This window comes from Streptomyces sp. NPDC059255 (assembly GCF_042752355.1).
Classification (GTDB): Bacteria; Actinomycetota; Actinomycetes; order Streptomycetales; family Streptomycetaceae; genus Streptomyces.
Genome location: NZ_JBHYZP010000037.1, coordinates 1 through 99,211, shown reverse-complemented (window position 1 = coordinate 99,211; position 99,211 = coordinate 1). Strand labels below are relative to the sequence as shown.

At 68.8% G+C, this 99,211-nt stretch carries 88 protein-coding genes and 16 pseudogenes; 44 read left to right on the top strand and 60 right to left on the bottom strand.

Annotation, left to right across the window (positions count from 1 at the left end):
* Positions 1–237: 237 nt before the first annotated feature.
* Complete coding sequence (locus ACFXKG_RS33070) at positions 238–852, bottom strand: hypothetical protein (protein WP_384846836.1); 615 nt, start codon at positions 850–852, stop codon at positions 238–240.
* 577 nt (positions 853–1,429) lie between these two features.
* Positions 1,430–1,780: a VOC family protein gene (locus ACFXKG_RS33065; RefSeq protein WP_384846834.1), complete on the bottom strand. Its 351-nt coding sequence runs from the start codon at positions 1,778–1,780 to the stop codon at positions 1,430–1,432.
* Between the two features lie 149 nt (positions 1,781–1,929).
* On the opposite strand from ACFXKG_RS33065, the gene ACFXKG_RS33060 reads away from it, so the two are divergent.
* Positions 1,930–2,205 (top strand): hypothetical protein, encoded by a 276-nt coding sequence (locus ACFXKG_RS33060; RefSeq protein WP_384846833.1) that lies wholly within the window; start codon positions 1,930–1,932, stop codon positions 2,203–2,205.
* A 684-nt stretch (positions 2,206–2,889) separates the two neighbouring features.
* Here ACFXKG_RS33060 and ACFXKG_RS33055 read toward each other — a convergent pair.
* Positions 2,890–3,309: a DUF6415 family natural product biosynthesis protein gene (locus ACFXKG_RS33055; protein WP_384846831.1), complete on the bottom strand. Its 420-nt coding sequence runs from the start codon at positions 3,307–3,309 to the stop codon at positions 2,890–2,892.
* A 198-nt stretch (positions 3,310–3,507) separates the two neighbouring features.
* Positions 3,508–4,221: an AAA family ATPase gene (locus ACFXKG_RS33050; RefSeq protein WP_384846829.1), complete on the bottom strand. Its 714-nt coding sequence runs from the start codon at positions 4,219–4,221 to the stop codon at positions 3,508–3,510.
* 393 nt (positions 4,222–4,614) lie between these two features.
* Here ACFXKG_RS33050 and ACFXKG_RS33045 point away from each other — a divergent pair, with 393 nt between their 5' ends.
* Together ACFXKG_RS33045 and ACFXKG_RS33040 are read left to right on the top strand one after the other, a co-directional pair.
* Positions 4,615–4,815: a hypothetical protein gene (locus ACFXKG_RS33045; protein WP_384846827.1), complete on the top strand. Its 201-nt coding sequence runs from the start codon at positions 4,615–4,617 to the stop codon at positions 4,813–4,815.
* The gene (locus ACFXKG_RS33040) at positions 4,812–5,105 is read left to right on the top strand and encodes a hypothetical protein (protein ID WP_384846850.1); all 294 of its coding nucleotides are present in this window, start codon (positions 4,812–4,814) and stop codon (positions 5,103–5,105) included. The genes ACFXKG_RS33045 and ACFXKG_RS33040 overlap by 4 nt, the downstream gene beginning before the upstream one ends.
* A 20-nt stretch (positions 5,106–5,125) precedes the next feature.
* On the opposite strand, the pseudogene ACFXKG_RS33035 reads toward ACFXKG_RS33040, so the two are convergent.
* Positions 5,126–5,404, bottom strand: a pseudogene (locus ACFXKG_RS33035) (MarR family transcriptional regulator); the annotation flags it as partial.
* Between the two features lie 285 nt (positions 5,405–5,689).
* On the opposite strand from ACFXKG_RS33035, the gene ACFXKG_RS33030 reads away from it, so the two are divergent.
* Complete coding sequence (locus ACFXKG_RS33030; RefSeq protein ID WP_384846825.1) at positions 5,690–6,595, top strand: aminoglycoside phosphotransferase family protein; 906 nt, start codon at positions 5,690–5,692, stop codon at positions 6,593–6,595.
* A gap of 156 nt (positions 6,596–6,751) precedes the next feature.
* Positions 6,752–6,904: a hypothetical protein gene (locus ACFXKG_RS33025; RefSeq protein WP_384846823.1), complete on the top strand. Its 153-nt coding sequence runs from the start codon at positions 6,752–6,754 to the stop codon at positions 6,902–6,904.
* A 536-nt stretch (positions 6,905–7,440) separates the two neighbouring features.
* Here the strand turns inward: ACFXKG_RS33025 and ACFXKG_RS33020 are convergent.
* The 3 genes and pseudogenes from ACFXKG_RS33020 to ACFXKG_RS33010 all read right to left on the bottom strand — a co-directional run.
* A pseudogene (locus ACFXKG_RS33020) lies at positions 7,441–7,602 on the bottom strand (restriction endonuclease); the annotation flags it as partial.
* Between the two features lie 79 nt (positions 7,603–7,681).
* Complete coding sequence (locus ACFXKG_RS33015) at positions 7,682–8,167, bottom strand: GNAT family N-acetyltransferase (RefSeq protein ID WP_384846846.1); 486 nt, start codon at positions 8,165–8,167, stop codon at positions 7,682–7,684.
* 180 nt (positions 8,168–8,347) lie between these two features.
* Positions 8,348–8,917 carry a hypothetical protein gene (locus tag ACFXKG_RS33010; protein WP_384846821.1) on the bottom strand — a complete coding sequence of 190 codons (570 nt, stop codon included), beginning with the start codon at positions 8,915–8,917 and terminating at the stop codon, positions 8,348–8,350.
* A gap of 11 nt (positions 8,918–8,928) precedes the next feature.
* On the opposite strand from ACFXKG_RS33010, the gene ACFXKG_RS33005 reads away from it, so the two are divergent.
* A complete protein-coding gene (locus tag ACFXKG_RS33005; RefSeq protein WP_384846819.1) occupies positions 8,929–9,144 on the top strand; it encodes a hypothetical protein in 216 nt (71 codons plus the stop codon).
* A gap of 438 nt (positions 9,145–9,582) precedes the next feature.
* Here the strand turns inward: ACFXKG_RS33005 and ACFXKG_RS33000 are convergent, their stop codons facing one another.
* A complete protein-coding gene (locus ACFXKG_RS33000; protein WP_384846817.1) occupies positions 9,583–9,792 on the bottom strand; it encodes a hypothetical protein in 210 nt (69 codons plus the stop codon).
* A 297-nt stretch (positions 9,793–10,089) separates the two neighbouring features.
* Here ACFXKG_RS33000 and tap point away from each other — a divergent pair, with 297 nt between their 5' ends.
* Entirely contained in the window at positions 10,090–12,342 is a 2,253-nt protein-coding gene (gene tap, locus ACFXKG_RS32995; protein WP_384846844.1) for a telomere-associated protein Tap, read from the top strand.
* On the opposite strand, the gene ACFXKG_RS32990 is transcribed toward tap, so the two are convergent.
* Positions 12,329–12,484: a hypothetical protein gene (locus tag ACFXKG_RS32990; RefSeq protein WP_384846815.1), complete on the bottom strand. Its 156-nt coding sequence runs from the start codon at positions 12,482–12,484 to the stop codon at positions 12,329–12,331. The genes tap and ACFXKG_RS32990 overlap by 14 nt on opposite strands.
* A gap of 531 nt (positions 12,485–13,015) precedes the next feature.
* On the opposite strand from ACFXKG_RS32990, the pseudogene ACFXKG_RS32985 reads away from it, so the two are divergent.
* Positions 13,016–13,268 (top strand): annotated as a pseudogene (locus ACFXKG_RS32985) (hypothetical protein); the annotation flags it as partial.
* A gap of 370 nt (positions 13,269–13,638) precedes the next feature.
* Here ACFXKG_RS32985 and ACFXKG_RS32980 read toward each other — a convergent pair.
* Both ACFXKG_RS32980 and ACFXKG_RS32975 read right to left on the bottom strand, forming a co-directional pair.
* The gene (locus ACFXKG_RS32980; RefSeq protein ID WP_384846813.1) at positions 13,639–14,595 is read right to left on the bottom strand and encodes a hypothetical protein; all 957 of its coding nucleotides are present in this window, start codon (positions 14,593–14,595) and stop codon (positions 13,639–13,641) included.
* 127 nt (positions 14,596–14,722) lie between these two features.
* On the bottom strand, positions 14,723–15,796 hold the full coding sequence (locus ACFXKG_RS32975; protein WP_384846811.1) for a LuxR C-terminal-related transcriptional regulator: 1,074 nt from the start codon (positions 15,794–15,796) through the stop codon (positions 14,723–14,725).
* 34 nt (positions 15,797–15,830) lie between these two features.
* Between ACFXKG_RS32975 and ACFXKG_RS32970 the strand changes: the two are divergent.
* Both ACFXKG_RS32970 and ACFXKG_RS32965 read left to right on the top strand, forming a co-directional pair.
* Positions 15,831–16,648: pseudogene (locus ACFXKG_RS32970) on the top strand (IS5 family transposase).
* Positions 16,649–17,215: 567 nt separating this feature from the next.
* A pseudogene (locus ACFXKG_RS32965) lies at positions 17,216–17,635 on the top strand (ISAzo13 family transposase); the annotation flags it as partial.
* Between the two features lie 32 nt (positions 17,636–17,667).
* Here the strand turns inward: ACFXKG_RS32965 and ACFXKG_RS32960 are convergent.
* Positions 17,668–18,417: an alpha/beta fold hydrolase gene (locus tag ACFXKG_RS32960; RefSeq protein WP_384846809.1), complete on the bottom strand. Its 750-nt coding sequence runs from the start codon at positions 18,415–18,417 to the stop codon at positions 17,668–17,670.
* A 173-nt stretch (positions 18,418–18,590) separates the two neighbouring features.
* On the opposite strand from ACFXKG_RS32960, the gene ACFXKG_RS32955 reads away from it, so the two are divergent.
* From ACFXKG_RS32955 to ACFXKG_RS32935, 5 genes and pseudogenes are all read left to right on the top strand, one after another.
* On the top strand, positions 18,591–18,980 hold the full coding sequence (locus ACFXKG_RS32955) for a MerR family transcriptional regulator (RefSeq protein ID WP_384846807.1): 390 nt from the start codon (positions 18,591–18,593) through the stop codon (positions 18,978–18,980).
* Between the two features lie 54 nt (positions 18,981–19,034).
* Positions 19,035–19,574, top strand: a complete 540-nt coding sequence (locus ACFXKG_RS32950; RefSeq protein WP_384846805.1) for a transposase — start codon at positions 19,035–19,037, stop codon at positions 19,572–19,574.
* Positions 19,571–19,755 (top strand): annotated as a pseudogene (locus tag ACFXKG_RS32945) (IS630 family transposase); the annotation flags it as partial. The gene ACFXKG_RS32950 and the pseudogene ACFXKG_RS32945, both read left to right, overlap by 4 nt.
* A gap of 236 nt (positions 19,756–19,991) precedes the next feature.
* A pseudogene (locus ACFXKG_RS32940) lies at positions 19,992–21,066 on the top strand (transposase); the annotation flags it as partial.
* Positions 21,065–21,383: pseudogene (locus ACFXKG_RS32935) on the top strand (transposase); the annotation flags it as partial. The pseudogenes ACFXKG_RS32940 and ACFXKG_RS32935, both read left to right, overlap by 2 nt.
* A 134-nt stretch (positions 21,384–21,517) precedes the next feature.
* On the opposite strand, the gene ACFXKG_RS32930 reads toward ACFXKG_RS32935, so the two are convergent.
* Genes ACFXKG_RS32930 through ACFXKG_RS32920 form a run of 3 tightly spaced genes read right to left on the bottom strand, consistent with a single transcriptional unit; the run spans position 21,518 to position 22,573 of the window.
* A complete protein-coding gene (locus ACFXKG_RS32930) occupies positions 21,518–21,781 on the bottom strand; it encodes a cytochrome P450 (protein WP_384846803.1) in 264 nt (87 codons plus the stop codon).
* On the bottom strand, positions 21,762–22,364 hold the full coding sequence (locus ACFXKG_RS32925) for a hypothetical protein (RefSeq protein WP_384846801.1): 603 nt from the start codon (positions 22,362–22,364) through the stop codon (positions 21,762–21,764). Before ACFXKG_RS32925 ends, ACFXKG_RS32930 begins: the two co-directional genes overlap by 20 nt.
* On the bottom strand, positions 22,361–22,573 hold the full coding sequence (locus ACFXKG_RS32920; RefSeq protein WP_384846799.1) for a hypothetical protein: 213 nt from the start codon (positions 22,571–22,573) through the stop codon (positions 22,361–22,363). Before ACFXKG_RS32920 ends, ACFXKG_RS32925 begins: the two co-directional genes overlap by 4 nt.
* 450 nt (positions 22,574–23,023) lie before the next feature.
* On the opposite strand from ACFXKG_RS32920, the pseudogene ACFXKG_RS32915 reads away from it, so the two are divergent.
* A pseudogene (locus ACFXKG_RS32915) lies at positions 23,024–23,098 on the top strand (NADP oxidoreductase); the annotation flags it as partial.
* Positions 23,099–23,108: 10 nt separating this feature from the next.
* Here ACFXKG_RS32915 and ACFXKG_RS32910 read toward each other — a convergent pair.
* The 4 genes from ACFXKG_RS32910 to ACFXKG_RS32895 are packed head-to-tail and all read right to left on the bottom strand — an operon-like array spanning position 23,109 to position 28,076.
* Positions 23,109–24,266 carry an XdhC family protein gene (locus ACFXKG_RS32910; RefSeq protein ID WP_384846797.1) on the bottom strand — a complete coding sequence of 386 codons (1,158 nt, stop codon included), beginning with the start codon at positions 24,264–24,266 and terminating at the stop codon, positions 23,109–23,111.
* Complete coding sequence (locus ACFXKG_RS32905; protein ID WP_384846795.1) at positions 24,263–26,470, bottom strand: xanthine dehydrogenase family protein molybdopterin-binding subunit; 2,208 nt, start codon at positions 26,468–26,470, stop codon at positions 24,263–24,265. The genes ACFXKG_RS32910 and ACFXKG_RS32905 overlap by 4 nt, the downstream gene beginning before the upstream one ends.
* Entirely contained in the window at positions 26,467–27,450 is a 984-nt protein-coding gene (locus tag ACFXKG_RS32900; protein ID WP_384846793.1) for an FAD binding domain-containing protein, read from the bottom strand. The genes ACFXKG_RS32905 and ACFXKG_RS32900 overlap by 4 nt, the downstream gene beginning before the upstream one ends.
* Positions 27,447–28,076, bottom strand: coding sequence for a (2Fe-2S)-binding protein (locus tag ACFXKG_RS32895; protein ID WP_384846791.1), 630 nt, complete (start codon positions 28,074–28,076; stop codon positions 27,447–27,449). The genes ACFXKG_RS32900 and ACFXKG_RS32895 overlap by 4 nt, the downstream gene beginning before the upstream one ends.
* Before the next feature lie 1,119 nt (positions 28,077–29,195).
* Here ACFXKG_RS32895 and ACFXKG_RS32890 point away from each other — a divergent pair.
* A complete protein-coding gene (locus tag ACFXKG_RS32890) occupies positions 29,196–31,013 on the top strand; it encodes a protein kinase (RefSeq protein ID WP_384846789.1) in 1,818 nt (605 codons plus the stop codon).
* Between the two features lie 176 nt (positions 31,014–31,189).
* Positions 31,190–33,124 (top strand): FHA domain-containing protein, encoded by a 1,935-nt coding sequence (locus ACFXKG_RS32885; protein ID WP_384846787.1) that lies wholly within the window; start codon positions 31,190–31,192, stop codon positions 33,122–33,124.
* A 145-nt stretch (positions 33,125–33,269) separates the two neighbouring features.
* Here ACFXKG_RS32885 and ACFXKG_RS32880 read toward each other — a convergent pair whose 3' ends face one another.
* Positions 33,270–33,611: an MFS transporter gene (locus ACFXKG_RS32880; RefSeq protein ID WP_384846785.1), complete on the bottom strand. Its 342-nt coding sequence runs from the start codon at positions 33,609–33,611 to the stop codon at positions 33,270–33,272.
* Positions 33,612–33,658: 47 nt separating this feature from the next.
* Between ACFXKG_RS32880 and ACFXKG_RS32875 the strand changes: the two genes are divergently transcribed.
* The 3 genes and pseudogenes from ACFXKG_RS32875 (at position 33,659) to ACFXKG_RS32865 (ending at position 36,193) form a co-directional block, all read left to right on the top strand.
* Positions 33,659–33,835, top strand: coding sequence for a transposase family protein (locus tag ACFXKG_RS32875; RefSeq protein ID WP_384846783.1), 177 nt, complete (start codon positions 33,659–33,661; stop codon positions 33,833–33,835).
* 181 nt (positions 33,836–34,016) lie between these two features.
* A pseudogene (locus ACFXKG_RS32870) lies at positions 34,017–34,617 on the top strand (transposase family protein).
* A gap of 427 nt (positions 34,618–35,044) precedes the next feature.
* Positions 35,045–36,193, top strand: coding sequence for a hypothetical protein (locus ACFXKG_RS32865; protein WP_384846781.1), 1,149 nt, complete (start codon positions 35,045–35,047; stop codon positions 36,191–36,193).
* Positions 36,194–36,234: 41 nt separating this feature from the next.
* On the opposite strand, the gene ACFXKG_RS32860 is transcribed toward ACFXKG_RS32865, so the two are convergent.
* From ACFXKG_RS32860 to ACFXKG_RS32850, 3 genes are read right to left on the bottom strand one after another with little or no spacing between them, the layout of a single operon-like run.
* The gene (locus ACFXKG_RS32860) at positions 36,235–37,416 is read right to left on the bottom strand and encodes a PQQ-dependent sugar dehydrogenase (RefSeq protein ID WP_384846779.1); all 1,182 of its coding nucleotides are present in this window, start codon (positions 37,414–37,416) and stop codon (positions 36,235–36,237) included.
* Entirely contained in the window at positions 37,413–38,300 is an 888-nt protein-coding gene (locus ACFXKG_RS32855; protein WP_384846777.1) for an SDR family NAD(P)-dependent oxidoreductase, read from the bottom strand. Before ACFXKG_RS32855 ends, ACFXKG_RS32860 begins: the two co-directional genes overlap by 4 nt.
* A gap of 10 nt (positions 38,301–38,310) precedes the next feature.
* Positions 38,311–39,048 (bottom strand): SDR family oxidoreductase, encoded by a 738-nt coding sequence (locus tag ACFXKG_RS32850; protein ID WP_384846775.1) that lies wholly within the window; start codon positions 39,046–39,048, stop codon positions 38,311–38,313.
* A 90-nt stretch (positions 39,049–39,138) separates the two neighbouring features.
* On the opposite strand from ACFXKG_RS32850, the gene ACFXKG_RS32845 reads away from it, so the two are divergent.
* Positions 39,139–39,744, top strand: a complete 606-nt coding sequence (locus ACFXKG_RS32845; protein ID WP_384846773.1) for a TetR/AcrR family transcriptional regulator C-terminal ligand-binding domain-containing protein — start codon at positions 39,139–39,141, stop codon at positions 39,742–39,744.
* Between the two features lie 554 nt (positions 39,745–40,298).
* On the opposite strand, the gene ACFXKG_RS32840 is transcribed toward ACFXKG_RS32845, so the two are convergent.
* Positions 40,299–41,318 carry an AraC family transcriptional regulator gene (locus tag ACFXKG_RS32840; RefSeq protein ID WP_384846771.1) on the bottom strand — a complete coding sequence of 340 codons (1,020 nt, stop codon included), beginning with the start codon at positions 41,316–41,318 and terminating at the stop codon, positions 40,299–40,301.
* Positions 41,319–41,475: 157 nt separating this feature from the next.
* On the opposite strand from ACFXKG_RS32840, the gene ACFXKG_RS32835 reads away from it, so the two are divergent.
* The 4 genes and pseudogenes from ACFXKG_RS32835 to ACFXKG_RS32820 form a co-directional block, all read left to right on the top strand.
* Positions 41,476–41,871 carry an ester cyclase gene (locus ACFXKG_RS32835; RefSeq protein ID WP_384846769.1) on the top strand — a complete coding sequence of 132 codons (396 nt, stop codon included), beginning with the start codon at positions 41,476–41,478 and terminating at the stop codon, positions 41,869–41,871.
* The gene (locus ACFXKG_RS32830; protein WP_384846767.1) at positions 41,864–42,961 is read left to right on the top strand and encodes a Gfo/Idh/MocA family protein; all 1,098 of its coding nucleotides are present in this window, start codon (positions 41,864–41,866) and stop codon (positions 42,959–42,961) included. The genes ACFXKG_RS32835 and ACFXKG_RS32830 overlap by 8 nt, the downstream gene beginning before the upstream one ends.
* Before the next feature lie 284 nt (positions 42,962–43,245).
* Entirely contained in the window at positions 43,246–43,989 is a 744-nt protein-coding gene (locus ACFXKG_RS32825; protein WP_384846842.1) for an SDR family NAD(P)-dependent oxidoreductase, read from the top strand.
* Positions 43,990–44,234: 245 nt separating this feature from the next.
* A pseudogene (locus ACFXKG_RS32820) lies at positions 44,235–44,922 on the top strand (transposase); the annotation flags it as partial.
* Positions 44,923–45,307: 385 nt separating this feature from the next.
* Here ACFXKG_RS32820 and ACFXKG_RS32815 read toward each other — a convergent pair.
* Positions 45,308–45,874: a TetR/AcrR family transcriptional regulator gene (locus tag ACFXKG_RS32815; RefSeq protein WP_384846840.1), complete on the bottom strand. Its 567-nt coding sequence runs from the start codon at positions 45,872–45,874 to the stop codon at positions 45,308–45,310.
* Between the two features lie 124 nt (positions 45,875–45,998).
* Between ACFXKG_RS32815 and ACFXKG_RS32810 the strand changes: the two genes are divergently transcribed.
* Positions 45,999–46,955, top strand: coding sequence for an NADP-dependent oxidoreductase (locus tag ACFXKG_RS32810; RefSeq protein ID WP_384846765.1), 957 nt, complete (start codon positions 45,999–46,001; stop codon positions 46,953–46,955).
* Between the two features lie 144 nt (positions 46,956–47,099).
* Here the strand turns inward: ACFXKG_RS32810 and ACFXKG_RS32805 are convergent.
* Both ACFXKG_RS32805 and ACFXKG_RS32800 read right to left on the bottom strand, forming a co-directional pair.
* Positions 47,100–47,468, bottom strand: a pseudogene (locus tag ACFXKG_RS32805) (transposase); the annotation flags it as partial.
* 22 nt (positions 47,469–47,490) lie between these two features.
* Positions 47,491–48,703 (bottom strand): annotated as a pseudogene (locus tag ACFXKG_RS32800) (RNA-guided endonuclease InsQ/TnpB family protein).
* A gap of 51 nt (positions 48,704–48,754) precedes the next feature.
* On the opposite strand from ACFXKG_RS32800, the gene tnpA reads away from it, so the two are divergent.
* Positions 48,755–49,183 (top strand): IS200/IS605 family transposase, encoded by a 429-nt coding sequence (tnpA, locus tag ACFXKG_RS32795; RefSeq protein WP_384846763.1) that lies wholly within the window; start codon positions 48,755–48,757, stop codon positions 49,181–49,183.
* Positions 49,184–49,408: 225 nt separating this feature from the next.
* On the opposite strand, the pseudogene ACFXKG_RS32790 reads toward tnpA, so the two are convergent.
* Positions 49,409–49,594, bottom strand: a pseudogene (locus tag ACFXKG_RS32790) (hypothetical protein); the annotation flags it as partial.
* A gap of 117 nt (positions 49,595–49,711) precedes the next feature.
* Between ACFXKG_RS32790 and ACFXKG_RS32785 the strand changes: the two are divergent.
* A complete protein-coding gene (locus ACFXKG_RS32785) occupies positions 49,712–50,077 on the top strand; it encodes an iron chaperone (protein WP_384846761.1) in 366 nt (121 codons plus the stop codon).
* Between the two features lie 399 nt (positions 50,078–50,476).
* A complete protein-coding gene (locus ACFXKG_RS32780; RefSeq protein ID WP_384846759.1) occupies positions 50,477–50,875 on the top strand; it encodes a hypothetical protein in 399 nt (132 codons plus the stop codon).
* Between the two features lie 212 nt (positions 50,876–51,087).
* Here ACFXKG_RS32780 and ACFXKG_RS32775 read toward each other — a convergent pair whose 3' ends face one another.
* Both ACFXKG_RS32775 and ACFXKG_RS32770 read right to left on the bottom strand, forming a co-directional pair.
* Positions 51,088–51,303: a hypothetical protein gene (locus ACFXKG_RS32775; protein WP_384846757.1), complete on the bottom strand. Its 216-nt coding sequence runs from the start codon at positions 51,301–51,303 to the stop codon at positions 51,088–51,090.
* A 48-nt stretch (positions 51,304–51,351) separates the two neighbouring features.
* Positions 51,352–52,251 carry a helix-turn-helix transcriptional regulator gene (locus tag ACFXKG_RS32770; protein ID WP_384846755.1) on the bottom strand — a complete coding sequence of 300 codons (900 nt, stop codon included), beginning with the start codon at positions 52,249–52,251 and terminating at the stop codon, positions 51,352–51,354.
* A gap of 130 nt (positions 52,252–52,381) precedes the next feature.
* Between ACFXKG_RS32770 and ACFXKG_RS32765 the strand changes: the two genes are divergently transcribed.
* Complete coding sequence (locus ACFXKG_RS32765) at positions 52,382–53,287, top strand: oxidoreductase (protein ID WP_384846753.1); 906 nt, start codon at positions 52,382–52,384, stop codon at positions 53,285–53,287.
* A gap of 341 nt (positions 53,288–53,628) precedes the next feature.
* On the opposite strand, the gene ACFXKG_RS32760 is transcribed toward ACFXKG_RS32765, so the two are convergent.
* A complete protein-coding gene (locus ACFXKG_RS32760) occupies positions 53,629–55,851 on the bottom strand; it encodes an MMPL family transporter (RefSeq protein WP_384846751.1) in 2,223 nt (740 codons plus the stop codon).
* 256 nt (positions 55,852–56,107) lie between these two features.
* Between ACFXKG_RS32760 and ACFXKG_RS32755 the strand changes: the two genes are divergently transcribed.
* Positions 56,108–56,725, top strand: a complete 618-nt coding sequence (locus ACFXKG_RS32755) for a TetR/AcrR family transcriptional regulator (protein WP_384846749.1) — start codon at positions 56,108–56,110, stop codon at positions 56,723–56,725.
* A gap of 108 nt (positions 56,726–56,833) precedes the next feature.
* Here the strand turns inward: ACFXKG_RS32755 and ACFXKG_RS32750 are convergent.
* Positions 56,834–56,971 (bottom strand): annotated as a pseudogene (locus ACFXKG_RS32750) (XRE family transcriptional regulator); the annotation flags it as partial.
* A gap of 370 nt (positions 56,972–57,341) precedes the next feature.
* On the opposite strand from ACFXKG_RS32750, the gene ACFXKG_RS32745 reads away from it, so the two are divergent.
* A complete protein-coding gene (locus ACFXKG_RS32745) occupies positions 57,342–57,998 on the top strand; it encodes a class I SAM-dependent methyltransferase (protein ID WP_384846747.1) in 657 nt (218 codons plus the stop codon).
* 239 nt (positions 57,999–58,237) lie between these two features.
* Here the strand turns inward: ACFXKG_RS32745 and ACFXKG_RS32740 are convergent, their stop codons facing one another.
* The gene (locus ACFXKG_RS32740; RefSeq protein WP_384846745.1) at positions 58,238–58,852 is read right to left on the bottom strand and encodes a TetR/AcrR family transcriptional regulator; all 615 of its coding nucleotides are present in this window, start codon (positions 58,850–58,852) and stop codon (positions 58,238–58,240) included.
* Positions 58,853–59,018: 166 nt separating this feature from the next.
* Here ACFXKG_RS32740 and ACFXKG_RS32735 point away from each other — a divergent pair, with 166 nt between their 5' ends.
* Entirely contained in the window at positions 59,019–60,230 is a 1,212-nt protein-coding gene (locus ACFXKG_RS32735) for a cytochrome P450 (RefSeq protein WP_384846743.1), read from the top strand.
* Between the two features lie 767 nt (positions 60,231–60,997).
* Positions 60,998–61,867 carry an LLM class F420-dependent oxidoreductase gene (locus tag ACFXKG_RS32730; protein WP_384846742.1) on the top strand — a complete coding sequence of 290 codons (870 nt, stop codon included), beginning with the start codon at positions 60,998–61,000 and terminating at the stop codon, positions 61,865–61,867.
* A gap of 424 nt (positions 61,868–62,291) precedes the next feature.
* Here ACFXKG_RS32730 and ACFXKG_RS32725 read toward each other — a convergent pair whose 3' ends face one another.
* From ACFXKG_RS32725 to ACFXKG_RS32705, 5 genes are all read right to left on the bottom strand, one after another.
* Positions 62,292–62,588 (bottom strand): hypothetical protein, encoded by a 297-nt coding sequence (locus ACFXKG_RS32725; protein ID WP_384846740.1) that lies wholly within the window; start codon positions 62,586–62,588, stop codon positions 62,292–62,294.
* Positions 62,589–62,713: 125 nt separating this feature from the next.
* Positions 62,714–64,381, bottom strand: a complete 1,668-nt coding sequence (locus tag ACFXKG_RS32720; protein ID WP_384846738.1) for a hypothetical protein — start codon at positions 64,379–64,381, stop codon at positions 62,714–62,716.
* Positions 64,378–65,013 (bottom strand): hypothetical protein, encoded by a 636-nt coding sequence (locus ACFXKG_RS32715; RefSeq protein WP_384846736.1) that lies wholly within the window; start codon positions 65,011–65,013, stop codon positions 64,378–64,380. The genes ACFXKG_RS32720 and ACFXKG_RS32715 overlap by 4 nt, the downstream gene beginning before the upstream one ends.
* Positions 65,010–65,363 carry a hypothetical protein gene (locus tag ACFXKG_RS32710; protein ID WP_384846734.1) on the bottom strand — a complete coding sequence of 118 codons (354 nt, stop codon included), beginning with the start codon at positions 65,361–65,363 and terminating at the stop codon, positions 65,010–65,012. The genes ACFXKG_RS32715 and ACFXKG_RS32710 overlap by 4 nt, the downstream gene beginning before the upstream one ends.
* 38 nt (positions 65,364–65,401) lie before the next feature.
* Positions 65,402–66,742 (bottom strand): CHAT domain-containing protein, encoded by a 1,341-nt coding sequence (locus ACFXKG_RS32705; protein ID WP_384846732.1) that lies wholly within the window; start codon positions 66,740–66,742, stop codon positions 65,402–65,404.
* 213 nt (positions 66,743–66,955) lie between these two features.
* On the opposite strand from ACFXKG_RS32705, the gene ACFXKG_RS32700 reads away from it, so the two are divergent.
* Positions 66,956–67,465: a GNAT family N-acetyltransferase gene (locus ACFXKG_RS32700; protein ID WP_384846730.1), complete on the top strand. Its 510-nt coding sequence runs from the start codon at positions 66,956–66,958 to the stop codon at positions 67,463–67,465.
* A gap of 10 nt (positions 67,466–67,475) precedes the next feature.
* Here ACFXKG_RS32700 and ACFXKG_RS32695 read toward each other — a convergent pair whose 3' ends face one another.
* Positions 67,476–67,901, bottom strand: a complete 426-nt coding sequence (locus ACFXKG_RS32695) for a hypothetical protein (RefSeq protein WP_384846728.1) — start codon at positions 67,899–67,901, stop codon at positions 67,476–67,478.
* Between the two features lie 187 nt (positions 67,902–68,088).
* Between ACFXKG_RS32695 and ACFXKG_RS32690 the strand changes: the two genes are divergently transcribed.
* Positions 68,089–68,301, top strand: a complete 213-nt coding sequence (locus ACFXKG_RS32690) for a hypothetical protein (RefSeq protein WP_384846726.1) — start codon at positions 68,089–68,091, stop codon at positions 68,299–68,301.
* Between the two features lie 48 nt (positions 68,302–68,349).
* On the opposite strand, the gene ACFXKG_RS32685 is transcribed toward ACFXKG_RS32690, so the two are convergent.
* Positions 68,350–69,618 (bottom strand): pyridoxal phosphate-dependent aminotransferase, encoded by a 1,269-nt coding sequence (locus ACFXKG_RS32685; protein WP_384846724.1) that lies wholly within the window; start codon positions 69,616–69,618, stop codon positions 68,350–68,352.
* 133 nt (positions 69,619–69,751) lie between these two features.
* Here ACFXKG_RS32685 and ACFXKG_RS32680 point away from each other — a divergent pair.
* Positions 69,752–70,636 (top strand): annotated as a pseudogene (locus ACFXKG_RS32680) (LysR family transcriptional regulator); the annotation flags it as partial.
* A 244-nt stretch (positions 70,637–70,880) separates the two neighbouring features.
* Positions 70,881–72,548: an AMP-binding protein gene (locus tag ACFXKG_RS32675; RefSeq protein ID WP_384846722.1), complete on the top strand. Its 1,668-nt coding sequence runs from the start codon at positions 70,881–70,883 to the stop codon at positions 72,546–72,548.
* 41 nt (positions 72,549–72,589) lie between these two features.
* On the opposite strand, the gene hemC is transcribed toward ACFXKG_RS32675, so the two are convergent.
* From hemC to ACFXKG_RS32600, 15 genes are all read right to left on the bottom strand, one after another.
* Positions 72,590–73,525, bottom strand: a complete 936-nt coding sequence (hemC, locus tag ACFXKG_RS32670; protein ID WP_384846720.1) for a hydroxymethylbilane synthase — start codon at positions 73,523–73,525, stop codon at positions 72,590–72,592.
* Positions 73,507–73,926, bottom strand: coding sequence for a DUF4158 domain-containing protein (locus tag ACFXKG_RS32665; RefSeq protein ID WP_384846838.1), 420 nt, complete (start codon positions 73,924–73,926; stop codon positions 73,507–73,509). The genes hemC and ACFXKG_RS32665 overlap by 19 nt, the downstream gene beginning before the upstream one ends.
* 33 nt (positions 73,927–73,959) lie before the next feature.
* Complete coding sequence (locus ACFXKG_RS32660; protein ID WP_384846718.1) at positions 73,960–74,571, bottom strand: molybdenum cofactor guanylyltransferase; 612 nt, start codon at positions 74,569–74,571, stop codon at positions 73,960–73,962.
* Positions 74,572–75,422: 851 nt separating this feature from the next.
* Positions 75,423–75,854: an RNA polymerase sigma factor gene (locus tag ACFXKG_RS32655; RefSeq protein ID WP_384846716.1), complete on the bottom strand. Its 432-nt coding sequence runs from the start codon at positions 75,852–75,854 to the stop codon at positions 75,423–75,425.
* A complete protein-coding gene (locus ACFXKG_RS32650) occupies positions 75,851–76,009 on the bottom strand; it encodes a hypothetical protein (protein ID WP_384846848.1) in 159 nt (52 codons plus the stop codon). The genes ACFXKG_RS32655 and ACFXKG_RS32650 overlap by 4 nt, the downstream gene beginning before the upstream one ends.
* 598 nt (positions 76,010–76,607) lie before the next feature.
* The gene (locus tag ACFXKG_RS32645) at positions 76,608–77,102 is read right to left on the bottom strand and encodes a hypothetical protein (protein ID WP_384846714.1); all 495 of its coding nucleotides are present in this window, start codon (positions 77,100–77,102) and stop codon (positions 76,608–76,610) included.
* Positions 77,103–77,340: 238 nt separating this feature from the next.
* The gene (locus ACFXKG_RS32640) at positions 77,341–77,670 is read right to left on the bottom strand and encodes a hypothetical protein (RefSeq protein ID WP_384846712.1); all 330 of its coding nucleotides are present in this window, start codon (positions 77,668–77,670) and stop codon (positions 77,341–77,343) included.
* A 1-nt stretch (position 77,671) separates the two neighbouring features.
* Positions 77,672–77,998, bottom strand: coding sequence for a hypothetical protein (locus tag ACFXKG_RS32635; RefSeq protein ID WP_384846710.1), 327 nt, complete (start codon positions 77,996–77,998; stop codon positions 77,672–77,674).
* A 26-nt stretch (positions 77,999–78,024) separates the two neighbouring features.
* On the bottom strand, positions 78,025–78,888 hold the full coding sequence (locus ACFXKG_RS32630; RefSeq protein WP_384846708.1) for a DUF3592 domain-containing protein: 864 nt from the start codon (positions 78,886–78,888) through the stop codon (positions 78,025–78,027).
* A 78-nt stretch (positions 78,889–78,966) separates the two neighbouring features.
* Entirely contained in the window at positions 78,967–80,052 is a 1,086-nt protein-coding gene (locus ACFXKG_RS32625; protein ID WP_384846706.1) for a hypothetical protein, read from the bottom strand.
* 426 nt (positions 80,053–80,478) lie between these two features.
* Positions 80,479–81,312 carry a carbohydrate ABC transporter permease gene (locus ACFXKG_RS32620; protein WP_384846704.1) on the bottom strand — a complete coding sequence of 278 codons (834 nt, stop codon included), beginning with the start codon at positions 81,310–81,312 and terminating at the stop codon, positions 80,479–80,481.
* Complete coding sequence (locus ACFXKG_RS32615; protein ID WP_384846702.1) at positions 81,302–82,306, bottom strand: carbohydrate ABC transporter permease; 1,005 nt, start codon at positions 82,304–82,306, stop codon at positions 81,302–81,304. Before ACFXKG_RS32615 ends, ACFXKG_RS32620 begins: the two co-directional genes overlap by 11 nt.
* Positions 82,303–83,565 (bottom strand): extracellular solute-binding protein, encoded by a 1,263-nt coding sequence (locus ACFXKG_RS32610; RefSeq protein ID WP_384846700.1) that lies wholly within the window; start codon positions 83,563–83,565, stop codon positions 82,303–82,305. Before ACFXKG_RS32610 ends, ACFXKG_RS32615 begins: the two co-directional genes overlap by 4 nt.
* A gap of 38 nt (positions 83,566–83,603) precedes the next feature.
* Complete coding sequence (locus ACFXKG_RS32605) at positions 83,604–85,199, bottom strand: FAD-dependent oxidoreductase (RefSeq protein WP_384846698.1); 1,596 nt, start codon at positions 85,197–85,199, stop codon at positions 83,604–83,606.
* Positions 85,196–86,245: a LacI family DNA-binding transcriptional regulator gene (locus ACFXKG_RS32600; protein WP_384846696.1), complete on the bottom strand. Its 1,050-nt coding sequence runs from the start codon at positions 86,243–86,245 to the stop codon at positions 85,196–85,198. The genes ACFXKG_RS32605 and ACFXKG_RS32600 overlap by 4 nt, the downstream gene beginning before the upstream one ends.
* Before the next feature lie 172 nt (positions 86,246–86,417).
* Between ACFXKG_RS32600 and ACFXKG_RS32595 the strand changes: the two genes are divergently transcribed.
* The 3 genes from ACFXKG_RS32595 to ACFXKG_RS32585 all read left to right on the top strand — a co-directional run bounded on the left by ACFXKG_RS32595 (position 86,418) and on the right by ACFXKG_RS32585 (position 90,945).
* Positions 86,418–88,772 carry a hypothetical protein gene (locus tag ACFXKG_RS32595; protein ID WP_384846694.1) on the top strand — a complete coding sequence of 785 codons (2,355 nt, stop codon included), beginning with the start codon at positions 86,418–86,420 and terminating at the stop codon, positions 88,770–88,772.
* A 289-nt stretch (positions 88,773–89,061) separates the two neighbouring features.
* Positions 89,062–90,708, top strand: a complete 1,647-nt coding sequence (locus ACFXKG_RS32590) for a glycoside hydrolase family 13 protein (RefSeq protein WP_384846692.1) — start codon at positions 89,062–89,064, stop codon at positions 90,706–90,708.
* A gap of 87 nt (positions 90,709–90,795) precedes the next feature.
* On the top strand, positions 90,796–90,945 hold the full coding sequence (locus tag ACFXKG_RS32585; protein WP_384846690.1) for a hypothetical protein: 150 nt from the start codon (positions 90,796–90,798) through the stop codon (positions 90,943–90,945).
* Positions 90,946–90,950: 5 nt separating this feature from the next.
* Here the strand turns inward: ACFXKG_RS32585 and ACFXKG_RS32580 are convergent, their stop codons facing one another.
* Positions 90,951–91,388 (bottom strand): pyridoxamine 5'-phosphate oxidase family protein, encoded by a 438-nt coding sequence (locus ACFXKG_RS32580; RefSeq protein ID WP_384846688.1) that lies wholly within the window; start codon positions 91,386–91,388, stop codon positions 90,951–90,953.
* A gap of 1,088 nt (positions 91,389–92,476) precedes the next feature.
* Here ACFXKG_RS32580 and ACFXKG_RS32575 point away from each other — a divergent pair.
* Entirely contained in the window at positions 92,477–92,686 is a 210-nt protein-coding gene (locus ACFXKG_RS32575; RefSeq protein ID WP_384846686.1) for a hypothetical protein, read from the top strand.
* A gap of 515 nt (positions 92,687–93,201) precedes the next feature.
* Positions 93,202–94,362: a glycoside hydrolase family 30 beta sandwich domain-containing protein gene (locus ACFXKG_RS32570; protein WP_384846684.1), complete on the top strand. Its 1,161-nt coding sequence runs from the start codon at positions 93,202–93,204 to the stop codon at positions 94,360–94,362.
* Here the strand turns inward: ACFXKG_RS32570 and ACFXKG_RS32565 are convergent.
* From ACFXKG_RS32565 to ACFXKG_RS32555, 3 genes are all read right to left on the bottom strand, one after another.
* Complete coding sequence (locus ACFXKG_RS32565; protein WP_384846682.1) at positions 94,359–96,311, bottom strand: M56 family metallopeptidase; 1,953 nt, start codon at positions 96,309–96,311, stop codon at positions 94,359–94,361. The two genes, ACFXKG_RS32570 and ACFXKG_RS32565, sit on opposite strands and share 4 nt — an antisense overlap.
* Before the next feature lie 23 nt (positions 96,312–96,334).
* The gene (locus ACFXKG_RS32560) at positions 96,335–96,847 is read right to left on the bottom strand and encodes a hypothetical protein (RefSeq protein WP_384846680.1); all 513 of its coding nucleotides are present in this window, start codon (positions 96,845–96,847) and stop codon (positions 96,335–96,337) included.
* Positions 96,848–97,538: 691 nt separating this feature from the next.
* Positions 97,539–99,077: a hypothetical protein gene (locus ACFXKG_RS32555; protein ID WP_384846678.1), complete on the bottom strand. Its 1,539-nt coding sequence runs from the start codon at positions 99,075–99,077 to the stop codon at positions 97,539–97,541.
* Between the last annotated feature and the right edge of the window lie 134 nt (positions 99,078–99,211).

The following is a 99,211-nucleotide window of genomic DNA, read 5'->3' as shown; positions in this document are numbered from 1 at the left end:
CACAACCGAGAGCCAGAAGAGCTTGTCGCCGTAGTCCACGCCGGCCTCCCCCGTCCGATGGCGAACGATCAGCCTACTCGTCGCGGGCCGGCAGGCCACGCCACTCACCAGGAGACGCACACCTCTGCGAGACCGGCCTGGCACTCCTACCCCAACCACTTTGATCGACTTACCCTGTCCCTTCACCCTCAGGTGGCTCCTCTACCGGCGCGCGCCGGGTCGCGCGCCGGTGCCATGTCACTTCTGTGCCGCGTCGAGGGTGGGGTAGTCGGTGTATCCGGTGTGGTCGCCGCCGTAGAAGGTGGCCGGGTCGGCCGCGTTCAGCGGGGCGTTCGCCTGGAGGCGGGCCGGCAGGTCCGGGTTGGCCAGAGCGGCCGCGGCGACGGTGACGACGTCGGCCAGCCCGGCGTCGAGGTCGGCGATCCGTGCCTCAAGGGGAGCGCCGGCACGGTTGAGGAGCAGGGCCGTAGGCCATTCGCGGCGCAGCCTCGCGACGAGGTCTTCGTCTCCGGCGCGGATCACGTGCAGGTAGGCCAGGTTCAATGGGGCCAGGGATGCGAGCAAAGCCGGGTATACCTGGTGCGTGTCGCGCTCGGTGATGTCGTTGTACGAGTTGCCCGGCGAGACCCGCAGGCCCGTACTGTCAGCGCCGATCTCGTCGGCCACCGCCGAGGCGACCTCGACGGCGAAGCGGATGCGGTTGGTGACTGCGCCGCCGTACTGGTCGGTGCGCTCGTTGGCGTTGTTGGAGAGGAACTGGTGCACCAGGTAGCCGTTGGCCGCCTGAATCTCGAAGCCGTCGAAGCCGGCCGCGATCGCCGCGGATGCCGCACGGCGGTATTCGTTGACCACGGCGAGATGTCGTCCTCGTCTTCGGTGAGATCGGGCCATCGCTCCAAGAGTGCGGCGACATAGGCCGCAATTCGCTTGGACGGAGCAACGTCGGGCCCATCCGCGTCGATGTACTTGTCATACAGATCGGTGAAGCATTGGCCTGCAACAACGTCACCTGCAGGCCGCTCGCCTTCCCAGACAGCAAGGTCATAACTCATGGGCGCAGCCTGCCATCCAGCACGGACAAGAGCACCGACGGACCAGATCGCCTGAGACGCCGAGCGAATCGGACCCGATCGTTTGAGACCAGGACCAGTTCCGCGGAGACGGGACAGCCGCTGCGGGGAGCAGTTGGGCGCATGACCTGTCTCGCCGGAGTTGGGGGTCTGGTGTCATCGAAGTTAGTCGGTTGCGGCGTCTTGACCTGCGGCGACTAAGTTCGATGACACAACGTCCCAGCGTCGCGCACTGGGCCGCTAGTGTTACAAACCGCTACGAACGAGATTCCGATGCGTGCAGCCTCACTGTGGTGGCGACGCCACCGACGCTCTGCGGCCACCCTGAGATTCGTCACTCTGAGCTGAGTGCTGCGGGGTCACAGGCAGTGGGCGATGGGGTGCAGCGGTTCGTACAGCGGAAGTTCGGCGCCGCTGGGAAGCCGGATCGCAGTCAGTTTGCCCCAGCGCTGTTCGCTCACCGGGCGGGTGATCTCGACACCCTTGGCGCGGAACTCGCCGAGCAGGAGCGCAAGGTCGTCGCACATCAGGTAGAACTCGTGCCGGGGTGGGCCATCGGCAGGGTGCACAGCGACTTCGGCCGGGGGCAACTTGAAGATGAGCCAGCCGCCGCCCGCGTCGACACCGGGGAAGCCGAGGACGTCACGGATGAAGGCACGGTCCGCCTCAGCGTCCTGGCTGTAGAGGATGACGTGTGCACCGCTGATCATGGCTAGTCCCTGTCCATCGACGTGCCGAAGGTCGTGTCCCCGGCATCCTGGCACGCCAAGGTCAAGAAGGTCCTCGGCTGGGTTCGATGACACGGCGACTGAGTTGAATGGCAACGGACATCGGGCCGTGTCTCACTGAAGATGGACAGATGCTGGTCCGTCTCATCGAAGGTGGACAGCAGGCGCGCAACCAACTCAAAGTGGAAGGGCAAAGTGCCCTCGATCTGGCGAAAGCGCCGTCCGTGCGGTACGTGTCGCGCTACTGTCCCCGCCGTGCGGCACTGACATGTTGGGAGATAACGATGGACCGGACAGAGCTACAGGCCAAGATCGACGAGCTGATGCGCCAGTACGACGACGAGGAGATTGACGGCGCAACCTACGCCCAGGCGATGATGGAGTTGACCGCCTCCGCCCAGGATTGATGCCCGGTCCGCAGTTGATCCTCTCGGCATGGGTGCGCAGCCGCCCGTCTCACCGAAGGTGTACCGATGCGCGGTAGCGCTGGTCACTCCCGGTCTGTCGAGTACTTGGCCAGGGCCTCGGCGTCAGCGCGAGGCTACGGTCGTCTCACCGGCAGGCGCGTCTCCGGTGTCGGAGGTCGGCGCACCATCGACGGTGAGTTCCGACTCCGGCTCCACTTTCGAGCTGGTCGCGCGCCTGCTGTCCACCTTCGATAGTGAGACACGACCCAACTCCGGTGAGACAGGTCAGCGCACACGGTCGTTTCTGTCGCCGGCCGGACATCGGCATGCCCCTGCAACACAGAGCGCAACACACACCCGCCCTGCCTTTTACGGGCGTTACAGCAGGTCAGTGCGCAACGCGGTTCCTGTTGCACTCTCGTGTTGCAAAGCTGTGCTGAAGGATGCTCCTCGGGCTACGCGGCTACCCGGCGTCGCTCTCCAGAGTGGTCTTCCAGACTCTGCGCGAGTGGCGTCGCCGTCTCTCCCCCCGTCTTGAAGGTCTCCACCGGATGCCTCCCTCGCGAGCCCGGCCGGGACGTCCGGCAGGGCGGGCACCACCTGCCCAGGCTCCCCTTGGGCTTGCCCAGCCGGTTCAGGCCAGCCCGGCCGCCTCCTGATAAACGGAGGCTTCGCGCCGGGAGGTCAGACGGCCCTGGTCGCGAGCGCAGCTTCCAGGCGTTCGTAGAGGGCGCGGATGAGACGGGCGAGGTTCTGGACGCAGTGCACGGTGCCCTCGATCCCCGCGGACAGCCGGCCTTCCGCCTCGCGCAGGACGATGTCGGCGAGCGCCCGGGGCCCGCTGCTCTCCGGCATCTGGTTTGCGCAGCGCCGGACGTCGGAGGCGACCGCGCGGGCGTGGCCGGTGAGCTGGAGGCCGATCTGCTCGTAGTCGCGGATCGCGAGCGTGTCCTCGCCGGTCCAGGCGAGGACGGCCTTGGCGAGGCACTCGTACGGCTCGCGGTCGAGCAGAAGCTCCGCCTCGATCAACCCGTCGGGGTCGTACAGAACCGTGTAGCTGCTGATGTGCACGGTAGGCCTTGCTGTCGCGGCGTCGTCGGTCACCCCTGGGTGACCTCGCCGCCATCGGCCCCGTCGCCCTGGTCCTCGGTCCGCTGGGCGTGGACCCGGGCGAAGCCGCGGTCCGCGCGAGCCAGCAGGGCCGGGGAGGGAACACCGTAGGCAAGTCAGCACGCCGTCGGCAAACGCCGAGAGCCGGGTCTTCTGCATCGCCCATGTGATGAGGGCTGCGAGGGGACCCGCCTACGGTTCGACGATGTGCCGCAGATAGGTGTGCGGGTCGGCGAGATAGCGGCGCCAGTGATCCACGACGCCGAGCTCCCGCCAGGCGACCCGCCGCATTCCGTGCTCACCGACCTCGATGATGTCCGCGCCCGGCAGTGCGGTCAGCAACGGGGAGTGCGTGGCACAGATGACCTGGCCGCCCTCCTTGGCCAACCGGTCGATGTGCCCGATCAGCTCAAGGCACGAGGAGAAGGAGAGTGCTGCCTCCGGCTCATCGAGAACATAGAGCCCGGCGTGAAGGAACTTCCCGCGGAACGCCGCTAGAAAGCCCTCACCATGGCTGACATGGTCCGGCGAGAACCCCTCCCTGTCCAGGGCGTCCAGCGCGGTCTCGGCACGCAGGAAGAAGCCCTTGCGGGCTGACCAGCTGGTGACCATACGGCGCCCGAGCCCCGAGGCGGCGTCGAATTTCATACGCTCGCCGAGGGCCGACCTGCCGCGCGGGGAAGCGTAGCGCCAGTCGTGGGAGCCGCCGTAGGAGTCCAGGCCGAACCCCTCCGCCAACGCCTCGACCAGGGTCGACTTCCCCGAGCCGTTCTCACCGACCAGAAAGGTCACCGGTGCGGTGAATTGCAGCCCTTCGTTGAGCAGCTGTCGGACACAGGGCACCGACCAAGGCCAGGTTTGCTCGTCGTAAGAGGAGAGATGGGCATACGCGCGTTCGACAATCACGCAACCAGTGTCGCCTGGACTCGCGTACGTGCACCGTGCAGCCGACGTCAGGACCTCGCGCTGGTTGCTGCCCGGGCCAACTCTGCACGCTCGGCCGACGGAATGCGCCAACCGTGGTGGGCGGCCACGATGATGGTCCGGCTTGCCAACTGACCTGCGTTACTTCTGCCAACTGTGCCGCGTCGTCACATGGACGGCTTCGCAGACCAAAAATCCGCAGGCGCCCCGGCTGTGGGGCGCGGTCGGTACAACAGAAGGTACAGGACCGCCGATGACCGATCACGAACAGCAGTGCAGGCGTGAGCAGTTGAACCAGCGAGGCACGAACGTGCAGGAGATCTGGAACCGCGAGATCGTCTCCCCGGCGGGCCACTCCCGGGGGCGGTGCTCGACGTGCTGGAGCACGAGGACGGCCGGGTCGGACACGTCCAGCCCGTCACCGGGCGACCTGCGGGCGACACAGACAAGGCCGCGGCCGCCATCGAGGACTCCTTCGACCTGCCGGCCGGACCGGTCGCGGTCGACTCCGGCGGCAGCAGCGCGGAGACCTGGACCTGCCGGCGGCCCTCCGCCACCACCGGCACAGGCCGATGAGCATCCGGCAGCGCGGTCACCTGGACACCGACGGCCAGTTCGACGGCGACCGCGCCACCTTGCAGGACTGGGCGGACACATACGCGCGCACAGGGAAGGCGATGCGCGAGGGCGGGGCCGTCGACATGGAGCGCTTCCTACGACGCCTTGCCCGCCTGGAAGCCGGGCTGACCGACGCCACCCACTACGCCAGGCACGAGGTCCCCGTGGGGACCGTGGAGAAGACCGGCCTGCCGTACGAGAGCCCGTCCGAGGATGTCACCTCCGGGACCGGCATGAAGCACCGCTGACCGGCAGGCACACCGTGGGCGATGACACGCGCGATCTCGTGCGGCCCGTCCGCGAGGGGTGTCAGCTGGATGACGACCTCCTCGCGGCTCGGCGCCGCGGACCCACCATTCACCCGGTTGAGCACCCAGTACTACGGCTGCGTGACGTCGATCCTGGCCATCGCGTCATGCAGCTGCCGAGTGACGGCCGCCTGCGTGAGTCCACTCCAGTATCCGATGGGCTGAGCGGCCAGCATGTCGTCGGTGGCAGCCGGATCAGCCGGCGCCTGGTCGGTGGCGGTGTCAGTCAGGGGTCTCATGATGGCGACGCTATATCCCCCGTCCGAGGGACGAATAGTCGTACCGGCCAGGGAGATCAACTGCCCGCACACAAGGATCTGAGATGTCCGCTCACCCGGCCCGCTGTCCGTTGACACGGAGGCCCGGCCAGGTGATCAGAGTTTCAGGCTGTAAGCGGCTGTAAGCGGGTCCAGCAGATGCGCGTCGCATGCACGATCTCCGGGCGCGGCTCTTCCCGTTGGAGGATCGGGTCGGGACAGAAGAAGCGGGTTGCAGGTGAAGGTCGTGACGCGGATGCTTCCACCATGAAGATGCACCCTAACGAGCTGACAGTGTCACCTGAGACAGTGCGCACGTTGGTAGATCAGCAGTTTCCTGAGTGGCGGAGCCTGCCCGTCAGGAGCATCACTGCGCAGGGCACGGCCAACGCCATCTTCCGCATTGGCGATCGGCTCGCAGCTCGATTCCCCCTTGAGTCCGCAGACGTCGAGTCGACGCGGCGCCGGCTGAAGGCCGAAGTGGAAGCGGCTCGCGAGCTGGTAGGCCGAACGCGTTGCCCCACGCCCGAGCCGGTCGGGCTTGGTGAACCCGGGGCAGGCTACCCGCTTCCGTGGTCGGTGCAGACGTGGCTGCCCGGAATCGTGGCCGTCGACGAGGACCCAGGCGAATCGTACATGTTTGCCCGTGAACTGGCCGATTTCATCAGCGACCTACGCGCGATCGACACGCGTAGCCGCACGTTTGCCGGCACAGGTCGAGGGGGCGAGCTTCAATCCCATGACGCATGGGTGGAGACCTGTTTCAGGCACAGTGAGCAACTCCTGGATGTCCCTCGGCTTCGTCGCGTCTGGGCAACATTGCGCGATCTGCCGCGAGGTGCAGCTGAGGACGTCATGGCCCACGGTGATCTGATTCCAGGCAACGTGCTCGTGTCCGCTGGTCGGATTACAGGGATTCTTGACGTTGGCGGCTTCGGGCCTGCTGACCCTTCTCTGGATCTCGTGAGCGCGTGGCATTTGCTTGAGGCCGGGCCGCGACAGGCGCTCCGCGATCACCTGGGTTGCGACGACCTTGAATGGGAGCGAGGCAAGGCGTGGGCTTTCGTTCAAGCGATGGGGTTGGTCTGGTACTACGTCGAAAGCAACCCGGCCATGAGTCGGATGGGTCAACGATCCTTGGAACGTGTCCTGGCGGACCAATCGCTCGCGTGACCTGTTCGCCTTGCGCCTGGCCACTGACCGTCCTGATCGTGAGGTTGAGGCAGCCGACACGGGAAACTCTCACGTCACGGACACCTACGTAACGCATCAGTCCAGGTCAGCACCGATCCAGACACTCCGAGACTCGGTAAAGCGAACTTCGACCACATGGTCCCGCTCGGCTGGGTCCGCTCCCCGCAGTCCATCGAGGTCCGCTTCGGTACCAGCCGGGCCGGAGCCGTCGACGTCGCCCTCTACACCACCGCCTCCGTCGACGCGGTCATCCCCGTCCTCCTCCCAGGAGCACCACCCCGCCCGTAACCCACCAACCGGTACGCACCCCGTACAGGCCCTCGTTGGCTGTCGGGCAGCACCACCTGGACGGTTCCGGCGGGCGCCACCAGGCTCAAGGTCTACGCCTGGGGCGCAGGCGGCGGAGGCGAGCGCCAGCGAAAGCGGGGGCGGCGGAGGCGGCGAGGCCGTGGCCTTCGGAGCCACCGCCGCGGGCGGCCAGGGCGGCGCCAGCGGCAAAAGCGCCGGTCTCGGCATCGGCGGGAAGAACGGCGGGGCGGCACGAACGGCGGCGCTCACCCGCAGCGCCTGCGCGCTCCACACCCGCCCGGAGCGGTGCACGTCGCGCCGCACCACCGTCTCCCCTGTCTTGAAGGTCTCCACCGGGTACCTCCCTCGCGAGCCCGGCCGGGACGTCCGGCAGGGCGGGCACCACCTCAACGCGTCGAGGCGAGGTGGGCAAACCATCGTTCAGGACGGCTTGCCCAGGCTCCCTTTGGGCTTGCCCAGCCGGTTCAGGCCGGCCCGGCCGCCTCCTGACGGACGGGGGCTTCGCTACCGGGAGGTCAGACGGCCCGGGTCGCGAGCGCAGCTTCCAGACGGTCCAGGTTTTCGTAGAGAGCGCGGACCAGCCCGGCGCGGTTCTGGACGCAGTGCACGGTGCCCTCCAGCATCGCGGACAGCCGGCCTTCCGCCTCGCGCAGGACGACGTCGGCGAGCGCCCGGGCTCGCTGCTCTCCGGCATCTGCCCCGCGTCTGTCAGCCCGCCGGGCTGCTTGTCCGTTCGAACCGGCTGCAACACGTCTCTTACCGCAGTTGACGGGTGAGCCATACCAGCTCGCCACGGTCATCTGTCGAGACGTGGTCGCGCTTGAACCCAAGCTTTTCAAGGACGCGAAACGATGGTGCATTCCAGGGACGCACCGTTGACCAGAGCCGTTCCCGTCCGGTGGCGACCGCCGCGTCGAGCACTGCGGACGCCGCCTCTGTGGCGTAGCCGTGTCCGTGCACGCGCCGGAACAGCTCATAGGCGATCTCTGGCTCGCCAACAGAAGCCCGGCCGGCAGTGAGTCCGCAGTATCCAATGAAGTCGCCCGCGTCGCGGCGGACGACTGCGAGCAGAGCAACCCCTGTGGCTGTCGCCGCAGCGCGCTGATCCTCGATCACCTGCCGGTTGTGCTCGATCGACGGCACACCACCACCCCGTTCAGCGGCGAGCAGGCGATGGGCGTCAACGTCGGACTCGGTCCACGGACGCAAGCTCAGCCGAACAGTCTCAAGTTGGAGCGGCATCGGCAAATACGGCACGGCGGCACTCTACCGACGCCGACTCCAAACCGGGCCCACCCGTCTCACCTAACCCAGCCCATGCAGGTCAGTGGCATGCGGTCAACCAACTTCGTTGAGACCGAACAACCGTCGGCGGAACCAGCCGCGGCCCCTGCCCGGATCCTGGTCGTCCTCCGGCTCCGACTACACGGCGGCCCGGAGGCGGGCGGCTTCGGCGACGGCTTCCTCGCGGGCGAAGTCGTCGGCACGGCAGGTGCCGCACACGGACCGGTCCCCGGCCGTCCAGGCCCCGCCGCGCGCGGTGGTCTCCTCCCAGCGCTGGTCGGTGAACTTGCTCCCGCACCGCTTACACACCGGCCGCTGTGCCTCCCGCTCAGCGGCATGGCGCCGCTTGTCCTCCGCGTCGGCGCGGGCCTCCTGGTCGCGGTAGAGGGCGTCGCCGTCGGGGTTGTCGAGCGCGGCCGTCAGCGTCTGCTCGCCCGTGCGTCCCAGCCGCCGCCACACCGCCGCGTCGGCGCCGTGCTCCGTCAGCTGCTCCAGGGCGGTGACGATGACGGGCACCGCCTGGCCGTAATCCCGCGCGGTGACCGCCTTCGGGTAGAGGGTGTCGTACCGGCGTGGCGCCCAGCAACGACGGCCGGCCTCTTCCAGCACAGCGACCGTGCCCGCGACCTTCGCCTCGGTGGTGTCCGCGAACACGAACGCCACCGGGACCAGGCCCTCCCGGCCGGCCGGCGGGTAGACCCGGCGCACAGCCGCTTCTCGTGGTCGACGAGCTGGTCGACGCGCCCGGCCGCGGGCGGGCCAGGTCCACGGTGCGCTGGTCCGCGCCCTTCGGCAGCAGCCGGCCCCACTCCCAGTACCGGCGTAGCTTGGCGACCAGGTCGTGCGCGTCCTCGGTGCGGCGGTCGATCTCCAGCAGCAGCACCGGCACCCCGGCCGCCGGTGCCCGCACCACCAGGTCCGCCCGCTGCACGTAGCTGTTGCCGAGCCGGAGCCCGATCTCGGTCCGGAAGCCGAGCCGGTGGCCGATCCCGGCGCGTTGGAGTTCGGCAGCCGTCGAGGTGACCGCCGCGGCGTGGTCGTCGTAGCCGGTGCCGAGCAGCTGCGTTTCACCATCCTGACGAAGGCCAGCTCAGAAGGCGCCGCTCTCACCATGAGCGATGAGACGAGCGCTCGGCGTCGACCTCAGCCCCTCCGGGGCGCCCCACCTTGCTTGCTCCGATCCGCGCTCCGACCTGTCACCCCGCAGGTCAGCGGCTCTGTCTCTGCAAGATCTAATGAGACGGGACATTCTCGGTGAAGCCAGCCCCGGGCCGACTTCACCCACCCAGGCCTCCGGCCAACGGGCCCACCACTGTGCCCTCGGGTCGGGAAAGAAGCACCCCTCAACCTGCGTTTCCCGCCGAGCACGGCAATCATCTGGCGATCCAACGCCGCAGCCTCCAGCAGACGGCAAATGGACTCACGAGCATGGCGATCAGCCACAGGCTCACCGAAGCCGGAGAGATCAGGTAGTGCTCCCACCACGCCGGCAACAACGCGGGAAAGGCGATCATCACGCACAGAAACAACCAAGTGCCCGCCACGGCGAGCACGACCCTAGACATGATCACAACGAGACGCACGAGCCATCCCCCTTGGCGCCATGGTCCCAGACGCTCGTGACGTCACGACAGCAGGTGCCCCCTTGCCGGGAAGCGACCGCCCCATGGTCAACAACAGACATCCGGGCGCCTTCGCTGGAAACTGCCGGGCCGAACCAGATCACCTGAGACGCCACTGCCATCCATACACCCGGAACCAAATCACTGAAATTCCAGCAACCCGGAACCGCCATCACGAACGCTGCATATACGCTCAACATGCGCTATTTGTACGCGATATGTTCGATCCGCGAGGTAGGGCGGGGGCCGAGGTGTTCCATCTCCGAGTTGTTCAATGCGGTCGACGCGCTGGTCGCGTCCCGGTCCCCGCTGCCGCCCCCGGCGGAGCGCAGACGCCTGCATCAGGCCCACGCGCTCACCTGGACGAAGTGGCCGCGGCCCCTGGAGGTGCGGCGATCGACGGTCAGTGCCTGGGAGTCGGGCAGAACGGAACCGCGGCCTCCGCAGCGGGAGCCGTACGCGCACCTGCTTGAACAGCTCGCGCAGCTCTACCCCGCCACCGGGAGCACTGCCGCCCCTCGGCAGGCTCCGCCTGCGCCGAAGGCATCCAGCGGCCCGGCGCCCTCGGCGCAGGACCGGCCTGCGGGCGGGGCTGTCGAGGCCGCGGCGGTGACCATGCCAAGCACCGCCCCGCTCCCTTCGCCCGCTGCCGCTGTCGCATCGCGTCCGGCGCGGGTCCAGCCACCGCGGGGAACACACCGCCCGGGCGCGCCGAAGACGACTACGGACGGCAGGGACAGCACGCCCTCGCCCGGCGGCCCCTACGCGCATGGTCCGCTGCTCGTCCTCGACGCCGACACCGGCCGGCGTGTGACCGGCTACGGCGTCGGCGGGCTGATCCTGGACGTGCCCGCCAAGTCACTGCCCGCGCTGGTGGAGTGGACACTGGCCGAGGCGCAGCTGGGGGCGGAGAGGCTGCATGGTTCGGGCAGGGACGCCGATCCGCTGCTGGTGCTCACGGCGGCGGCGTGCGAGCGGTACGGCCTGCCCGTCGCGCTGTCCGAGGCCGAGCGGCTCGCGGGGCGGCTCCCGGAGGGGCACAAGGTCATCAAGCAGCTCCAGCGCGCCGACTGGCAGCTCACCAGGCGCGGGTTGGGGCCGTGGGCGCGTATCTACCGTCCCGCTCAGGGCGGCCGCCGGCAGTGCGTGCAGTTGTGCATCCCTTCCTGGCGTGCCCTCGACGACCGTGCCTGGGGCCATGCCGCCCGCCTGGATCCGGCGGAACTCGCCCGGACTCTGGGCGTGTACGCGCGGCGGGTGATGACGCCGGTCGGCTCCACCGCCGTGACGGGGCTGGAGCTGATGACCGCGCTGAACCCGCCGACCCGCGCGAGCGAGCCGGACACCGACGGCAGGCGGCATTCCGCGCACCGGCCCGGCTCTCTGGGCACGGAGCCGGTGGACCCGGCGCCGTGCGAGGCGACCGACGGACACCCCGTCCTGGCCGGCCTGCCGAGGTTCCATGTGCGCGGCCCCGGCGAAAAACTGTTCGAGGAGGCCTACGACTGGGCACGGGAGATGACCGACGCCGAGTGCATGCAGCGCCACTTGGTCGGCATCGACGTGAACCTGGCGTTCGGCGCGGCGGCCAACGGCGCGGTCGTCGGTCTGGCATCGCCGCCCGTGCACGTCACCGGCCCGGTCTTCGATGCGGGGCTGCCGGGTTCCTGGCTGGTCGACCTCTCCCACGTCGACCTGTCCAGGGTGAAGGTCGCCAAGCAGTGGCGCGACCTCGACGGCACGTTGCTGCCCAGCCCGTTCACACCGACCGGCCGGCGCCCCGGGGGCCCGGCCTGGTACGCCACCCCCACCGTGGCGTACGCCGTAGAACTGGGCTACGACGTCGATCCGGTCGAGGCCTGGGTTCGCCCGGAGGGCGGCCGGTTCCTGGACGGCTGGTACAAGCGGCTGCGCGACGCCTACGTCGCCACCATGGCGGACCTCGGCGTCGCGGAGAAACTGCCCCCGCGGGAGTTCCTGGTGGCGATGGAAGGCCACAAGGCCCGTGATCCGGAACTGGCGATCGTCCTGGACGCGGTCAAGATGACCGTCAAGGGCGGCCTCGGCAAGCTGCAGGAGAAAGCACGCGGAGGCGGCTGGAAGCCGGGACAGCCCTGGCCCGCTCTCGCCCGTCCGACGTGGCGCCCCGACATCCGCGCCGCCGTCATCTCCCGGGCCCGCACCAACATGCACCGCAATATGCTCCACCTCGCGGCGGCCACCGGCCGCTACCCGGTCGCGGTCCTCTCCGACTGCGCCGTGTATGCCGCCGACGGTCCCAGCCCGCTCGATGTCCTGCCGTACGGGGCCGACGGCAGGACCGTCCCCGGCAGCTTCCGCCTCGGCGTGTCGCCCGGGATGGTCAAGCACGAGGGAATCCGGAGCGTGCTGTGGGGAACGGACGTGCTCGAACAACTCGGCGACGACGACAAGATCGCCAAACTCGCCCGCCCTATCAAGACATCGGCCGGTCGAGCGCCTCCCTGGTGTGTCCCGCTCAGCCGTACGTAACGAGCAGGATGAAGCCGACGGCGACGACCGCGAACATCAGTAGGCAGCCGAGCAACTGCCGGGCCTGCGCGTCGGCCCGCGCGGCTTCGTGCCGAGCAATGCCCCGGGCCACTCCTCGCGCGATCTTCTCCTCGTCGTCCACGTCCGCTCCCCATATCCGTCAGTGACATTCTGTGCCAGCACATCACAGATGGCGTTTGATCGACATCTCCTGCGTGGTGCAGCCGCGACCGGCGAGCGCGGGCCCCGTCCCACCTCGGACGATCAGGAGGCGTCACCACCCATCAGAGACAGTGCTCAACTGGCCACCTGAAGCGGTCAGTCACAGACGCATCCGCGGACTGGGCCTGAAGGCCCACCACCTCCGCAACCACGAGAACCGGGGAGCGCGTCGACGCCGCGCGCCACGATCGGATGGGCGCAGCCAAATACCGACCGTCGGCTCGCCGACCTGCCCGGTTCCCCACTGCGGCAGCGACCGGACCGGCCGCCCGGCATGCCCCTGGCCCGTCGTCATTCGTCGGCGTCTGGGAGGCGACGCTGGTCCTCCTGCCCGGGCGTGGGATCCGAGTTGAGGCCTCGGGCCTCCATCACGAGCCGGGCGAGTCTCAAATCACCCATCGAAGGGCACCGCCGATGTCAGATGGCTACAACACAGACAAAGTACGACAGGCAGGTGGAGGAGGCCGCCGCGTTCGCGGAGCAGCTGCCGACGACAGCTGCGGAGCTGTATGTCGCGGAGGCGTCGGACGAAGTCCCGACGAAGGCGGAGGACCTGCCGAAGTCGTCGATCGACGCCAAGCTGTACGAGCTGGAAGCCGGCCGCCACGTACCCCCGGACCGCGTCTGAATCCGCGTGGCGGTGTAGCGATCAACTCGTTGCCGAACGACGAAAAGTGGTGAGGCAGTTCGCCGACGGAATTGACACCTGGCTCGCAGGCTGCCCGCTGGGGCAGTAAGGATGGCATCGTCGGCCCGAGAACGTGGAACTGCCTACACCCGGACGTGAGTCCCAGCCTGTGGCCTGAGTCCGTCCGGGGAAAGACACACGCGCCGGTGTCCCCTTGGCTGGGGCACCGGCGCGTGTGTCTCATATCTCCTGGGCGCCGCCATGTCTGCTGTGCCCAGCAGGACGACCACGTGGGATGCGCGCATGCAGCTATGGGGACACGGTGCCCGCCCTACCAAGGCGCGCTGCGAGTCGCGGGACGAGCTTCGTACACGGCAATGAGCAGCGTTTCAAAGGCGGTTCGGGCGGTCCGGTCGCGGCTGCGGTAGGAGGAGGTGGCTTGTACATCAGTTCCAGGGGTTCGCCGGCGAGTCGTCGATGTACGCCCAGAACCGCACGCCCCCCGGCAGGTTGCCGCTCGCCCAAAACGACCAGCCGCCACCGTCGTGGAACTCCGCCATCCGCCATCCGGAGCCGAAACTCGCCGCACACAGTTGGTTGGCCCGCTCAAGGCTGGTCAGCGCCGAGCCGGCGACGGGCGCGGTCACCTTGACCATGCCGTGGAACCAGGAGTCGTACGTCCCCAGCGGCACTCCGGGCGCGGGGGCCCGGCCATCGCGGAAGACGCAGAGCAGGGGCAGGACCACCGAGGGCCGGGTGTCACCCTGGTAGGGGTTGGTGCCCACGTCCGAACCGACATGCACCACGTCGCCGGCACGCTGCTCCAGGGTCCGCCACGTCATGCCCCAATGGCCCTCGCCCGGCGCGGAGTCCGACAATCTGTTGAACGCCTCCCAGGTGATGTTCCACTGCTGGTACGAGCCGTTGTTACAGGTCGTGTTGACGGCGATCTTCGAACCGCCGAAGTTCTTCGGCGGGTTGTCGATGCAGATGCCGGTGGCGACATTCTTGAGCCGGACCCCCACATAACCGAAGGGGGGCGTCCCGTCCGCCGCCTCGAAGCGGGTCACATACCACTGCTGGTACGGGCCGCCGTTGCACGTCGTGGTGTAGAGCCGGGAACCGTTCGTGTCCAGACAGGAGTTCAGCAGAGTGTCCTCGTGGATGGTCTCCATGTCACTGGTTCCGCCGGGCACCGGCTCGAACCACCACGTGGGGGTATAGCCGACGCCGCAGAGCTTCGGCTCGGGGGCGTTGCCGCCCATCGGGACCATGCACCGCTGCTGCTTCTGGTTGTGGATCCAGGTCTGCGGGTAGGTGTCCGCCGAGGCAGCGCCGGCCGGCCACAGCAGCAGGAACGACAGGGCGACACAGGTCGCCAGCGCTCTTCGCACATACGTCATGAAGTCTCCAGGAACGGGAATCGGTGCTCGATGGGGACGTACGCGGCCGGCCGGGTAAATCATCGGACACGGAGACGGCGCGGTGATATCCCAGATGTCTGGGAGGCCGCAGGCACACCGTGCCGGGTCAGTCCCACACCTCCGGGTTCTGTGAGGCGACGAGCTGAGCGACGAAGTCCCGGCGGCTGCGCACCCCCGCCTTGGTGAAGACGGACTTGAGGTGGTCCTGCACGGTGAGCGTCGTCATGCACAGCGCGCGGGCGATCTCCCGGGTGTCGTGCCCCCGCAGGACCTTCAAGGCGACCTCACGTTCGCGCGCGGTCAGCCCGTACGACGCGAACACCACGGGCATCACATCGGCGGTGGACGCGGCGGTGATCACCACAGCCACGGAGGGGTCTCCGGGGCCGCCCAGGACCGAGGTGTTGAGGACGAACCACGCCCCGCTGCCGGTACGGACCCGCAGCGGCGGCGGCACCCTCCCGCCCGCCTTCGCCCCGCGCGCCGCCTCGGCGGCCATGACGAAGGCGGTGGGTACGGTGAAGACGCCGTTCGCATCGTCGGCGAACTCGCCGAGCAGGCGCTCGGCCTGTTCGTCCGCGTGCGTCACCCGGTTGTCGGCCCCCAGCAGCAGCACGGCTGGCGGCTGCGGAGCGAACGGCACGTCAGCAAGCGGCAGTTGACTGCGCCGCAGCGCGGTGCCGAGGATCCGGGCTGCGCGCTGGGCCAGCGCAAGCTGCCCGGGCCGGTACGCGCCCCGATCGGGCGCGCGCATGAAGGCGGCGCACCCCCAGTAACCGCCCGCCGTGTCGAAAAGGACCCGCAGCTCGTCACCGAAGCCCGCGGGCGCTATCTGCTCCCGGAACCGGCGGCTCAGGCCCGGTCTGCCGTTGGTGGCACGGCTCAGGGTGTCGGCTCTGTGACCGCTGCGGCGGATGTCGGTGAACTGGGCGACATCGTCGGTCCAGATCTCCAGCTCCATCGCCTGACGGAAGTCCTCCAACCGCAGGTCGTCGGTGAGCACCGAGGTCACCAGGCCACTGGCCGGGTCGGTCCCGTGCCAGCACACCCCGTCGTAGCCGAGAGCTTCACGCAGCACCTCGTCGGCACCGCGAAAGATCTGTGGAGCGGTCAGCGGCTGCTGGGTCAGATCCCGTAAGTCGGCCAGCGCACGGCGTTGTTGGTCCCTCTGCGATGTCATATCCCCAGGCTAGGGTCGCACCGGGCTCTGCGACCTGTCTCACCGTGATGCATGGAAGATCCGTCTCACGAGGTTGCTCATTTCCTCAGTGCAGACGGCAGACTCCGGCGGTGACCTCGAACTCGCCGAGGACGTCACGGCCCGCATCCGCCGCGACATGTTCGCCCACTTCCAGTACGTGTTGGTCAGCGGTTGCGCCTGGCGTGCGCTGCCGCCGTGCGTCGGAGCGTCGAAGTCGACCGTGCACCGTCGCTTCGCCATCTGGTCTCGTGCGGGAGTCTGGGGACGGCTGCACCAGAGAGTCCTGCAGCTCCTGGACGAGCGGAACTTGGTCGCCCTGTCCCGCGCGGTCCTCGACTCCGCGCACGTAAGGGTCAAAAAAAGGGGGCGAACTCACAGGTCCGAGTCCCGTGGACCGGGGTAAGCCAGGTTCCAAGATGCACGTCCTGTCCGACGCGAACGGACTGCGGTTACGCGTCGGAGTCTCCGCGGCCAACACCCACGACAGCCAGGCCCTGAAGCCGATGCTGTCCCAATTTCCACATGGGACACGAATCCCATGCGGCCGATTCCAAACCCCAACGCCTCCACGCCGACAAGGCGTACGACGTGCCTCACCTGCGGCGATGGTTATGGGGCAAGCACATCGGCGTCCGGATCGCCCGCAAGGGCATCGACTCCGGCGAACGGCTCGGCCGGCGCGGGTGGGTGATCGAGCGCACCATGCCCTGGCTGACCGGGTACCGACGCCTCAACCACCGCTACGAACGGAAACCAGGCAACTACCTGGCCTTTCTCGGCCTGGCATCCGCTCTCTGCTGCTACAAACGGCTCCTCAAACTGACCATGTAGGACACGGTCTTAAAAATCTCAAACGGCTTGGCCTGTGACTTCAACTGGCTCACCGAACTCCTCCCGAACACCGACCACTACTACGAGCCGGTCCGCCGGCACGTCCCGCGTCGGTACTCGGCCCCTTCACGGCACAACCGCTCGGGGTGCCCCCTCTCGCCGCCCCTACCAGGACGGGCTGTATCGGAACGCGCCTTCTCCTGTTCCACATGACCGCGGCAGATCAGGTTCACGTCGTCTCCATGCCGGACACCGTCTGGCCAGTCGGCGGGCTCCCGCCAGGCTTATCCCGGGACGGCTCCAAGCTTCCCGGTTTTGATGTCGTCTGAATCTTTTCGACACGGCAGCAACGATTCACCTGCGTTCGTCTCCCTGATCCCCACCTGACGCCTCTCGGGCGCCTTTTCCTCATCGCTCACCACGACAGTCTTCGGCTAACGCGGCATGAGGCGGTTTGAAGCCCCCCCCCCGGCAGGGCGACTTCGAAGGGCCAATCCTTCATCGGTCACGCAGCACTGCTTCAAGAAACTCTCCTACATCGAATTCCCCTCTGCCTTCATGACATACTGGAACAAGATCGAACACCGGATGTTCTGCCACATCACCGCGAACTGGCGCGGCAGACCCCTGACCAGCTACCAGGTCGTCATCGAGACCATCGCCGCCACGACCACTCACACTGGGCTCAGAGTCGGAGCCGAACTCGACACCGGCCGATATGACCTGGGCATCACAGTTCCACCTTCCGAGTTCCATGCCCTTCCCGTCACACCCCACCGTCAGGTGGGAAATACTCACGGAATCGGGTCTCCATCTCACCCGGGGCGGTTCAGTCCAGTTCGGCGGGACGCCGCGCGGAACAGGGTCGGCCGAGACAGACACCTCACCGTGCGGCCGACCCAACCGCATAGCTCCACCATGGCGACTCCGGATCCGCTACGGGATCCCCGCCGGACCTCCACCTCGCCTGCAGCATCATCTGTGTGAGATGACTCCGGCCCTGGATGTGAAGTTATGGCTCAGAGGTCATGGTCCGCCAAAAACAGTCTCACAAGCTCATTGAAGCGACTCGGCTTTTCAAAGAAGGCGGCGTGATGGGCACCGGCTATGCGCACCACAGCCGAGCGCCAGAGCGTGGAGAACGGCAGGGCATCCACGTACTCCCGGTTGACGAACGGATCGTCGGCACCGTCAATGATTGCGAGCGGGACTGGAGGCGTGAGCGCCAGTTGCCGCTTGTCTACGCCTTCGCCAGCCAACACGGAATCAAACATTCGTTTGCGTGCACGCCCGTCTGCCCTGACCACATCTGCGCGAACCGCGGGAGACGCAGGAGCAAATGTAGACTGTTCGGCCATTTCTGTCGCCTGCTTTGGGCTAAGCACCTCCTGGCCAATGTATTTGAACGTGGGGTTGTCCAGGAATCCCTCAAAGAGTGTCTTATTGTTCACCGGAGGCGTTCCCGTCGTGACAAGCGCCGCTACTCCAGGGAATTTGCTTACAAGCTCATACCCAATGTATCCACCGAGAGACCAGCCAACGACAGCAACGCGTTCGACCCCTAGGGACCCCAGCATCTCGATGAGTGTGTCCGCATATCCCTGATGCGTATACGCGATCGAGGGTTCGGATGCATCATCTGAGTTCCCGTGACCGAGCAGGTCCGCCGCCAACACACGCCGCTGCGCAAAGTCACCCGAGAGCTGCGCTCGGAAAATGTTCCGTGAGGTGGAGTTCCCGTGGACGAACAAGAGGAACCCCTGGTGCATCACCTTTCGGATCGGTGCCAAAGAGGGCTACCCGCCCGAAGCGCGTCTCGACAATTCTGGAGTGGAACCCGGCACCAATAGGATCGCTGGTTGTCATGTGAAGTACCGTATAACTTGACACGGTGTGCGATTCAAGTGGAAGAAATGTGACGCATTGCACACGGAGGTCGGGGATGCGGATCGGGAAGCTCTCGGAACTTACGGGCGTCAGCGTGCGCTCGTTGCGCTACTACGGCGAGACGGGGCTACTCTCCGTTCGTCGAGGCTCCGGCGGGCACCGCATATACGATCCGGCAGATGTCGCTCAAGTGCGCTTCATTCAGGCGCTACTGGCAGTGGGTTTTTCGACTCGAGACATTGGCGAGATCAAGCGACATCGCCACGAGGAACCGCATCAGAGTGAATCTCGGACAACAGCTATGCTCCTTGAGCAGAGTGACGTTATGGATGGCTGCATTGATAAGCTAATGAAGGCCCGGTCCCAACTGAATAGCTTGATAGCGGAGGCTCAAGCGCGGGATCTGGGCGCGTCCCCTCGGGGTGCGCCACTTCCCCGTTACTGAATGAGTGGAGTCGTAGGGGCTGACGGCTCGTTGCCCGTGCGGTATCACCGGCGCATGCGGTGTCCACAAGGGGGCGGCCTGACCGCCGAACGTCAGCACTTCCGCGAGGAGTTACAGCTCCAGGTGGCCGAGAGATTCGCCCGGGGCGAGGCGAGTTCGGTGATCGCCAGGGACCTGCGGGTCAGCGTCCGCTCGGTGCAGCGATGGCGGCAGATGTGGGACGAGGGCGGTCTGCGGGCTCTGCGGTCACCGGGCCCGGGGTCGCTGCCGAGGCTGAGCAAGAAGCAGTTCGCCCAGCTGGAGGCGGAGCTCGCCAAGGGGCCGGCCGCGCAGGGCTGGGAGGACCAGCGGTGGATCCTGAGCCGTGTGAAGACGGTGATCGGCCGGCGCTTCCACCTGACCTACACCATCCAGGGCGTGCGCAAGCTCCTGGTGCGCAACGGCTGGTCCTGCCAGGTCCCGGCCCGACGCGCCATCGAGCAGGACGACGACGCGGTGGCCGGGTGGGTCAAGGATGTGTGGCCCTGCGCGGAAGACTCGCGGCGGCCCGTGGAGCCTGGCTGGTCTTCGAGGACGAAGCCGGCCCCTCCATGACGCCGCCGCAGGCCAGGACCTGGTCACAGCGCGGCCGGACTCCGGTGGTGCGTGTGCGGGCCGTTCCCGCAGACGGATCTCCATCGCGGCACTGACCTGCTACAAGCCCGGCCACAGATCCCGGCTGACCTACCGGCCGCGCAGGGACGACAGCCGACACGACGGCCGCAAGAACTTCTCCGTAAGTTGTTGGGCGGCCCGAGAGGGCCGGCTGTGGCTCAAGAGCTTCTGCCTTCAGTGGCTCGCCAGGAGTGGCCGTCCGGCTCTCCGTGGCGCCCCGGCTGCTGATTGAGATGTGCGCGCCGTGTGCGGTCGCTGATTACGGAGATGACAGCGGGGTGTTCCTCGGGCCGACGGCATGCTGTGCGGAACGAGGAGGGGTGAGCGAGCAAGCGACAGGCCCGGGTCTGGGCCGGGATCGACGCGGGCAAGGGGCATCACTGGGCTGCGGTGGTCGATGAGGCTGATGCCACGCTGTGGTCGAAGAAGATCGACAATGACGAGTCGGCAATTCTGGCCGCGCTCGGTGAGATCCTGGACTCACGGACGTGGTCCACTGGGCGGTGGACATCTCCGGGACGCCGTCCGCGCTGCTGTTGGCCCTGCTGGCGGCCCATGGCCAGCAGGGCGTCTACGTCCCCGGTCGCACGGTCAACCGTATGTCGGGCGCCTACCGGGGCGAGGCGAAAACCGATGCTCGCGATGCCTATGTCATCGCCGAAACCGCACGCCACCGGCGGGACTTCGCCGCCATCGACGTGCCCGCCCAACTGGCCGCCGACCTCGCCCTGCTGACCGCCCACCGAACCGACCTCGTGGCCGACCGGGTACGGATCATCAACCGCCTGCGGGACGTGCTGACCGGCATCTTCCCCACGCTGGAACGAGCCTTCGACTACAGCGCGCAGAAGGGCGCACTGGTGCTGCTGACCGCGTATCATGCGTCGGCCGCGATCCGCCCGCCGCGGCCGGTCCCGGCTTGAGGTCTGGCTGGCCAACCGCAGTGTCCGAAGCGCCGACGCGGTCGCCGTGACCGCCCTGGAGGCCGCCCAGGCCCAGCAGACCGCGCAGATCGTCGCCGACCTCGCGGCGCAGATCCTGGCTCTGGACGACCGGCTGAAGCGGATCGACAAGCAGATCCGCGAGACGTTCCGCGGTCACCCGCAGGCGGAGATCGTCGAGTCCCTGCCCGGCATGGGCCCGATACTTGGGGCCGAGTTTGTCGTCGCGGCCGGGCTCGTGCCGGTCCCACGGGACTCCGGACGGCGCACCGGCACCCTGCACCGGCCCAGGCGTTACAGCCGGCGCCTGCGCAGGGTGTTCTACATGTCCGCCCAGACCAGCATCATCCGCGAAAGACCGCAACCGGGACTTCTACCTCAAGAAGCGCGACGAGGGCTGCAAACACGTCCAGGCAGTCATCGCCCCGGCCCGCCGACGGGCCAACGTCCTGTGGGCCCTCCTGCGCGACGACCGGGTCTTCACCCCCGAGCTGCTACCAGCAACTCGGCGGCCCGATCATGCTCATCTGGGACAATCTGAACGTCCACAAGGCCGCCGACCTGAGGGAGTTCGCCGCCACCCGGGACTGGCTGACCATCTACTACCTGCCGCACTGCGCACCCGACCTCAACCCCGTCGAAGGCATCTGGTCCCTCCTGCGACGCGGATGGCTCTCCAACGTCGCCTTCACCACTCCCGAACACCTCGTCCAGCGCATCCGCCGCGGTTTACGGCACGTCCAGTACCGCAGCGACCTCATAGACGGCTGCCTCGCCGAGACCGGCCCTGACCATCAGACCCACCTGAGCAACCCCGGCGACATCACGAGTTCGACCTCAGTAACTGCCCGGCCTTGGAGGAAGGCCCGACCTCATCACGGTCTCCCGGCTCGCCGGAATGCGCTCAGCCGGCTGTGACGGGGAGGCCGATGATGCCGTTCATCAGCAGGCTGGGGAGCCGCTCCGACTCCTCGCCCGGTCGGCCAACCGTAACTCGAGGAACCGCCGCAGCAGGCAACCGATGGCGATGACACCCTCCAGCCTGGCCAACGGCGCACCCAGGCAGTGATGCAGGCCGTGACCGAACGCCAGATGCGGCGCGGAAGACCGAGTAACACCGAACCGGTCCGGCTCGACCAACCGCGCCGGGTCGCGGTTGGCGGCCAACAGCACCGGTTGCACCACCTCACCGGCGGGAATGGTCACCCGCCGACGGAACGGGCACCTGCTTCGGCCTGTCGTAACGCAGTTGCTCCTCCATGACCGCGGGGAGCCGGTCCGGTTCATCACGCACCAGCCGCAACTGTTCAGGGTTGGACAGCAGGGAGTGCGCGGCGCCGCTGATCAGGTTGACCGACGTCTCGTGCCCCGCCACGAGCAGCAGGAACACCATCGAGCCGAGCTCCTCCTCGGACAACCGGTCGCCACCGTCGCGCACTTCTATCAGCGCCGACAGCAGGTCACCGGCGGGAGCGCGGCGCTTGTCGGAGATCAGACGCCGCACGTAGGCGACCATGTCCTCGGCCGCGCGCAGGTAGGCGTCGGCGGGGTGCACCGACGCGTGGATGATGATCGCCCACCAGCCGCAGAACGCGTCGCGGTCGGCCACCGGGACACCCACCAGCTCGGCGATCACGGTGATCGGCAGTGGGCAGCCGAAGGCGGCGACGAGATCGACCGGCGAACCGTCCGCGCCGACGCGTCCCAGTTCGTCGAGCAGCCCGTCGGCGATCTCCTGGATCCGGGGGCGGAGCGTCTCGACGCGGCGGACGGTGAAAGCCGCCGTCACCAGTTTGCGCAGCCGGTGTGGTCGGGCGGGTCGGCCGTGAGCAAGTGGCTCCACATGGCGGCGTGCAGCTCAGGGGGCAGGACGCCCGGATGCGGTACGACCCGGGGGGGGTCCTTGGCCATCGTGGGATGCGCCAAGAGTTCCCTGGCCTCGTTGCAACCGGTGACCAGCCACACGGACCCGCCGGTGAACAGCGTGACTCGCTGCACCGGACCAGACTCCGTGAGCGCTGCGCTGGCGGCATACCGGGCTCTCCCGGTGGTCTCGGTAAACGGCGAGGGAGCCGAGTGGTCGACGGTCATCGAAGCCTCCGACCGGGATGGACATGTGATCTTCGGGCGGGCGGCCGTGGTTGGCTCCGGGTGCACGGATGGCGACGGCGAGGCGGGGGCCCGGCGGACGGCCCGGATGACGATCACCAGAGCCAGGGCAAACAGCGGGTCACCCATGGCGATCCAGGTGACGGCGAGCTGGCCGGTGGGGTGGTATCCCTCCGGTCGGCAGGCGCAACGTTCCTGCCGGGGCTCCGGTTCACTGCCGTCCACCCTCGCTGCCAGTTCTTCGCATGCCGCGCTGTCTCGGTGTGGACAGGAGGAGCACGACCAGTGAACTCAATGCCCGTGGTTGATGCCCTGCTCGCGGAGCAGCTGCTGGGACGCGGGCTGCGCCCGCTGGATGTCGGCAGCCTCAAAATGGCGCACTGGCTGGAAGGAGCGGGCGTGGTCACGGTGGGCCATCCTCGGATCACATGCGCCCCGCCCCCAACAAGGAGAGAACGGCTGTCGGGGCCTCCTGGTGGATCGCGCCCGTGGTTCCCGACAGCCGGGCACCACGGCTGCCGTGGCGTAGGAGGAGTATCTCGGCGGCGATGGACAGTGCGGTTTCCGCCGGGCCGGCACCGCCCAGGTCGAGCCCAGCGGGGGAACAGAGCCGCCTCAGTCGGTCGTGGCGCACTCCCGTGGCTCGCAGGGATGCCCTGCGTTGCTCTGCGGTTCGCCGGGAGCCCAAGGCTCCGACGTAGGCCAGGTCCATCCCCAACGCGGCCTGAAGCAAGGGCACGTCGAACTTGGGATCGTGGGTGAGCGAGACGACCACCGTTCTGCCGTCGATCCGGCCTGCCGCCGCCTCGGCGGCGAGGTGGCGGTGGGGCCAGTCCACGACGACCTCGTCCGCGTCCGGAAAGCGCTCGGGGGTGGTGAACACCGGCCGTGCGTCGCACACCGTGACCCGGAAACCGAGCAGTGCACCCTGGCGGGCGAGGACCGAGGCGAACTCATTGGATCCGTAGACCAGCATGCGGGGCGGCGGTGCCAAGCAGTTGACGAACACCCGCGGGCCAGTGCCGGAGTCCCCGTCGGCGGACCCGGTGCGGAACGTGCCGGAGCGCCCCTGCCCGAGCAGTCTCCTGGCCGCTCCGGCGGTGTCACCGTCGAGGACGGAGTCGCCCGTGCTTCCGCTCGTGCCACTGTCCCAGCACACCAGGTGCGTGCCGGCTCGTACCGGCCCGTCAGCCCCGACGACCGTGGCCAGAGCAACGGCGACCCCGTTCCGCATGTGGTGGAGAAGGGTGCCCAATTCGGGGAAGGACTGCTGGTCGACGCGCTCGACGAGGACTTCGATGGTGCCACCGCATGTCAGGCCGACCGCTCCCGCGTCGTCGTCGCTCACCGCGTAGCGTTCGAGCACGGGAGTGCCGTCCCGCACGACCTGCTGTGCCAGGTCGTAAACGGCGCCCTCCACGCAGCCGCCGGACACGCTGCCGGTGACTGTCCCGTCCGGGGCGCAGATCATGATGGCTCCGGGTCGGCGGGGAGCCGAGCCGTACGCGGAGACAACCGTGGCGAGCGCGCACGGTGTGCCGGCTTCCCAGAGACGGTGGAGCCGCTCCCACATGTCGTTCATCCTGCTTCCTCATCTCCGATGATCTTGTCCAGGGTGATGGGCAGGTCCCGGATGCGGCGCCCGGTAGCGTGGTAGACGGCGTTTCCGATGGCGGCCGTCATGCCGGTCATCGGGGTTTCTCCGAACCCGCGTGCGCCGAACGCCTCGTGGTTCGCCGGGTCAGGTTTGTCCACGAAGCCGATGTGGATCTCGGGTATATCGGCGTTGACAGGCACCAGATAGCCCGACAGATTGGGGTTGACGATCCGCCCCAGGTGGTGGTCGACCATGGTGTGCTCGGACAGGGTGAAGCCGACGGCCCAGACCGCTCCGCCGATCGCCTGGCTGCGCAGCGTCCTGCGGTTGAGGACCCGGCCGGCGTCGAAGATCCCGTGCATACGGGTGACGCGGACCTGTCCGAGCCTGGGGTTGACGCGTACTTCCGCGAAGACCGCACCGGTGGAGTAACCGGGGGGAATGGGAACTGGGTTGGTGGTCGCCTCCACGGGCTTGCCGTGCCGGGTGACGATGGCTCGGATGGTGTCGCGGAGTTTTGGCCGGTCGGTGTCGTACAGGATCCCGCCTTCGACGGTGACCTGGTCGGCCGGGATGCCGTGAAGGGGGGACCGTGGGTCCGCTACTGCGATGTCGATCACGGATCGGCGGGCTGTGGTGCACGCTCGGTTGACGCCGGCGCTCACACCGGGGACCGTGGCCGACGCGGCAGAGACGAACGCGAACGGGTAGTCGGTGTCACCGAGTTCGAAATCCACGTCGTCAAGATCCAGTCCCAGGCTGTCCGCGGCGACTTGCGACATCACCGTGTAGGTTCCGGTTCCGATGTCGTGGGTGGCGACCTGGACCACTGCTTTTCCATTGGCGGAGATCACTACACGGGCGCCGGCTCCCGGCCTTCCGCCAGTTGTGTGCGCCGCGGACGCCATGCCCAAGCCGATCAGGGTGTCGCCGTCGCGCATCGATCGCGGGCGCGGATCGCGCTTGCTCCAGCCGAATGCGTCCGCGCCCCGGCGGTAGCACTCCTGTAGGTGCTTGCTGCCGAAGGCGGCGCCGTTGTCGGGATTGACCGAGGTGTAATTGCGCAGCCGGAGCTCGATGGGGTCCATGTCCAGCTCGTAACTCAGCTCGTCGAGTGCGGTCTCCAGGCCGTGGGAGGCGACGACTTCCGGTGACCTCATGTTGCTCGGCGCGGGCAGATGAAGTTTCACAGCCTTCTGGGCTACATGCACGTTGGGGCAGGCGTACAGCATGCGCGTGGGTTCGCTGGTGTTGAACAGTAAATCCTCGGTCCGACTGACCTGGGAGGTCGTGATGTGGTCGATCGCGGTGAGCGTGCCGTCCCGCTTGGCTCCGATCCTGAACCGTTGGTGGGCTTCGGGGCGGTGGCCATTGGAGGTATATGCCTGGGCACGGGAGAGCACCAGTTTGACCGGACGCCTCAAATGGCGGGCGAGGGCGGCGGTGAACATGGTGTGTGGCCACACCGGGCCCTTCGCTCCGAACCCTCCGCCCAGGAACGGGGACAGTACACGGATGTTGGCAAGGGGCACATTGAGCGCCTCGGAGAGGCTGAGCCGGGTGGCGTTGATGCCCTGTGCGGTTTCGTGCACAGTCAGCCGGTCGCCGTCCCAGACGGCCGTCGTCGCGGACGGCTCCAGGGCATTGTGATGGTGCATCGGTGTCGTGTAGCTGACATCGATGCGGACATCGGCCTGTGCCAGCCCCGTCTCGGTGTCGCCGCGGGTGACCTCGTTGGGACCCTCCAGACCCGGATCGGGCACATATGCCTCGTCCATGGCTCCGGAAAGGCTGGTCCGGGGTGTGCGAGCGTCGTAAGTAACGCTGACGAGCGACGCCGCGTGCTGAGCCTGCTCCAGAGTCTGCGCCACCACGTAGGCCACGGGCTGGCCGCTGTGGTGGATGTCCGCGTTCTGCAGGGGAATGACACGCTTCCAGTAGGCCGCGAGCTGCGAGGTGGGAACGGCCAGGCGGGGCATGTTCTGGTGGGTGAAGATGCCGACCACACCGGGCGAACGTTCGGCGTCCTGGGCGGTGATGCCGGTGATGCGTCCGTTGGCGATGGTGCTGAGCACCAGGTAGCCGTACAGGGCTCCGCTGACCTGAGTGTCCGCGGTGTAGGTGGCCGCTCCCGTGACCTTGGCGCGCCCGTCGATCCGGACTACGGGGCTCCCTACAATCGGGCTCATTTGCGGCCTCCGAGGTCCTCGAGGATGTCGGCCAGGGCGCGCTGAACCAGCTCGACCTTGAACGCGTTGTGCTCCCGCGGCTGAGCGCCGTCAACCAGCGCTCGGCCGGCTGCCGCAATGGTGGCCTGGGTCAGCGGGTGGCCGCGCAGGGCCTCCTCGGCACCGGCTGAGCGCCACGGCCTGGTGGCAATGCCACCGAAGGCGAGCCGCACATCGGTGACCACTCCTCCCGCCTGGGTCAGCGCGGCGGCCACGGAGACCACGGCGAACTCGAACGCGGCCCGGTCACGCAGCTTGAGGTAGCGGGAGCCAGCTGCTGGTCCGCTCTCGGGAATCTCGACAGCAGTGATGAGCTCGCCGTGCCGCAGCGCGGTCTCCTGGTCCGGAGTGGAACCGGGCAGACGGTAGAAGTCCCCGATGGGGATGGACCGGCGGCCATCAGGTCCAAGTGTGAGCACCGTCGCGTCCAGAGCGGTCAGCGAGACGGCCAGATCGGACGGGTGGACGGCGATGCAGTGATCGCTGCCGCCGTGGATCGCGTGCCAGCGGTTCTGTCCGCCGATGGCGGGGCAGCCGCTGCCGGGTTCACGCTTGTTGCAGGCGCTGCCGACGTCCCGGTAGTACCAGCACCGGGTCCGTTGCATGAGATTTCCGCCGATGGTGGCTCTGTTGCGCACCTGTGGGGACGCAGAAGCCAGCAGGGCTTCGGAAATGACGGGAAACCGCTCACGGACCACCGGGTGTTCGGCCACATCCCCCATCCGGGCCGTGGCGCCAATATGCAGCTGGCCTTTTCTCACGCCGATGTCTGCCAGGGCCAGCGCGCCCACGTCCACGACGAGGTCCGGGGCGAGGACACCGTCCTTCATCAGATTCGTCAGTTCGGTCCCGCCCCCGATGAACGCGCCACCGGGGTGGCCCGCAACCAGGCCGACAGCGTCAGATACACGCGACGTACGCGCGTAGTCGAAGAGCTTCACAGCTTGCCTCCCTTCGCGGCGTCTCGTACTGCTTCGACGATGTTCGGATAACAGCCACACCGGCACAGGTTGCCGCTCATCCAGTCACGGATCTCGGCATCGGACCCGGTGTGGCCCTCTTTGATGCAGGCGACGGCCGACATGATCTGCCCGGATGTGCAGAACCCGCACTGGAAGGCATCCCGTTGGATGAACGCCGCCTGTACCGGGTGCAGTTCGTCCCCGCGGGCCAGACCTTCGATTGTGGTGATGTCACGGTTGTCTTCCATGACAGCGAGCGTCATACAGGACTTGACACGCCGGCCCTCGACGAGGACGGTGCAGGCGCCGCATTCACCGCGGTCACAGCCCTTCTTCGGCCCAGTCACGCCCAGACGCTCACGGAGCGCGTCCAGCAGAGTGACGCGGGATTCGACCGTTACATTACGCTGGACTCCGTTGACACGAAGTATCACCTCGGCAGTCGAGGCCGGGGACGGCAGCGCCGACTCCGCCGCGACGGCCGGATGAGCAAGCGCGAGCGGCGCCACGCCTCCCGACACGGCCACAGCGGCGCCGCCGGCACCGGCCTTGAGCACGTTACGGCGACTGTGCAGGCCAGTTGACAGTGCGTCAGAATCGGCCACGGTGTGTCTCCTCGCGGGTAGGTGATGGGGAGATCCGCCTTCCTCCGCACGGGAAGGCAGCAGCGATGCAGTGTGGGGGCTGACACGGCTGGCCCTTGTGTGATGGCCGAGAGGTAGGGCTCGGCGACCTATGCCGGTGCGGAAGCCGGCGCACGAGTGCGTGACGATCCGGGGCGGGGAATCACCGGATGGACTGGTTCAGGGGCGGCCAGCTTCCACCGGACCGGTTTCAGGACAATCCCGGGGGGCGCAACACTCCTCGATGCGGGGAGGCCAGGAGGCGGCTGCCGCCTTCTTCGATTACAGCGGACGGCGGCTCGCCCTGCTTCCTTCCGGTTGCCCGAGCAGCCATCAGGACCCTCCGGAGTCCGGCGGACACGAGGCGCGCCGACGGGAGCCCGAGACCCTTGCCATCCGAGGACCACCGCAGCTTTTACTGAGGGGACTCTGCGAGAGCAGTTGGGGCCCCGTCGTCTATCCACAGGTGACGCGGGACAAGCCGATGATGCCTGCATCAGGCCCACGACGCCGCCCTCTAAGGTGTCGCCATGGCTTGAACCTCCGCGCGATATGGACGCCCCGTCTACTTATTACGATACACAGAAATGTACAGGCAGTCCACAAGAGGGTGGGATGCGGGGGCGCCAGTCGGCTGCCGCACTCAACTCCCCTGCTCAACACAGCCAAAGCCCTGAACCGAGAGGGCATTTAGCATAGGCGAATTGCCGCTTATGCCCTCGTGGGCTCCTCGCCGGGTTGGCGTTGTGCGAAGGGGGTGGGCCAGCTGCCGGACCCGCGTGGATCAGCGCGGTAATCTCCGCAGTGCCCGCAGACTTCGGCGCCCGCCGCCCTCGTACGGCAGTACGATCACCACGGGATGTGCCCATGGGTGCGCGTCGGATCTGTCCACCGGGGGCACACTCGTCCGTGACCCGCTCTCCGGACAAACCCGTGCGTGCTCGTCCTCCCGCACACCCCCTTGGAGCAGAGATACAGTGTTGCGATCCGGCGGATGAACAGCGGTTCCGCCGACGGTGGTCGTGCACAGGAATCGATGCTCCAAGGGCGACATCCGCGCTCCGACGAGCTGCTTGCATGACGAAAGGAAGAATCGCCCCGATGACCAGTGAGGACACCGGGTCCGAAAAGTCGGGCCGCACGCGTGTGATCGCCGACCGCTACACCCTGCTGTCGCCCCTCGGTGAGGGCGGCATGGGCACCGTGTGGCGCGCCCACGACAAGGTGTTACACCGCAAGGTCGCCATCAAGGAGGTCCGGGCGCCTGCCGGGCTGGCCACGGCCGCCATCGAGCGGATGTACACACGGCTGGAGCGTGAGGCGTGGGCTGCGGCCCGGGTGTCGCACCGGAACGTGGTGACCGTCTATGACGTGGCCGTGGAAGAGGGCCGCCCGTGGATCGTCATGGAGCTGGTACAAGGTCAGTCGTTGGCCGACCTGCTCAAGGCCGAGGGCCCGCTCACCCCACAGCGCGCCGCGTCCATCGGTGGTGAGGTGCTCGCCGCGCTCCGCGCTGCCCACGAGGCCGGCGTACTGCACCGCGACGTCAAGCCGGCCAACGTGCTGATGGCCAAGGACGGCCGAGTGGTACTCACCGATTTCGGTATCGCCGAGATCGAGGGCAACACAGCGCTCACCATGACCGGTGAAGTCGTCGGATCGCCCGAATTCCTGGCCCCGGAGCGTGCGTTGGGCAAGCGGCCCGGGTTCGCCTCGGACCTGTGGTCGCTCGGCGTGCTGCTGTACGCGTCGGTCGAGGGGATCTCGCCCTTCCGCCAGAACACAGCTCTCAGCACCCTGCGGGCCATCGTGGACACGGAGTTGCCGCCCCCTCGACGGGCCGGCGCCCTCACCCCGGTCATCGAAGGACTGCTACTCAAGGATCCGGACGAACGCCTCGGCGCCGAACCGGCGGCGCGGGAACTGCGGTTGGTCAGTGAGAACGGCACGCCCGACACGGGAACCGCGCGGCAGGCTCCTCACTCACCGACCATGCTGGCAGAGCCCGAGACCGAGTTCACAACGCAGGCATCCCCGGCCCAGGCGGAGACCCAGCACACCACACAGGCATCCCCCGCCCAGGCCGAGACCCAGCACACCACACAGGCATCCCCCGCCCAGGCCGAGACCGAGTCTGCGGCCACGCATCCCTCGGCACAGCTCACCGCCGCGAGTTCCCCGGCGCAGCCAACCGCCACGCAGCCCGCGTCGCAGCCAACCGCCACGGAGCCCGCGGCACAGCCGACGGCCGTGCATCCCTCGCCGGATACCACCGCTGTGGGAACGCCCGCGTTCCCCATTCCCCCGGCTCCCTCACGCCGCAACCGGCGCAGCACTGCCCTCGTGGCGGCGGGCGTGGCCCTGTGCGCTCTGGCGCTGGCCGGGACGGGCTATGCCGTCGTGAACGCCGGGGACGTCGACGGAAAGCAGCAGAACTCTGCCACCGCAGGCGCCGGTGCGGCCTCTCCGGATACGAAGGACGCCTCACAGAACGCCGAGGAAACCGCCGCTCCCAGCACAGGGGCCGGCGGGCAGGACGCCTCCACTTCCGAGGGGGTGCAGATGCAGGTGACGGGTTCGCAGACAACGTACTCGGGACCGTGCCCGCCCCCGAGCGGGGAGGCGCCCATCTTCACGGCGTCGTTCACGGTGGACCGGCTCCCGGCGCAGTTCTCCTACCGGTGGGTGTCCACGGACGGCACGGTCACCGATGAGGCGTGGAGGACGCTGTCATTCCCGAACGGCGGAAGCCTCACCAAGCAGGTCAGCGTCAGTCTGACCACGTGGGCGAAGGCCGGAACGTTCGAGAGTGAAATCGGCGTGGAGCTCAATGCCCCTCTGAAGGGCAAGTCCAACATGGTGCCTCTCTCGTTGACGTGCGAGGCGGGAACGACCGGAGGCGCATCGCATGGTCAGTGACGGCTCGTGAACGCGTGACCGAGTCCAGGCACGCTGCCCTCCGGCCGGTTGGATCTTCGAAGAGTTGAACCGAACCGGGCCCGCCCACGCGTGAGTGACAGTTCCGTCCTCATGCCGGGTCAGCCGCATCACGCGGCCTCTGTTTCCCTGTTGAGAACCATCCGCTAGGAGTAGCCGTGCCATCGGTCATCGTGGGACAAACAGGTCCCTTCACTGGTCAGAGTGTCGTGCTGAGCGCCACTCCTCTGACGTTCGGCCGCAAGAGCGACAGCGGCATCGTGATTGTCAGCGTCAGTGCCTCCCGTCTGCACGCCGAGATCGTGGAGGAGGACGCCGGCTCCGTCCTGTACGACCGCAGCCGCAACGGCACCTTCGTCAACGACCAGCGCGTCACACGGCATGTACTGCGTGCCAACGACCGCATCCGGATCGGTGAGGAGACCTTCCTCTTCGAGTCGCAGGACGCCGTGGAGACGGTCATGGACCTCTCCCTCCTCGACATGCCCCGGGCCAAGGCATCCTCGGATCCCGGCCTGCTCCGTGTCACGATCACCGGCGGGGGGCCGGTCGGCCTCGCCTTCGCGCTGACGCTGGAGAACATGCTGCGCGGGCGGGTCGCCATCAAGATCTACGAAGGCCGGTGGATCAAGAACGGCTCCTCTGTGGTCTGGAAGGACGAGACCCACGGAAACACCCGTCGTCAACAGGTCGTGACCATCCAGAGCCGGCAGTACCTCGCTCTGCCCGAGGAGATGCAGTCGGCTCTGTTCGGCTCAGGGGACTTCGCGGAGATGTGGCCCGTCGGACCGGACTCCGTGGAGGGCCGGCCTCCCCGCAACATCCGGATCGCTTACATCGAGGACCGCCTGCTGGAGCTGGCGAACAAGAGCACCGCGATCCGGCTGGTACCGGAACGCTTCGACCCGTCGGAGCACCAGGGCCGACTCTCGCAGGAACACGTCCTGGTGGTCTGCGAGGGCGGACGGTCCCGTACGCGGGAGCACTACAGCGACTTCTTCGGCGCGGCCGACGCCTCGATCTACTCCCTCGAAGGAGACCATCTGCAGGACGTGGTGCTGGGACTACGGGTGAAGTCCCCGCTGCCCGACCCGATGAGCGTTCTGCTGACCGTTTCGCAGAACAGGTTCCTTCTCAACTCGCTCCGCGGCGAAGGCTTCTTGAACATGCGCCTCACCCGTGAGGAGGCCAAGAACGTCGTCGGCCTCGACCCGGTCCGCCATGTCTTCGAGGAGTGCATCGCCGCTCGTCCCTGTGTCATGAGCCGTGAGGAGGACAACGAGTTCCGCTGCCCTTCGCACGGAACCCTCTTCCTGCCCGCCCTGCTGCGCAGCTCGCCCCTGTGGAAGCGGATCCGGGAGGGCCTGAAGCTGTACGGCATGACCGAGGACGATCTCACCGCGGTCACGTCGTTCCGACTGGACATGGTGCAGCGCCCGCGGTTCACGGCGCAGCTGAGCCGCCCGACCTCGACGAGCCCCGGTACGTACGGCTTCCTGCTGGGCGACGCGGCCAACGCCATCCACTTCTGGCCGGGCCGCGGCCTCAACAGCGGTTTTGCCTCCGCCACTTCGCTGGCCCGCTCCCTCAGCCGCGTGTGGCAGGGAAAGCCGCTGCGTGACGCCGACTTCATCCGGCACGAGGCGGCGATGTCCATGCTTCAATACCGGCACAAGAGCCGGGCCTGGAACGCCATGGTCACCACCGACGAACAGGGCGCCACCCGGGCCATCAAGGACATCATCGCCCGCAGTTTGGAACCGGCTCCCGCCGATGGCTCCAAGTCCCGGCAAACCCACCTCGACGCCCTGTTGGAGAGAATGAGTGCGATACGCGAGCGGCTCGCGCCGCGCCTCCCCGGCATGCCCACCGACGAGGAACTGCGCAGCCACCTCTCGGCGTTGGAACCCGCCACGCTGCGCACGCTCCAGGAAAGCGGTGCATGGGACACCTTGATCGTCGGCGGCGAAGAGGCCGACATCGATCTCTTCTACCAGTCGGACGCCCCCGTCTACGTTCCTCGCCCCGCCAACCCGCAAAATATCCCGTCGGGTCTCGCACAGCAGGAAGCCGCGTCCGTGAATCCGGCCTGAGGGTGGGTGCGCAGGGCCACCCGTACGCTGCGACAGCCAGCATGACCGGCCCCGCACGGCGGCTGCGCTCGAATCTTCTCTGTTCAGTCCCACCCAGGACTCGGCCGACCAGGCCGGAGACCTGGCCGACAGCGCATCTGTCCGACTACAAAGGACACGGCATCAGCTGTAACTGGCGCTGTGTCGTCTCCGGCAGCGCCAGAATGCAGCCGAAGGAGATGACAGCCATCGCGCTCGCGTACCAGCCGATCGATGCCGCGCCGAAGGCTGATTGCAGTTGAGTCGACACCAGCGAGGGAATGGCGCCGCCGAGGACGCCGCCGAAGCTGTAGGCGAGACTGGCGCCCGAGTATCGCACCTCGGTGGGGAACAACTCCGGCAGGAACGCGCCCATGGGCCCATAGATCACGCCCATGGTCAGCAACACCCCACTCAGAGCGAAGATGATCAACGGCAGGCGGCCGGTGCCGAGCAGCGGCAAGAGCACGAAACCCCACACCCCAGGGCCTCGGCGAACTCGCTCCCGCTGCAGCGTTGACGGAGGGAGAATGTCCCGGTCTGCTGTCCTGCCTGGCCCGTGTGTCTGATCCGCGTGATCCACTGGGCCGGCTCCATCCATTGGCCGGTGTGCTGGCGATCTGCGCCCAGGCCGTCCTGACCGGAGCAACCTCCCTGCTGGCGATCAGTGAGCTTTTTCAGCCTGGCCACTGATCAGGTGACGGGATCGATGCCCGCAACGCACGAGGCTCCCGTGCCGTTGGGGGAGGTGTTCGAAGTCTCAACCCTCAGGCAAAAGCGCCGCGTTGGTTCCGTATTATGCTGCACTCGACCTGCCCCATGCCCTGGTCGAGTGGGTCACCATGCTCATCGCCACTTGTGAGGGTGACCGCCGCTGCAAGCTCCCGCCGCACCAGCATGCCCTGGTCGGCCTGGTGTACCTGCGTCGGCACGACACCCTCTCGCCGACCGCGCGCCCGGCCTGCTGCGCGCCCTGCGCGAGGCCGACCCGGACTACATCCTGCTCGACGGCACCCTCGCGGAGTACGACCGGGTCGGCGACAGCCGGGCCGACTTCTCCCACAAGCACCGCCGACACGGGGTAAACGTGCAGGTGGTGACCGACCCCGTCGGGCAGCTGCTGTGGATCTCGCCGACGCTGCCCGGCCGCGCGCACGATCTCACTGCGGCCCGCGCCCACCGGATCATCCGGATCTGCGAACGCCAGGGCGTTCCCCATCCTCACCGACCGCGCCTACATGGGAGCCGGCTCCTGGGTGACGACACCCCTCAGATGCCCGCCGGGCCGCGACCTCACGCCGACCCAGCAGACCGTCAACCGAGCGCTGTCCACAGCACGGGCGCCGGTCGAGCGCGGGGTCGCCCGACTGAAGTCGTGGCGGATCTTTCGCAGGTCCGGTGCAGTCCGAATCGAATGTCGTCAATCTCCGCGGCCGTCCTCACTCTGGAGCGGCAGCGTTGAAAAAGCTCACTGACTGGCTCAAGCTCCCTGCCGTCACCGTCCACCACGACGAACGGAAGGTGGGGCGAGGACCCCGTGGCCACCGCGCCAGCCTCTGGAACCGAGCACTTCCCCTCCATCAGGGCACGTCTTACGTCTTCCACCACACCACGCTCCTGGAGGGACCAGGCAATTCCGCTTGGTTCACGATCAAGACGTGGCGCAGTTAACAGATCGGAACCACCGCAGCAGATCCATTCCGTAGGAGCGTTGCGTCGTCGCGGGCCGCCCCACCGCCTGCAACTCGTGCAGATACGAGGTCACCGCACTCACCGGAAACCCCACTGGATCAACCAGCCGATACGGCTCCCACGGATCGTCGGTCCCCACGAGCGACCCCGCCCGAGGAACCGCCAACGAGCTCAAGTCCTGTGGAACATGCTCACCTTCAGACATGGCAGGTGACGGTAACGACCCCGCTTCCCACCTGTCCGAAGAACAAGGGGAGAACGTCTTGCAGTTCAGTCAACACGCCCAAGCCGGGCCGGTGGCTGCAGTTCGACTGGGGCGAGGGCCCGCACATCGGCAGGCGGCGGACCTGGCTGTTCTGCGCGTGGCTGTCGTGGTCGCGGTTCCGGGTGGTGATCCCGGTCTGGGACTGCACGTTGGACACGCTGGTGGCCTGCCTGGACACCACGTTGCGGCGGATCGGCGGGGCGCCAATCCATGTACTGACTGGCAACGCGAAGACGGTCACCGTCGAGCGCATCGCCGGGATCCCGGTACGTCATCCGCAGATGATCGCCGCCGGGCGGCACTACGGCTGCCAGGTGGTCAGTTGCGTGCCCTACGACCCCGAGTCGAAGGGCGGCGCGGAGGCCACGGTCCGCATCGCGATGGCCGGCCTGGTGCCCACCGACGCGAACCTGCTGCCCGCCTACGACACCTTCGCCGGGCTCGCCGAAGCCTGCCGCACCTGGTGCGAGCAGGTTAACTCCCGCCGCCACCGGGCGACCGGACAGATACCCGCCGACCGCCTGGACATCTTGCCCATCGAGCCACTCGCGTTGGGCGAAGGACGGCTGGTCGGCTCGGATCGCACGATCAGTTGCAACTCAGTGCGCTACTCGACTCCGTCCGGTTATATCGGGGTGAGGGTGTGGTGCCGAGTGGTCGGTGAGGAACTGTCCATCACCGCCCGCACCAATCTGGTGAACTTTTCCAAGGGCACCGACCTGGACTGTTACAGCCGCGAGGAGTTGGACGCCGTGGCCGCGAACAGCCAACCACGAAGGACGCGCGGCTGGGAGACTCAGTCGAGCGCCTCGCTAAGCTCCTGGCCACAGCCGCCTGGCAGCTTCGCCGGATCGGTCATGCACACCGATGGCGGAGCCCAGCCGCGCAACGGCTTCGTCCTGGCTGCCCGCACCGGTCTCCGCCTGCCGGAGCCACAGCTCCTACCGGAGTTCCCTCGAACGTGCCGTCCTCGCCATCGTCTCCGCCCGAGTGGGGCGCCTGCCGGTTTCCAGGTGCGCACTCCCGTTGGACGGTCTGGGGGAGCTTCTCGGCGTCTCGACGCGAAAGGATCACCGCGCACTCGTCGGCGATGAAGATGCCCATCAGCGCCATGTGGGTGTTGCCTGGGCTGTGGTCAGGGCTGTTCCACTTCGATGCGGAGGATACGGTCGTCGCCGGAGCGTGGATCGGTACCGCCCCAAGTGGCACCGTCGGTGTTGGAGGTGATGATCCACAGGGATCCGTCAGGTGCGACTTCGACGGTGCGGATGCGGCCGTATTCGCCTTGGTAGTAGGCGATGGGCTCGGCGGTGGCGGCCTGGCCGTCGACGGGTAGTTGCCACAGCCGCTGGCCGCCGAGGGCGCCGATCCACAGGGATCCTTCGGCGTAGGCGACGCCGGAGGGGCTGGCGTCGTCGGGGTGGATGACGGCGATGGGTTCTTCGCCGGCCGACCCCTGGGTGCCCTCGGACTCCGGCCATCCGTAGTCGGCGCCCGCGCGGAGCACGTTGACCTCGTCCCAGGTGCGGTGGCCGAGTTCGGAGGCGTAAGCAGTGCCGTCCGGCCCGAAGGTGATGCCCTGGACGTTGCGGTGCCCGCTGGAGTAGACCGGTGAGTCTTTAGGGTTGTCCCGCGGTACGGAGCCGTCGGTAGCGATGCGCAGGATCTTGCCGTTGAGGGAGTTGTCGTCCGCGGCGTTTTCAGGTTCGAAAGCGTCGCCGGTGCCGATCCACAGGTGGCCGTCGGGACCGATGACAATCCGGCCACCGTGGTGGCGGTCGGCGGTCTGGATGCCTTCGAGCAGAACCCGTTTGAGGGCGAGGGCGTCGTAGTCCGCGGCGATCGTGATCGCGACGATACGGTTCTCGCTTGCGCCGGAGACCGAGGCGTAGACCGTGCGATCGTCGGTGAAGTCAGGCGAGGCGACGATGCCGAGGAGTCCTCCCTCTGATGTGGCGTTCACATCAGGGACGACCCCCACCGTGCGGGCGTCACCGCCGTCGGCAGGTACGCGCAGGATCTCACCGGTGATCCGTTCGGAGACCAGCGCCGAGCCGTCGGGCAAGAAGGTCAGCCCCCACGGCGCGTCAAGTCCGGTGGTCAGTTCTGTGGGTTCGCCCAGCGTCGCGGCGTCCCCGCCGCCGGACTTCGCAGACGTCGTCGGCAGCGACGCCCTCGGCCGCTCCGACTCCTCGGACCTGCCGGAACAGCCGCTCAGTACAAGTCCCAGGCACAGCGCCCCGGTCGACAGTCCGACAACCGTCGCCCGCGCAGAACCACGCAGACTCCCGCTCCACCCACGTGACACACCATTCATGACTTCACCTTCAGTGTTTCGGCGAACCCGAGCCGCCGTACGAAAGCCTCGCGTGTCAGGTCGCTGAACGCCATGACGTGGTCGACGCCGGCCTCAGCCGCGTCTACCACCGAACGGAAGGGCTTGCTCCCGACCGGCAGGGCGAGGATGCGCTCGATCTCGTCCGCGACGCTCTGCGGGTCGGCTGTCGTGCCCGGCGCGAAAAGCTGCTCGTGCGCCTCGTGCGTGCGCTCGACCAGTGGGTCCAACTCGGCGTATTGCACCGCCACTCTCAGGTCGCTGGCGTGGCTGGCCCCGGGGAAGTGATCAGTCCCCTGGGTGATCGCGCCGGGCATCACGATCGACGTCTCGATGCCGAACTGCGACACCTCGTAGGAGGTGACCACAGCTAGTGCGTCGAAGGCGGCCTTGGAGGCCACGTAGGGGCCGAGGAACGGTGGAGTGGTCACCTGGATGGTGCTGCCGACGTACAGCAGCGTGCCGGAACGGCGGGAGCGCATGTGCGGCAGTGCCGCGCGGTTCACCCGGTGAGCGCCGATGGTGTTGACGTCCAGCAGGTGGCTCACGTCGTTGTCGGTGAACGCCTCGACGTACCCGATGTACAGGTGTCCCGCGTTGTGCACGACGGCATCGAGACCGTCGGTCTCGTCGAGAACGTGCCCGACGGCGGCGTCCGTAGATGCCTGCGATGTCACGTCGAGCTCGACGACCCGCAGCTTCCAACCCCGGGAGCGCGCGCGAGCCTTGAGATCGGACACAGCGCCGGCGTCGCGGTTGCCGGGGTCCCGCATCGTCGCGTACACGGTGTGGCCGGCGACGGCCAGCGTTTCCGCAGTTCGGCGTCCGATACCGGTGGATGATCCTGTGATCAGTACGGTTGACATGCCCGTCCCCTCAGGCCATGGCGCCGTTGGTGTGGAGAACCTGGCCGTTGACCCAGCGGGCGGGGCCGGCGAGGAAGGACACTGTTTCGGCGATGTCGTCGGGTGTGCCCAGGCGCTGCATGGGGTTGGCGTTGGCGATCTGGTCGACGGCTTCCTGGCTCTTGCCCTTGAAGAACAGAGGGCTGGCGGTGGGTCCGGGAGCGACGGCGTTGACGGTGATGTCTCGGCCCCGCAGTTCGCGGGCGAGGATGAGCGTGAGTGCCTCGACTGCGCCCTTGGAGGCCGCGTAGGCGCCGTAGGTGGGGATGTGCAACCGGGTTACCGACGTGGAGAAATTGATGATCGATCCGCCTTTGCGGACGCGCTGTGCGGCGAGCTGGTCGACGACGAAGGTGCCGCGCACGTTGGTGCGCTGGATGCGGTCGAAGGTGTCCAGGTCCATCTGCGCGATGGGGGCGAGCGGCATGATGCCCGCCGTGTGGACGACGACGTCGACGCCGCCGAGTTCCCTGTCCGCGATGTCGAAGACCGCGGTCATGGCTGCTTCATCCGCTACGTCGCCGCCCACGGCGACGGCCGGGACTCCGGCACGGGTCAGCGCGCTCGCGGTCTCCTCAGCTCGGTCCTTGGCGCCCGCGAAGTGGATCAGGACCGAGAAGCCGTCGGCGGCCAGGCGCTCCACGCACGCCCTGCCGATGCCACCGGATCCGCCGGTGACGACCGCCACGCGGCCAGTGTTGGTCACCATGGCTCAAACCTCCGTATGATGGATATGGACAAGCTGTCCACTGGCCACGATACGCGGAAATGTACAAGAAGTCCATAAAGGAGATTGTCCATGTCCCAGAACACTGCCGCCCGCCGGGGACGAGGCCGCCGGCCGGCCGCGGAAGTCCGCGCCGGCGTACTCGCGGCAGCGGGACACATCCTGCTCGCCGAGGGCCTGCGAGCCGTCACCTTCGACCGCGTCGCCACCGAAGCCGGATCAAGCAAGATGACCCTCTACAAATGGTGGCCCTCACCGGGCGCCCTCGCCGCCGAGGCCTACTTCACCCAGAGCGACCGCACCCTGCAGTTTCCCGACACCGGCGACCTCCGCACCGACCTGATCACCCAGCTCAGTTCCTTCATCCGCTGGCTCACCGACGAAGGCGCAGCAAAACCCGTCTCCGAACTCGTCGGCGCCTCCCAGACGGACCCCGACCTCGCACACGCCTGGTCAAACAGCTATGCCCTGCCCCGCCGCGAACTCGCCCGCGTACGCCTGCGCGCCGCCCAGGAACAAGGCCAGCTACGCCAGGACGTCGACCTCGACATCATCGTCGACCAACTCTGGGGCGCCTGCTACCACCGACTCCTCGTACTCAAAGTCCCCTTCGACGACACCCTCGCCGAACGCCTCGTCGACCAAGCACTCCGCGGCGCAACACCCCACACAACATGACCGCCTACTCCTGCAAGGACGTCCAGGTCGTCTTCCAGGACCCTACGCATCGCTCCACCCGGCGGATGTGTCTGCCCATGACGGACCCTCAGCAGCCTTCCGCGATCGACCCGTCGGACGCCGACGACGACGAACAGTACGCCTGTCCGAAGTGTGACGCCCAGTCCGGCTCATCGTGCCGCTCGCGCGGCGGCGCGGTCGCCTCCGTCCACCACACCCGCCGCTTCACCCAGGCGCCCCGGCTGAAGAAGGCACTACGGGTTCCCACCCCGGCCGACCGCGGACCCGGGCGCCCGTGGCGGCCCGGCACCCCGCCGCCGGCGCCGATCGACCCGGACCTGCCGAGCGCGGACATCCGCATCGGGGGCCGCACTCACAAGGATTGTCACCGTCGGTCCCACGGGCGGCCCCTCGCCCACGTTCCATCGCCGCTTATCGGCAGGTCTGTCAGCACCGCGCGGCGCCCGGCCCGCTGTTGTCATCGCGGCCGCGACGGCCCGGGCCCGCGCCCGTGGCACCTCGTCCTGGCCCGGTGAAGGAACTGGCTGACTCTGCTATCGAACGGAGCCAGAGCGAGCGAGCAGGTCCTGGTCCGGCTCACTGCCGGCGGCGTGGTGCACGGTGTCACGGAATTGTTTGGGTGAGGTGCCGGTCACGCGACGGAACGCGGTGCTGAACGCGCTCTCGGATTCGTAGCCGGTGGCGAAGGCGAGTTCGGAGATTGACCGGGTATTGCGGCGCAGTGCGTCGCGGGCCAGGCTCATTCGCCACTGGATCAGGTATTCCAGTGGTGCGGTTCCGGTCTGTTTCTTGAAGGAGGCGGCGAATGCCGAACGGGACATCCGGCTGATTTCGGCGAGCTCTTGCAGGGTCCATTTGTGTCCCAGATCGGCGTGCATGGCGCGTAGTGCGGCGCCGATGCCGTTGTCATTGAGTGCTCCCAGCCAGCCGGTGGGCCGGTCGGTCTGCTCGGCGTGGGCGCGCAGCACCTGAACGAACAGGATCTGCGCGAGATGGTCCATGACCAGAGAACGGCCGACGGCGTTGCTCTCCACCTCGCTGTTGAGCAGCTCGGTCACATGCGCGAGCAGCACGCTGCGCGGGTCGGTGGCCCGGATGTGGACGAGCCGCGGCAGGATATCGATCAGTATCGAGGCGTTGGGCTCGTCGAAGTAGAAGTACCCGCCGCACAGGTAGGTGTCCTCCTCGGCCTCGGAGCCGATGCGCGCCACCCCGTTCGTGGCGGTCTTCCACAACGTTTCCGCCGGCTGCGGTTGCGTGGTGAGGGTGCTGGCCATCCGGTAGGACGGCGGGTTGCCCAGGAGGTAGAAGTCGCCCTCGCGCAGGTGCACGGGCTCGCGCCCGTCCAGGGCCAGCCAGCATTCCCCGCGGACGACGCCGCCGATTTTGACGTGAGGGAAGGCATCGAACCGCAACGCCCACGGTTGTGCGGCGCGCAGGGCCGGGTCGACCACGGTGCGGGGCCGCAGCAGGCCGATGGCGCCGGCGATCGGGTCGCTGGACCCGAACGGAGCACCGGTCGTGGACGATGCGTAAGGAAGTTTGGACTCCACATTATGGATTGTAGCAATCCGCTCTCGCATTATTGATGCAGCGGGCAAGCGGATTTCACGTCATCTGGCCCGTTACCAAAGGATTTCGTTCGAGCGTACCCGCGCAGAACGAATAAAAGGCATTGGGCTTCCGTTCCAGGGGGCCGAAAGAAGGGTCATGATGTCTGCGAACGACCTGCGCACGTTCTACCAGCGCTACATCGACATGCTCAACGCCCACGAACTGCACCGCGTGGACGAGTTCATCAGCGATGAAATCACCTACTACGGCGATCCGGCGACTCGTGCCCAGGCCCACGCCGCACTGACCGCCGAGATCGAGGCGGTGCCGGACTTCCACTGGGAGCTTGAGGACCTCAAGGTCGACAGAGACACCATCGCCGCCCGGCTGACCAACACGGGCACGCCCGTGAAGGAGTATCTCGGCGTGGCTCCCACCGGCGCCTCGTTCGAAATCGTGGAGTACGCCATCTACCGGGTCCGCGACGGACGGTTCGTGCACATGACCAACCTGCACGACGCCGAGACGCTCAAGCAGCAACTGCGTGCCTGACCTCCGCCGGCCGATCGGAGTCGGCGTCGTCGGCCTGAGCGCGCGGGGAGGCTGGGCGGCCGGCGCCCACCTGCCCGCGCTGGCGGCCGTCAACGGAATGGAGCTGCGCGCGCTGGCGGTGAGTTCACCGGCTTCGGCACATGCCGCTGGAGCGATGTACAACGTGCCTGCGTACACCTCGGTCGAGGAGCTCGCCGGCGACGACAACGTCGACCTCGTCGTGGTCGCCGTCAAAGTGCCCCGGCATCGCGAGATCGTGCTGCCCGCGCTCGAAGCGGGCGTGCCGGTGCTCACCGAATGGCCGCTCGCGGTCGACCTGGCCGAGGCCGAAGAGATGCAGCATGCCGCCGGAAGGACACGTACCTTCGTCGGCCTGCAGGGGCGCTCCTCGCCCACCTTCCGCTGGCTGACCGACCTGGTCTTCCAGGGGTTTGTGGGAGAGGTGCTCTCCGCCACCGTGGTGGCCTCCTCGACCGAATGGGGCACCCCGGTGTCGCAGCGGCAGGTCTACACACTCGACCGTCAGCTCGGGGCCACGATGCTGACCATCGCCTTCGGGCATGCGATCGACCTGGTGTCGATGGTCGTCGGGGAGCTTCAGGACGTGGTCGCCACGACCGCGACCCGGCACCCCCAGGTCCCTCTGGGCACCACCGGGCAAGTGGTCCCGATGACCGCCGAGGACCAGATCGCGGTCTCCGGCACGGTGAAGGGCGGGGCAATCCTGTCCGTCCACCACCGTGGGGGCGCGGCGTCGGGTGCGGGATTCTCGCTGGTCATCGACGGCACGCAAGGACGACTCGAAGTCACCGGCGCCGAGTTCCCGCACATCGGGCCGGTCACGGTGCACGGTACACGCAACGACAGCCGGCCGGCCCGGCTCACGCCGCCCAGCGGCCACGACCGCTATCCCGACCTGGCCGGAACCGTGAGCCACACGCTGGCCCACGCCTACGCCGCCATCCGCCACGACCTCATCCACGGCACGGCCCTGGCTCCGGACTTCGCCCACGCCGTCAGGCGCCACCGGCTCCTGGACGCGATTCAGCGCTCCGCCGCCACGGGGCAACGAACCACCACCCACGTCTGACAGACGAAACGGCGCCGGGTCGCACAACAGGCGACCCGGCCCACCACTCACGGCCAGCTCCTCCTTGAGCCGGGCCAAACAAGATGTCCCCGCACAGCGCCATGCGCCTGCTTGAAGGCCTCGGCCGAGACAGCAACAGGACACGCCACGCACCGCGGGCGGGACGCCCGTTCCTCCTGGACCCCAACCGCCGCGGAGCGCAACCGCGTTGGTGCGACAGAGCCCGTCGATGCAATCGCATCGTACAAAGAAGAAATCGCACAAAGAAGAAGATGGAGACCCCAGTGGGACAGCTCGACCACAAGACCGCCCTCATCGCCGGTGCCACCTCCGGCATCGGACTCGCGGCAGCTCGCGCGCTCGCCGCCGAAGGGGCATACGTCTTCTTGACCGGCCGACGCGAGGAACGGCTGGAGGAGGCCGTGGCGGAGATAGGCGCGGACAGGGCGACGGGCATCGCCGCCGACGTCACCGTCCTCTCCGACCTTGACCGCGTCATGACCATCATCAAGGAGAGCGGTCGCGGCCTCGACATCCTCTACGCCAACGCGGGCGTCGGCAGCGTCGGCTCCCTGGGCGAGATCACCTGGGAGGAGTTCATGTCCACGTTCAACACCAACGTCGGCGGCATGGTGTTCACCGTCCAAAAGACGCTGCCGCTGCTCACGAAGGGTTCCTCGGTGATCCTTTGCGGCTCCTCCATCGATGTGAAGGCCGCCCCCGGCATGGGCGTCTATGCCGCAACCAAGGCCGCCGTCCGATCCCTGGGCCGCACCTGGGCCGCGGAACTCGTCAACCTGGGCATCCGCGTGAACGTCCTCGCTCCTGGAGCCACCGACACGGCCGCTCTCGCCGAACTCACCGGCGACCCCGCAGCACTGATGGAGAGCCTGACCACGGCCACCCCCATGAACCGCATCGCCACACCCGAGGAGACCGCCAACGTCGTGGTCTTCCTCGCCTCGGACAACAGCAGCTTCATGACCGGATCAGAGATCTACGTCGACGGCGGCCACAGCCAGCTCTGAGGCCCATGAGCTAAGAGGTCGTTTTCATCTTAAGTGCGATTGTCTGGGGCGTTTTGTTCTGCCTGTCGAGGTGCTACCGGTGAGGCCGTGGTGGCGGATGAGTGTGGTGAGTCTGACGGTATGACGCATGGGGCGGAGGTCTGCTCGCGCCTGTCTCATTCCAGGACGCCCGAGTCTGTTCCGTGCTTCGACGCGGCAGGTTGCACGCCTGGGCGCACGCGCCCGCACGGCGGTATCCCGAGGTCATGACGGAACGTCGTGCGTATCCAAGTGATCCGTCCGATGCACGCTGGGAATTGATCGAGCCGGTGCTGTCCGCCTGACGCTTCGAACGCCGCGGTCGGGCCCTGGATTTCGACAGGCCTCCACGGCCAAAAGGACGGTGTCTTCGCCCAGCTCAACGGACCCCTGCGAGAGTTGGTGCGCCAGCAAGAAGGCAAGAGCCCCGAGCCCTCGGCCTGCGTGATCGACACGCAGAGCGTCAAAACCTCCACCTCCGTCCCTGCCGAGAGCCAGGGCATCGATGCGGGCAGGAAGATCGTGGGCCGCAAGCGCAGCATCATCACCGACACCCTCGGACTACTGCTGGCGGTCCCGGTCACCGCAGCCGGCGTCCAGGACTCCACCGCCGGGCAAACCCTCCTGGACCAGACCGCCGCTGACCATCCCGGCCTGCGCAAGGTCTGGGTGGACGGCGGCTACCGCGAACACTTCGTCGAGCACGCCGCCAGCCTCGGCATCAACCTCGAAATCGTCCAACACACGCCCGGCCCGAAAGGGTTCACCCCCATCCCGAAACTCTGGGCGGTCGAGCGGACCTACGGCTGGCTCATGCTCCACCGCCGCCTGGCCCGCGACTACGAAACCCACCCACACCGCTCCGAAGCCATGATTCGCCTAGCCATGACCGACCTCATGGCCCGCCGCCTCACCGGGGTACTCAAGACAGAACCGGGGTACTCAAGACAGAAGAGCGCCCTCGACTTCCTCTGCGCGGATTGGTGCGACAAGCCCGCCACCGTCGCCAGTTACGGCACCCGCGGCGGCAACCGGGCCGTCGCCCAGCTGCGCGGTGTGCTCCAAGGGCTGCACATGCGCATCATCGACCAGAACCTCGAGCTGGTCGTCCCGACGCCGACGTCGACGAGGACGAGCAATCACGGACGTCGCCGCCACCTTGCAGCCGTTCACCGAGCAGGTACGACTGGTGGACGCCCAGCTGACCGAGCCCCTCACCGACGACCAGCGGTGATCGGCGGTCAGCAGCCGCCTGGCGCCAGTCGGTCAGAGCCCAGGCGCACCGGCCTCGATCCCGGGCTCAGGCTGGCCGGTCCGTGGCCCGGAGGCCGTCCATCAGGAGGTTCAGCAGGCGGCCGGCCTGAGCTTCGCGCTCGGGTCGGGGGGCCACGGTGAAGATGCCGATGAGGGCGGCGGCGATGTCTTCGGCGGTGATGTCGGAGCGGAGGTCGCCCGCCGCGCGGCCGGCGTCGAGCATCCTGGTGATGGCCGTCAGGAGCTCGGCCCGAGTCTGCGCATGGGCGATCGCACCCGACTCGATCATCGCGAGCAGCGTGTCGAGCATGCCGTTCTTGGTCGCGGTCCAGTCCCCGAACAAGTCCATCCAGCGCCGCATTGCCGCAGCCGGGGCCAGCCGACCGAGCAGCTCGTGGGCGCCGGTGGTCAGGCGCACGACCTGGTCCCGGTAGACCTCGTCGACCAGTGATTCGCGGGTCGGGAAGTGCCGGTAGAGCGTGGCGATGCCGACCCCGGCCTCGCGGGCGATCGCACGCATCGACGGCTCGGCGTCCGCAGAGGCGAACACGCGAGTCGCCACCGCGAGCAGCTGGTCACGATTGCGGGCCGCGTCCGCCCGTGGCGCGCGCATCTCCGCGTCAGCCGAAACGGAACACGCTCCGTTTGCGCTACGGTCATCCATATAAACGGAGCATAGTCCGTTTCAGTGCGTCCGCGCGCCCACTGCGTACGCAGGTCCAAGGAGGCAGAGGAACATGCGGGAACAGAGCAATCAGACGCCGCCGAGTCGCAGCAGGGCGGTCCGGCTCGATGCATTCGGCGGCCCCGACGTCTTGGACGTCCGCGAGGTTCCCGCACCGCAGGCCGGCCCGGGACAGGTCCGTGTGCGGGTCACCGCGGCCGGTCTGAATCCGATGGACTGGTTCATGACCGCCGACGCGGACACCGCCGCCCGGTTCGGCCTGACCCTGCCGGTCGGCTTCGGGACCGACTACGCGGGAGTGGTCGACCAGGTCGGCGACGGGGTGAGCGGCTTCACGTCCGGCGACCGGGCGTTCGGGGGCGCCCTGTCCCGCGCGGTCGCCGACTTCGTGGTGGTCGACTCATCCGGGGACACCGCGGCGAACGAGGCCCACCACACGCCCGACGGCGTGGACGACCGCATCGCCGCCACCCTCACGATCGCGGGCCGGACAGCATCCGCCGCCCTCGCCGCGATCAACCCCGGTCCGGACGACACCGTGCTGATCGGCGGCGCCGGAGGCGGGGTCGGGGTGTTCGCCGTCCAGCTCGCCCGGATCGCCGGAGCGCGCGTGATCGGGACGGGATCGCCGTCCTCGGCCGACTACCTGCGCGAACTCGGAGCCGAACCGGTCGTCTACGGCGACGGCCTGGCCGACCGGGTCCGTGCCCTCGCTCCCGACGGCGTCACCGCCGCCATGGACCTGCACGGAGAGGAGACCGTGCACGTCGCACGGGAACTCGGCATCCCGGACAAGCGGATCTGCACCATCGCAGCACAGATCGACGGCGTGACGGCGGCCAACGGCGCGAACGCGGCTCCCGGCACCCTGGAAGAGATCGCGCGCCTGGTTGCGGCGGGTCGACTCCGCGTGCCCATCGAGGCGAGTTTCGCGATCGAGGAGATCCGCCGCGCGGTCGAGCTCCAGGCCGGCCGGCGCGTGAAGGGCAAGGTCGTCATCGACCTCTAGCCTCCCCGTTTCCAGTTGGGTCGGCTGAGCTGGGGTGAGTGTGACAGGCCGTGGCTGTGGGCGGGGGGCATGTCTGGGGCCCGGCGCTCGGGTCAGGTGCTCCGGGTTCCTCGGGTTGCGGGTGGGCAGCGGCAGCACCGTCGGTCAGGTGGCTGGCCTCGGCAGGGCCGCGAGGTAGGCGAAGGTGTTCACCAGTTCATGTCGCCAGGACCAGGTGGCGGCGATCCGCAGGTGGAGGCGGCGACCTCCACCGGTGATGTGGGCGGCGACGGGCAGCAGTCGGTGGCGGAGCTTCTTCGGCTCGGCGGTGGCCAGTTCGCCGTCCAGCAGCAGGGTGCGGGTCATGGCGAGCAGGTCGATCGCGGTCAGGAACAGCTCCAGCCAGGCCGCGTTGACTTGGAAGAGCCGTGAGGGAAAGCGGTCGAAGCCGGTGGTTTTGCCGCAGCGGATGCGGTCCTCGACGCGGGCGTGTGCGCGGTGGCGGACCTCCAGGTACTGGGTGACTCCTCCCCCTCGTGAACGAGGGGGCTTCTCGCTATGCCGGTTGGGCTTCGCGACGGACCAGCCCGGCCCGTAGAACGTTGAGCGCGCCCGCGGTGTCGGCGTGCGTCTGGTGGTCGCAGTTCTGACAGTGGAACTTCTCCTGTGTGGGCCGGTTCTCCGCTGCGACGTGCCCGCATTCGGGGCAGGTGCGGGAGGTGTTGCGGAGGTCCACGGCGATCACTTCCCGTCCGGCGCTTTCAGCCTTGGCGTGCAGGATCGTCAGGAACACCCCCCATCCGGCATCCGGGATCGAGTGGTTGAGTCCGGCCTTGGAGGCGGCCCCGTTGGGCAGGAAGCCGCCAGGGGTCGTGGGGTCCGGCTTCGGGGCGGGAGCCTTGACCATGTTGCGGATCTTGAGGTCTTCGTGCGCGATGAAGCCGTGTTCGCGCACGAGATCGAGGGCGGTCTTTGTGCGTGGTCGAGGCGTTGGCGCCGGACCTTGCGGTGCAGGTCGGCGACCTTCTGAACGGCCCGCTGGTGGTTCTTGGTGCGCTTGTCGCGGTGCACCCGGGGGAAGCGGGACAGTGCCCGCTGTGCGGCTTCGCGTTTCGCGGCGGCACGGCGGCCGTGGCGCGGGTTGGGCGCGAACCCGCCGTTGGAGTCGGCAAGGAAATTGGATATGCCCATGTCGATGCCGACCACGCTGCCGGTCCCGGGCAGCGGCTCCGGCTGGGACTGCTCGGCGGTCAGGATCACGTACCAGCGCTTGCCTTCGCGCTTGACGGAGACGGTCTTGACGTTGCCGGCCACGGGCCGGTGCCGGTTGCCCCTGACGTGCCCGACACCTTGGAAACGAACACGGGTGACCGGGCCGTGCGGGGTGGACTCCCAGCGGCAGCCGTCGCCGTCCTCGGGGAAGTCGACGGTGTCGAACCAGTTGATGCCCCGGAAACGGGGGTAGCCGGGCGTCTCGCCGGACTTGACCCGGCGGAAGAACGCGGCGAACGCCTTTCCAGGCGGCGCACCGTCGCCTCCTGCGACGAGAACGGCCAGCGACCCTGACGTTCCGGGTCGAACGCCCGAATGTCCTTGAGCTGCGCGGACTGCTGCCCGTACCTGACGCTCGTCTTCGAGGCGTGCCGGTAGGCGTCGCGGCGTTCCTGCAAGGCTCCGTTGTAGAGCGAGCAGTGATCCCGCAGCATCTCGCCGAGCGCGGCCGTCTGACGAACGGTGGTCCGCATGGGGAGCTTGTACGCACGGATCATCCGGCCCACCCCCTTCCTGGTCAGCTTCGAAGAAATTACTACGCTTGGCGTATGTCACCGCGCTGGGAACCAAACCCTGATATTCGTAACGGACGCCGCGTCGCCTACACCCTGCATGCTCACTTGGTGTTCGTCACCAAATACCGGCGCGATGTCTTCGATGACGCCATGCTCAAACGCTGCGAAGAGATCATGCGGGAGGTCTGCACCAGCTTCGAAGTGGAACTGCGCGAGTTCAACGGCGAAGCCGACCACGTCCACCTGCTCGTGCACTACCCGCCGAAGATCGCCCTGTCCAAGCTGATCAACAGCCTCAAGGGCGTCAGCTCCCGCTACCTGCGGGCCGAGTACACCGGCCGGATCAACCGCATCGGGCCGGGCTCGGTGTTCTGGTCGCGCTCCTACTTCGCCGGCTCCTGCGGCGGTGCACCGCTGACCGTGATCCGTCAGTACATCGAGAGCCAGAAGCGGCCGGCCTGACCGCCAAAACAAAGACGGAGCGAACACCGGCGCTGCGCGCCTCCGGGACGAGGATGCGTTTCCCTCCCCGGCTGAAGCCGGGGATACCCACGCAAGATCAGGGATGATCCGTCTTCGCCGAGCGGCAACACGACCACAGTCGACACGGCGGGCGGGACAGCCGGTTGACAGGTCCAGGTAGCCGCGCAGCCGTACGCTGGGCCGGTCGGCATCCCGTGTCGTCCGCTGTGCTGTCGCCGTCGCCCACCGGTCGGCGAGCAGCTGCTGGAGGGTGAGCGCGGTGTCGTCGTCAGGGCTGCGATGTCCACCACGAGCAGGCCCGGACAGCTCACGTGCATCTCGTTGATCGGGTTCGCCTACAGCACCACGCCGCGCTCCCCCGGCGGGGTTGCACCGCCGCAGCGTCTTCACCCGACCGGGTACCAAGCAGCCAGAAGCTGGTGATTACGCATCCCCACAGGCCATCACCCCTCAGCACCCTCGTTTGCAATGTTGATAGGGGCCTCGAATCCGGCTTAACCTCACGGAATGGCGCAGAGCAAGGCAAGCAACGTCGACGGCTACCTGACCGAGGTTCCCGAGGAACGCAGGGTCGTGCTGACCAAGATGCGGCAGATGTGCCGCGAGGAGCTGGTGGGCTTCGATGAGGTCATGGCCTACGGGATGCCCGCATACGAACGGAACGGCGCCTGCGAGATCGCCTTTGCCAGCCAGAAGCAGTACATCTCCTTCTATCTCATGCGCAGTGATGTCCGTGAGGCGTTCGAGGAACGGTTGGCCGGACAGGACATGGGCAAGGGCTGCCTGCGGCTCCGCAGGACGGAGAACATCGACTTCGACCTGCTGCGGGACCTGCTCAAGGCCACAGCCATCCGGCCCGGCACGATCTGTTGACACCGCCAGGCACCGGGCGCAGCCCGGGATTGCTCGTGCGCGACGGGTTCACGCGCGCCCGTTGCGTCGGCAGCTCCGGGGACCCGTTCCGATAGAGGTTGAGTTCCAGGAGTCACAGGGTTGGGGTCGCGAGTATCGCCGAGATCGAGAAGCAAGAGGCAACCGATGGAGGCGGCGCGGTGGCCCGGCCGCCGCGCCGCTGTCTCGTAGCACCCCGATCCCCGGCCGCGGCCGTACCCCACCCCTTACCCATTAGTTCAACTTGTCAATTTCAAGGAGTATTGACCGTTTTACATGCGTTGGATCATGTTCTGTCCGCCACTTGCGGCGAACGAGCGAGAGGTGATCTCACGCGACGAACCGAGTACGCCGCGGGGACAGGCCGCCAAGCTCCTGGCGGTGCCCGCAGCCGCCTTCTGGTGGGCGCGCCATGCCGGGCTCATCCCTGATCCGGACGTGTCCTCCCGGCAGTGGTCCCGTGCCGCTGTGGTGGCGCTGTACGCCGACGCCATCCGGGCCACGATGCCCGCCCCGCCGGTCGGCGGCGACGCGGCGGCGGTCCGGATCGCCGACGCGCTGGGCACGCCGAACCGGACCGTTTACGGCGAGCGGGCGAACGTGACGGCGTTCGTGGTGCGGCGGTTCGTCGACCGCGATCTGCTGGTCGACCAGAGCGCGCACCCCGAGGGGACGCTGCACCACCCCGGCCAGGTCGCGGAGGTCTGCGGTTGCGAGGACCTGGCGGACCTGGTCGCCGCCGACACCCGCTCGGCCCCGAGCAGGCCGCCGCACGTCTGAGAGTGCGTCGTGCCGACTTCGACCACATGGTCCGGCTCGGCCGGCTCCACTCCCCGTAGTCGATCGAGGTCCGCTTCGGCACCGGCCGGGCCGGAGCCCTCGACGTCGCGCTCTCCATCACGGCGTCCGTCGACGCGGTCGTCCCCGCCCACCCGGAGGTCGGCTGGGAGCAGCTGCGCACGGTGGAGAAGGGCCGGCGCTCTCTGCCGGCGTCACCGCGCCCGGCACCGGTGCCCGCCTGGCCCGACGAGTTTTTCGAGGCGTTCGAGCGCCTCGGGCGGGGCCGTGTCGGCGCCACGGGCCACGGCCTCGGCCTGTCCGCCGTCCGCTCCATCGCCCATGCCCCCGACGCCCCCGGCGCCCGCGTGCACGCGCGACCTGGACCCGACGGCGGGCTTCATCGTCGCGGTGAGCTTCCCGGACTGCACGGTGTCCGGTCTCCCTCTGCGCCGTCGCTGACCCTCCGGTCAGCACTGTCAGCGGCGTCGCGACACCACGCGCGACGCAGCGCCGCCGTCGCCGCGTGACGGACGCGGCGCGCGCGACGACGCCAGGAGCTGGAGCCGGTCGGCGTCGGCACTGCCCGGCTCGACGGTGTAGACCAGCATGACCGGGCCGGGCCCGCCGGGCAGCGGATAGGTGTCCCAGTCCAGGACGATGTCGCCGGCTTCCGGGACCCAGAAGGTCTTCGTGCCGCTGACCGACGCACAGACGTCATGACGGGCCCAGAGTCTCCTGAACTCGGCGCTGCGGATACTCAGTTCACCGACGACCGCGGTGGCGCGCGGATGCGTGGGGTCGGCGGCGACGGCGGAACGCATCATGCCGATGTAGTCCAGGGCCTGCCGCTCCCAGCCGGGACAGTTCCGCTCGCCCGTCAGCGCGTCGTCGAACATCAGCAGCAGCATGTTCAGCCGGTCGGACGGGAGATCGGCCGGGCTGCCGAGGAGCGCCTCCGCCATCGAATTCCATGCGAGCAGGTCGAGGTGCTGTCCCAGGACGACCGCCGGAGTGTCCAGCGCCCGCAGCAGCCGCAGGGTGTTCTCCGGCACCCGTTCCGGACCGTGGTGCACTCGGGCGGGCAAGGGGCGGCGGGCGGCCCGGGCCAGAGTGAACAGGTGTCGGCGTTCTCCGTCGTCGAGGCCGAGCGCGTCGGCGAGCGCGTCCAGCACGTGGTCGGAGGGCCGCACCTCCCGGCCCTGCTCCATCCGCTGGTAGTAGTCGGTGCTCAGCCCGGCCAGCAGCGCCAGTTCCTCGCGCCGGAGCCCGGTGACCTTGCGGCGGCCGCCCGGCTCAAGGCCGACGTCGTGCGGACGCAGTCTGGCACGCCGGGCCCGCAGGAAGTCCCCCAGCTCACGCGCGTACGGATGTGTCATCCCGCCAGTGTGTCAGCGCGATCGGCACCCAAGGTAGGTCCCACGGACCTAGGCAACCGCGAACGACCGACCCGGCCCACGGAACTCCTAGCGTTGTCGGCGCACCACCGTCGACCCTCAGGAGCATCGAATGACCGGATGGACCGCCGACCGCATCCCCGTCCAGCGTGGCAGGACCGCGGTCGTGACCGGCGCGAACTCGGGCCTGGGCCTGGTCACCGCGACCGAACTGGCCCGGCACGGTGCCCACGTCGTGCTGGCAGTCCGCGACACCACCTCCGGCGAGGAGGCGGCCCGCCGGATCGGCGGTGACGTCGAGGTGCGCGAGCTGGACCTGGCCTCCCTCGGCTCGGTCCGCTCCTTCGCCACGCGTCTCGCCGCCGACCGTCCGGTGATCGACCTGCTGGTCAACAACGCCGGTGTGGTGCTGCTCGGCCCCCGCCGCACCTCCGCAGACGGCTTCGAGCTGCACCTCGGCACCAACATGCTCGGCCCCTTCGCCCTGACCGGTCTGCTGCTCGGCGCGCTCGCCGCGGCGCCCGCTCCCCGGGTGGTCAGCCTCAGCTCGATCACCCACAAGAACGCGCACCTCGACTTCGACGATCTGATGTACGAGCGCTCCTACCGGGCGGCCCCCGCCTACGGCCGCTCCAAACTCGCCACCACCGTCTTCGGTGTCGAGTTGGACCGCCGCCTGCGCGCCGCCGGATCGCCGGTCGTCAGCACGCTGGCGCACCCCGGGCTCACCCGCACCAACCTCACCCCGCGGGCCTGGGAACACCGCGGCCGGGCCGGACGGCTGATCGCCTGGCTCGGCCTGCTCGCCACCCAGCCGGTGGAGCGGGGCACACTTCCGCAGTTGCGGGCCGCAACCGAGCCCGGACTGCGCGGGGGCGAGTTCTTCGGCCCGGCCGGGCTTGGAGAGACACGAGGCCGGGTCACCGAGGCCCGGCTCAGCCGGGAGGCCGCCGACCCCGTCGTGGGCAAGAAGCTCTGGACAGCGGCCGAGGAACTGACCGGCGTCCGGTACCTCTGATCCGACGCCGGGAAGTCCTCCGCATCCCGGCTCCGCTGCGGCGGGCGCGGGCACCTGCTGGATTTCGGTGACCTTCCGGTGTTGCGGATCGCCCATGAGGTGGGCTTCGCCACCGCTACGTCGCAACGGCGGCGGAGGTGGGGAGGGCCAAGGACCGTGTTTCCAACTCCGCGCTGATCGGCCAGACACGCCCTCGGGCCAGAGGCGGACGAAGCCGTAGCCCCTCGTCCAGGAACCACGCGGGCCGAAGGCCGATACCCCGCGCGGCACACTCACAGCGCGATCATCTGATCCGTCGTCCCGCGCGGCCCCGGGTCCGGTACCGATACGGACGCTGCCTCTCAGCCCGCGTTGGCCGGCACCTGCACGCCGGGACGGGTGGAGCCGGAGGCGGCCTGCTCCTCGAGACGGCGGGCGAGCTGCTCCCCCTCGATGTCGAAGCTGGGCACGGCCCGGCTCATCGCCTTCGGCATCCACCAGATACGCTCGCCGACGATCGCCATCACGGCAGGCACGATGAGCATGCGGACCAGGAACGCGTCCGCGAGGACACCGATGGCGAGAGCGAATCCGATCGTCTTGAGGATGATGTCGTCGGTGAGGACGAACCCGGCGAAGACACCCACCATGATCACCGCTGCCGCCGCGACGACGCGGCCACTGTGCGCGAAGCCGTCGACGATGGCGCGCACGGCCGGCGTGCCCCGCACGTGAGCCTCGCGCATCCGTGTGACGAGAAAGACCTCGTAGTCCATTGCCAGTCCGAACAGGATGCCGGTCAGCAGGATCGGCAGGATGAAGAGCACCGGCGTACTGCCGTCGATCCCTACCAACTCGTTGAACCAGCCCCACTGGAACACCGCCACCGTGGCCCCCAGTGACACTCCGACCGAGAGCAGGAACCCGAGGGCGGCCTTGACCGGCACCCAGATCGACCGGAAGACCGCGATGAGCAGCAGGACGGCGAGGCCGACGACCACGGTCAGATAGACCGGGAAGACGTTCCGGAGTTCGGTGGAGATGTCGATGCCGACCGCGGTCTGTCCCGTCACCAGGGCACGGGCCCCACTGGCCGCCTCCAGGTCGCCCAGGGCGTCACGGATGTCCGCGACCAGTTCCTTCGTCTCCTCCTGAGCGGGGCCCGTCGTCGGAATCACGGTCATCGTCGCGATGCCCGACATCTCAAGCTGCTGTGCGAGCGCTTGCCGCGACTCCGGCGTGTCGTCGCTCACTGCGGGAATCACCCCGGCGACGCCGGACCCGCTCCCGGCGGCAAGCGAGTCGATCCGCTCGGTGGCCAGCGCGACGGCCGTCTGGGCAGCCGTCGCGCTCGTGGTTCCCCGGGTGTCGACAACGACAACGAGTGGCCCGTTCGCGCCGGGACCGAAGTGGTCGGAGATGAGGTCGTAGGCGACGCGCGCGTCACTGCCGGTAGGTTTGGTGGAGTCGTCCGGCAGCGAGAGCTGCATCGAGAGGGCCGGAATCGAGACCACGGCCGCAGCCGCTATTCCGACCAGTGTGGCCGGCCACTTCAGCCGTACGACAGCCTCCGCCCAGAGGCGCGCGGTCGCGCGCTTCCTCACGGGGCGGGGACGCGCGCCGGTGGGCGCCCGGTTGGGGGCGACGCGGGCGCCGGCAAACCCGAGAAGCGCGGGCAGCAGCGTCAGCGCGATGAACACCGACAGCGCGACGGTGAACGCCCCTCCGAGGCCCATCTGCGTGAGGAACCCGATTCCGGACAGGGAGAGCCCTACCAGGGCGACGATGACCGTCAGGCCGGCGAAGACCACGGCCGAGCCCGCGGTACCGACCGCGACCCCCGCCGCCTCGTCCCGCGGGCGGCCCGCGCGGACCTCGGCCTGATAGCGGGTCATGATGAACAGCGCGTAGTCGATACCGACGGCCAGTCCCAGCATCGTGCCCAGCGACCCGGTGAGCGAGGACAGCTCGACGAACATCGTGAGAGCCGAGATGGCGAACATGCCGATACCCACCCCGACCAGCGCGGTGAGCAGCGGCATCCCAGCCGCCAGGAGCGATCCCAGCGTGAGCGCCAGAACGAGGAACGCCACGCCGATGCCGACAAGTTCGGCCACGGGTGAGTGTGCCTCAGGAGCCAGGGCGTCGCCGCCGATCACAACGTCCTGGCCCCGGCCCTCCGCCGCCGTCCGGACATCCTCAAGACGGTCCCTGTCCTCTCCGGCGAGATCCGCCGGGGACTCGGTGAACGTCACGGTGGCATACCCGACGCGGCCGTCCGCGGAGAGCGTCCCGGCCGTGTACGGGTCGGCGACCGTCTGCACGTCGGCGCCGTCGAGCCGGGCGAGCGCCCTGCCGACCGTGCGCTTGTGGGGCGCGTCGGTGAGCGACTCCCCCGCCGGCACCTCGAACACGATCCGCGCCGTGGCGCCGTCTGCCGAGGCGCCCGGAGTGCGTTTCTCGATCAGCTCGAACGCGTCCGTCGACTCGATCCCGGACAGCTCGAAGTTGTCGTTCGTCTTGCCCGACATCAGCAGTGAACCCAGCAGAATCGCGCACAACGCCAGGAACCAGCCGAGGCTCACGAACTTTCGGTGTTGGAAAGACCACCGGCCGAGCCGGAACAGCCGCCATGCCATCGTGCATCCCCTCATCGAAGTGGACCCAGAGGTCCGGATGCGTTTCAAGCTATCAGGACCCCGGGGTCCACTTATTCGGATGTTGCGCGGGTCACAGATGTCCGCCCCACCGGCCGGCCTGGTAACCGGCTTCACGGCCGCCGGCGTGGAGCGGATAGGGTGGCGGCGTTGACATTCATGACGAGGGCATCGGCGGTACCGCGTGACCGAGGAAGGTTGGCGCGAGCGACGGGCGGACGCGCGGCGCAATCACGACAAAGTGCTGGCGGCGGCGGTCGAGGTCTTCACCGAACACGGCTTGGACGCCACGATTCCGCAGGTCGCCGCGCGCGCGGGGGTCGGGAAGGCGACGGTGTACCGCAGCTATCCGACCAAGGCCGCCCTGGTCGAGGCGCTCACCGGCACCCGCGTCCAATGGCTGCGCGATGTCGTCGCGGACACGGACGCGCACGTTCGCGAACCTCAGGCGGCACTGGAAGCCGCGATACACCGCATCGTCGAGCGCCTGGCCGGTGACCGGCTGCTGGTCGACGTGATGGCGCAGGCCCCGATGTGGCACGCCGCGACCAGTCCTGCAGCTGTCAGCCTGACGCCGCCCGCCGGGGGGTCGGCGCCGCCCTTCGACGACAAGACGGCTGCGACGATCGTCAGATGGCTCGACGCGGCGCGCGACCGGGGCGAGATCCGGGACGACGTCACGACCATGGACCTGCTGGTGCTGATCGGCGGAGTGGCCCACGTACTGCTCGAACTGGACGTCCGTGACCACGACGTGTGGCGCCGGTACGCAACGCTGGCACTCGCGGCTCTCCGGGCCTGACCTGTTCGGGGACGGTGGACCACCGCGCCACGGTCCCGCGGAGACGCGAGCGAGCCCCCGGACCATCAGTGGTTCGGGGCTCGCGGACAGTTCGGGGTGCGGCTGCTGCAGGCCGAACTCAAGGTGTTCGAGGTCGGTGAAGCTGACCTCTTCCAGGCTTCCGGCGCGGCGACCGCCGTCCTGGAAGTAGACCTCCTTGAGCGCTTCGGCCACGATCTCCTTGAGCTCGCGATCGTTGGCGGGGGCTCCGAGGAGAACAGCTCCACCTCAGCGCCGTCCGAGATCCAGGCCCGCAGCGCCTGGGCGATGGAGACCGCCGCACGGACGCCGGCGGGCGTCAGCTGCGAGTCATGCCATTCGCCGACGGCTTCCTCTACGTGGTGCATCGCCTCCGGAAGGGTGATGACGTAAAGAGTGCGCATGAGTCATGAGTGCGTGCTCTCCTACAGGTAGCGTCCTGCCTGGTTGCGGGCCGTAGGCTACGGACGAGCCTCGCTGATGGCGCAGGTGGGTCTGCGGGCGCGAACGCTTCTGCCACGGCCCTACCCGAGGCCGTGAGGATCCGGCTTCCCCGTTCGAGGTGACGCGGGAGCCGGGGACTTGGTGGACTGACGGCATGACGCCACTGCCGCACCGAGTGCTCCGGGCTCTCGAACAGTTCAATGCCACCCACCCCTGGGACCACAACGCCCACTACCACCGGTGGATCCTGCGGCAACTTCCCAAGCGCTTCGGCAGTGCCCTGGACATCGGCGCCGGCAGCGGCGACTTGGTCCGGCTCCTGGCCTCACGCGCCAACCAGGTCCAGGGAATCGACTCCGACCCGGTGATCATCTCCCGGGCGCAGGGGCTGACTCCTCCGGCAACCCCAGCGACCTTCACGGTCGCAGACGCGCTGACCGGGATCCCTGCCGGTTCCTACGACGTCATCACCTGCGTCGCCACCATCCACCATCTGCCGTTCACCGAAGCTCTCACCGTCTTCCGCCAGCACCTGGCCCCCGGAGGAACCCTGGTAGTCGTCGGTCTTTTCCGGGCGCAGACGGCCGGCGACCATCTGCTCGGCGCCGCCGCCAGTCCGCTGAACGCCGCCACGGGCCGGCTCAAGAACAGAGGCCGCAGCTCACCCCGGCCGGTCTCGATGACCGCCCTGACCCGACCAGCGGACATGAGCTTTTCCGACATCGTCAGTGAAGCCCATGACACCCTGCCCGGCGCACGGCTGCGCCGTCGACTGTTCTGGCGCTGCACGCTCGTATGGCATCACGACTGAACGGACCCGAGATCGCGCTTCCGGCCGAGCAGACAACGACTCGGCAGGGTGGGGCCAATCTCCTTGAGGCAACTGAGTCGGCGGTGCGGACCAGTTCACCCGAACGGGGAACCTCTCCACCGGCCTGTTCCGGGGCCCGGGCCCCTTCACCGACAATGCCCTCACCGTCGTCGGCGAGCTCGTCGGCAACGCCCTCCACCACGGTCTGTCCGGCACCGGGCCCGACAAGTTGGCCTGTGTCAGTCGCCCTGCCTGTTCGGCATCCCATGGGTAAGGAGACTGAGTGCGCCGGCGAGTTGTTCGCGGTGCCGACGCAGGATTTCGGGGGTGATACCAGTGTCCGCCGTGTCGTCGGCGAGCCGGTCGGCCGCCACTTTGAGCACTGCGTCCACAGCCGCAGCCTGTGCGCGGACCTCGAATGATTCGGCAGGCATAGCCAGGCGTTCGGCCAGCACTTCGGCGAATGTGTCCTCCGCGCGCTCCCGGAGCATGAGGTAGGCGGCGCGCAGCGCAGGTTCGTCACGGGTCAGCCGCACCACGGCGTGAACTGCCTCGATGTCCGTGCTGGACGAAGATTCGAAGAGGGGTCGGTACGCCGTGCGCAGGTGCTCTGTGAGGTCCGTTCCGGCCGGCCAGGCGTGCAACACCTCGCGGAAGGCGTCGACCATCTTCGTCAGCAGCGGCTCCACGCAGCTTTCCTTGGCGCGGAAGTGGCGCCACAACGTGCGTTCGGAGACTCCGGCCGCCCGCGCGATCTGTTCGCCCGAGGTGGCGGCCACACCCTGCTCGGCGAAGAGGCGAACCGCGTGGCGGGAGATATCGAGACGCTGCGCTGCGCGTTGCTCGTCGCTCACCGGCGGCCGCCCTCGGCGAGGTGCGTGGCCGCCGCTCTGTCTGAATTCCTCCATCGGGCGATCTTAGACACGCCTGTCGGCGTGGCGATTGGCCTGAACTTTATTGGCAGTTACTGCCAATAAAATGCTACGTTCGAGCTACGGGAAAGATCACCGGAGGAGAGCCATGAGCGTTGCCGCCGAGCGTCCGAAGCTTCCTTTCACCCGCCCCAACGTCCTCGATCTCGCTCCCCTGTACGAGGTGCTCCGTCGGGAGGCGCCCATCGCGCCGGTCACCACACCGGCCGGAGATCCTGCCTGGCTGGTCACCCGCTTCGCTGAGGTCCGCGACCTGCTCGGCGACAAGCGGCTCGGCCGCTCCCACCCCGAACCGGAACGGGCGTCACGCATCACCAGCGCCGCGGTGCAGGAGGGCCCCTCGGGCAACCACGACACCGAGGAAGCGGACCACACCCGGATGCGCCGACTGCTCACCCCCGCGTTCTCGGCCAAGCGGATGACCATGCTCTCCGACCACGTCCAAGAGCTGGTCGACGGCTGCGTCGACCAACTGCTCGCCGAACACACCGCCGCTCCCGACGGCGTCGTCGACCTGCATGCCGGACTCGCCTTCCCGCTCCCGGTCGCGGTCATCTGCCGACTGCTCGGGGTGCCCGAGAGCGAGCACCCGTACTTCGCCTCGCTGTCGGAGCGCATGGCCAATTACGCCATCGGCGAGGAGGCTCACCGCGCGCGGGACGAGTTCAGCGCCTACATGACCGCTCTCGCCGAGACCAAGCGCACGCATCCCGGCGAGGACGTCATCTCCGACCTCGTCCGCGCGCAGAGCACCGACCCGGACTACGAGTACGACGAGATGGTCCGGCTCTGCGTCGGGCTGCTGTTCGCCGGGCACGAGACCACCGTCAACCGCATCGGCCTGGGCACGCTGTTCCTGCTCACCCGCCCGGACCAGTGGCGGGCGCTGACCGCCGACCCGGCCGGCAGGGTGAACGCAACCGTCGAGGAGATCATGCGCATGGGCGCGCCCGGCGACCTCGGTCTGCTCCGCTACGCCCACACCGATGTCGACCTCGCCGGCGTCACCATCCGCCGCGGCGACGCCGTGATCCTGTCGGTCAACTCCGCCAACCGCGACCCGTCCGTCTACACCGCCGCCGAGACCTTCGACCCCGACCGCGCCGAACACAGCCACCTCGGCTTCGGCCACGGCATGCACTTCTGCATCGGCGCCAGCCTGGCCCGCGTGGAACTACGCATCGTCTTCGCCACCCTCGCCCGCCGCCTGCCCGACCTCCGCCTCGCCAAGGACATCAACGAACTGGAGGTCCGCACCACCCTCACCGGCGGCGTCACCGAACTCCCCGTAACCTGGTGAACACCCCCTGAACAACATCAAGCTGCCCACGCACCACCCACGCGACCATCACTGAAGCGACGTGAGCAAGCCCAGCTCGCGGTATTCCGGCCGGTTCCGGATGGTTGCTCGCGCAGTCTCGAACCACCAAACCAGACTGCTCTGTTGAGCCCGACAGGCAGACCGGCTTCGCCCGGACACAGGCCCACCAGACCTGCAATCCCACGAGGCCAGGTCACGACACGCTCCAACGCGGCCAGGCCCGGCGTAGCAGCCTGCAGATCACAATAATTTGCACCGGCCACTGCCACCCGAGCGTCCTGCACCACGCGCCGGTCAGTCACGATCGCCAACGCCCTCCACCCTCGGTTGTGCCAGGAGCCGGTTCGCTCGATCACCCACCGGTGCGCGAGATTGCCTGCTGGTCCGCTGCAGGAGGGGGCGCGGGCATGCGCCAGGCCACGACCGCACCGGTCACGAGCCCCATGACGGCCAGCAGGGTGGCGACCAGGAACGGATCGGAGGAGTGTACGGACGGGGCGAACCCGATCCCGACGCAGACTGCTACCCCGGCCGCACCGCCCAACTGGTCAGCCGCGCGCGCCCGGTACGGTGGCCGGGACCAGCCTGCGTCGGCCTTGAGGAAAGCCGGCATCGGCTCCAGAGGCGATCGCGGCGCGGCCCGTGGCGGGTGGTTTCGCTCGTCCGGACGGTATGCCCGCGCGCGGCGGGCCGCGTCTCCCGAGCCATCCGTGCTTCGCGCTTAAGGTGACGCTCGGAGGTAGAGGATGCGAGTGGGACTGCACGCGCTCGGTATCGGTGACGGTGCCCGCCCCGAGGTGATCCGTGCGGTGGCCACAGCCGCGGAGAGGCACGGCTTCGCGAGGCTGTGGTGCGGCGAGCACGTGGTGCTCGTGGACGCGCCCGCCTCTCGCTATCCCTACTCCGCGGACGGCCGGATCGCCGTGCCCGCGGACGCGGACTGGCTGGACCCGCTGCTTGCCCTGACCTTCGCGGCGGCGGTCACCAGCCGGATCGAACTCGCCACCGGCGTACTCCTGCTGCCCGAGCACAACCCGGTCCTGGTCGCCAAACAGGCCGCCACACTCGACATGCTCTCCGCCGGGCGTTTCACCCTCGGCGTCGGGATCGGCTGGTCGGCCGAGGAATGCGCAGCGCTCGGAGTCCCCTTCGCCGGGCGCGGGCGGCGCACCGACGATTACCTTGCCGCGATGCGCACCCTCTGGGCCGAGGACCCGGCCTCCTACACAGGGGAGTTCGCCCGCTTCGACGCGATCCGGGTCAACCCGAAACCGCTGCACGGCGGCCGTCTCCCGATCGTGGTCGGCGGCAACAGCGACGCGGCCTTGCACCGGGCGGTCACGCTCGCCGACGGCTGGTACGGCTTCGGCATCCCGGCGGCCGACCTTCCGGCGCGTATCGCCGTTCTCACCGACGAGTGCTCCCGCCGCGATCGCGCTTTCGACGAGCTCACGGTCGCCGTAGCACTGAGCGACGGCACCCCCGACCACCTTCCCGCGCTCGACGCGGCGGGCGTCACCGAACTCGTTGTCGTCGGCGCTCCCCCGCCCGCTCCCGACGCGGCGGCCACCTGGGTCGCGGAACTCGCCCGGACCTGGATTCGCCCGGAGGAATAGCCAGGACCGGCCGGGACACCACGCACGGGGTACTCCGTACTGTCCTGAGGTCGGCTGCAGACCGTCCTCCGGGGGAGGGACAACCCCGGTGAACAAGTAAAAGGGAAACGATCTTGATCTAGGCGGGAAGCCCCCCTCAGCAGAACTGCGCATAGCCGCAGGTCAGCAGAATGTCGGTTGGCCCTGTGCCAGGTCAACCGGGACACTCCGTCGGGCGAGCCGCTGCTGTCGACGGTGCTCGCTGTCGCGGATCCCAACGTCCTTCCGGCGTTCCGAAAAACGGCCTCCCCTCTCGGTCCCGATCTGCCGGATGACCCGGGCGACCTCCGCGATGTCCTCGAAGCCGATGTCCAGACACTGCATGACCTGTGGCGATCCCGGTAGCCCTCCCCCGCAGCAAGCTCGCCCGGCGGATCGGGTGCGGTCAGGCGTCTTCGCCGCTGCCCAGCTCGTCGTCGGCGAGGAGATACAGGCTGTCGTCGAACACGGTGAGGACCACCACGACCATCACGGCGTGGGCCACCACGTACTCGATCAGAACTCCCGGGGCGACCTGGGCTTTCCGGTTGTCCTCGTGGGTACCGATGGGCGCGGTGGCCTTGTGGTACGGGTCGCGGGCCAGGACGGCAAGGCCTCGGTCCAGAAGTATGCGCCGTTCAGGGGAGAGCTGCGCGACCGCTTCCGCGCACTCGACCGTGTAGGTGATCCGAAACCCATCCATGGCCACAGCCTAGCCAGCGGGCAGCCCAGCGGGGAGCCCGGCGGGTACCAACGCTGCATCCGCCGGCCATGTCCCCGCGCGCACCATCCTGCAGCGGGGCCTCACAGCGCGCCGGCGCATCGATCTCACAGCGGCAGGCGCAGGCCGGCGCGTCCGGTGCGCGCCGACGGGTCCCGCACCTCCTCCAGGAGTACGCGTACCCGGGTGAGACGCTCGGCCAGCTCGGGGGACGCTTCCTGCAGCCGTTTCAGGTCGGTGCGCACGTCCAGTTTCTGGGACCACAGCACTCCCCGTCCCAGTTCGAGCAGTTCCAGCGCGTGCTCCGGGTCGCCCAATGCCAGTTGGTCGGCGGCCGCGCAGGAGGCCAGGTCGAAGTCGGTCGACTGGAGTACCTTCTCCTGGCTGAGGCGGTCCAGGCCCCGCCAGGCGGCGAGCGGCAGCAACCGGACGGCCAGGGAGCTCGCCTCTGCGGCCTCCGGGGAACCTGGGCACCGGTCCGCTTCCTGCATCCGCCACCGGGAAGCCGCGTGGAGCCTGCGCCACGCGGGAGCCGTCTCCCGCAGGGCGGCAAGCCGCCAGGCGTCGGACGACCTGCGCCAGAGCGGGGCGGAATCCGGCTGCTGGTCCGCCGACACGTCGGGTTCCACGGGTTGGGTCTCGACGTGCACGGCCCATTGGCGGAGGGTCGCCGCGAGCCAGATCAGCGCCTCATGGGTGTCGGGACGGTCCTGCGGAGCGGCCGCCTCCAGGATCGCCACGGCCTCGGCGAGACCCTGCGCCGACCCTGTGATCCCGGCGCGTCCGGTCAGGATCTCGATCTGCGGACGCCACTCCGGTTGGTGCGGCGTGCGCCTGCGCAACACCGCTTCCGCCGTGGCGAAGTCTTCCGGGCTGCTCAGTGCCAGGCCCATGGTGGTGAGCGCGTGCACCCGGTGCCGGGCGAGCATGCGGCCGCCCCGGGCACGGCGCGGCATGAGCCGGTCGGCGTCCTTGAGCAGCCATACGGCCCGGACGATGTCCTGGGGGTCGCGGAGAAGCTGGTGGCGCTGGGCCAGGAGGGCGGCGAGCTGGGAGAGGATCGCTCCGCGTTCCTGACCGTAGTCGGTCCACCCCTTCGAAACGGCCCAGCGCATCGAACGGCTGAGGGCCTCCGCTTCCTCGCTCGCCACCACGGCCCGGCGGAGGTCGTCGAAGGTCCGCAGGAATTCGAAGCGCGTGTGGAGCACATCACCGAAGTGGAGGAGGACGGAGAAGCACGCAGCCCTGTCGAACGGCGGCCACGGCCGTCTGTGATCGAGGTCCCAGAGGTCTCGCCACCAGAGCCGCGACGACCGGCGCCAGGGAACCTTCGGCGCGGTCAGCAAGGTCCGGCACAGGTCCGCCGCCCGCCGCAGATGGATGATCGCCTGGTCCACGTCCGCCCGGTCGCCCCGGTCCTCGAACCGGCTGACGAGGCACTCCGCCAGCAGCGCCCGGTCCCAGGCCTCCGCCTCCGGCGAGGCAGGACGGCCGGTAAGCGCCTCCCGGCCCAGGGTGACCGCACGGTCCAGCAATCCGGGGTCGCGGAGAATCTCCGCAGAGGCCCTGAGGATCGGGAGCTCGCCCCTTCGTATCAGGTCGCGTACCCAGCGCGGATGGCCGTCCCGCGTCCGGACTTCATCGATCTGCCTGATCAGTTCCGGGAGCGGATCCGCGTCGTGGCGGTCGACCGCCCGGAAAGCGCGTGCCACCAGCGGCCGCCACTTCGCCAGGAACATCAGATCGAAGCGGAGGGTGCTGCGCAGGGTGGTCACGGGCAGTCATCCACCGTCCGCAGCTGGGTGAGGGCCGCCGTCGCCACGTCGACCGTCGTACCGCCGGTCTTCAGCAGGAGCTTCCCGTCGCGCATCCCGGCCACGGTGCCGCACAGCTTGCCCGTCGCCGGTGTGCTGAGTTCGACCGCCGGCGGTTTGGCGCTCGGCCCGTACCAGGTGCTCGCGACGGCGCCGACGAGGAACGCCGTGCACGCCAGGGTCATGCCGATGCCGCACCGCAGAGCCCGCAGGCCGTCGCCGACTTCGAGGTGTTCGGCCGCCGAACGCGTGGACCGCGCTCCCAGTGGGGGCGGCGCCAGGGAACCGTGGGCCGCCCGGTTGAGCAGGTACGCGCCCAAAGCCCCGCACACGAGGGCCAGGAGCAGGAGTGACCCCACGCCGGCGGCCCATGGTTCGGCCAGCTGGCCCACATCGGTACGGCCCTTGACCAGACCGAAGGCAACGAGCCCGGCCATGAGCGCGCCGGCCGCGTTGCGCCAGCCCAGCGCGGCCGCGCGCAGCCTGGGCAGGGCCTCCCCGGCCAGGCGGTTGCGTTCCTGCGAGGCCAGCAGGTCCGCCGCCGTGGCCGGAGGACCGGCGGTGATCCGCGGAGGGACCCGGGAAGTCGTCACGACAGTTCCACCGTCCAGTAGGCTCCGCAGCCGCTGCGTCCTTCGGGGCGGGCGTCATGGGTGCCCATGCAGTGACAGCTCATCGGCAGCAGGACATTCGCGGATGCCGCTGCCGCCGGCCGCGCACCGGCCGGGGCGTTCGCGGCCCGTGCGGCGCGGAAGCCCGGTTCGAAGAGCGGGTCCTCCTGTGCGGCCCCGCAGCGCGGGCAGGTGTAGACGATCACGTAGTCGTCCCCCTTCACATGTTGAAGGTCATGGTTCTGCGCCACCTCCTGCGCGTAGCGGGGCTCCGTCGTCGTCTCGTAGTCCAAGGGCAGGTGGTTCGGTGGTGTGCTCCGGGGTGTGGTCATGCCGCGTCTCCTTCTCCCTGCTGGCGTGGGCGGTCGGTTCAGGGGCCGATGTGGACGAAGGGGACCCAGGCGGTCAGCTGCGTACGGTCGCGCTCGCGCAGGGCGTGCACCGCGCGGTGCAGGTGGCGTGCCGCATCGGCGGAGTCGAAGTCCGCAGCGGCCGACGGCTCGCCCGCTGGGGTGGTGCGGTCCCCGTAGAAGTCCCGCGTGACGGCCGCGGCGGCGCGGTCCTGGACGGACCAGAGGGAGCCGATGACGTGCCGGAAACCTGCGATGTGCAGGGCGGCGGCCATGGTGATCGCCTCGTTGGCGAGGTCGATGCCGCCGACCGCCGTCTGGCAGGCCGACAGGAAGGCCAACTCCCCGCTGTAGTCGCCCTGCGCGAGGTCGTGCACAGTGAGGACGTCGTCCCTCAGGGCGATGGCGCCGAGCCCGGGATCGTCGAGGTCCTGCCCCGCGTGCGTGCTGAAGTGCACCCACGAATGGCTCCGCAGAGCTGCCAGGACCGCTTCAGAAGTGGCGGCCGGACCCTCCAGGCGGGTCAACCGTTCACCGAAGCACCCGGCCAGCGCTTCACGGTCCTCGGCGAGCGCCGGCAGTGTCGGCAGGCCGACCGGTTCTGGCGCGACGAACAGCATCCGCCCGGGCCCGGTGGCGGCAGGCCGGGAACGGGCCGCCAGCAGAGCGCGGACGGTCGGCGTGTACGAGGACACCACCCGGTCCAGGACCGTCCGCGGCCGGTCACCGCAGGGCTCGTGATGATGTCCGGCGGCATGCAGAGGCAGCAGGTTGAGCAGGCCCGTGGGGCACCACCAGACCCGCGGCGGCGGAGTACCTGCGCCCGGGGCCCGCGTGTGGCCCAGCGCGTCGAGGACGGGGCCGCAGATCTCGTCCCAGAGCCAGCCGGTGAGGGTGCCGAGCTGCTGTTCGGCCGCAGTCCGGGCGGAGGACAGGGCGGCTCGCGTGCCGGACACCCGGAAGAACACCTCCGGTGAGCGGTCGCCGCCGTCGAACAGGGCCTGGGCCACCTGGAGTTCCCAGGCCGCCTGCTCCAGCGTGCGCAGGGCGATCAGGTACGCGGCGGTCCGCTCCTCCACCTCGTCGGCGGTGGCACCGGGAAGCGGAAGACTCCGGACGCCTGCGTCAGTGATCAGCAGGGCGTCACAGCGCAGGCGGCTGATGTTGACGGCCGCGACGGCGCCGTCACGGCCGGAAGCCGCCAGTGAGTCGGCCCGCAGGGGCCGCAGGAAGTCGGCCAGTTCGGGGATCCCGCGCGCGCTGCCCAGATCGCGGACCGCGGTGACGAGCCCGTCCCACTCCCGGGACAACTCGATGCGCCGGTCCTCCTCGTACGCGGCCTGCTGGTCGTCATCCCCCACACACTCCTCCGCCCATCCGACAGCGAGACTAGACAATCCATGGCCCCTGTGTCCGGATTTCGGCCGGAAACAGGGCCCACAGGGGGCGCGAACCGCTGTGCCCGGGCCCGGACGTACCGCACCGCGCTCACGCGCACCCTGCTGCGCGCTCCCGAGCTTGGCCTCGCTAGTGTCCCGGGGCTATGGGAACCGATCTTGAATGTGGGTGGCGCTGTGGTTGAGCTGCGCACGTTCACCCTCGCGGATGCTGGTGTGATCGTGTCGTGGATTTCGGGGCCGGCCGAGCTGCTGACGTGGGCTGGTCCCGGGTTCACCTGGCCGTTGGATGATCGGCAACTCGCCGCCTACGCGGTGGAGCCGGGACGCCGGACCTGGACGGGAGTCGGTCCGGCCGGACAGCTCGTGGGGCACGCGTCGCTGCGGTTGGACGCTGAGGGCGTGTCTGCCAGGCTCGGGCGGGTGCTCGTCGCCCCGGATGCCCGAGGTCAGGGGTACGGGGCCGCGTTGCTGACTCAAGTGCTGACGTTCGCGTTCGCTCAACTGGGCCTGGAGCGAGTGGAGCTCGGGGTCTTCGCCCACAACGGCAACGCGGTGCGGCTCTACGAACGCCTCGGCTTCCGCGCGGACCAGGTACTTCCCGACGTAGAACAAGTGGACGGGCAATCCTGGTCCGCGCTGCAGATGAGCCTGGCGAAGGCCGACTGGTCCGCGGGCATGGGGTAGAAGAGGCGCGCTACCGGGACATGCCACTCGTACCGGCGGCGTTCTCCCCGCCGGGCCGCGCTCCGGTCCCAGGGCACGGGCTCCTCCTGCCGTAGGCGAGCTCGGGCGCGGCCACCGCAAGGACGGCTTCGAACTGGGCGAGGACGCTGCCGCCGGCGACCATGCCGCGCTCATCCGCCTGATCGCGGCGCCGAGTCCGAGCGGCTCGCAGCCGTCCCGAGCGCCGGGCCTTCGCGAACGACCCGGAGCGCCCCCAGCTCATCGTGGTGTCCTCCTCGTCGAACCGGAGCAAGGGCGACCAGTCGCCGGACCAGTGGCGCCCGCCGGACCGCACCTGCTGGTGCAGGTGCGCCCGGGCCCGGACCGACGTCAAGCACACCTGCCGGCTGACCGTCACCGAGCCGGAGGTCCACCTGCTCCGTACGATGCTCGACACCTGCCCCCGGTGAACACCAGCCCCACCAGGCGGTGATCACCGGCCAGGTCACCGCCGACCCCGGCGGCGCCATGATCGACGAGGTCGGCGGGCGCAGGACGACGCCTTCGCGGAACTGGACCGTACGCCCCGCACGCATGTGGTCCCGAGGCCGGTGACGGTGGTGGTGCACGGGGAGCGGTGCGTCGTGCCGCTCACGGTCAAGGACGTACGGGCCGCGCTGCCGGACGAAGTGCGCCCCGTGTTCGACAGTGAGATCGACACGGCGCCGCCGCACATGGCCGGCGGGCTCATCCGCACGTGGGCGCTGGAGGTCATCCCGGGCGACGCCCTTGACCGTGTCGACGTCCTGCTGCGTGCCGAGCAGCAGGCGTACGGTCTCGGGACGGACGCCGCGTGAGCTACCGCGTCGCGTTCGCCCCGTCGCCGAAGAAGCCCTCGGCAATGATCACCTGTGATGGTGGCGGTGTCGGCCGGCGGTGAGTTCGTTCAGTGCGGCACTGAGGCGTGTCAGGGCGGGGGCGATCCAGGGCAGGCTCTGTGGTTCTTGCGCGGTCAGCGCCGTGTGGCGTTGCTGCGGGGTGGTGCCGTACAGGAGGCTGGTGGCGAGCCGGAGGGTCAGGGCGGTGTCGGGTTCGCCGAAGGTGCTGCCGGGCAGGGTGGCGATGCCGTGCCGGTCGAGCAGGGCGGTGGCCAGGTCGGTGCCGGTGGTGATCCCCTGGGCGCGCAGGACCTCACGTGCGGGGGCGAGGTCGGGGTAGAGGTAGAAGCCGGCCTGGGGAGGGCGGCAGTGTGCTCCTGCCGTGAGCAGTCGGGTGTGCACCTCGGTGGCGATGCGGGCGTGCAGGCGGCGGGCGGCGGCGATGTGCGCGGTGACCTCCGGCGGGTCGCTCAGGGCGTGGGCGGCCACGGCTTGCATGGGTGCGGCCAGGCTGGACCAGATCTCGCTGGCGACCCCGGTCAGTTCCTGGTGCAGGTGCTGTCCCCAGCGGCCCGCCGGGGTGCGGGCGAAGCCGATCCGCCACCCACCCAGGGCCAGGGACTTGCTCAGCCCGGTGGTGACGACGGTGCGTTCGGCCAGGTGGTGCACCGCGCTGCGGGCGGTGCCGCGGTGGTTCAGTTCGGCGTAGATCTCGTCGCTGATGACCGCGAGGCCGTGCCGGTCGGCGATCGCGCAGACCGCCTCGACCTGCTCGGCGGGGGCGACGGTGCCGGTCGGGTTGTCCGGGATGGTGAGGACCAGTACGCCCGGCCGGGCCCCGTTCGCAGCGGCTTGCCGCAGGGCCTGTTCCAGCAGTTCGGGGTCGGGAATGCCGCCGGCCTCGGCCGGGATGGGTACGGAGATGACGCGACGGCCCAGCAGGGCGGCCTGGGCCGCGTAGGAGACCCACGAGGGGCAGGGCAGCACCACGTCACCGCCGATCGCGGCCAGCAGGGCGAAGAGCAGAGGCTTGCTGCCCGGGGCGAAGAGGATCTGGCCCGGTTCGGTGGACAGGCCGCGTCCGGTGAACCAGCCCGCAGCGGCGGCCCGGGCCTGTGGTGAGCCGGCAACCGGGCCGTACCCGTTGCGCAGGTGGGCGTCGGCGAGTACCTCGGCCAGGCCCGGGGCGACCGGCAACCCGGCCTCCCCGAATCCCAGATGGAGTACGTCGTGCCCGGCTTCACGGCGGGCGTGAACGGCCTCGTCGATGGCGAGCGTGGCGGAGTGGGTCGTCATGAGGAACCGTCCTGTTCGGTACCGGGCTGCGGTGTCGTGGTGCCGCGGCGCCCTGCCGGGCACACGCCCAGCGTGCCCGAGGCATAGCATCGCCAACAGCGCGAAAACGTGTGGGAGGCTTTAAGGAGAGCTGATGCTGGACCTGCGGCGGCTGGAAATCCTGCACCGCTTCGCTGCCCGGGGCACCATCACTGCCACCGCCGCCGACCTGGGGTATTCGCCGTCGGCGATCTCCCAGCAACTGGCCGCTCTGGAACGGGAGGCCGGTGTCGCGCTGATCGAGCGCACCGCCCGGCGTGCGAGTCTGACCGACGCGGGACGCGAACTGGCCGAGCACGCCGCACGCATCCTCGCCGCCGCGGAAACCGCTCACAGCCGCATGCGCGCCCGCGTCGGCACCGTCAGCGGCCGGGTGACCGTCAGCTGTATCCACGCTGTGGCCCCCGCTCTCGCTCCCCACCTGGCCGCGCTGCAACGCGCGCACCCCGAGTTGAACGTCGTCGCTCACGAGACCGGCTCGACCACCGCCGCCGCAGCCGTCCTGGACCGCCGCTACGACCTCGCCGTCATCGACGACTGGTCCGCGCACCCACCGGTCGAGGGCACCGGTCTGTCCGTCCACCGTCTGCGCCGGGAGGACATCGTCCTGGCGATCCCCGCGGACCACCCACTCGCCGAGCAGCCCGGCCCGGCCACCGCCGCACGGCTGCGGCAGATCGTCCACCACCAGACCTGGCTGTGCGCCCCCGTCGGGCAACTCTCCCGAGCCGCGGGCGACCGGTATCTGGCCGGCATCAACGCCACACCCCCACGACGCTGGGAATTCGAAGGACTCCACATCCTGGCCGCACTCGTCGCCACCGGTGCCGGCGTGGCCCTCCTGCCCGCCGGCCTCGCCCAGGAACAAGCAGGCATCGCCGGACTGCGGCTGGCTCCCCGCATGCAGCGCACCATCCTGGCGCTCACCCGTACCACCAACCAGGAAGACCCCGCTATCACCGCCTGCCTCCACGCCGCCCAACAGGCCCTCAGCAGCCAACACCGAGCAGGAACCAACTCGCGCGGCGCAGTGTGGGGGCCTGGACACCGCACGCGCCCGCAGCACCGCCGCCCGGCAGCAGTCCCTCGAACGAGGCCACGGTTCCGCTCCCCGGATGAAGACGCCGCGGGTGATCGTGCCGCGCATACGAGTGCCTCGCGCATGCGTTACGGTTCGCCCCGGCGTCCGCAGTTGCGGGCGGTTGATGGCATACGGTCCCCCTGTGAGAGTTGCCTTGGATGCCGTCGGGCCGGCACCGGAGACCGCCCGTCGCTACCGCGAACAGGGCTGGTGGCGCGGTACGACTTTCTCCGACAGCCTGCGTGTCGCCGCCTTGCAGGATCCCGAGGGCACTGCCCTGTTCACGTGGCGCCGGTGCGAGAACCGGCTGATCCGTCTGTCCTTCGGCGAGTTCGACGTACGGGCCGACGCGGTCGCCGAGGCGCTGCGCGGGCTCGGGGTGCGGCGCGGGGAGGTGGTGGCTTGTCGGCTTCCGTCCTGGTGGGAGACGGCGGTGCTGATGGTCGCCTGTCTGCGGGCGGGTGCGGTCGTGGCCCCGCTGCCGCTGCTGTTCGGTCCGTACGAGACGGAGCGCGTTCTCGGCGCGATCGGTGCGGTGGCCTGTGCCGTGCCCGATGAGTGGGGTGGTGTCGCCCACGCTCGTGTGCTCGCCGAACAGGCGGGGCGGCTGCCGCGGCTGCGGCACCGTATCGTCGTCGGCGACGCGGCCGGCACCGGTGCGGTGAGCCTGGAGGCGGGATTCAACGGTGAGGGGACGGCGGCCGGTCCCGGCGTGCTGCTGGGGCCCGACGACGTGTGCGCGCTGTTGTTCAGCTCGGGAACCACCGGCCGGAGCCACGTGGTGGCGCACAGCTCGAACACGCTCCTGGCAGGTCTGGACGACCGGGGGCGGACCCTCGGCGCCGACCGTCCCGTATGCGCGTCGACCGGAGGATTGAACTACTCCAGCGGATTCCGCCAGCTCATGCGCACCCTCGATCTGCGGGTACCCGCCCTCTACAGCGACTGCCGGGATCCGGGCCGGTGGCTCGACCTCATCGCGGAGACCGGTGTCACCGACGTACGGACCTCGCCCAGGAAGCTGCGCACCCTCACCGAAGAACAGCGCCGCCGCCCGCGCGATCTGTCCCGGCTGCGTGTCGTCCACAGTCTGGCCGGCCCGTTGCCACCGGCACTGCTCGCTGCGGCGCAGGAAACCCTGTGCCCGGTGGTGCTCAACACCTGGGGGATGACGGAGACCAGCAGCCTCATCTCCACCGGCCCGTACGATCCCCGGCACTGGGCGGGCCGCAGCATGGGTGTGCCTCACGCGTCGGCGGAGATCCGGCTGCGCCCTGACGACGGGGCCGGCGCCGGGGCGGCGGTCGAAGGGGTGGGGAAGGTCTTCCGGCTGGAGGTGCGCGGGCCGCAGGTGTGTCTGGCCACCCTCGATCGCGAGACCCGCCGGGTGCTCTGGTCACCGGCGCGGGACGACGGCTGGCTGGACACCGGTGACCTGGTGAGCCACGGCGGCGGGGGCGGGCTGCGCTTCGTGGGGCGGGTGGCCGAGCGCATCGGCGACCGGTGGTTGATCCCGGTGGCCGACGTGGAGCACGCCCTCCTGACGTATCCGGGGATCCGGGACGCGGTGCTGGTGCCTTGGACGGACGCCGACGGTCACGAGGTTCCGTGCGCCGTCGTCCTGGCTCCCGTCCTCCCTGATCTGGACGCCCTGCGCGACCACCTGACCACCCGTTACGGATTCCACGAGTCGTACCTGCCCGCCAGGGTCGAAAGGGTCGCGGCTTTCCCCCTGACCGAACTGGGCAAAGTACGCCGCAGGCTCCTGGCGGACCGGCTGACGACGGCACAGGCGCACGCCGCCCGGTGATCCTGGCGGCGTGCGCCTGTGTGCGGCGACCGGGGGTGGGTTCAGTGGTCGATGCTGTCGATCAGTTCCCGTGCGCCCTGGCGCAGCAGCGCGACGGCAACGGATGCGCCGAGGGCGGCCGGGTCGAGCCGGCCGGCCCATTCGTGGGCGTTGAGGACGGTCTTGCCGTCCGGGGTGAAGACGCTGGCGCGCAGAGAGAGGTCTCCGTTGCGGTGGGTGGTGGCGTAGCCGGCGACGGGGCTGTTGCAGTGCCCTTGGAGGAGGTGGAGGAGCGTGCGCTCCGCTGTGGTCTCGCGGTAGGTGCCGGGGTCGTTCAGGGCGCCGACGGCCGTGAGGGTGGCGGTGTCGTCCTCGCGGCACTGCAGGGCCAGGACGCCCGCGCCGATGGGAGGACACATCGTCTCGGGGGACAGGATCTCGGTGATCAGGTCCGTACGGTTGATGCGTTGCAGGCCGCAGACGGACAGCAGCAGCGCGTCGGTCTCGCCTGCCGCGAGCTTGTCCAGGCGGCGGTTGGCGTTGCCGCGCAGCGGTACGCACTGCAGGTGCGGGTGGGAGGCAGCGAGCTGGGCGATGCGGCGGACCGAGGAGGTCCCGATCGTGGTGCCCGGGAGGAGTTCGTCCAGGGTGCGGCCGCCGGGGTGGACGAGGGCGTCGCGCATATCGTCGCGCTTGAGGAACCCGGCGAGGACCGTGCCTTCGGGCAGCGGCCGGTCGGCGGGGATGTCCTTGGCGCAGTGCACCGCCAGGTCGGCCGCCCCGGCCAGCACGGCCGCGTCGACTTCCTTGGTGAACGCGCCCTTGCCCTCGACCTCGGAGAGGTTTCCGGTCCAGGTGTCGCCGGTCGTGGTGACCGGGACGAGTTCGGTCGTGAGACGGGGAGTCAGGGCGGCCAGTTCGGTACGCACGCGTTCTGCCTGGGCCAGGGCCATCGGCGAGTCACGGGTGGCGATACGGATCAGTTCGGGGGTTGACATGGCGCCCACCATAAGGATTCACATCCACATATAAGCACCATATCTGACGGCCATTCGGGTGGTCCTCGGGCACTCTCACCAAAGGCTGTTCCAGCACGGTCACCCCCGGGCAGCACCACCGTCCGGTCGGCCGGCCGTTTCGTCGCCAGGTCGAACCGCAGGGTCGGACGCCCGGAGCCGATCGATACCCGCTGGTACAGCCGGCGTGCCGGCGCGAACCACTGGTCGAAGCCAGACTTCGTGTATCCGTACATGCCCCGGATCTGCTCCTGCTGGGCCCAGCGGTGCTCCATCGCCCCGTACCCGGTGAACTCGGCCGGCTCCAGGCCGAGCTGTTCGGCGACGTAGTCGACCACGACGGCGGGGACGTTCTCCGGCGTGTGTGGGGAGGGGGGATGAATTCACGCTCGGAGTATTCGCGCTCGGAGTAGTGGTCAACCGGCGTTTGTCGTCAGAATGGCCCGAGCGAGAGCTACCACCTCCCACGTGTCGCAGTCGATAGACACTCCGCCGACATCAGGCACGTACCGCAGGGCAAGAGAATGGGTCAGTACACGGATCGGCAGGCCCGTCAACATTCCGTGCCGAGCGAGGGCCAGCGCAAGGCCTCGTCGCACAGCTGCGGTCCGATATGCGGCGAACAGCGGATTGTCGCGGCCCTGCGTCTCCAGCATGACCGCGCCCTCGGTCCCGGAACCGGCCGCCTGACGCAGCAACTCCGTGACCGTCTCCTGCCGCACGAAGGGAAGATCCGCAGCCAGAACCACCACGAACGGTGCGCGCACCCAACTCACTCCCGCAGCCAGCGCCGCGAGCGGCCCGCCGTGCACCGGACTCTCCCGCACATGATGTACGGGGCGGACGGTGGCCCGGCGCGGGCCCACCACAATCGTACTCCCCGCCCCGCCACATGCCTGAAGTGCCCGATCGAGCAACGACATGCCACCCATGGACAGCATCGGCTTGTCCGCTCCGCCCAAACGCCGGGCTCGCCCTCCCGCCAGCACCACCGCGTCGTAGCACTCACCCGCGTCGTCCGCGGACACCTCCTCTCTGCCGTCGAGAAGAGAACTCCTTGCTGCCTTGTCGTCACAATGCACACCAGCCCCATTCCGCCTTGCCTGGATACGCGAAGGCGTCATTGTCGTTTGGAGACTCGAAGGCTCTAAAGCTCGAAGGCTCGACTCAAGGAAGGATCGGGCCTGTGAGGTGGAGATTCCACCTGTTCCCGGCCAATCTCGGCAGCACCGGCGCCCGGGTGCACACAGTGCTACTGAACTATTCACTGCGTTCAACAGGAGCAGGGCTTTTGAGGGTTCATCACGGGCCCGGATTTTCGCACCATGCAAATCTCAGAAAGATTCCCGTACAGCTTTCGAGTGAGAACGAGTTCGAGAGCCGATCGAAGGTCCACAGCGACCGGGCGTCCCATTGTCGGTCTCGCTCCGGCAAAGGACCATCCGTGAGAGTTCTGCGACAGCCCTCGGAACGATCAATTCTCTGCAGGTCGCCACCCGCAAAAGTCCCCCAGTGGCAGCGCCTGCCACGCCCGGGGCGGGAGGACCGCCGCGAAGTACCACACCACACCACACACTTCGTCCTCGTCCCCGCGCTCCGCGCTCCGCGCTCCGCGCTCCGCGAGGAACTGGAGATCCTCGTCCCCGCCGGCCGGGCTCCCCGGCCCCGCGCTCGCGATCGTGCCCGCGCCCCGCACCGAGCGGCCATCAGCCATACATGGAACGGCATCAGCAGCGGCCTGCTGACCCTCACGCCTGACCCCACCATCTACCACGACTGACCAGAGCCTGTGGCGGACAGTCACAAACAAAGAGCCCTATCCCGTGCACAGAACAATAAGTCGCGTACTGCCCTGCTTGACGCCCCGTCTCAGACAGGGTCATCGACCGCAAGTCAATTGTCTGCAAGCCCAACCGCCAGCGGGGATACCCCTGCTCTGCCTCCGGGCAGGGTGGAGCCGAGGTCCAGGACGGGCAGGAGCCTGGCGCAGGGCCGCGACGTCGAAGGCGGCCTCGTCGATCAGCTCGGGCCGGCGGTCACGGGCCCGTGCGTGGTCGACGACCTTGTTGCGGAGTATCGCCCAGGCGTAGGCCTGGGGGTTCTCGCTGGCCATGATGCTGTCCCACTTGGTCCAGATCTGCTCGAAGGTGTCGTCGGTGACCTCCTCCGCGTCGGCGCGGTTGTGCAGGAAGGTCTCGGCGTAGTTGATGTAGCGGGCGCGGTGCAGCGTGTGGAACGCGGAGATTTCCAGGGGCATGCGGCGGGTCATCGGTGTGATGCCGGGTGTGTGGTGCGTACGGTCCGAGGTCACCGGCCGTCCTTTCCATTGGTCCGGCGGTTCATCTCCGATATCCCGGCGCGGACTCCCGCAGCGGCCCCCCAGCGCAGCAGCATGACGGCGTCCTTGCCGAACACCCTGACTGCGACGGCCAGCATGGTCATGTCCCTGGCGATTTCCATGGTCACAAGCGGGCGTACTCCTCCGAACGGCGGGAGCGGGCTTGCCCCGTCAAACCCGGGAGGCGCTTTTTGCTCCTCCATTGGATACGACGACGCCCGGCTGGAATGTGTGCAGGGGCAACCTCGGGTAAATAACGGAGCGCAAGGCTCTGGTTACACGCGCATGTTCGCGAATGCTCACCCAGTCGAAATGATCAACTTGATGTCAGGCGTTGACCTGCGATCGAAGTCGATGGCGTGCGCGTCTGCCCGTTGATGAGCAAATGAAGCAAACATCATGACGGGCGCTATGTGGTGCGCATCACAATGCTGTTCACGTGGGCACGCTGCCCGGACTCACTCTCGGATGTCACCCCCAACGTGCGCCGACGCAGTGCCTCGGTCTTCCTCGTCCCCCGCGCACGCGCACGCGCACGCGGCAGCAGCCTGCACAGGGCCATCGGCTACACGAACCTGCTGAATCGTCGCCTTCGCGCAGACGCCTGGCCATCAGCGCCCTGGCCACTGACGAGGGTTGACCACGACCGTGCACATGCTGCGCCCCGACCTTGCTGACCGCGACGGTGTCAGGACGTGCTGGACGTGAGGGGGCGGGTGTGCTGATTCAGTGGCCGCCGCGGTGTTCGTAGACGGTGAGGGACAGTGCCTTCATCGCGGCGTGGGCCCGGTCGGCGTCGCGGCCCTGGTCGACGGCCTCCAGGGCTTCGGCCGCCGAAACCCGTACGGCCAGAGGCAGGCCGTCGTACGCGGCAGCCCGGTAGGCAACGGCTCGGCGGGCGTCCCGCTCCTCCTCGCTCACCCCGTCATGGGTGAGCGGGAAGACCGCGGCCTGGTACGTCGCGATGCTCACGAGTACGGCGTCGGCGATCCCATCCGCGTATCCGTCGGACTGGGGGGTCTCGGGCTGGAAGAGGCCAAGGACCTGGCGGCGGGCGAGGAACGAGCCGATCCCCGCGCCGAGGCCGGCTGCGCCCGCGGTGGCCAAGGCCGCGGCCCGGCCGCCGAAGAGGAGACCGACGCAGGCTCCGCCGACCGCCGCGCATGTCACCAGAACGAAAGTGATCAAGAGGTGTATGCGGGCGGCGAGCGGGGACGTCATGCCCAGCAGTATGCACAGCCGTCCTCTTCGCCCTCACGGCACCCGGACACGGGCGCTTCGAGCAGCGGGACGTGGGAAATCATGATGAGACCCTGTTCCTGCCACGCGATCAACTCCCGGCTGAACCGTCGTGTACCCCGTGCCACCGGACGTCGTTCCTTTGCGGGCCGGGACGAGGGAGCCGGTGCTCGGGGCAGCCGGAGTCGGGGCCATGGCCGTCGCCTGCCCGGCCTCGGCCCTACGAGGCGATCGGGCGGTCGGCCAGGTGGGCGAGTTCGGTGAAGAAGGCGCGGTAGAGGGGCTCGTCGGCGGTCGTGATCTCGTGCCTGAAGAACACGGGTCCGGAGCCCGGCACGCTCCCGTAGACCGGTTCGCCCAGGTCCTCGGCGATGCCGAAGTACAGCCGGGTCCGGCCGCCTCGGCATGCTTCGGCACGCACCGTCACCCAGGCCGGCGGGTACCGGTACGGCCCGATGACGTTACTGCGCCGGAAGACTTCAAGGATCCCCCGGTCGGCCTGGATGTACACACGCTCGTGCTGGAAGACCTTCGGCTCCACCGGTTCCACGTCAGACCACCCTCCGGTCGGCGAGCGCGGCCACCTCGGTGAAGTACGCGCGGAACAACGGCTCGTCACTGGGCGGCACCCGGAACGCGGGTGAGGTGGTGTACCGGAAGGCGGCCGGATCGGTGCCGTAGAGCGCGGCGTTCGGATCGCGTACGACACCGAGGAACAACTTGCCGGGCCGGTCGGGCTTCTTGTAGTGCACCAGCGCCCCGAGCCACCGCAGCGGCACCCGGACGGTGTCCGTGGGACTGCCCAGGCCGAACAGTTCGAACACCCCCCGGTCCACGCGTAGATGCAGGTCCTCGTAGTCGAACGTGAGCGGATCCATGGCGGCAAGATAGCCCGGCTCCCCTGTCACAGCGCGACCACCCCCACCACCGCGGCCGCCGCCACGACCAGAAGACCCACGACGTTGACGACCATGTCCCGCTTCCAGGAACGGCGTTCGGCCTCGACGTCCAGGGTGAGGACGGCCGGGTCGTCGGGGGCGTAGTGGATCGTGACGTCCCGGCCCTGCGATCCGGCGGGGTCCCGCAGTCCTGACTCGCAGTAGGCCGTGACGGCCGTACCGTCGAGGGTGGTGAAGGTGACGACCGGCACCACGCGGGTGGAGGTGTGTCCGTCATCGGCGTCGACGGTGACGCTCTTGAGCACGGCGACGACACGGCCGGGTACGGCGGCCATGGCGGCCAGTGCGTCGAGACGGCGGTTCCTGTCGCGTACGTTGCCGGGCAGGTGGTACCCGCCCGAGAGGGCCCACGGCCCGCAGAAGCCGAGCAGGGCCCACGGCCAGCCCCGGTCGATCGCGGCGACGACGACCAGGCCGGCGTAGACGAGGAAGAGCGCGAAGGTCGGCCGGCCGAGTCCGCGCCCGCCTTCGGAGAGGTCGCTGGTGAACCGGAAGGCGTGAGGTCTTCCGCGCGGGTAGTGGACGCCGATCTCCCTTCCCGCCCAGGCCACGCTGATCCTCTCGCCCCGCTCACCGTCGTTGGTGACGGTGAACTCCTGCCCGCTCGCGGGGTCTTGGAAGGAGACGACCACGGCTATCCCGTCGCTCGGGGAGCTTCCGTGCCGGGGCTCCCCCACCCGCTCGATCCGCCCCTTCGCCCGGACCGTCCGCTGCGCCCGGGTCATCCCGGCCAGCGACCTCCCGTACCCGACCAGCGCGACCGCGCCGAACACACCACACCACAGCACCAGATATTCGTGCCGGCCCATCCGTCTTTCCTCCTGTCATCTCGGGGACGGCCACCGAGCACACCCATGCCGTCCGGAACAGTGCCGTCCCAGGGCGCCTCACCGTGCGGGCGCGCGCCGCACCACCTTGCCCTGTCCGTTCGCCTCCAGTGACGCCGTGTCCTCGGGCCCGGTCACGACGACCCTGATGACGAGGGCGCCGGTGAGACGGTCGACGGTGATCTGCCAGGTCCGTGGGGAGTGGACGCCGAGAGTGGTCGTGGCCTCCTCGACCAGGGCGGGGAAACGGTCGTAGGGCAGCGTACGGGGGTCGAGCCCCGGTGTCTGTGTGCCGGTCGGCGAGAACACGACCGACAGCAGGCGCTCCTGCACGACGACAGTGAGCGCCTGGCGTGTGTCCCCACCCCTGGTGAGCGAGGCGAGGGCCCGGTCCAGCTCGCCCTCTTCGAGCATCGATCGGCCAGGACCGAGAGTGACCGTGCCTGTCGCCGACGTCACGGTGGTCGTGGACGACGAGGAGGAGACGGACGGCTTGGGGGCGCCGCTGTCATCCTCGTGGGAGTCGAACAGGTCGGCACGGAACAGCAGGAGCACGGCGGCCACGCCGAGCAGCAGCCCGAGGAGAACGAGGAGCCCGCTGAAACAGCCCCCAGGGGTCTCGCTCTTCATGGCCGCACCGGGCACCGAGTCCACCTGGGCCGCTGCCGCCCGCTCCTCCCACTGTGGCGTCGGCCGCTTCACGATCCGCGTCTTCCACGGCCGGTCCGGCGGATACTCCACCACCACGACCCCGCGCGGCCGGTAGTCGGGCAGCTCGACGAGGTTGACGTCCTGCCGTATCTCGACACGGAACGCGGGTGCGTCGTCCGGCGCGACGGACAGCTCGAACCGCACCGGCACATCGCTGGTCTCGCCCGCGACGGCCTCCAGACTCTCGATCACCGCGAGCGCCGTGCGCGGCACGACGGCCGCCTCCCGGGCACGGCGTGGCAGTGTGGCGAGGAAGAAAAGAAGCCCGTAGACCGCGGGCAGGACCAGCCCCGTGACGGCCAGTGGCGCCCTGTCGACGACACAGCCGCCGATGAAGGCGGTCAGCGACGCCCCGATCACGGCGCCCGTCAGGAATCCCAGAGCGAGGTCGGCGGGTGTGTTGTGGGTGGGTGGCGCGCCGGCGGTGATCGTCATATGGCGACTGTGCACCTCATAGGTAGGCAGGCGTTGGATGAGCAGGAGGGGGATCAGCCGCCGTCCATGGTTGCCGGACGGCCCGCCGCGCTCTCGAAGGAGCGCGGCACCGTGAACGATCGGACAGGACGGCGGCCTCCTCTACCTCGGCTGTCGTCGGCGGGGCCCGTACCGCGGCGGTGTCCGTACCGTCCGTCGTCTCGTCCGTCGTCTCGTCCGCCGGCCCGTTCCCGGCGGCGGTGCCGTCAGGTGCGGTGTGGACCGTGTCCGGCCGGCGCAGCGCGGGTGTCCGGCCGTTCGCCCGCAGGGCTGTATCCGGTGCGGACACCTCGGCCGTCCGGAACACGTCGCGGTGCGGCACGGGGCGGGCACCCGACGTGCCGAGGGTGCGGAGTTCCCGGCACGAGGCGGTCGGCGGAGTGGCGTTCATTTGAGGCCGGAGTGGGACAGGCCTTCGATGAAGTGGCGCTGGGCCAGGACGAAGACGACCAGCATCGGCAGGACGGTCAGGGTGGCGGCGGCGAGTTGGGTGTTCCACATCGGGCCGCCGTAGGCGTCGGTGAAGCGGGTCAGGGCCTGCGGCAGGGTGAAGAGGTCTGGTGAGGTGAGGTACACGGTGGGTTCCAGGTAGAGGTTCCAGGAGGCGAGGAACGTCAGGATCGCCACCGCCGACAGGGCGGGTCTGGCCAGCGGCAGGCAGATCCGCCACCAGATCGCCGGGCGGCCGAGGCCGTCGAGGCGGCCGGCCTCCTCCAGTTCGACGGGGAGGGCGATGAAGAACTGCCGCATGATGAACGTGGCCAGCACACACGGTCCGGCCAGTGCGGTCACCAGGATCAGCGGCCAGTGCGTGTTGATCAGGCCGGCTGATTTGAACAGCTGGAACAGCGGCACGATCGTCACTTCGCTCGGTACCAGCATCCCCGTCAGCACCACCAGGAACAGCGCGTTCGCGCCGGGAAAGCGGATCCGGGCGAAGGCGTACCCGGCCAGAGCGGACACCAGCAGGGTGATCAGTGTGACCAGTACGGCGATGTAGACACTGTTGAAATACTGCCGGGCAAAGGGCTGGAAGCTGAATGCCTCGTGGTACGCGGACAGTGTCGGTGAGTCGGTCCACAGCGACGGCGGGGCCTTGAAGATCTCCGCCAGCGGTTTGACCGACGCGGCGACCATCCACACCGTCGGCACCACGAACGGGATCGCCAGCACGCTCAGAGCGACCACCAGCAGTACCGAACGGACTCTGTCAGTCCTCATAGAACACCCACTTACGGCGCAGCTGCCATTGCAGCAGGGTGAGCAGCATGACGAAGGACAGCAGCATCAGGGCCAGCGTCGATCCGTAGCCGATGTCGTTGAACTCGAAGGCCTGCTGGAACACGTAGTACACGAGGACGGTGGTGGACAGCCCCGGCCCGCCACCGGTCAGGACGGCGATCTGGGCGAAGGACTGCAACGCCCCGGCCACCGTGACGATGACGGTCAGCAGCACCGTCGGTGAGATCATCGGCAAGGTGATCCGGGCGAAGACCGTGCGGCTGTTCGCACCGTCGATGCGGGCGGCCTCGTACAGCTCCCGCGGCACGCCCTGCAAGGCTGCCAGGAACAGCACCATGTTGACCCCGACGCTGCGCACCACCTGGCTGAGGATCACCGACACCATCGCGGTGTCGCCCTCCTGCAGCCAGTTCGGCCCGTCGATCCCGAGGGTGCCCAGGAGGCCGTTGATGCCGCCGTTGTCCTGGAGGAGGAAGCCCCAGACCAGGGTCCAGGCGACCACGGAGACCACCACCGGGGAGAAGAACAGCGTGCGGAACACCGTGACACCGCGGAACTTCCGGTTGAGCAGGACGGCGATCAGCAGCCCGAGCGTGATGTTGACGACCACCACCCCGCCGGAGAAGAGCGCTGTTGCCAGCAGCACCTTGGGCAGTTGCGGGTCGTGGGCCAGGGCGGCGTAGTTGTCGCCGCCGGCGAAGGTCTGCTTGCCGGTGAAGACGTTCCGCTTGTTCAGGCTGTACCAGATCGCCATGCCGACCGGCAGCAGGACGAACACCGCCACCCCGACGAGCTGCGGCAGGATGAACAGGTAGCCGGTCAGTACGTCCCGTCGGCGGGTCGTCCAGAAGCCTGGCCCGGACGCGCGTGCGGTCCTGGCGGCGGCCCGCGCGGCAACCTGCCCGGTGGACTGCCCGGTGGCCTGGGTGGTGGCCTCCGTAGTGGCCCGCTCGGCGGCCCATGTCCTGGTCATTTGGCCAGAATCGGATTGATCGCGGTGCAGACCGAGCGCAGGACGGCCGGGATGTCGGCATCAGGGCGCCACATCGCGTCGAGCGCCGTCTTGCCCTTCTGGGCGATCTCCGCCGGGCTGGTGTGGTTGGGCAGCGTGACGGCGTCCGGCAGCTGGTCGACCACCGCGTCCTGGAGCTGGGACGGCCCCAGGACCTTGTTGTTCGCGGCGAGCTTGGCCCCGGTCAGCAGCGACTTCCGGGGCGGCGGGAAGTACTGGGCCAGTTTGGCGGCGTTGACCGGATTGGTCAGGTACGCGAGGAAGTCCTCCGCCTGCTCCGGGTGCTTGCTGGAGGAGAGCACGCCCATCCCGGCCTGACCGAGGACGGAGTACGTGCCCTTGGGGCCCGCGGGCAGCGGGTGGAGCCCGAAGTCGAACGTGCCGGTCAGCAGCGAGGCGCGGGAGACCTGCGCGACGGTGAAGGCGGAGTCGCCGGCGAAGAAGTCGGCGGTGGTGCCCGGGCCGGGCATCGCCCGGGTCTTGAACACCGCGTCGTGCAGGAAGGTGAACGCCTGCTGCATCTCGGGGCTGTCGAAGGTGCAGGTCTTGCCGTCCGCGCTCCACGCCGACGCGCCCCAGCCGGTCCACACGGTGGCCAGCGTGTTCCACGCCGTGTAGTCGAAGTCGCGAACGACGAAGCCGGCCTTGCCGGTCCTGGCATGGACGGCCGCTCCGGCGGCCGCGACCTGGTCCCAGGTCAGTGTGGCCGGATCGATCTTCTGTCCGGCTTCGGCCAGCAGGTCGGTGTTCACGTAGAGGGCGTAGGGCGAGTTGGAGAACGGGTAGGCGTACAGCGTGCCGTCGTGGCTGTACTCCGCTGTCGCGCTGTCGAGCAGGTCGTCGTACTTCCAGCCGGGAGTGGACTTGAACGTGTCGGTCAGCCCGACGAGCGCGTCGGAGGCGATGAGGTCCCGCGACAGGTCGCCCATCCAGGCGAGATCCGGGGCGTTGCCGCCGGCGATCTGTGTGGTGAGCGTCGTGTTGTAATCGGCGAACGGGAGGCTCTCGAAGGTGATCTTCGCGACATCGGGATGGTCGGCCCGATAGGCGTCGGCGATGCTGTCGAACAGCCCCAGTTGGGCTTTGTCCGAGGTCCAGACCGTCATCCGCAGTTCGACTGCCTTGTCCGAGGTGTCGGCAGCCGGCCCGGCGCAGGCGGCGCCGAGTGCGAGGACCGTCGTCAGGGCGACGGTGCCGAGCACCTTTCTGGTTCTGATCATGGGTGGTTCCCTTCGACGTGCGGGGTGGCCGGTCCGGCTCAGTAGCCGACGACCTCGGGCCAGTGAAGTTCGACGCCGGCCTCGACCAGGCGGCGTTGGAGCTGATCGACGAGTACGGGATCGGCGGCGACCTGCCGCGGGCTCAGTCCGCGGTCGAGGCAGAACGCGGTGAGTTCGCCCGCGGACTCGCCGATGTTCCATTCGACCGGGTGGAGCCGGTAGGCGCCGTTGGTGATGTGGGTGGTGCCTATGTTCTTGGCGGCGGGGATCAGGTTCTGGGTCCGGACCGGGACCAGGGCGCCCAGCGGGATCTCGAACGGCGCCGACTCGACGTCGATGTAGTTGTCGCCGCCGGTCGAGGGGTGCAGGTCGATCCGGTACATCCCCACCCCGACGGACGCGTCGAACCTGGCCGGTCCGCCGGACCCGCGGGATGTGATCGAGATGTCCTGCTCGCGCACGGTGGTCAGCGCCCTGATCCGGCGGGACTCCCGGATGTACGGAGCCTGCGCGAAGCCGTCGGTGGTTCCCACCACATCCCCGCGCAGCCGCAGTCCCGGCCACCCGCGACCGCCGTCGGGCCGGGGCGCCTCGGTCTGCAGCCAGTGGACGTAGGCCCGGGACTGCGCCTTCGCCGCGGCCAGATGCCGCGGTCGTTCGTCGGTGTCGATGATCGAGCCGCCGACGTAGTCCAGCTGCGGCCAGTTGGCCAGCACGATGTCGCTGTCGTACAGGCCGTCGGTGAAGGTCCCCCTGGCGGCGATCCGCCGGAACTGCCACAGGTCCTGGTCCCCGGCGTCGAACCGCGGATCGCCGGAGACGTCCTGCTCCGGATTGACGATCATGGTGCGCTGTTCCGGGACCAGGGTGCGCGGATTGGGCGCGGTGAACGACAGCATCGGCGCGCCCCAGTAGGGCAGTTCGAGCGAGCGCCAGTCGTCGTAGTCGTCGGGCCGGGCGATGGTGTGGTCCCCGGCGGCGTGGTCGAAGACGAAGCACCATGCGATCGACTGCACGTTGGCCGGGTCGGCGACGTCGGGAGCGCTCGGCTCGCCGGTGTCGGACCGCGCCTCGGCGCCGACGACGTACTCGGTGCCGGTCAGCGGCAGCAGGTCACCGGTCTCGGTGCCGTCCAGCACGAACTCCGCCGTGATCACGCTCTGCGCCCCGGTCCGCGGATCCACGACCGTGACCGTGCGGACCACTCCGTCCACGGTCTCGGCCGCGACCGGGACCGCGGGCTGCAGGACGGTCAGCCGGCCGCTCGACCGGTACGGTGCGAGGAGGGCGTCGATCACCGCGAGCGCCACCCGCGGCTCGTGGCACAGCCGGCTCACCCGGCCGCGCCCCGGGTTGAGTTCACGGTCCGCGCGGGCCGCCGCCGACAGCGGGTAGTGGTCCCGGTAGTAGCGGCGGATGTTCTCCCGCAGTGTCCGGTAGCGGGCGGTCACGCCGAACTGCTCCACCCAGATGTGCTCGTCCGGCGGCACCGCCTGGGACGTCAGCTGGCCGCCCAGCCACGGGTACTCCTCGGTCATCACCACCCGGTGACCGCGCTGCAGCAGCGCGAGCGCGGCCGCCACCGATCCCAGACCGCCACCTATGATCGCCACCTCTGTGGCGACGGTGTTCACGCGAGCCCCGCCGACCGGGAAACGATGGTGTCGCCTGCTTCGACCTCGGCCACCAGGAGCCGCTGGGTGTCCAGACCGGCCCACTCCCGCGGGTCGGTGTTGATCAGCTGCCGCAGCAGCTGAAGTGCTTCGGCGGCGACCTGTTTGCGCGGTACGCGGAAGCCCGTCAGCGCCCGTCCGTCGGTGCGATGGCCGCGGACCTCGCCGAGCGCGGCGACCGAGATCTCGCCCGGCACGTCCACCCCGGCGCCGGCGAGCGCGAGGACGACATCCTCGGTGAGGAAGGCGTCCTCGGCGATGATCAGCGTGGCCTCCGTGGCCCGGGCCAGCCGGGGCAGCTCGGCGACGCGCTCCTCACCGACCAGAATGAACGCCATGCGGCCCGCCGCGGAGGCGGCCTCGACCGCGCCGCGCCGGTCCCGGGCGGTGGCGGTGTCGCGGCCGCGGTGCACGTACAGGGCCTGGCGGTGTCCGCTGTCCGCGGCCAGGTCGATCACGGCGTCCGCCGGGGTGACGTAGTCGACGCCGACATACGGCACGGCCGCGGCCGTCTCGTCCCTGCGGCCGACCGCGACGAACGGGAACTGCTCGGCGACCAGCCGTTCCAGCTCGGAGCCGGCCATCTGCTGGCCGAGCAGGACGCAGCCGTCGGTGAGCCGCAGCCGGGTCTTGCGGTGGAACAGGCTGCGGGTGCCGTTCTCGACCGGCGAGGACGTGAAGAACAGCAGGTCCCAGCCGATTGCCTCGGCCGCACGTTCGATCCCGTTCAGCAGCGGGCCGTAGAAGTCGAGGCTCTCCGGGGACAGGGCTTCCTCGTAGGTGAAGACGCCGATGATCTGGTTGTCCAGGCCGGCCAGTCGGCGGGCCGCCGGGTCGGCGACGTAGGTCGCCTGTTCAAGCGCCCGCTTGACCCGCGCCCGGGTCTCTTCCGGGATGCGCACGTTCGTGCCGTCACGGTCGTTCAGCACCACCGAGACGGTGGTCTGACTGACCCCCGCGATCTCGGCGATCTCGCGCTGGGTGACCCGGCGCGGCTTCGTTGGCATCGATCCTCCGTTGTTGATAATGCGTAACTTCAGCGGCCGCTGGAGACGTTAAACCGCCGGAAACAAGAGCGCAATACCCCTTGACCAATGGGCTTTCCGATTGAGACCGTCCGTGTCACGACAGTGAAGATAGGCATTATCACGACCGTGCGTGGCCAGACAGGAGCAGACGATGACAACCCCGCATGCCGAAGGCCCCCGCCTCAGCCGTCGAGGTCTTCTCGGCGCAGCGCTCGCAGCCGGCGTCGTACTGATCGCCGATCCCACCCCCGTGACGGCGCGCGCCGCGGACGGAGATGTCACCCTGACCGCCGGCGGGATCAGCCTGCTGGCGAGCACCGGCGGCCGGCTCGCCATCCGCGACGCGGCCGGTGTCACCCGCTGCGCCGGGTCGAAGTTCCAGATCAAGGACCGGCTCACCGGCATCCACCTGTCGACCGGCGGCACCCCCGCACTGGCCACCCTGCAGGACGGGACACCAGCGATCCGGATGGATTACACCTTCGACGCGGCCGCCGGGCCGGCCACCGTCACCGGCTGGTTCAGCGTCACCACCGGGCACGCGCGGCTGGAGTGGCGGATCACCGGCGCGGACACCCTGGTGCCGGACGGCTTCCTGTTCAGCCGGGCGATCCAGGCGCCGACCGCGCCCGACGACTACATCGCGATCACCGAATGGGTCCGCGACGCCGGTGGCGGCATCCCCTACGAGGAAACCACCGGCGTCGCGCACACCTCGGCCTGGGGCAGCCTGCACGGACTGTTCCTGCTGGACCGCTCACGCCAGGCCTGGACGAACGCGACCTGGATCCACGCGCCGGGGACGGCCGACCCGGCCGGCGGGTGGACCAGCGGGGCCGACTTCTTCTTCACCGGGACCAGGCCGTCGGCCACAGCCACCATCGGCCGCGGCCGCGACATCGGCCTCGAACTGACCACCGACCGCGACTTCAACCTCTACCAGGTCCCCGGCGAGCCGATGCGGCTCACCGCCCTGATCGCGAACGGCGGCGCCGCACGAACAGCCGAACTGGAGCTGTCGGTACGCGACTTCGACGGCGCGCAGCTGGCCGCCACCACCGTGACCGGCAGCATTCCCGCGGCGGGCACCTGGCAGCACACCTTCACCGTGCCCGCGCCGGCCGCCGGCATCGTGCTCGCCGAGGCCGTCGTACGGTCCGCGGACGACGAGGCGTTCGCCCGGACCAACCTCGCGACCCTGCCGCCGTACACTTACCAGGCCGGTACGGACAGCATGTTCGGGATCGCCAACTACCCGTGGCTGCAACGGCCGAGCGCCGACGCGCTGCTCGATCTCTGGCAGCGGGCCGGCATCTCGCTCGTCCGTATCGCCTACGACGGCGGCCCGGGCCTGCCGCCCTCGGCGTTCGACGCGCGGGGCATGCGCCACAACATCGAACTGCAACCGTCGCTCGAAGCGAGCGACACCGAGGCCGCAGCCTGGGCGGCCGACAAGCTGGCCGTGGCGCAAGGGGCCGGAGCAGGCTACTTCGAGGTCGGCAACGAACTGAACCGGCCGTTCAACACCGGAGCAGCCGCCCAGGCATACCTGGACAAGGCACTGCGCCCGGTCTTCGACCGGCGGGCCGCGACCGGCGCCGCCGTCAAGCTGATGAACAACGGGCTCGCCGGGATGGACAAGCCCTGGGTGGAGAACTTCATCGCCGCCGGCGGCTGGGACCTGATCGACGCGTTCGCCTATCACCCCGGCCGCGGCAACTTCACCCCGGACTACATACCGCCGGGCGACGACTGGGGCACCGGCGCCGAAGGCACGTACTGGAACTTCTACGGCGGCCTGAAGCAACTGAAGACGCTGATGGCGCAGCACGGCGAGAAGGAGATCTGGCTGACCGAGGCATACGCGCCGACGAAACCGAACAGCTGGTGGCACGACACCTATCGGCACGCCGCCGAGAACGTCCTGCTCACCCTGGCACTGGCGAAAGCCGAAGGCGTCACCTGCGTGTGCTGGTACCAGTTCCACGACGGCGTGCTGGGCATGCCGCAGATCGCCGATCCGGACAACGTCGAATACCACTACGGGCTGATGAACCGCGATCTCAGCCCGAAGCCGTCGCTCCTGGCGTACGCGACCGCGGCCCGCGTACTCGATCGGGCCACCTTCCGGGGCCGGCTGGCCTTCCCCGACCCGCAGACCTTCGGCCTGTGGTTCGACACACCCGACGGCCCGGCGGTCGTGCTGTGGAACCGGGCCGACGGGTACCTGCTGAACACCTCCGGCGGGCGCACCGACGGGCACTTCCCCGCCCCTGAGGTCTGGGTCGACCCCTGGCCGACCAAGACCCACCTCACCGTCACCGCCGGCAGCACCGTACGCCGGCTGGACGCCATCGGGCGCAGCCGGCAGCTGTCACCGGCCCAGGGCCGGGTGACCCTCACACTCGACGGCGCACCACGCATCTTCTACGGCCTGACACCACTGGCCGAGTCCGGCACCAACACACTGGCCGGCTGCCGACTGCGCGACCGCGCGCCGAAGTGACCGCGATGACATCCTCGTGGTGCCCTGAGGCGCGCCGGCTCCGCGGGCCCGGCGACCAGCCGTCGCAGCCGCCCGGACCACCCGGACCGCCCGGGAGTCGTTCCGCAACGTAATCGTCCCGCCCCGCGCCGGGCATCGTCACCACCGCGGCCATCACTTTCATCATGGCCTCGGCGATCACAACGCCGCTCTGCCGACGCCGTGCCGACGGCCGGACCGTCGCCGGACCGGCCGCCAGCACGGTGAAGCAGCCGCCCCACACCCCTGCGCCCAAGGAGCAATCAGCCGCATGTCCGTTCCCGGTACCTCACCCTGGTGGCGCAGCGCCGTCATCTACCAGGTCTACATCCGCAGTTTCGCCGACCACGACGGCGACGGCGTCGGCGACATCGCCGGCATCCGCTCGCGTCTGCCGTATCTCCAGTCGCTCGGCGTGGACGCCATCTGGATCAACCCCTGGTACAAGTCGCCGATGGCCGACCACGGTTACGACGTGGCCGACTACCGCGCCATCGATGAGCTGTTCGGCACCGTGGCCGATGCCGAGCAGCTCATCGCAGAGGCGCACCGGCACGGGATCCGCGTCATCCCCGACATCGTCCCGAACCACACCTCCGACCGGCACGCCTGGTTCCAGGCGGCCCTGGCCTCGGGCCCCGGCAGCCCGGAGCGCGAGCGGTACATCTTCCGGCCCGGCCGCGGCCCCGACAACACCCGGCCGCCCAACAACTGGATCTCCGAATTCGGCGGCCCGGCCTGGACCCGGCTGCCCGACGGAGACTGGTACCTGCACCTGTTCGCCCCTGAGCAGCCCGACCTCAACTGGAACCACCCCGACGTCCACGCCGAGTTCGAAGCCGTCCTGCGGTACTGGTTCGGCCGGGGCGTGGACGGCTTCCGCATCGACGTCGCCCACGGCCTCGTCAAGGACCCCGACCTGCCCGACCTGCCACCCCGACCGGACACGGCGGCCCAAGAGCCCCGGCAGCACCTCGACCACCCGCACTGGGACCGCGACGGGGTGCACGACATCTTCCGTGCCTGGCGCAAGGTCGCCGACGAGTTCGAGGGTGACCGGTGCTTCGTCGCCGAAGCCTGGGCGGACACCCCCGAACGCCTCGCCGCCTACGTCCGAGAAGACGCCCTGCACACCGCGTTCAACTTCGACTTCCTCATGGCCGACTGGAACCCCCAGGACCTGCGCACGGTCATCGACGACTCCCTCACCATGCTCGGCGCCGTCGGCGCACCCGCCACCTGGGTCCTCTCCAACCACGACGTCAAACGCCACCCCAGCCGCTACGGCCGCAAAGCCGCCAAGCGCTGGGCCGCCGGCGAGCGCTACGAACCCGGCGGCCCCCTGGACCTGCCCCTGGGCACACGCCGCGCCCGCGCCGCCGCCCTCCTCACCCTCGCCCTCCCCGGCGGCGCCTACATCTACCAGGGCGAGGAACTCGGCCTCCCCGAAGTCGAGGACCTGCCCGACGACGCCCTGCAGGACCCCATCTGGGAACGCTCCGGACACACCGACACCGGCCGCGACGGCTGCCGGGTGCCCATCCCCTGGTCCGGACAGCACCCGCCGTTCGGTTTCAGCCCCGACAACGCCACCGTCACACCCTGGCTGCCCCAGCCCGCCGACTGGAACGGGCTCACCGTCGAGGCACAGACCGGCGACCCGACCTCCGTGCTGGAGCTCTACCGCGCCGCCCTGCACCTGCGCCGCGCACACCCCGCCCTCGGCGACGGCACCCTCACCTGGCTGGACACGCCACCCGGCGTCCTCGCCTTCCACCGCGACCCCGGCTTCCTCTGCGTGGTCAACCTCTCCGCCACCCCCTACCCGCTCCCCGACCACACATCCGTCCTCCTCTCCAGCGCCTCTGTCGAGAACGGAACGCTGGCGACGGATCACGCGGTCTGGCTCGACGTCTAGAGAGCCGCGGCGCGGGCACCGGGCCGCGTGTCCGCACCGCAGGGTTCCCGCGTCCGCCGGGGCTCGTCAGGGCGTTACGCGCAGCCCGTGAGCCGCGTTGCCGGGCTCGGCGTCAACGACGTGATGAGCCACTGCGACACCGCGCTGCTGCGGCTCGGGGACCGTTGCGCAGTCTTTCCGGTCTACGTCGGGCTGGTGGTCCTCGCCCACGGCCACCCGGGTGGCCGTGGGCGCTGATCGGCTCAGCGAGTGGCCGCATAGCTCAGATCGTGGGCCGTCAGGGACGAGGGGATCAGCCGCAGCCACACCGTGCCGCGCTGATCGGGATCATCATGCAGGTAGCGGACGAAGCGTGAATCCCAGCGGGACTCATTCGTGCCCAGATAACGGACCAACTTGCGGCGCCCACGCGGGACGTCGAAAGGAACGAGTTCGGCGCAGCCACGGGCAATGACCTGTCGGACAAGCCCCGTAGCGATGTCACATACGTCCACCACAAGAGCGGTCTGCGGATCCGCGCTCACCCGGTGAAACAGCTTGGTCCACGGCCCGGTCAGAACCCAGAAGGCGCTCTCCTCCCACAGAAACCACACAGGCCACACGCTCGGTCCCTCGGTAGCGATGCGCGCGGTGAGCGGCTGGCTGAGGAAGACATCAACGTCAAAGGGAGGAGGCGTCACGTCTCCATGCTCGTGCTTCCAAACACCGCCGAACACCCCGACCTTCGGCCCAGGCCGAGTCATCGGCATACCTGATACATCCTGGTTGATCCTGACAGATCCTGGTAGATAAGGAACAAGCTACGAGCCTGATGCTGTCGGGGCCGTGCGAATGCTGCGCCTCGACCAGGTTGACCGCGATGGCGCCAGGGCGTGCTGGACGTGAGTACGCGGGTGTGGTGAGTCGGTGGCCGCCGCGGTGTTCATGGACGGTGAGCGACAGCGCCTTCATTGCGGCGTGGGCCCCGGCCGCGCCCCGGGCCGGGGGCGCCGCGGGCAGGGGGTCGGCCAGGGGGGGGGAGACCGGGTACGCACAGACACACCCGAAGAGGCGGCCATATTCCACGCGGCTCTGTCCGCAATTCCGTGAATCCCCAGGTCAGGGAAGGGAACGAAGGATCGTTTCAGCAGCGTGTTTCCTGCCGTGGCGAGCAAGACGGTTGAGGCTGTGCTGTCTCCCGGGATCGATGTGCGAGTGGAGCGCGTCAGCAACTCCTCCGCCGTCCTGGTGGTGGGGGCGGTGTCCACCGGTCGGCGGGGCCGGTGCCCGGGCTGCCGGAAGCAGGCGAGACGCGCGCACCGTACGTATCAACGAATTTTGGACGAGAGGCCGTTGGGCAGCCGTCAGATCATGGTGCGGCTTCGGGTACGGCGGTTCTTCTGCGACCGGAGGAGCTCTGTTCCCGCCGGACGTCCGTCGAGCAGGTCGTCGGTCTGAGCGAGCGGTACCGCCGGTCGAGCGTCGGGTTGACGGAGTGGCTGCGGTCGGTCGCGGTGCGGCTGTGCGGCTGTGCGGCTGTGCCGGAGGTTACGGCTGGCCGCGGGCCGGACCCGGCTCCGGAGCCTCCTGACGGCACCATCGGCTCGGAGACGTTCGCGGCCTGGCTCGGGGAACATCCCGGTGCGGAGATCATCTGCCGCGACCGGGCCTGTCCGCCGCAGTGGAGAGGGCCTGTCACCGGCACCGCGACTGCCCGCGCAAACACGCCGAGCCGGAGCCGGAGGCGACAGTGCCGGAACCGGTCCCGATGCAACTGCCGGTACCGGAGATGCCCCGCACGCAGATCATCGAGCGGAACCGTCACCGCTACGAGGACATCCACCGCCTGGCGGACAGGGGCTGGACGATCAGCGCCATCGTCCGCCGTCTGAACCTCGACCGCAAGACCGTGCGCCGCTTCCGCGACGCCGCCCTCGCGCCGACCCTGCGCGGCCGGCGCGGGCCCGCGAGCCGGGGCTGGTCCCGTCCGACGACATAGCGTCGGCGGGCTTCCTCAAGGAGACCGCCCGCCGAGCCGAGCCCGGTCCGGCGGTCCGCGTGATCCGCGACGACCTCCCCGCCCGAAAGGCGTCCGTGGTCCGCACATGGCCGTATCAGGCCGAGCGCGCCCCGTCAGGCGACAAGGGCCACGCAAGGGCTTGACGGCGCGAAGGGCTACTTCTACGTTCCTCTCACCGCCATCACCATCAGCAGAACTCCCCGGAATCATTCGCTCTGGAGTCCGCAATGAAGAGGGATCTTCCCGCATGCGCCCTACCATGGGAGCGCTCCCATTCGCATTTCCCTCTCCTCACGTAGTTGCCGGGGCGCGCAGATCGACGACGACGTTCAGAAGGAGGAGGAATGACGTTACGCCGAGATGAATCCACGCCCGGCGGGCCGGGATCTCCAAGTCGGAGGTCTGTTCTGGCCACGATGGGAGCCCTGCCGGTTCTTGTGACCGCGACGTCGGCCGCGACGGCCTCCGGGGTACCTTCCGCGGCGGCCGCCGACGTGGTCGTCGACCCGTCGGCCGTGCGGCAGACGATTCGCGGCTTCGGCGGAATGAACCACACGGTCTGGATCAGCGACCTGACGCCGGCCCAGAGGGACACGGCATTCGGCAACGGCGAGGGGCAGTTGGGGTTCTCCGTGCTGAGGATTCCCGTCCACGAGGACCGCGCGAACTGGAGCCGCGAGGTGGCGACGGCGAGGCGGGCTGCCGAGCTCGGCGCGACCGTCATCGCGTCGCCGTGGAATCCGCCCACCCAGATGGTCGAGATCTTCGTCCGCGGCAGTCAGACCGACGCGAGGCGACTCCGGTACGACATGTACGGCGCCTACGCGCAGCACCTGAACGACTTCGTCGGGTTCATGAGGAACAACGGGGTGAATCTTTATGCCATCTCGCTGCAGAACGAGCCCGACTACGCGCACGACTGGACGTGGTGGACCCCTGCCGAGATGATCCGCTTCCTGCGCGAGAACGCCGGCTCGATCAGCACCAAAGTCATCGCCCCGGAGTCCTTCCAGTACGTGAAGAGCTTCTCGGACCCGATCCTCAACAACTCCCAAGCACTCGCCAACCTGGACATTCTCGGGGCCCACCTCTACGGCACGCAGTACCAGAACTTCCCCTACCCCCTCTTCAAGCAACAGGGCGGAGGCAAGGAGCTCTGGATGACCGAGGTCTACCATCCCAACAGCAGCGACTCGGCCGACCTCTGGCCCCAGGCGCTCGATGTGGGAGAACACATGCACCGCGCCCTGGTGGAAGCCGAGTTCCAGGCATACGTGTGGTGGTACATCCGCCGAGGCTACGGGCCCATGCGGGAGGACGGTCGCATCAGCAAACGTGGCGCCAACATGGCCCACTTCTCGAAGTTCGTCCGCCCAGGACATGTACGGATCGAGGCAACCTCGAATCCGCAGTCGAACGTCTACACCTCGGCGTACAAGGGTGGCGGCTCCCAGATCGTCATCGTCGCCATCAACAAGGGCGCATCACCGCTGAGTCAGTCGTTCGCCCTGCGCAACAACAGCTCATCCGGCGTGTCGTCCTGGCTGACGGACGCAAGCAGCAACCTCGCCCCCCAGGGCAGGATCAGCATGTCCAACGGTTCCTTCACAGGCCGGCTTCCCGCTCGAAGCGTGACCACCTTCGTGACCGGTTAGCACTCCAGTCGCGCTTCTCCATTTGTCCTGGTCACAGGGTCTTCTGGGAGTCCAATGGGCTGACGCTCCGTGAGGCTGGCCGTGGTTCGTGACTCACCCGATCGGGGTGCGTGCGGCGCCGGTAGTGGCGGCGTCGGCCGGAGATCGTTGAGGTGTGCGAGGGGGATCTGGGCGGAGCCGTACCACGAGATGGCCTCCAGTTTACTGCCCGGGTCTTGGCTTCCTGAGCGGCACTGGATTGCGTACCCCTTGGTGGTCCACGTGAGCAGCAGCCGCCAGCTCTCAGCGCCCTCGTGCGTGGGGAAGACGGGGAACGCCAGCGTCTCGCTCATCGTCCGTTCCAGCGCGGCACAATCACGGTGTGCCTGCCCTGAGTCGTCCATGCCGCGCCCGGCCGCGCTGAGGTCGGCCTCCAAGCGCTTCAGAAGACCGGTACCGCCTCCGTCGTACCAGGCCACGACTCGCGCCCGGGTGCGGGCGTCGTACCGGGGCGGTTCCGGCGGCTGCCTTATCGGCCACCGGCCAAGTGGGTGGGGCCCCATTTCACCCGTCGGACCTTCGCCGATACCGGCGAGCGGATCGGTGATGAAGAACGCGATCATCATCAGGAAGCCCACAGTCAGGGCACGCCTCGTTCTCGGCGCGCGATGGACACCGGCCGGCCCACGGCGCGGGTCGTCTCCAGCCGACACGGCCGGCGAGAGCTCCAGGGGCTCGGGTTTGCGGCGCGGGCGTATGGCGATCAAGGTGGCGATGACGAGCGGGGTCGCCAGATATGCCAGCGATCTGACCACGCCCTGTGGGAGCGTACCGTTCTCCAGCCACAAGATCACCGTGATCAGAAGTGTCAGGTACGCGGCAATAAAGAGAAGGAGCTGTAATTTGGTGCCTCCCTTGTCCGCCACCGGAGGGCAGGTCAGCGTGTGGTGACGCTCGGCCCAGTTCGGGTGTGAGCGCCAGATGCGGGTGAGTCGTGCCATCGTGGCACCGGACGCGCGGCTCGGCCGCTGCGCGCCCCACACCGACGGGTCGGCCCCGCACATCACCGCGTCGTGGTCGGCGACCAGTTCACGGTGCCGCAGAATGTCCGCGCGAGCCAGGTACGTCTGCACCACCAGCCCGGCGGCCAGAGCGAACGACGCAGGGCCCGGTGCACCGCCATCCCAGTACACACGTTCCGTTCCCAGCAGGCTCTCCTGGAACAACAGCCACCCGTTCAGCAGGAGATACGGACCGAGCACCAGCGCCAGGAAGACCCGCCACAGGGCCACCGTGAGATACGCGAGGTCGACGTCGCGGTTGCGCACATGCGCCAGCTCGTGGAGTACGACGGCGTCGAACTGGCCCGGGTCGGTCGACCTGCGCACCAGCAGACCCGCGTGCAGGCAGACCGTGTAGCGTCCCGCTCGGCCGAAGGCGACCGCTCCGGCCGACATCGCCCGGGGATTGACCACGAACGTCGGGGCACTGGTGGAAGGCACACCGGCTTGCCGCACCAGCCCGGCGAGGTGGCTCGCCAGAGGTTCTCGGCCGCGCGGCGCGCCGGGCGGGCCTGTGACGGCCGCCGTCCTCGACGCGCCGGCGGCGAGCAGGAGAGGGAGCCGCCCACGGCGCAGTTTCCAGTGCGGCAGCCGCCAGTACAGGGTCAGTGCGGCCGCGGACACGAGGCAGGTGTACCAGAACGACGCGTACACCGCGGTCCGGGCCGCGCCCGACCGGCACCCGGCCAGGCCCTCGTGGAACTGGACCGCGAGCAGAGCGCGCCATGCCGGTGTGTGCACGTCCACTCCCGCCTCCGCCGCACAGTGCGGGAGCGACGTGAGGGAGAGGAGGGTCAGCACCGATGCGCCCAGGAGCACGGTGCTGCTCGCCAGCAGCACCATGACCAGCAGGAGAAATCTTCGGGTCGAGGCGCGCCCTGTGAGGTCCCGTGACTCGACGGAGATCAACGCTGCGGCCCCTCTCCACTGTGTCAGTTCGCTGCTTGCCCGTCACTTTGCTGCGACTGCGACTGAGACTCCGGGTCCGGGTCCTGCTCGGACGGTCGGCCGCGTGCCAGCCGAGCGACGACGGCGTCCGCCAGACGCCGCGACTCGTCGGTACCGATGCCGGCTTCGGCCGCCTGCTCGCGTATACGCCGGTGCACAGCATCCAACTCGTCACCGGTCAGCGTCGGTTCCGCGAGAGACTCCTGCCCCCGGGACCGCCGCCGGAACAACCGGCGTGCGCGCGCAACGATGCCGTCCACGGTGGTCCCGACCCCACGAGAGACGAATTCATTGATGACGAGCCATACGATGGGAGTGACCAGAGGGGTGACTTCGGTGAGCCCGAAGCCGAGGCCCTCCTCGCCCCTTCCGCGTCCCGCTAGTGCCGCTGTGGTCTGAGCATCATCCAGCGGCTCCAGAGCGTCCAGGATTATCAACTCATGCGGGGCTTGGTCGGCCACGATGTCCCTGACAAGCGAACGCATTGCCGTGTCCATAACAGTGATGCTACTGAACTCGACTGGGTGGTGTCGGGCTTTTCGCCCAACAGCGTCCGCCGCCGGACGACGAGCCGGCATGCCGCTGCTCGATGGGCAGACCGCACGAACCAAGGCTGCTCGTACGCCTCACGTGCGCCCCTGACCGCGTCCTCGTGGTGCAGGTGCTCGACGACGAAGCCACGGATGTCGTCGCGTACCGCGTCGGCGTCCCACCCGGCCCTCGACAGCAGGTGCTGCAGACCGTACGGGGTAGCGTCCCCGGTCTGCTCGGCGAGCGTCCGGCAGTTCTTGCGCGGCAGGTCCGACACCAGTCCGAACACGAACGCCCGTGCCCGGAGCCGTGGTTCCACCTGGCCGAACCGTCCCGCGATCCGGCCCGTCCAGAACCTCGAACGCTTCCTGTCGGCGGGCAGGATCTACGCTGCGACCTGCGGCCACCGCCCGATCTCCTGTCTTCACACACCAGCACGCAACCGCGTCGCACACGCCCCTGCTGTGTGAACACGAGCCCGTCGCGTCCGGCGAATCCCGCCGGTGTTACGCCCGCGGTTCCTCCTGGCGTCGACGGCTCGGCACCCAGGTAGGCGCTGCCCCGGATTGCCGGCAGCGACCAGCAGGTCAAGGTCGATGGCTCCGGGGCGAGACAGCGTGACGGCGGTGGTGGCGGCCGGGTCGGCACCACCTGCGGTCACCGCATCACCCCATCGTTCTCTCCCGGGCTGCCGGATCCAGGACCGGCCTTCGGAGACGGGTCGTGGTCGCGGACATAGACGGTGACTCGCGCCCCGTTGACATGAGTCGTTCCGTACTCACGGAAGTGGCGCCGCAGGGTGCTTGTTTTGGCGTCCTCCTGCGGGTTGGTCGGCGAGTGCGCACCGGCCGGGTCGCGGACCGCGACGATCCGGTCGAATTCCAGCATGCGTGCCGCAATGTCCTGGGCCGGAAGCTCGACACCTGCAAGTGTGTTCGATGAAACGGGGTCCTGTGCCAGGGCCAGATCCGTCAGGAACCGGGTGTCCTCGGGGTTGGCCTCGGTCCAGACCCGGTGGCGTCCGGAGAGATAGAGCAGCCCGTCACCGGGACGGCCTTCCTCGCGTACGGTGGCACCGATCGCGATGACGTCAGTGCTGCGGCTCTGGGGCGTCCTCAGCGAAAGGCTCGGAGGGACGAGCGCGGCCAGTACGGCAACCGCCGCGATCCACGCCTTGCGAGAAGACCGCTGCAGCCGGTGGAAGTAATCCATCCAGGCGCCCAGCAGCAACGCAATTCCGATACTGCTGTAGAGCACATACCGGTCGACGAAAAGGGGCTTGACCGGTGAGACGATCAGCAGCAGAAGGCCCGGCAGCACAAGTATCGGCAGAGCCAGCGCGGGAAGCCGCACGGGCCCCCTCACCCCCAGGGGCGCCCGGGCACACGCCACGCCCACGACCGCCACGGCCAGGAAACCAAGAAGCCCCACCAGTCCGGGCCAGCCGATCCAGGACACCTGCCCCGACTGCCCCGCACTGGAGATGGCGAGCGGCAACAGCCCGGCCGCAACGCCCGCGGCAGTCACACTCCACGCCCTCAGCACCGGTCGCGGAACACGGGAGGCGACCAGTGTGACGCCGTGTGCGACCAGGGCGAGGACCGCGAACTCATGGAGCAGACAGGCCAGCAGCATGGTGGAGCCATAGACCGCCCACCGCCACCGGGCGCGATGCTGGACGCTGACCACGAGCGCATAGGTGGCCCAGGTGACCAGGGCACACACCATGGCGTACGAGCGGCCTTCCTGCGCGTACCGCTGGATCTGGGGAAGGAGCGGAAACACCAGCCCGGCCAGCAGCCCGGCACGGGGTCCCGCCAGGCGCAGCCCCAGAAGCCCGACTCCGCTCGCCGCCACGGACATGGCCAGCACGGACGGCAGCCGCAACGTCAGCAGCCCCCCGCCGAAGAGGCCGAAGATCTCATGCATCACGGCGTAGTAAAGGGCATGGACCAGGTCAACATTCTGGGCGGTGAGCCATATCTGCGAAAGATCGCGGTGCGCGAGCTGGTAGGTGACGGCCTCGTCCCCCCACATACTGTTGTCCCTGCGGACACCCCAGAGCCCTAGAGCGATGGTCAGCGACAAGGGCGCGATGACGACAGCGGTTTTGGCCGGGCTGCATGCTTGTCCACGGGCGGGTTCGGGCGGGGAAGCTGTCCTGGCCGTGGCGGGGGCGTGTTCGTCAAGGGACATCGGTGACAGGGCCTTTCAGCGGTGGCGAGGACTCTCCGCCAGCGTGCCCGGGGCTCGTTGACCGGTTGCTGATCCAACCTGATCGGCCGATCAGGAAGGCGGGCTCGCGGTGTGCGAGGCTGCATCACATGCGC

Excerpts from the sequence above, each read along its gene's own strand:
- ACFXKG_RS32590 (WP_384846692.1), top strand. The coding sequence starts at position 89,062 with ATGTCCGTTCCCGGTACCTCACCCTGGTGGCGCAGCGCCGTCATCTAC.
- ACFXKG_RS32745 (WP_384846747.1), top strand. The coding sequence starts at position 57,342 with ATGACGCCACTGCCGCACCGAGTGCTCCGGGCTCTCGAACAGTTCAAT.
- ACFXKG_RS32615 (WP_384846702.1), bottom strand. The coding sequence starts at position 82,306 with ATGACCAGGACATGGGCCGCCGAGCGGGCCACTACGGAGGCCACCACC.
- ACFXKG_RS32600 (WP_384846696.1), bottom strand. The coding sequence starts at position 86,245 with ATGCCAACGAAGCCGCGCCGGGTCACCCAGCGCGAGATCGCCGAGATC.
- ACFXKG_RS32860 (WP_384846779.1), bottom strand. The coding sequence starts at position 37,416 with ATGAATGGTGTGTCACGTGGGTGGAGCGGGAGTCTGCGTGGTTCTGCG.
- ACFXKG_RS33040 (WP_384846850.1), top strand. The coding sequence starts at position 4,812 with ATGAGCATCCGGCAGCGCGGTCACCTGGACACCGACGGCCAGTTCGAC.
- ACFXKG_RS32735 (WP_384846743.1), top strand. The coding sequence starts at position 59,019 with ATGAGCGTTGCCGCCGAGCGTCCGAAGCTTCCTTTCACCCGCCCCAAC.
- ACFXKG_RS32765 (WP_384846753.1), top strand. The coding sequence starts at position 52,382 with ATGACCGGATGGACCGCCGACCGCATCCCCGTCCAGCGTGGCAGGACC.
- ACFXKG_RS32890 (WP_384846789.1), top strand. The coding sequence starts at position 29,196 with ATGACCAGTGAGGACACCGGGTCCGAAAAGTCGGGCCGCACGCGTGTG.
- ACFXKG_RS32950 (WP_384846805.1), top strand. The coding sequence starts at position 19,035 with ATGCGGTGTCCACAAGGGGGCGGCCTGACCGCCGAACGTCAGCACTTC.
- ACFXKG_RS32810 (WP_384846765.1), top strand. The coding sequence starts at position 45,999 with ATGCGGGAACAGAGCAATCAGACGCCGCCGAGTCGCAGCAGGGCGGTC.
- ACFXKG_RS32610 (WP_384846700.1), bottom strand. The coding sequence starts at position 83,565 with ATGATCAGAACCAGAAAGGTGCTCGGCACCGTCGCCCTGACGACGGTC.
- ACFXKG_RS32975 (WP_384846811.1), bottom strand. The coding sequence starts at position 15,796 with ATGACATCGCAGAGGGACCAACAACGCCGTGCGCTGGCCGACTTACGG.
- ACFXKG_RS32595 (WP_384846694.1), top strand. The coding sequence starts at position 86,418 with ATGACAACCCCGCATGCCGAAGGCCCCCGCCTCAGCCGTCGAGGTCTT.
- ACFXKG_RS33025 (WP_384846823.1), top strand. The coding sequence starts at position 6,752 with ATGGTCCCGCTCGGCTGGGTCCGCTCCCCGCAGTCCATCGAGGTCCGC.
- ACFXKG_RS32685 (WP_384846724.1), bottom strand. The coding sequence starts at position 69,618 with ATGACGACCCACTCCGCCACGCTCGCCATCGACGAGGCCGTTCACGCC.
- ACFXKG_RS33065 (WP_384846834.1), bottom strand. The coding sequence starts at position 1,780 with ATGATCAGCGGTGCACACGTCATCCTCTACAGCCAGGACGCTGAGGCG.
- ACFXKG_RS32620 (WP_384846704.1), bottom strand. The coding sequence starts at position 81,312 with ATGAGGACTGACAGAGTCCGTTCGGTACTGCTGGTGGTCGCTCTGAGC.
- ACFXKG_RS32710 (WP_384846734.1), bottom strand. The coding sequence starts at position 65,363 with ATGACCACACCCCGGAGCACACCACCGAACCACCTGCCCTTGGACTAC.
- ACFXKG_RS32815 (WP_384846840.1), bottom strand. The coding sequence starts at position 45,874 with ATGCGCGCGCCACGGGCGGACGCGGCCCGCAATCGTGACCAGCTGCTC.
- ACFXKG_RS32905 (WP_384846795.1), bottom strand. The coding sequence starts at position 26,470 with ATGAGCCCGATTGTAGGGAGCCCCGTAGTCCGGATCGACGGGCGCGCC.
- ACFXKG_RS32730 (WP_384846742.1), top strand. The coding sequence starts at position 60,998 with ATGCGAGTGGGACTGCACGCGCTCGGTATCGGTGACGGTGCCCGCCCC.
- ACFXKG_RS32980 (WP_384846813.1), bottom strand. The coding sequence starts at position 14,595 with ATGACGTATGTGCGAAGAGCGCTGGCGACCTGTGTCGCCCTGTCGTTC.
- ACFXKG_RS32635 (WP_384846710.1), bottom strand. The coding sequence starts at position 77,998 with ATGGATCCGCTCACGTTCGACTACGAGGACCTGCATCTACGCGTGGAC.
- ACFXKG_RS32785 (WP_384846761.1), top strand. The coding sequence starts at position 49,712 with ATGGCGCAGAGCAAGGCAAGCAACGTCGACGGCTACCTGACCGAGGTT.
- ACFXKG_RS32855 (WP_384846777.1), bottom strand. The coding sequence starts at position 38,300 with ATGTCAACCGTACTGATCACAGGATCATCCACCGGTATCGGACGCCGA.
- ACFXKG_RS32630 (WP_384846708.1), bottom strand. The coding sequence starts at position 78,888 with ATGGGCCGGCACGAATATCTGGTGCTGTGGTGTGGTGTGTTCGGCGCG.
- ACFXKG_RS33015 (WP_384846846.1), bottom strand. The coding sequence starts at position 8,167 with ATGCCGCTCCAACTTGAGACTGTTCGGCTGAGCTTGCGTCCGTGGACC.
- ACFXKG_RS32845 (WP_384846773.1), top strand. The coding sequence starts at position 39,139 with ATGTCCCAGAACACTGCCGCCCGCCGGGGACGAGGCCGCCGGCCGGCC.
- ACFXKG_RS32960 (WP_384846809.1), bottom strand. The coding sequence starts at position 18,417 with ATGCACCAGGGGTTCCTCTTGTTCGTCCACGGGAACTCCACCTCACGG.
- ACFXKG_RS32955 (WP_384846807.1), top strand. The coding sequence starts at position 18,591 with ATGCGGATCGGGAAGCTCTCGGAACTTACGGGCGTCAGCGTGCGCTCG.
- ACFXKG_RS32835 (WP_384846769.1), top strand. The coding sequence starts at position 41,476 with ATGATGTCTGCGAACGACCTGCGCACGTTCTACCAGCGCTACATCGAC.
- ACFXKG_RS32575 (WP_384846686.1), top strand. The coding sequence starts at position 92,477 with ATGCCCCGCACGCAGATCATCGAGCGGAACCGTCACCGCTACGAGGAC.
- ACFXKG_RS33060 (WP_384846833.1), top strand. The coding sequence starts at position 1,930 with ATGCTGGTCCGTCTCATCGAAGGTGGACAGCAGGCGCGCAACCAACTC.
- ACFXKG_RS32910 (WP_384846797.1), bottom strand. The coding sequence starts at position 24,266 with ATGAACGACATGTGGGAGCGGCTCCACCGTCTCTGGGAAGCCGGCACA.
- ACFXKG_RS33030 (WP_384846825.1), top strand. The coding sequence starts at position 5,690 with ATGAAGATGCACCCTAACGAGCTGACAGTGTCACCTGAGACAGTGCGC.
- hemC (WP_384846720.1), bottom strand. The coding sequence starts at position 73,525 with ATGTCAACCCCCGAACTGATCCGTATCGCCACCCGTGACTCGCCGATG.
- ACFXKG_RS32555 (WP_384846678.1), bottom strand. The coding sequence starts at position 99,077 with ATGTCCCTTGACGAACACGCCCCCGCCACGGCCAGGACAGCTTCCCCG.
- tnpA (WP_384846763.1), top strand. The coding sequence starts at position 48,755 with ATGTCACCGCGCTGGGAACCAAACCCTGATATTCGTAACGGACGCCGC.
- ACFXKG_RS32850 (WP_384846775.1), bottom strand. The coding sequence starts at position 39,048 with ATGGTGACCAACACTGGCCGCGTGGCGGTCGTCACCGGCGGATCCGGT.
- ACFXKG_RS32725 (WP_384846740.1), bottom strand. The coding sequence starts at position 62,588 with ATGGATGGGTTTCGGATCACCTACACGGTCGAGTGCGCGGAAGCGGTC.
- ACFXKG_RS32645 (WP_384846714.1), bottom strand. The coding sequence starts at position 77,102 with ATGACGTCCCCGCTCGCCGCCCGCATACACCTCTTGATCACTTTCGTT.
- ACFXKG_RS32770 (WP_384846755.1), bottom strand. The coding sequence starts at position 52,251 with ATGACACATCCGTACGCGCGTGAGCTGGGGGACTTCCTGCGGGCCCGG.
- ACFXKG_RS32560 (WP_384846680.1), bottom strand. The coding sequence starts at position 96,847 with ATGGACACGGCAATGCGTTCGCTTGTCAGGGACATCGTGGCCGACCAA.
- ACFXKG_RS32625 (WP_384846706.1), bottom strand. The coding sequence starts at position 80,052 with ATGACGATCACCGCCGGCGCGCCACCCACCCACAACACACCCGCCGAC.